Raw genomic sequence first — 115,343 nt, forward strand, 5'->3', positions numbered from 1 at the left:
ATTTCCTTTAACATACCCGCTGCTTCTGGAATATTAAGAATCTGTTCAATCTGATCGGATTTAAGAAAGACTAATGCAATTACACCAACTAACATTAGAACTAATCCAATGGATGTGTTTAACAAATAGATTGTACAAGAAAAATAACGTTTCGCTTCTTTTAGGTACAACGCTTTTAACTGTCCACTTGTCTTTAATTCTTTCACTTTATATTTTGAAGTTGTTCTTCTCGCACTTATTACAGTATTCATCCATTTAAAGTATCGACCAACGATAATGGAGAACACGATCAAAGCTAGTATAGAAACAACAAGAAATGCTGTATAGGAAAGAATATCGGACTGAATAATTCCTTTTAGATACCATCCAGCTAACGGATATACTACTACCATCTTATCTCGAATTAATGTACCAAACTCCGCAATCTGGTTTTCACTCTGCATCTGAAAGCTTAGCAGTATAACTAATAATGTTGCTGCAAACATCAGGATTGTATGAATTGCATTACTATGCTTAAATCCCGCAGATATTACCGCTAAGATAACCCCGAGTATCGATGCTATGATAATCGGTATGATTGGGATAAATAGTAAGGATACCATAGATAATACATAAAATACTGGGGATGCTTTTGCCATAACCCCATAAATTATATAATTAGGTACTAATATTGCTAATACAAACACCATATTGATTAGGTAGAGTAACATTAATCGGCTTGCTACTACAACCCACGATTTCATCGGTAATGACATAACAATATCATAATCTTTAAATCCAAACAAAACTCCCTTTACCTTATAAATTGAAGTAACTAAAATCATAAGGCAAGTCACTGCCATAAATAATCCAGGTAAGACATCTAGTAAATCCATTGACTTAAGAGCTATTGCCATTATAAAACTATACGTTCCAGATAAAAAAGCAAACAATAAAAAGCCAAGCACCAAAATCGTTGTGACACTGATATTTTTCTTTAGATTTTTGCTTCGCTTCATATTTAAAAAATCAAATGCAGAACCAAGCTGCATTCTTGTAAGCGTCCACACTTGTCTCATAACTTCCTCCAATCTTGCACAAACGGCTTATTCATCGATAAGCTCCATAAATACTTCCTCGAGACTTTGATTTCCCTTAACCTCGTTTGTAGTACCAGAAGCTATCAATTTACCACCTTTGATAATTGCAATTTTATTACACAATTTCTCTGCAACTTCAAGTACATGAGTGGAGAAGAATATGGCACTTCCGTTTTGGCACATTTGAGTCATAATCTGCTTTAATTGATGAGCTGCTTTTGGATCTAGGCCAACAAAAGGCTCATCCAATACCATCAATTTTGGCTCATGGATTAATGCTGAGATAATCGCAAGTTTTTGTTTCATACCATGGGAATAGGAAGCGATAGAATCCCCAAGATTCCCAGTAATCTCAAACAAATCCCCATACATCTTAATACGTTCCTCTCTCTCTTTCTTTCCAACTTCGAATAAATCTCCTATAAAATTTAGATATGCAATACCTGTAAGATGCTCATACAAATCTGGATTATCTGGTATGTATGCCATCTTCTTTTTGCATCCTACTGGGTCCTTCTTTATTGATACACCGTCAATTAATATATCCCCTTCTTCAAAATCAAGAACTCCAACCACAGCACGTAAGGTTGTTGTTTTACCAGCGCCATTGTGCCCAATAAAACCATAGATATCACCTGCCTCAACCGTAAGGCTTAGATTATCTACTGCTTTCTTATTTCCTTTATAAATCTTTGAATAATTTTTTATTGTTAACATATGCACGCACTCCTCTCTTTATACGAATATTCTACATTTTTCATCATTTAGACGTTTATCTAAATATTGATTATACTATATTATACCTACATTTTGTTGTCAAGTGGTATTATTCATGAAACAGTAAGTATAGTGTTCTTAATATAGTATATTTTTAACATCTTTACGTAGTATGCTTTTTTACCTCTTTATATAGTGTGTCTTTTTCTTTTTATCATAACTTACTAGAGGTGATTATAAAGTTTGTAATAATTTGAACGAAGAGGAGATATCCTTTCTTCTCCTAGATAAAATGCATCTCTACGAAAATCTGGTTATCTCCTCTATTTCATGAAAACTATTGTAATTTATATACAGACAGCCTAAATTAAATTCTGAACCTCTAATTTAACAATGCTTCTTACTTATATCTGACCTTTATCTACTCACCAAGTAAAACTGTTTCAGGTGCATGGAACTGTATTTTAATTGGATTCTTACCAGTTAACTGAATACTTCTAGTATCTGGTTGTGAATCACTTAGATATAGCTCATACTCCCCTTGATTTAAGATAAATTCACCTTCCTCATTATATAAACCAAAGGCTCTGTCATCTAACTCAATCATGATATCTTTTTCTTCTCCTGGGAGTAAGCTCACTTTTTTAAGGCCTTTTAGCTGACAGTTTGGAGCATCTTCTCCTACATATTTAACATATGCTTGTGTTGTCACCGAACCTTCATAATCACCGGTATTCTTTACTCTTACCATACACTCTACGTTGGAACCTTTTCCTAAAGTATCTGTATTTACATAAAGTAATGTGTGCTCAAAGGTAGTATAACTTAAGCCATATCCAAATGGATAAAGAGCCTCATTCTTCATATAACGATACGTACGGTTCTTCATAGCATAATCTGTAAACTCAGGTAATTCCTCAGTCGTACGATAGAATGTTACAGGAAGCTTTCCTTCTGGGTTTCCATCTCCAAAAATCAATTCTGCAATCGCTCTACCACCTTGTGCTCCAGGATACCAGCCTTGTAATATAGCAGGAATATGCTCATCTGCCCATGGCACTGCCAAAGCACTACCGGAGAGAAGGATTAAAATAACAGGTTTTCCACATTCATAAATAGTTTTTAATACATCTTCTTGAATTCCAGGAAGCGCTAATGTCTTCTTATCTCCACTAGCAAATTGATTTCCCTGGTCGCCTTCTTCTCCTTCTAATCCTGGATCAAGACCCAGGCATGCTATTACGACATCACTATGTTCACAAACTGCACGTACCTCAGCAATACGGTCATTTTCCTGACTTAAATTAGAGAGTTTATTTTTAAATAAATGACAACCTTCCGAAAAGTATACTCTAACATCTTCTGGGACAACTTGCTTGATTCCCTCTAATACAGTAATGTATTCTGACGCTGTTCCTTCGTAATTCCCCACCAACGCATTACGATTATTCGCATTAGGCCCAATAACTCCGACAGAGGTAATTTTCTTTGGATTAAGAGGCAATATATTATCCTCATTTTTTAATAACACAACACACTTTTTGGAGGCTTTGATATTAAGCTCTTTGCTTGACTTCGTATCTACTTGGTCATATGTAATTGTGTTAAACGGAATCGATTCTTCTTTATCAAATAATCCGAGTTTCATTCTTGTTGTAAAGAGACGTATAAGAGCAGTATCAATTGTCTCTTCTTCCACTAAACCATCCCGTACTGCTTGTAGTAAATTAACATAAAGATTTCCACAGTTTAAGTCGCAACCACGATTCATTGCCAAGGCAACTGACTCTACTGCATTTGAAGTAACCATATGGTGCTCATGGAAATCTTTGATTGCCCAACAATCTGAGGTCACATGACCAACAAATTCCCATTCTCCACGTAAAATATCTTCTAAAAGTGTCTTACTACCACAGCATGGTTCTCCATTTGTACGATTGTAAGCTCCCATTACTGCTTCCACCTTATGCTCTTTTACAAGTTTCTTAAAAGCTGGTAGATAAGTTTCACGCAAATCCTGCTCCGAAACTTCGGCATTGAAACTATGGCGAATATCTTCTGGTCCAGAGTGAACTGCGAAATGCTTTGCACAAGCTGCTGCTTTTAAGTAGGTTTCATCATGCCCTTGGATACCGTCAACAAAACGTCCTCCTAAGGTACCACTTAAGAATGGGTCTTCTCCGAAGGTCTCATGTCCACGACCCCAACGTGGATCACGGAAGATATTCACATTCGGTGACCAGAAGGTCAAACCTTTGTAGATATCGTGATCTCCATATTTTTGTTGTGCATTAAACTTACCTCTTCCTTCGGTAGAAATAGTATCTGCAATCTCTTCGATTAAATCTTCATCAAATGTTGCCGCTAAACCAATCGCCTGCGGAAAAACGGTGGCTACGCCAGCTCTTGCTACTCCATGCAATGCTTCGTTCCAATAATTGTACGCTTTAATGTCCAATCTTGGTATGGAAGGTGCGGAATGTAAGGTTTGAAAAACTTTTTCTTCTAGTGTCATTTTCTTTACAAGTTCTGTTGCTCGTTGTTGAAATTCTTGTTGTGTCTTCTCTGCTGTCATAATAGGTCCCTCCCTAAAAATTCATAATTTCATAAAATGCTTCTTTTGGTTTCATCATCTCATCAAACAGTAATGGCCAGTTTCTACGGTTATTTACTGGAAAATGGTTTAGCCAGCTGACATCATCTGATACTCCCCATAGGGTCACGGATGTAATATCATTTTTATATTCTCTAAATATCTGAAAGCACTCTTTGTAAACTCTGGCCTGTGCTTTATACTGTTCTATCGTTGGTTTCAAGATTTCTGACCTGTCTTCATGGCGAAACATTGATACATCCATTTCCGTGATCTCAATCGATACTCCAAGCGATAAATATTTTTCAATTGCTTCCTTTAATTCATCCATGGAAGAATGATAGATATTGATATGGCATTGCATCCCAATACCGTCTACTGGAATCCCTTTCTCTTTAAGTTCTTTGATTAGTTTAAAGATTTTATCCCGCTTGATTGGATTGGTTTCATTATAATCGTTATAAAACAGTTTAGCCTCTGGCATCTCTTGCTTCGCAAGGAGAAATGCCCTTTCTATATAATCATTCCCTAATCCCTGAAGCCAACTGGATTCTCTTAAAAATCCATCTAATTTATCCTCTATCGCTTCGTTTACTACATCTACACTATAACAATCCTTTCCATACCGCTTACCTAGCATATGGATATGATTTGATAGCCTTTCCTCTAACCCCTCCTTCGTAGTATCTAAAAATACCCATTCAGGCGTTTGGTTGTGCCAAACTAAGGTATGCATTCTCATTTTCAGTTCATTATCTTTTGCAAACTGCACAATCGTATCTGCTTTTTCGAACTGATATTCCTTCTCTCTGGGACAAAGATTAGAAAACTTCATCTCATTTTCACATGTTATAGAGTTAAAATGATCCTTTATTAACTCTCCATGTGTCCTTATCGTTGAAGCGTTCACTGCTGCCCCAATAAGGAAATAATCTTTATATTTTTCCTTTAAGGTTTCCATCCTGACTCCTTTATTTTGCATCTTTCATTATTTTCATTTTTCATATTCATTTATATTATCTTTTTACATAATATCCCTTTTTACAGACTTAGTAAAGCGGTATACTCTCATCAAGACAAGCTCCATAAAATGCTGCTTTGGGCAAAAGATTATCGTCAAAGAATAGCGGGTTTTTCTTATCTCCATTCAGCCAAGAATATTCATCACTAAGCCCCCACACAGTAACACTAGTAATATTGGTTGCTTTGTTTCTTTCAAACTTTGATATAAAGAAAACAGTCCTCTTCATTTGTATCTGCTACAGTCTTCTGGGATTTGTATTTTCAAATATCTTCCGATCATAATTACAACCTACCATACTCACGGAGAGTAGGACTACTAATAACAAACCATATATACTTTTACTCATAAATCCTCCTTAAGTACAGCACTAACACCTAATCCATACAAATACACCAGTCTCTATTCCGCTACCGTGTAAATACAACCGTAACGCCTTAAACCTTATTTATATTTTATTTCTTTGTTTTGCCATGATACTGTCGTCCCTTTTATGCAAAAAGTGTATATTTTTCCTTATAGTAATAAGTTTCTAATATCTAATAATAGCTTACGATGAAACAGGTATTTTATCTCCTCATATATTGTTGTTAATATATCATTTTATGCTAATCCACTTTGAGTCTTAGTAAGAAATAAGACATTTACTTTACTGCTAAAATAAGGTATTATCTGTCTTGTATAATAGTATATTTCTACCATGTATCACTTAAATATCATTTAATTTTTGAACATATTGTCACCTTATATCAATAGCACAATTTGATATAACCATTCTTATTTCGAAGGGGTAAGTGAAAATGAAGCAGATAAAAGTTTCGAATCCTATTCTTTCTGGATTCTATCCAGACCCATCCATAGTCCGCGTCGGACAGGATTACTATATGGTAAATTCCACATTTTCTTACTTCCCAGGGGTACCTTTATCTCATAGTACTGACTTAATTCACTGGGAACAGATAACAAATATTCTATCTACTAAAAAACAGTTGAATCTTGCAAATTCTCCTCATAGTGGTGGTATCTATGCTCCAACCATCCGCTATCATAAAGGTACTTTCTATATGATTACTACCAATGTTTCTCATGGAGGAAATTTTATTGTAACTGCAACCAATCCTCTCGGACCTTGGTCAGAACCTTACTTTTTAAATGGTGCAGAGGGAATTGATCCTTCCCTTTTCTTTGATGAAGACGGAACTTGCTATTATTGTGGAACGAAAGGCCGCAGAGAAGGATCTGCTTTCTTCGGTGATAATGAGATTTATGTACAAGAAGTTGACTTAACTACCATGCAGTTAACAGGCGAATCTTATGCCATATGGCACGGTGCCCTAAAAGGAGTTGAGTGGCCAGAAGGTCCGCATATTTATAAACGTGATGGTTGGTATTATCTCATGATTGCAGAGGGTGGTACAGGACTAAATCATGCTATTACTATGGCTAGAAGCAAGAATATAAAAGAAACGTTTGAAGGATGCAAAAGAAACCCTATCTTCACTCATCGTCATCTTGGAAAACAGTATTGGGCAATCAATACCGGGCATGCTGATATCGTAGAGACAGAACACGGAGACTGGTATATGGTATTGCTTGCAAGTAGGCCATGTGATGGTTACTGCTTACTTGGAAGAGAGACTTTCCTGGTTCCACTCATCTGGGAAGATGGATGGCCTATTGTAAATCCAGGTGTTGGACTTTTAGATAGAATAGTTACTATCCAAGTAAAGGATTCTTCTACTTTAGTGGAAGCCAATGAGGCACAAGTAGGTGAAAAAGAATTAGATTCTCTTTTAAAAGACTACCATCCAACTTGTAGAGATATTAAAGAAAATTTCCGTCAGAAGGATTTGCCTCCTTATTTCTTCTACTTAAGAAATCCTCAGGAAGATCACTATGAAACAGGCAGAGAAACTGGTCTTCGCTTATACGCCAGTGATGTATCACTCACAGCAGATGCTTCTCCAACAGCGCTCTTTCTTCGCCAGACTTCTATTAATTACACACTGGGTACCAAACTAGAATCCACTCTAACGAATGAAAATAGTGAAGCTGGTATCCTCCTAATGCAAAGTAATCATTTTCATTACCGTTTTTGTATCTATAAGAGTAACGTTCCTATGGTTGTATTAATATCTTGTATCGAGGGAAAAGAGCAGTTTTTAATTAAGAGAGAATTGTCGAAATTCCCTTCCTATCTGCAGGTGAGGGAAGAAGACCTAAACTTAAGCTTTTTCTACTCTTTCGATGGAACAGAATACCAAACTGTTGCTGCTTCGATTGATGCGAGTATCCTTAGCACAGAACGTGCTGGCGGCTTTGTTGGTACCTGCCTTGGTTTATATACCTATACACCTACCAAGGAATTTGGAGAGGATTTTGTAGATTTTGATTATCTGCATTATCAGGTAATGTAGCCAACAAAATGTATTACATTATTGGAACCAAAATAACTAATTACAATACATATTAGTCCCTCTAAATTCCCGCTTTCCCAACCTTGAAATTCTCCACATAACAGAAAAAGTTTCATAGGAATTTGAACAATTTCTTATACAAGAAAAAGCAAGTTGAACTAAGCTCCTGCTTGGTTCAACTTGCTTCTTTTGTTTGTCTTTATTTTAAGAACCCATTCACAATCTGTGCTTCTGCTTCTGCTTCCGTGAGACCTAACGTCATAAGCTTGGTAATCTCTTCTCCAGCAATCTTACCAATTGCGGCTTCATGAATCAGACTTGCCTCTAAATGATTCGCCGTAATCTCTGGAATTGCACTTACACTACCACGGTCCATTAAAATAGCGTCACACTCGGTATGTCCATAACATTTATTATTTCCATTAATTTTAGATAAAAAGATTTGGTGAGAATCCTCTTTTGCAACAGAACGGGAAATTACGTTTGCTCCACAATCTTCTCCATTTAAGTTTACTTCAAAATCAGTCTTTGCATATTGTTTTCCGTGAGTCATTATCTTTTCTTTAATTACTAAAGTTGCTTTATCTTCTAAGGTTGCCTGAGTAGTGCGAATGGTGGAATCCACGCCCTTGATTTGAACTGTATCCATCTCCATGTAACCGCCCTCATCAATATGAATAATTGTTTGTGGATTTAAGATTCTCTCGCCACTGCCATCTCCAGAACCATAGTGCTTCTCTACATATTTTACTTTTGCGTTTTTTCCAATAAAGAAGCTATGAATACCATCGTGTTCTGATTTATCAGAACCACCATTGTGAATACCACATCCTGCAACGATTGTAACATCGGAATCTTCTCCAATAAAGAAGTCATTATAAACTAATTCTGTCAGACCACTCTGGCTTAATACAACTGGAATATGAATACTTTCATTCTTAGTTCCTGGTTTTACAATGATGTCGATTCCTGGTTTATCCGTTTTTGTAACAATATCGATATGTTCTGTTGTATTTCTACCAGCACCTTGTCCATTTACTCTTAAATTATAAGCTCCCTGTGGAACCTCGTGGAGGTCAGCCACCTGTATGAGCAATTCTTTTTGTATTTCATCCATTGCTTATGCCTCCCCCTTATAAAATTTGCAGCTTGGTGTTTCGTTCAATAATTTCGGTAAGATTTTTTCCTTCTCATCTACCTCTACTACACTACCATTCGCAATTACGATGATATCATCAGCAATATTTAATATACGTTCCTGATGTGAAATAATGACGATAGAACCATGGATTTCCTCATGCATTTTCTCAAATACACGTATTAGGTTATTAAAACTCCATAGGTCAATCCCTGCTTCTGGTTCATCAAATACGGAGAGTTTCGTTTTTCTAGCAATAATCGTCGCAATCTCAATACGTTTTAGCTCACCACCGGAAAGGCTCGCATTAACTTCACGATTGATATAATCTTTCGCGCATAGTCCTACCTCGGAGAGGTATTCACAAGCTTTTGCCGTACTGATATTATTACCGGCAGCTAATGTTATAAGATCCTTTACTGTTATTCCCTTAAACCGAACTGGCTGTTGAAATGCAAATCCGATACCTGCCTTCGCTCGGTCTGTAATGCTCATCTCCGTAATGTCTTGTCCATCAAAGAGAATCTGCCCAGAGGTTGGCTTTTCAATTCCTACTATAATTTTTGCTAATGTTGATTTACCACCACCATTTGGCCCGGTAATTGCGATAAATTTATGATCGTCGATTGTCAAATTTATATTCTTTAATATGTCTTTGTTTGTCTCACCAGATACACCAAAGCACACATTTTTTAGCTCTAGCATGATTTATCCCCCAATCTGCGTACCCAATCCGTTGCTAAGTGAATCCAACCCTGACATTCTGGAGTGACACCACGTCCGTCTGAGTTTTTTGTTTCTTCATTGGCTAATGCTAAACCATGGCCTCCAACTGGGTACATATGAAATTCTACAGATATATTATTTTGTCGAAGCGCACTAAGAAGCAACAAGGAGTTTTCCACTGGCACAGCGGCGTCAGTATAGGTATGCCATAAAAATACGGGTGGCATATTTTCATTCACTTGCTTCTCCAAAGACATTTTGTCTACTAAAGCATCATACTGCTCTCCAAGAAGACGTAAAAAGGAATCTCTATGTGCAAACTCTCCAGAAGTAATTACCGGATAACATAACACACATCCGTTTGGCTTTAACATCTCATTGCTTGTCTTTAGCGTTTTTGAAAGAAAGTCCTCTGTCCAAAATACGCCTAAGCTTCCCGCCAAATGTCCACCTGCACTAAATCCTGATACTACGATACAATCTGGATCCACATTCCATTCTGCTGCATGCTCTCTTACCATCTTAACACTTGCTGCAAGTTCAAGCAAAGCAACCGGATATTCCACTGGTGCTACATGGTAGCGAAGAACAAAGGCATGAAATCCTGCCGCAAGATATTGAATCGCTATCGGTTCTGCTTCACGATCAGAAGTTCTGCTATATCCACCACCTGGACAAATAATGACTGCCGGTCGTTTTCTATTACTATCCACCTGAGGCGTGTTATCTAATACATATGTGTAGAGCTTTGCACTTTCTGTAAGCTCATACCCTTCCAATTTAATATCAATTACTTCGTGCTTCATCCTAAACTCCTATCCGCATGCTTTAGCGTGCTGCTTTAGCCTTTTTATAATGATGGTAACTTCGTGCTAACACAAATTACCATTATAATTGATTTTTCTAAGTTTTGTTTTCGCTCTGAATTTTCTCCAACAGTTTTTAGTATATCATAAATATGTTAATTTTTCCACAAAAACTAGCATGAATCGATCTTTGTTCCATGGAAGCATATCGTACATATTCTATTGAAGCTCCTCGCACATAATCTATTGAAGCTCCTCGCACATAATCCATTGAAGCTCCTCGCACATAATCCATTGAAGCTCCTCGCACATAATCCATTGAAGCTCCTCACACATATCCATTGAAGCTCCTCACACATATTCTTGACATAATGGGTACATTCGAATATAATCTAGTATGTATATTCTCATGTGGTCAACAAGAAAAAGTATACTTCGCGAACTTTTCCTTGTGATAATGAAAGAACGAACATAAGAATCTGTTCCTATCATTTGACTAATAATATATATTTATCACATAACATGGACAATGTCATGACATTGTTCCAACACTAATCCATAGCAATATGGAATATTTTTATTATAAGGAGATGATTCTTTGGACCCCGTCGCCACGCAGCTAGTCGTGTTGCTTATCTTGTTACTATTGTCCGCATTTTTCTCATCTGCAGAAACTTCCCTAACCACTGTTAATAAACTTCGTATTCGAAGCATGGTGGATCAAGGGGTTAAGGGTGCGAAAACTGTCAGTATATTAATTGAAAATCCTGCAAAGATGCTTAGTACCATCTTAATCGGTAATAACGTTGTAAACCTAACCGCTTCATCGTTAGCTACATCTCTTGCGCTATCCCATTGGGGTAGTAAAGCCGCAGGAATTGCAACTGGTATATTAACTTTGTTAATCCTAATCTTTGGTGAAATTACACCGAAGACACTCGCAACTATTCATGCAGAAAAAATAGCTTTCTTTGTTGCACCGATTATTTATTTCATCACACAGTTATTAACACCTGTTGTTTATATTGTGAATAAGATGTCTTATCTTATTTTGTTTATCTTACGTGTTGATCCAAATAAAAAATACGTTACGATGACAGAAAATGAACTACGTACCATCGTAGACGTCAGCCATGAAGAAGGTGTAATCGAAAGCGAAGAAAGAAAAATGATTACTAATGTAGTAGATTTCGGTGACTCACTCGCAAAGGATGTTATGGTTCCTAGAATTAATATGGCTTTTGCAAGTGTTGATATGTCCTATTCTCAATTGATTGAAGTATTCCGCGAAGAACAATACTCAAGAATGCCCGTGTATGACGAAAACCGTGATGATATTGTTGGTATCATCAACTTAAAAGATGTATTCTTTTTCCGCGGTGATTATAATGAATTTAATATTCGTGATTATATGAGAGAACCATATTACACCTATGAATACAAAAAAACCAGTGAATTGCTAAGTGAAATGAAAAGAGAATCTTTACCAATGGTAATCGTACTGGACGAATATGGTGCAACTGCTGGTCTTATTACAATGGAAGACTTACTTGAGGAAATCGTCGGAGAGATTCGTGACGAATATGATTATGACGAAGAAGATGTTATCACCAAACTTGGTGAAAACGAATACCTTGCTGATGGTTCTGCAAAATTAGATGAAATTAATGAGTTTATCGGATTATCCTTAGATTCTGAGGATTATGATTCCATAGCCGGTCATATCATTCATTTATTAGACCATTTACCAGAGCAAGACGAACAAATCACAGAAAATAATATCACCTATACCGTAACTAAGGTTGAAAAAAATCGTATCGATAAGGTGCATATTAAAATAGAACCTGAGTTTTATAAATCAAATTCACAAGATAACGAAGCTAACTAATGTTTCGAAAGAGAATTCTGCATATTTTCAGAGCAGAATTCTCTTTTTTAGTTTATAAAAATTCTTTGCATGTACTTGTATTTCTTTGCATGTATTTGGATTTCATTGCATTTACTTTTATACTATAAATTCATAATTCTTAAAGCAATGGAAAAGTAAATCATAATAGAACAAGTATCTACGATAGTAGTAATTAAAGGAGCTGCCATTAATGCTGGATCCATTTTAAATACCTTTGCTACCATCGGAAGTAAACAACCAAGAACCTTTGATAGACATACTGTGGCAACTAATGTCAGCCCTACCACCAAAGCTAATCCCAGATCATGATACTGAATAAAAATACGTATTCCATTCACAGAACCGAGCATCACACCTACTAAGAGAGCAACACGAATTTCCTTATATAAAACACGAAGAATATCTTTGGAACGTATTTCATCTAGCGCCATACCACGAATTATTAGAGTAGAAGTTTGAGAACCACAATTTCCACCGGTATCCATTAGCATTGGAATAAATGCAACTAATAAAGGAATCGCTTTAAAAGCATTCTCATATCTCGTTATCAGCACACCTGTAACAGTTGCAGAAAGCATTAACGCTAATAACCATACAATACGGTTCTTAGCATGCTGAAATACAGAAGTTCTAAAATACGAATCCTCTGATGGTGACAACGCAGCCATACGTTCAAAGTCTTCCGTGTTCTCATCCTGAATTACATCGATAGCGTCATCAATCGTGATGATACCTACTAAACGAGATTCCTGATCTACGACTGGTAATGCAAGAAAATCATATTTATCAAATTTTCTTGCTACTACCTCTTTATCATCATGTGTATTTACCGTTATAAGATTTGTTTCCATGATATCAGAAAGAATCGTATCATTCTTTGCAAGAAGTAAGTCCTTTACTGTAACAATTCCTTGTAATCTTCTGCTATCATCAAGAACATAACAGGTATAGATTGTCTCTTTATCAAGACCAATTTTTCGAATCTTAGCAAATGCTTCATCCACTGTCATCGTTGCCTTTAGATCAATAAACTCAATGGTCATCACACTTCCAGCACTATCAGAAGGATACTTTAAAAACTCATTTATTAATTTTCTTTGATCTGGTTGAGCTTGCTGTAATATTCTTTTTACAATATTCGCTGGCATCTCCTCAATTAAATCTACTGTATCATCTAAGAAGAGTTCCGACGTAACATCACGTAACTCTTTGTCTGTCATTGCATGAATCAGACGCTCTTGAAGCTCAGTTTCCATGTAGGAGAATGTCTCTACTGCAGTATCTTTTGTTAAGAATCTATATAGTAGAATCATATCTTCATTCTTAACTTCACTTAATATCTGTGCGATATCAGCACTATTCATGGTTTCTAAAATATGCTTTAGCTCGCTATAACTTTTATTTTCTAATAACTCTAATACTTTATCTTGCATGCTTATGCCCTCCTATCATCTTCATTCCAGTTGGCATAAAACCATGGGTCCCCTGAACCCTTTATTACTCGCCAAGGAGAATAGACATTGGCAATACAACTTCAAATTTCACGCATACATCTTGTATACCTGGAATTATCAGTGCATTTGCTATGTAATACCACTTCCCCTTGACGCTACGCCGCTTTGGTTTTATGCCGCTACTACTGCAACTGTCATCGTCCATTCTCCTCACCTCTCTTTCTACTTATAAACACTTCGGCTTTTCTTTGTTTCGGATATCCTCATATCATTATACCCAATAATAAAAAAAGCCCTGCTCCCTTACCAAAATCTTCGGCAAAAGAACAAGGCTTACGAATCCATATACTCGCAGCAATTAACCGTTCAAGCTTTAGCATCGCAGGGCATGGCGTACATTTGACGCCTTGAAATTGCATTAGGTTATGCCTTGATTCGACACAACCTGCTAACCAACTAATAGTGTCTCCATTATTTCGCGGTAGCAATCCATATCCCTGCGGTAGCCTCACCTACCGAAGTTTAATTCTTTACATACTATACTACGTATAATTACTTATGTCAACAGACGTTTCGACGTTTGACGACATACTTACCTATTGCTTAATGACAACTACCACAAGAACAACCGCCACATTTGTGTTCGCCGTCTTTATGATCGTGGTGATCGTGATGATCGTGATGATCGTGGTGATCGTGATGATCGTGATGATTGCAATTTGCCTCTGTAGATGGTTTTGATGCCCCATCTAAGAAAGAAGCCACAGCAACTTCAATGTCTCCTTGCATTCCAGGAATTACAAGGATATCTTCATCCATTAATAATCCCATAGCAGCGCTACCAATTCCACCACAAATTACAACATCAACACCCATTTCTTTTAATAAATCTACAGTTGCAACATGGCCGCTGCCTGTATTCTTAAGGGTAGCTTTGCTGATTAGAGAATTTCCTTCCAATTCAAAAATAGTAAAGGTTTCACAATGACCAAAATGCTGAAATACATTATGATTCTCATCTGTTGTTACTGCAATCTTCTTCTTATTTTTTGCTACTTTTGCTTCCACTGGAAGTAATTTAGCAAGTGTCTTAGCTGCCTTATCTAACCAATCCCCTTGCAACTCTTCTGCTTTACCAGCATCCATTGTCTTTGCAATCTCTGGATTAATCGGCATTTTAGCGAGGACAGGCACACCGAATTTCGCGGAGATTTCGTCGATATGGCTTTCACCAAATACACTAATCTTCTCTTTACAGTTATGACACTCTAAATAAGAATAATTTTCAATAAAACCTAAGGTCTTTATATCCATAGCATTCGCCATATTTACGGCTTTAGATACAATCATAGATACTAATTCCTGAGGACTTGTAACGATAATAATACCATCTAAAGGTAATGATTGGAATACTGTTAGAGGAACGTCACCAGTTCCTGGTGGCATGTCGACAAAGAGGAAATCAACATCCCCCCATACCACATCAGACCAAAACTGTTTCACTGTTTGTGCTATTACAGGTCCTCTCCAAACAACTGGAGTTTCTTCATCCTCTAATAATAAGTTAACTGACATAACTTCAATTCCATTTTTTGTGATTGCAGGTAAGATGCCAAGTTCATTGGCTTCTGCTTTCTTATGAATGCCAAATGCTTTTGGAATGGAAGGTCCTGTAATATCTGCATCTAAAACAGCAGTTTTATAACCCATACGATTCATAAGAACTGTAAGATAAGATGTTACGGTGGATTTTCCTACACCACCCTTTCCACTCACAATACCAATTACTTTCTTCACACGACTATATTGATTCATCGGTGCTAATAAGTCTTCCTTGGATGGTTTTCTTGAACTACAATTGGAGCTACAACTACTGCAATTGCTAGAACAGCTGCTTTGTTGTTGATATACTTGTTCGCTCATGTGTTATCTCCTTTATGTTCTAGATTGTGCGGTGTATCATCTTTCTGACTCACTGTTTTTTCTGCCTTCATCTTACAGACTTTACATCGCTTCTCGCAGTCGCAATGCGAGGTTGCTATGGTATAATTACCACCCTCAACCAAAACGCCTTTCGCTTCGCATAATGCTTCTGAACTCTTTTTTCTTGCTGAGTATAGAATACGTTGAAATGTGCCTCTTGATACCTGCATTCTTCCTGCTGCATCTTCTTGCTCTAGACCTTCAAGGTCGCAAAGCCTCAGTGCCTCCAATTCTTCTACATTCAGTTTCACATACTCTTTTTTTCCGCTCGCAGGTGTAAATACTTTATTCTGAAAATCCGCACACACCCGCCTGCATACTCCATTTCTAGGCATATTCACTCCTATTAAAACATTTACCACACTAGCGAAGATGCGCACTCACTTTTTTTGGCGAGTAAATCGATACGTGTTTACGCACTCGCTGGTACCAGCCAGCTAACATATTTTATTCATAACAAAGAAAAGTTCGAAAAGCATACATCTCTTGTTCAAAACAAGGAAAAGTTTAGGTACTTTTTCTTTGTAGTTATTGTGCATATGCACATTATCAATTATACCCTAATGAGATAGTTTGTCAATAGCTTAACGTGTTTTCCCCGCATATTGTTTTTCTACTTGCCTTATTACAATATGATAAGAAACAAAAAGTAAAATAGACGCTGCTACCCAAGCTGCAGGTCCTGCCAAGCATATACCTGCATATCCCATAAGTCCTGGTAATATAAATGCTGCTGCAGAACGAGCTACTAATTCAAAAACACCAGCCATTAATGGCATAAAACTTCTTCCGACTCCTTGTAACACATTTCGGTAAACAAATATCAGGAATAAGAATGGGAAAAAGATGGAGCATAATCGTAAATACATCAATGCAGCATCCATTATAACTGGGTTATTTCCAACATCGAATAAATAAAGCAGTGGCTTTGAAAAAATCTGCAATAAGATCATAGCCAATACTGCAAAGGAAAGGGTTAGCATAGCACACTTTCTGACCCCAACTTTAATTCGATCCAAACGATTCGCGCCTAAATTTTGTCCTGTAAAATTAGCCATTGTAACACCAAAGGTTCCAGCTGGCTGTGTTACCAACTGCTCAACTTTTGACCCTGCGGTAAATGCCGCAATTTTATCTTCTCCAAATAGATTTAGTGCACCTTGTAAGATAATCACACCAATCGCTGTGATGGAGAACTGAAATGCCATAGGTAATCCAATCTGCAAATGTTTCCAAGCAAATCTGAGATCCAAATGAAAATCTTTTTTGGATACACGAAGCATCGGATATTTTACAAATGCATAAATTACACATGCAAGACCAGATAAAAACTGGGATAATACAGTTGCCCAAGCCGCCCCTGCAACCCCCATATCAAATGTAAGAATAAATAAAAAGTCTAACCCAATATTTAAAATAGAAGAGACTGCTAAAAAATAAAGTGGAGTCCTGCTATCTCCAATTGCGCGAAGCAGGCATGCTATCATATTATAGAGCATACAAGCAAACACACCAAGAAAGATTACTACAATGTAGTCATAAGCCTCTTGTAAAATTGTTTCTGGTGTATTTATAAGAAGTAATAAAGGCTTTGCAAGTAAAACTGCTAATACTGTTATAATAATCGTAATAGAAATTCCAAGTATAATTGAAGTAGCTACGGAGCGCTTCAATCCTTCTTCATCTTTTGCTCCAAAACGTTGAGCAGCTATCACCGCGATTCCACTTGTAATTCCAATCACAAAACCTAAAATTAAAAAGCTAAGCGGTCCGGTTGTTCCTACCGCTGCCAAAGCATTCGAGCCAAGACACTGTCCAACGATAATCGTGTCTGTCATACTATAAAGCTGTTGGACTACATTTCCAATCAGTAAGGGGATAGAGAAGAAAAATATTAATTTGGTTGGACTTCCCTGCGTCATATCTTTTGCGTTTGATTTAGCCATGTTATCCTCAATTCTTACGCTTTTGCGTTTATTAATAAGCAAGTTATGCTAACACACTAAAATGCTTTTCTATTTCTTGCTTAAGTTTAGTTGTTCTAGATTACTCATAAGAATCTGTATCGCTAACATAGAATACCATGATATACCGGAACTCGCAATGTGTTTTCCCTCAAAAATCACCCTGCTCTATTTAAAATGTAAAGCTTCCTCCTCGCTACTTGTACAGATCACTAAGCGGATATTCGCAATCCGCTTACGCTACCAGCTCTAACACATTGCCTTTACGTGACATTTTAAAACAGGGAAATCCCTCGCTTCTTAAGCGGGGGACTTCCCTGTTTTGGTTAAATTATATTTGGGTATAATTTGAGATAATCAAACACTTAAATTAGTTGTCAATTAACTTTTTCTTCTGAGTCCAGCTCATTAATCCTCTTAACTCAGCACCAACTTTCTCTAGTTGATGTTCCGATTCCATTCTTCTTTTTGCATTAAAGTTTGGACAACCAACTTGGTTCTCAAGTAACCAGTTACGTGCAAATACACCTTCCTGAATATCTTTTAGAACCTGACGCATTGCATTCTTTGTATCCTCTGTGATGATCTTTGGTCCGGTTATGTAATCACCGTACTCCGCAGTATTAGAGATAGAATATCTCATACCTGCAAACCCACTCTCGTTGATTAAGTCAACAATTAACTTCATCTCATGGATACACTCAAAATAAGCACTCTCTGGCTCATATCCAGCTTCAACAAGTACTTCAAATCCGCACTTCATCAACGCTGTAACACCACCACAAAGAACTGCTTGCTCACCAAAAAGATCTGTTTCAGTTTCTTCACGGAATGTTGTCTCAAGAACTCCAGCTCTAGCTCCACCGATTGCAAGTGCATAGGCAAGACCTAAGTCATGTGCCTTACCTGTAGCGTCCTGATGAACAGCAATTAAGCAAGGAACACCCTGACCTTCTTGATACTGGCTTCTTACGGTATGTCCAGGACCTTTTGGCGCTATCATTAATACATCGACATCTTTAGGAGGAATAATTTGACCAAAATGAATTGCGAAACCATGAGCAAACATTAATGCATTTCCTGCTTCTAAGTTTGGCTCAATAGACTCTTTATACATCTTAGCTTGCTTCTCATCGTTGATAAGAATCATAATTACATCAGCCTTCTTTGCTGCCTCTGCTGCTGTATATACTTCAAAGCCTGCTGCACTCGCTTTAGCCCATGACTTACTTCCTTCATATAAGCCAATAATCACATGAACACCGGATTCCTTCATGTTAAGTGCATGCGCATGTCCTTGGCTGCCGTAACCGATGACAGCTACTGTTTTTCCCTCAAGTAGAGAAAGGTTACAATCCTGTTGGTAATAAATCTTTGCCATTCTTTTATCCTCCTAATAAAATTACTTTTTTCTATGTTCAACCTGTAAAGCACTCTAACTAAACAAGTAGGCATACCTATTATACGTAATCAGCAATATCACCGGAACCTCTTGGCAATCCAGTAATTCCTGTTCGTACGATCTCTAAAATCTTAAATCCATCTAATAAATTAATAAATGCATCAATCTTTGCCTGATTTCCTGTTAGTTCAATCATTAAGGATTCTTTGGCTACATCGACAATCTTAGCACGGAAAATATCTGCTACCGCAATTACATCTTTGCGTTCTGATTCTCCTGCTTGAACTTTTACTAAAATGAGCTCACGGCAAACGGACTCTTCACTATGTAGTTCTTTTATTTCTACAATATCCTCAAGCTTTTGAAGTTGATTTCTAATTTGCTCTAAGATTTGTTCTTCCCCGTTTACAACAACTGTCATCCTAGAAAATGCGGGATTCTCAGTTTCACCAACGGTTAAGCTATCAATATTATACCCTCTTCTACTAAAGAGACCAGACACACGGCTAAGTACACCTGCAGTGTTTTCTACCAAAATAGATAAAACCATCTTTCTCATAAGATACTCCACTTCCGGATTCGCAGTCTTACTCGCTTTCCTAATTTAAATTTACTAATTATTGTAGCAACAGTAAATCGCTTTGTCAAGCTAAAGTACTATAGTTTTGCTTTATTTCTCATTCATATCATAACCTTTAGTTATGTTTTTGTTTAAAGCTAGAATAATAGAATTTAAAGTTATTAATCTTGCCTTATTTATCCTCCTTCAAGAACAAGCACACTTCGCAAACTTTTCCTGGTCAAAGTATGGGCATAATCACAACAAACCGCAAAGTATAACTGCCATACAGGGTGTAAAGGAAAAACGAGCGTATCGTCAATTGATATGCCCGTTTTATCACAATTTTAATATTGTAAACAGATGCCTCTTGGATTCTTATTAGAGAATAATAACACCTTTCCATAAGAACTATAACCACCTGCGAATATCAAATCCACTTCGCTAATAATTTCCTCATGTAAAAATACAACAACATATTCTTCTTCGTTTATTTTAATTCTAATTGCTTCTGCCTGTTTATCGGTTAATATCTTCCCGCTCTTTTCTAGTGAGACAGGAATTTCCTCTACTATAACATCTTGATTATCGCCCTTCTCCCCAGTAGAAATCACAGTAATCATTGAAGTACTTCCTGTTTCCTCCATGGAAACCGAAACATGGTTACAAGGTTTTAAACTGTTATATTCCGCAGACCATTCTTTTTTAGATAGCGCGATTTGTCCATGAAGGAAGAAGAATTTTGCATTACCCTTTTTTCCCTCAAAGGTTACTTGTTTTTCGTCAGGAATAATATTTCCATCTCCAGAGAAATGCCAATTTTGCATATATCTATGCGTGCCACTACCATAGCATTCATCCATTATTACGTATATACTTGGCTTAATATAAACTACTTTTCTAGATAGAAAGATTCCTTTCTCTATATAACCTAAATGGGCACCGGATACAAAATCCGCCATTTCAGTAAAACGGTATTCTCCCTTTATCGGTTGAGCCATCTTTTCATATCCCCAGCTGTTTGCACATACAGAAAATTCTTCATCATCTACGCATATGGTATTGTGGGCAGAAGGGCTCTTAAAATCTCTTCTTATTTTTGAATCTACATAAGTATAGCGGCCTGTGTCAATTAAAATATCCTCTCCATGGGAAAATAAATCAATATGCAATAGGTCTCCATGTCCATGTCCGCTTCCCATACATCCATTATGAAATCTTAAATAATCTGCATCCTTATCAAATCCGCTTCTTAGCATATAATTACCACTATCTGCTAATGCATAGGAGGTTTCTTTTGGTGCTAAGGCTTCTATTTTTTCATATAATAAATAGTCCTCTATCCCAAGATTCCATATATTTTCTTCTCTGAATCTAGTATCTGATAAAAATTTTAATATACCATCATTATAGAAACATGCTCCATGCACAAGTAAATCACCGGCATCGATATCATCACTGTCAGACTGACAAGGAATGTTCCCATTTGGTTTACACCACATAGCTAGTGCATATAACATGTTCTCTACTTTTTTGCTCATCTGTGCCGGTATCTGAATTCCAAAGCGTTTCATATGTTCTATACTGTCTATGCTGCAATGTAATACTTCTCCATGATACATCGGGCTTTGTTCCCATTGTGTACCGTCTTCAAAGATCTGTACATACAATTCCTCTTCCAGTCTTTTTACTGCTTCTTTTATCCAATCATTATTTTCAAAATAAATTCCTGCAAGTAAAAGTCCATGATTTTGAAGAATTCCCCAGTTGCTTAGCCTATGAAAGACTCCGTTTACAGACATAAGATATTCTCCATGTAAGAAAAGTATCCTTTCAAATTCATCCCAGAAGCTTTCCGGTATCTGTCCGCAATCTGCAAAAAGCATCATGCTCTTTAACCAATTCTCACATCGTATTCCCGCCTCAATACTTCTCCAAGTATTTTGCTTACTTTCCTCAGTAAGCGGTACCCGTTCCATCCAGTCCTTCGCAAGTTCCATGAATTTTTCAGCATACTTCTCATTTTTAGTACAGTTCCATGCCTTTGCTAGATTTACAAAACAGGTATGACGGTTTAATGCGAAAGTCCATTCCGGATCACCAGAAGGAATACAGTCCCATTCCACATTACCGTTAAATGTAACCGGTTGGTTTGTTCTCTCCATTTCCCAGTGTTCTCTAAATACAAAGGTATTATCACATACTAAATTAGCCTGTTCAATTAGCTCTTTCTCACTTAAACTATAATTATCTTTAAAAAATTCTGCGGCTTTATTAACATTGTTACCACACCAGAATTTTTGCAATTTTTCTCTTCTCATACCTGCTCCTTTATATCCTTTTTCCACAGTATACTTTATTTTAACCCATTAAGGAAGTCCCCCTCTTCAAAACTAAGCGTAAGCGGGGGACTTCCTTGTCTTTGTTGTAGTACAAACCCCACTGAAAAGGCAACGTAGTTCCTAATATGTTATGAGTAAGTATTATTTTGTCAGCTACACTGACAAACGATTACAAGTTTCCTTTGACTACAATCTTTAATACGGTATCTGCTTCGATGGGAAGTGGATATGTAAAATTCCCATTATTGCCAAAAGTAATAAACTTAGTTTCTGGATGCTTTCTTGGTCCAAGTGCCAAAGAAGCATCTTTTGCCTCACTACCGTCCCATAAAACCCTTATACTCTCAATCTGCTCTTTTGCAACTCCTGTTATTGGGATTGGACCAATCGGTGCTTCCATAATATGAGCATATAAAATATTTTCTTTTTGAGTATAACGTCCCCATTCTGGTCTTGGTAACTTCGCTCCTTCACAGCCATAGATGCTTTCTCCATTCATTTTCATCCATGCCCCGATCTGCCTTAAGGCCTCTACCTGTTCTTTTGGAATTCTTCCCTGTGCATCCGGTCCCACATTTAAAATCAGATTGCCGCTTTTGGATACGCATTCAACTAATTTGTGGATTAAAAATTCTGCTGATTTATAATTTCTGTCACTTGGCACATAGCCCCATGAATCATTTATGGTTGTACATAATTCCCATACTACAGGCTCACCTTTTTTATTGCAAAGCTCACTCGTTGGCATACACTGTTCCGGACTTGCAAAATCTCCAGCGATTTTACTTGGAGTTCCTTCCATAATAGAACCATGACTACTACCGCCACCTTCTAATCGGTCATTCACCAATGCCTCTGGCTGTAATCTTCTTACCATCTCCATAAGTTCGGTTGCTTTCCATTTCTCTCCCTTCATGTCCCCATAAGAGAAATCAAACCATAACAGATCTAACTTTCCATAATTACTGCAAAGCTCCTCAACCTGTCCATGCATGTAGTTTAAGTAATTGTCCCAATCATACTTGTCTTCTTTATAGGCTTCATTCTCACGCATAGGATGGAACATATCATTATATTTTGGATAGTCTGGGTGATGCCAGTCTAAAAGAGAATAATAGATTCCTACCTTTAGTCCTGCTTCACGTACTGCTTCTACATATTCTTTGATAAAATCTTTTCCTGCTTTTGTATTGGTAGATTTATAATCTGTATACTTACTGTCAAACAAGCAAAAACCATCATGGTGTTTTGCTGTAAGCACTATATATTTCATACCTGCTTCTTTAGCAAGCTGCGCCCATTGTCTTGGATCAAATTCCTGGGGATTAAATTCATTGAAATATTTTTCGTAATCTTTCGCATTTACCCTATCAAAGCTCATATACCATTCGCCCTGTCCAGGTATTGCATAAAGCCCCCAATGAATAAACATGCCAAAACGAGCATCACAAAACCAATCTGTTTTTTTACTATTCATTCCTCTTAATCTCCTTTGCTCCAATATCAGAAAGAAAGTAGGCGTTGCTATTGGCATAGAGCCCATTCTCATCTTTACACTCTACACGAATATAATTTTCATTGCCATCCAGAGTAAACCTTGCTTCAGTAAGAGTTTCTCCATAGGCAGCTACTTTACGATAACATCTGGTAGCATCCATCATCACATAGATTTTTTGAACCGGTCCAGTTTTTACCACCAATTCATTTCCTTCAATATAAAGTTCTTTTATCTCCGGTCCCATAGAACTGTAGAAATGACCTTTCATCATGGAATCCACTATGGCAGAATAAGTTAGCTCTTCTGCCTTTATCATAGTAAATCCTCCGAAGGAATCACATAGAGGATTATCAAAAGGATAGCCGTTATGATTATCATCGGTTGCCAAACACCATAACCTGTTACCTAAACGAAGCATTTCATCATAGGACTGTGGGTTATAACCGTATAACCCATCATGCTCACAGCCGTGATTGTAGATTTCCATGGCAAAAAGCCCTTTTAGTCCTTTATAATCATCATAATTTTGTAATGACCAGTAAGGGTGGTTATAGCATGCTATAAATCCCAATTCTTTCATTTCTTCCAGATACTGATTGATATAATCAAAATCTTCATATCTTCGTTCCGGACAAATCCCCTTTTCTTTTCTTTCTCTTTCATACTCAGGTTTTGTATCATATAAGTTAATATGATAGGTCTTATCTGTCGGACGTAGTCTATCTGAACTTACTTCATTTATGTCTACTTCTAGCGCTGCAAGAGCTAGGAATTCTTCATCATTTAGTTCTTCATGATTTTTGTATATTCTATGATCAGTAATTGCCATAACCTGATATCCATGTTTCTTATATATCTCCTTAGACTCTTCCGGTTTCAGTTTTCCATCTGACACAACTGTATGGCTGTGAAGGTTAGCCTTATAGAAATTTCCTGTCTCAGGCAATAAATAAATTCTATTCTTCATACTATCCTCGATTCTAGAGCTTTAGCGCCTCTTATTTATTTACTTACTTACATCTATTTACTTAATTGCTAGTTTGTGCGAATTTTCTCCAGTATGTTTTTCCAGCCATGCATACCAACATTCCTGCAACGGCAATGATGGCCCAAATAAAAATCGTGGTATCCCATCCAACTATTTCAGACAGTACTCCGATTCCATATGTGGATACCGCTCCCCCTATGTAAGCTGAGGAGTTTAGAATTCCGGAAGCAGTAGACGATTTTCCATAGGGTGCAAAATAGATAGGTACCATACTGACTAGCATCGTATTTACTGCCATCATTGCAGTTGTTGCAACACCAAATAAAATCAATACAACGACAACCGATCCGCCGGAATAAAGTCTAAGTATTAGAAGCATTACTGCACAGATTGCAAAAAAGGAAGCTGAAGTAGTAATTTCATTTCTAAAAATTTTCTTATTTACTATGGATGCCAGATACACACCGCTTAAATTAAAAATTGGTATAATTGTTGTACTGATAATGGAAACTACGGATTCCATATTGAATTCTTCGCGGATATAAGTAGGAATCCAGGTGGTTACTCCGTCCTTTAAGATTCCTTGAAACATCAGTCCAAAGCATAGGAAGATCATACCGGAAGCTAAAATCAATTTTCCCATAGAGGAACTTTGTTGTTTTATATTATTTGAAACAGATGTGATATCCTCTAACACGCCATTCTTTTCTACCTCTTTTTCTATCTTACGGCTTCCAATAAACCAAATTACCCCAATGACAGCCAAACAAAAGGAAGAGAAAAAAAACATCGTTCTCCATTGGAATTTCCACACTACGAATGCAGTAATACCATATGCTGCAAACGTACCTATGGGCACACTACTGTTGATGTTAATACAGAATGATTTTTGACGGTTTTTTGGAATCCAATCAGAAAATATTTTTATAATCGGAGACCAAATCAAAGACTGGAGCAAACCATTAATACACCATGCTGCTACCATCTGCCAGATGCTAGTGGATAGACCCATTGCCACGTTACAGATTCCCGATCCTAAAACCCCTACTAAAATCATCTTATGAGGTTTTAGCTTATCTCCCAGAATTCCACTGATAAGCTGTCCGAAACCATAGGAAAAAAAGAATGCTGTTCCAATTAATCCTGCTGCCCCTTTATCAAATCCTTCTGCCCTTATGATTTCGGTTAAACTAGCCGAATAATTCAGTCTCCCTAGATAAGTGGAAAAATAAACAATCCAGCATAACCAGAATAACATTGATTGCATTTTTTCTGATTGAAGCTTTTTTTTCTGTATAATATTATTCAAGTTTAAGTTCTCCTACTCTGTTGTAAAATCAATCGGAATATCTTCTAAGAAGTATGCATTAGAATTAGCAAAATTTCCTTTTTCAGTGCGGCAAGCTACACGTATAAAGCCTTCTCTTCCGGTAAGGGTAAATCTTGCCTCTTTTATTCTTTCACCCGGAGGAGCTACCTTCATATAACAGTTCTTTCCCTCCATCTTTACATAAATCTTCTGAACCGGACTTGTCTCTACTACCAATTCATTGCCTTCTATATACAATGAATTTATAATAGGACCCATGGAGCTGTAGAAATCTCCTTTTTCCAGTGCTTTCATTACTGCTGGATAAGTAAGTTCCTTTGCTTTTATCATGGTAAATCCTCCAAAGGAATCGCACAATGGATGCCCAAAGGGATACTCATTATGATTGTCATCGGACGCTAGACAAAAGATTTTCTTCCCACTTCTTAACATCTCATCGTAGGCCTGTGGATTATAACCATACAACCCATCAAGTTCACAGCCATGATTATAGATCTCCATAGCAAAAAGTCCTTCAAGCTGAGTATATTCATCATAATTTTGCATAGACCAATAAGGATGATTATAACTTGCTAAGAATCCAAGTTTCTTCATCTTCTTTATATATGAATTCACATAGGAGAGATCATAATTCCAATAATCTGCCGCGCAATATCTTGCTTTCTCCTCCGGCATCTCATCAGGATTGGTATCGTAGAAATTAATATGAAACATTCTAGTTCTAATTCTTTCCTTGCCCGGACGTATTTCATTAATATCTGTTTCTAATCCTGCCAGTGCCAGAAAATCTTTTGAATTTAATTCAGGATGAGGACAATATTTCTTGTGATCCGTATAGGCCACAATCTGGTATCCATTCTTTTGATATTCTTCCTTTACCTGCTCCGGTGTCAGCTTTCCGTCTGAAATCGTTGTATGGCAGTGTAAATTTGCTTTATAAAAATTCCCCTCTTTAGGAAGTAAATAAATTCGTTCCTTCATTTCTCTTCACCTACTTTCTTATATTCGAAGCGGATACTCGGAGTCCGCTTCGCTACTTTCCTCATTATATCCTATGTCAGTATCCTAAAGAAAGCGCTGCCAAATGCTCTGGCAGCGCTTTCTTATCTCAGTCTGGATAAATTCCACTTTTAAAAGTGATGAGAAATTCTTTATTATTGCTCATTAGCCTCTTTAATCGCTTCATTTGCTCTGTCCTGAATAGATTTCATGGTATCTTCCAGTGACTTTTGTCCCTGTCCGTATAGCTGGCCTTCCTCAGTGTAAATCTGACCGATTGTTGTATCAGCAGTACCCATAATCTTTTCACTTAAGTATAATCTGCTGTTATCAAACCAACCTTTCATGAAATCATCTACTGTTAAGTTGTCATCTTTAAATTTTGGAAGTAAGCTGGACTCAATATATGTTTTTGCCTCATCTTCTGTAAGAATCTTTGCTGGAACACGTCCATAACCTAAAGTATATTTATTTTCACAAATTGTTTTAATTGCTTCAAATGCTGCTTCTTTATTCTTAGATGTCTTTGGAATAGCATAGCAACTTGTAATTGTTAAAGAAGATGGATCTTCACCTTCTGGATATGGCATAGGAAGGATTCCTAATTCCCAATCTCTTGGATATTTTGTCTTATCAGATAATGCACTTGCTACCCATCCACCATATACATACATACCGATATTTCCATTTACCATGAAAGAGTTATATGGATATGTTCCGGAAGCTAAATCGATGCAACCTGGTTGAATCTTAAGATCATTTCCTAAACTAAAGAACCATTTTGCAGCATCAGCGAATGCAGGATCATCAAAGTTTGCTGTTCCGTCTGCTTTATAGGCAGAAACACCCTTTTGTGTAGCTAACATATAGTTACAAGCAACGTCATCACTCATAAAGGAACCCCAGATATTTTTCTCTGGATTGTTAAGTTTCTGAGCTGTCTCAACATATTTTTCCCATGTCCAGCCTTCTGCTGTTGGATATGGAATATTAGCGTCATCAAAGATTTTCTTATTATAATAAGTTAACCAAATGTCCTTTTCTGCAGGCATTGCGAAAGATTTATCTTCAAATTTTACAATTTTGTCACCGTAAATAGCTGACATATCGTAGTTATCTGCTTTTGCAAGGTCATCAATTGGCTCTAATACAGCAGCTTTGTAGAATTCTTCTAACTGAAGTGGAGTTCTACCGATGATGTCGATTGCTTCTCCTGCCATTAAGCTTACAAGTACCTTGTCCATTTCTCCTGCTTTTGATGTAGGAGTGATATAAAACTCTACGTTAATACCTGTTTTTTCTTTGATTAAGTCAACCATCTCTTTTGTTTCAGAACCGGTTGCAGCGTTATCTGTTAACGCCCATTTAACAGTAACACCATCATATGGCTTATCACTGTTTGGCTTTTGAGAAGATTCGGTACCTTCAGTACCTGTTGGTGTATTACCGTTCGAGTTGTCCTTAGTATTATCGGATTTTCCACATCCAGCTGTACTTAAAACCATTACTGTAGCTAAACTGAAAGCAAAGCCACGTTTTAATGCGCTTTTTAATCTCATGTTTGTTACCCTCCTTTTGTTTATGTCTCTATTATAGCCAACCTTTTATCTAGTTTATATAGGTTGTATTTTGAATTTATGTGTTATTCTTATCATTTTGACGGTATTATTAAATAAAAACCTAATTTTTTTATTCATATATACCAATGAACGAAAAAGTAGGCTCCATCCTAGAATCTAAAATTCGTATAATAAGTATATCCGATTCTATCTGCGGAAAACGTGCAATTTTCTTATAACCAACCGTAGTTCCCACATAGATATTTACAAGATTTCCATTTATCATAGATAAAATCTCAAAAGCTTCGATTCTCTGACTCTTTAATATGTTTTCTTTTAAAATAACTGATGAAATCTTTTGTGGATTATGAAAAGAAATCTTAAACTCAGCCTGTGTACCAATTCCTTGATAGTAGGTCTCATAGTCATCCTTTTGTACACTATCTACTGCTTTCCAATCATTTTCTTCTTTTACCTGAATTAAAGCTCCATCTGTCAGGTTCTTACCATATCTTTTTTGTATTTCCTCACCAAGCTCCCGTAGCCTTTTAACGTCAGTCTCGTTGATTAGTCCATTTGGCATAGGAGGAATATTTAAAAGAAGTGTTGTATTACCCCCTACAGACTTTTCGTAGATATCAAGTAGATTATCAAGAGAACGAACTTTACCATCCTCTTCAGGATGATAAAACCAGCCTGGTCTTATCGATACATCCACTTCTGCTGGATACCAGATTAAGTCCTGTTCCTTAGCTAAGCGTTCTCTGCTTCCTAAGTCCTGCTCCATACTGCTTATTACCCTCTGCCTAAAAGACGGATCATCCTCATGCTGGCTTAAAGCAGCCACTCGCTCTGCTACCGATAAGTCTGCAGGTACAACGCTCCATTCACTATCACGGGTATCGCCTGCCTCATTGCCACACCAACGAACATCAGGACCGCTTACGGCAATACAAGCATCAGGCATATATTTTCTTATCTTATCATAATAACGCAGCCAATCATAAACCTGTTTTTTACCATTAGGGCCTTCTCCGCAGGCACCATCAAACCATACACTAAAAATATCTCCATATCCGGTAAGTAGTTCCGTAAGCTGTGCTACAAAATAATCATCATATGCTTTCCCTTGTCCATAAGTTTCCTGATTACGATCCCATGGAGAAAGATAAATACCGAATTTCAAGCCGGCTTTCTTACAAGCTTCTGCTACTTCTTTTACAATATCGCCTTTTCCATTCTGATAAGGACTGTATTTCACAGAATGCTTCGTATATTTACTAGGCCATAGGCAAAATCCGTCATGGTGCTTACAAGTAAGGATTGCTCCTTTCATTCCAGCAGCTTTTATTGCTTCAACCCATTGGTCTGCATCCATCCTAGTGGGATTGAAAATTTCCGGTGACTCTGTTCCGTGTCCCCATTCTTCTCCGGTAAAGGTATTTACAGTAAAATGAAAGAATGCATAGAATTCTGTTTTTTGCATCATAATCTGCCTAGCAGACGGAACAATTTTTATAAGTCTTTCATCTAATTGTTTCATTTTCCTGGCCCCTTTTCTACCAATAAACTTCCCACTGTGTTGTAAGCCTCACAAGTGCTTCCATATAAAAGTAATCTCCCCACAATGTAAATTCATCAACACCACTATCCTTTACTGTGTTATAAGGAGAACTTTTTGCATAGGTGGAATGAAGTAATATTCCGTTGGTATCTTCACTAGAACGATATAAGCAGTGCTTTGTCAGCGCCTTTAATAAACGTTTCGCTAGTTGAATATAAGTCTTTGCTTCCTCTGGTTCTAGATACTTTGCCATTTCAAGCATTCCACATGCTGCTATGGCCGCAGAGGAAGAATCTCTTGGCTCCGTACTACCATCAGTAAAGTCAAAATCCCAATAAGGTACCAGATCTTCTGGTAAATGTTCTAGAAAACATGCTGTAATCTTTCTAAAACTTTCAATATAAATTGGATCCGGACAATATTTATAAGCGATTGCTGAACCATAGATTCCCCATGCCTGGCCTCTTGCCCATATGGAACCATCTCGATATCCCTGTGCAGTTACTCCACGTACCGGAGCCCCTGTTTCTGGGTCAAAATAATAGGTATGGTAGGTAGAGGAATCTTCACGAACTACATAGTTCATGCTTGTCCGAATATGGCGAAGTGCTGTTTCGCGGTATTTTGGATTCCTTGTTTCCTCTGATGCCCAGAATAACAAAGGCATATTTAAAAGGCAATCAATAATTAACCTATATTCTTTAGGATCACCTAATTGCCCCCAAGCCTGAAAGAATTCTCCATTCACCTGAAAACGTCCCATCAGATTATCTGCTGCCATCACAGCAGTCTCTTTAGCTAGCGAATCACCTGTTAGTTTATAAGCCGCAACACAGGACGGGGTATACAAAAATCCCATATCATGATGATCTACAACAATTCTCTTTACCAGACGTTCTTTAAAGCTTGGCACTTGATGAAGGGCAGCTTCTTTAAAAGTCCCCTCCTTTGTCTCTTCATATGCCAACCACAACTGTCCAGTCCAAAATCCATTGGTCCAGTCATCGTTTTTCGTAGCAGGATAAATCTGATTGACGCTATTTGCTGCCGGAAAACTATCATAAAATTCCGGAATATTATTTTTAACCTGAGCAATCACATGGTTTAGTGCTTCACGTGCTTCCTCTATCGTGATTACCTCATAGTTCTTAAGTGTTTCCATTGTCTGCATAATGATAACGGGCTCCTTTCCTAAAGTCCCAAAACCCTTGTAGATGTTAATCTCCTAATCCTCTAAAAATGTAAACCACAAAATATCATTTGCCTTTAATTTCATACTGTATTCTCTACCTAGTCCATCATAAATCATAGTTTCCTGAGGTTCGTAAGTATTATTTACAATACAATATTTCTTTGTTGCAGGATAGTAATTTACTTCTACATTATAGTTGCTGCTATACCATTTCTTCATCTCCTGCTCCATACCTGCGGCCCAGAATATAGCACGGTAAAGCATTCTAGAGTTTTCAAAGGAATAAGGAATTCCACTAATATAAACACTTCTTCCATCACCAAATTGGTTGACAGCCATTTGAACATCTTGTCCATCTTTACGTAGGATTTGTGCTCCATCAAGAGCATAGATATTCTTCATGCCTTCTCCAAAATTAATACTTTCATTGGAATCTTCCGTAATAAAGTGGCTGTGCTCATCCCAGTTGTATTTATCCGTTGACATGGAGAATCCAATTTCTTTATTTACACCTAGTACATTTGCCAAGGTAAAATATCTACCCTGATGTTCACATGCAGATGGTTCGCCAACTCCAATAAATCCGCCACCCTGAGCAACGAAAGCCTTCACGGCACTACTAACCTTTTCATTCGTCCAATAAGCACCGCCGCTTGGTCCAGTATAAGCATCACCTACGTTAATTACTACCCCACATTCATTTAAGATAACTGGATTCTTAATCACATCTTCAAAGCTTATAAATTCCACATCAAAAGGCATACCGCTTAATGCTTCAAGTACTCCGGCATAGGAGTAAGTCTGCTTATAATCAATCGCGTGAGCCACCATATGAGTTCCCCAAGAACGTATCTTACCCCAGGAATTTAAAACTCCTACTTTGAAATGGCTGTATGGGCTTTGGCCTCCCATATTATCATAAAGAAGACGGAACTCGTCACATACTTCTTCAATATATTGTATAAACTCAGGGAAATCGAGTGCAAGCTTTAAATAACCGCCATAACCGATTCGATCAACTGGCTTTCTTAAAATAGCACGTCTTGCAGTTACCCAGTTTACTTTTGCCTCTTTAATAGGATCGCCGCCTTCATGGAATACATCTGGGAAGAAGTAAGGAAGAAAACGTCCCTCTGTATATTTTACCCCTGGAATATCAGAAATCAAGCGGAGTGTTGTTCCATTTCCTACACTTCCTACTACAGCGTCAAGTCCTACATGTTTAAAATACTCGCCGAATGGTTCCGTTCCAATCCAGTGATCTCCTAAGAACATCATAGCTTCCTTATCGTTATCGTGGCAGATGTCCACAAGAACTTTCATTAACTTAGCAACTTCTCTTTGCTGGAACTCTTGAAAATCTCTAAATTCCTTTGATGGTACACGATTCGTATTGTTATGGTAACCCTGATCAATGATATATTCTGGACGGAATTTATAACCAACCTCTTTTTCAAATTGCTCTAAAATATATGGACTGACACTGGCACTATAACCAAACCAGTCTACGAACTTCTCCTTGGCAAATTCATTAAATACTAAGGTAAACTGATGGAAAAACGTTGTAAAACGAACTACATCACTGTCTGGATTTTCTTTCATCCAACGTTTTAACTTTTCAATTACATATTTCTGAGTCTTAGGCTGACGTACATCATACGTTATCTGATGTTCTACATCCTGCCAGTCATTTGTAATAAAATTGTACATATGGACTGGATCCCAAATAATAAACGCAAGGAAACTTACCGTATAATCATGAAAATGGTCTGGATTTAAAATAATAACTTCCTGATTATTCTCATCATATTCCCAAGCATCAAGAACTAATGGTTCTCCTGTCGTACGGTCTACCACTTCCCACCAGCGCTTAATATCATGAATTGTGTTAGGCTTTAATTGATCTTTATATAAATGCTTCATCAGAGGAATACGAAGTTCTCCCTGTGACATCGCAGTATAAAATTCAGTCATTAAATAGACTTGCTGAACTTCATCTGGATTAGCATTTGCCCATGCATTATCTTTTCTTGTTGTATAATAAGTAGAATAAATCTTTGCAGGCATTTTCTTAAGTTCATCGGGCATATCCGTTCCATCGCAATCGCGTAGAGCGTCTGCTCCCCATCTTTCGGCGATTTCTTTCGTCTCCTGTATCATATCCACATCGGTAGGAACGGTAACTCTTCCTGTTAATTTTTCACTCATCGTATTTATCCTTTCTTTCATTTCATAATTTTATATGAGAAACCCCTTCTCCAAAAAATCTTAAATTAGAAAAAAATAGCCTCCGGTATACTTAAGCAGATTGCATAATACTTTATTACAATCCCTGTTCGAGACCGGAAGCTTTATTGTAATTGCCTTAAACTTCAGGCATCACCCTTTTACTGCAGAAGAAGCGACACCTTCGATGAAGAACTTCTGGCAGAAAAGGAATGCAATTAGAATTGGTAAAAGTACCACTGTTGCAGCAGCCATCTGAGTACCATAATCCTGAATCATACCAGAGGAGAATAATTTAACTCCAACTGATAACATCTGCTTATCCATAGTAGAAATATACAGATATGGACCCATGTAATCATTCCAAGACCATGTGAAAGAAAACAGCGCCATAGTTGCAATTGCCGGTTTTGCCAGTGGGAAAATAATTCTCCAATAAATACGGAAGTGGTCACAACCGTCAATTTTCGCCGCTTCACTTATGGAATCCGGGATTGAAATAAATGACTGACGTAGTAAAAACACAAAATAAACATCCACACAACTTGGCAAAATTAATGCCCACATAGAGTCAAGAATGTGCAAATTCTTAAATATCATGTATCTTGGTATAATCATAATATCGCTTGGTATCATCATAGCTGACAATAAGATAAGGAATATAAAATCCTTTCCCTTAAATTTAATCTTAGCAAAGCCATATGCAGTAAAGCTTACAAAGAAAATTTTAATTAAGATTGTAAGACCAGTCATAACAATGGTATTTAAATACCATTTCTGGAAGTTGTAGATACCATTTGTAAATAATGCTTTAAAGTTCATGAGTGTCGGATTTTCTGAAATCAATTTCCAAGGGAATTTCATAACTTCTCCGCTTACTTTAAAAGAAGAAGAAATCATGAATATAAATGGAAAGTTGGCTATTAATCCAATACTCAGTATGAATATCGTTAGAAATATTTTTAAACCTTTATTTTTTTTCTGCATTTCCTGTTCCTCCTTAATAATTCACCCATTTTTTCTGTCCGCGCCATTGAATAAGAGTTACAATCATAACGATCACAAACATAATTAGAGCCATTGCACTTGCCAAGCTGGTATCAAATTTTGTAAATGCAGTACGGACAATATTTACAGACATAACTGTTGTTGCCTGTCCCGGACCGCCTTCGGTAAGTGCCTGTATACAGGTAAAGTTTTGGAAAGAACCAATAATTGAACTAATTGTCAAGAAGAAAGTTGTTGGTGAAATCATTGGTATGATTACTTTACGGATTCTCTGCCATTTTGTTGCTCCGTCAATCTGTGCTGCTTCTATCAGTTCAGAAGGTACTTCCTGCAATGCACCAAGATAAACAACCATGTTTAGTCCCACACCCTTCCATACGGAAATTATCGCTACGGTAGGAAGAGCCAGTTTTAAATCTTGTAAAAGCAGTGGTGGATTAAATCCCATATTTCTTAAAGCTACAATAATTGGACTATTATTACCCAGTAAAACCTTGAAAATGACTGCCACTGCTACCATGTTAGATACATAAGGCATAAATACCAAAGATCGGGTTGTGTTTTTTAGAAATACACCTTTGTTTAAAATAAATGCCAGTGCAAATCCAACTACCATAATTAACGGTACATAAACCAGCGAGTATTGAAAGGTTCTAAGAAGTGACGCAATAATTTCTTTATTCTTAAATATTTTGATGAAATTCTGGAACCCTACAAATTTCAGGTTGTCTAGTCTTGTAATATATTTCACGTTTAAAAACGACATCACAATTGCAATTAAGAAAGGAATACCTGTAAAAATAGTGAAAAATATTAAATATGGTGATATAAATAGCCATCCATACCTATTTTCTTTCTTTTGTTCTTTCGAACCGTTTGTCCTTCCTTTTGGTGCTGATGTTTTTTCCATTTTCATAAGCCTGCCTCTCACTTTCTATTTTAGCTAGGAAGAGTCACTCTAATATGAGCTTTCCTTTACTCATATTCTACCGTATTATTTGTCAATAACCCATATGTCGTTTTTTATATTCGTTGGCTAATTTCGTTATTTTGAACAAAAAAGAAAAGAAATCAGACAATTTTATGCCTGATTTCTTAATTCAATCTTACTTTATTCGCTTATTTTCTATCAAATTTCCACGTTCGTCAACATCATCTTTCGTTATCTTTGGGATCCGAATGACAGTTAAAGTTCCCACCTCTTTTTTACTATATATAGAAACAGCATGATCAACTCCAAAGTACAGCTTAATTCTCATTTCCACACTATGGAGCCCGATACCGGTACTACGGCGGTTTCTCTCTTGTTCTGCCTTCTCTGTCCTTCCAAAGCGAATTTGGTTTCGTATTTCCTTTAATTGCTCTTTGTCCATTCCACGGCCATTATCCATCACTTTTATGGTGACCCATCCATCTTTCTCTTTAATAGTTACCCTGATTAGCATTGGATGTTTTAATCCAGTCATACCATATAGGAAAGAATTTTCTACCACAGGTTGTAGCAATATCTTTAAAGAATACAATCCATGTATCTGCTGCATATCCGTACGGAGGTCAAATTCAAACTCTTCCTTATAGCGGTTTTTTTGAATATTGACAAAGGCCATCAGATGCTCTATTTCGTGTTCCATTAAGACAATAACCTGACCCCCGCTTATTGACAAACGATACATTCTGCCAAGGGAGGCAGCCATACGTCCAATGTCTGGTCTGCCAGCATCATTGGATATCCACACAATATTCTCCAGAGTATTATAAAGGAAATGAGGGTTAATCTGACTCATCAATACTTCAAGTTCCAGTTCTTTTTTCTTACGTTCTGCTTTTAAATCTTCAATGAAAAGGGTATTAATTTGCTCCAGCATTGAATTGTAATAGCGTATCATATCACCCATTTCATTTTTCTGTTTCACTTCAATATAAGCGTTTAGATTACCACCATACACTTCTTTCATTGAGGCATTGAGCTCGCCGATTGGATCCATAAAGCTCTTATATAAATATAATACCATGATAGCACAAAGTCCGACACAAACCATCATAACCAAGAATATTCTAAGGTATAGCATATCCATATCCCTAGTAACCGCATTTACAGGAATTATCATAACTGTCATCCAGTCATTTACTTCGGAAACTTTTACATTTACCAATTTATGTCCCGAAGAATCTTGCATTTCCTGAGAGTCCTTGGTACGCTCTAAGATCATATCTTTTAATTTACTTGATATTTCCCCGGCTTTTACCACTTCTTCATTGCTCGAGGAAATCAAACTGCCATCTCCTGTTAAAATATAGATATCACCAGGAATAGATTCAGCAAGTTGAACATACTGTTCATATATCTCTTTTTCTTTCAAGGCAAATAACTGTACATATTGATATTTTCCTTTTTCCCATGAATAAATCCTTCGAATACCCATAACAGCCTTCTGCTCGCGTATCCCCTCCGGATAGTCACTCAAAAGAAAATTATCTTGCACTGGAAACCAGCGAAACTTCATCAAAAGGTCAGGATCTTCAATATTCATATCCTGTAATTTTTCTATAACCTCTTTCGTATTCTTATTAGGGTCCAGAAAATTAAACAACTCCCCTTTGTATGTGTATATTGCACTGATTCTTTCCCTCTTATTTAATATATCATAAGCTGAAAATATATTACTGTAAATACGAACAATATCCAGTTTCTTATAAATCTGCTCTTGCGGTGAATATACCTTTTCAATATATTTATCCAACTGGTCATTTGCAGCGAAATTATCAGAAACACTGTAAATATCCGTAAGTTTAGCATCTATTTTATTAGCAATCTCAGTAACCCTGCTTTGGGTAGTTCGCATATATTCCTGCTTCATAACTTTTCGTGTATTCCAGAATAATATAGTGATCACTATCATAATCGGAATCAGCACCTGTAAAATACCGAGCAGCATCCTGCCTTTTAGGCCCAAATATTTTCTCTTATTTTGCTTTTTCATTTTATTAATTTTCAGAATCTTTAGCATGGCCAACTCCTTTTGGGTGGTTACCTCCTGTTTGGAGGATACCTCCTGCTTGGAGGATATTACGATACTCTTTTGGACTCATTCCATACTTTTTCTTAAATAACTTAATATAGTTGGATACATCAGCCCATCCCATTTCCTCAGCTATTTCATATATCTTAAGTGCCGGATCTGCCAGAAGTTTCTGACTTTTCTCCAATCGTTTTGATATAATATAATCACTAAAATTACATCCAAATTCATTTTTAAATATTTTAGAAATGTATGCTGTATTCTTACACACCTTGGTACCAACATATTCTAGAGAAATCTGGTTAGAATCGTATTCTGCATCCACAATTTCCTTTATTTGCTGAGCAAGGCTGCTTCTGTTTTTCCATTCTCCCTTCATTCGAGCACTTTCTTTGGAAACTTCTCGAAGAATTTTAAATAGAAACTCTTTTTTCCCTTCCAAGCTTTTAAAGGTATATATGTGTGTATATGTGTAATCCATCTTTTTCATAACTTTCTCAAGTTGAACACCATAGCGTAACAGCTCACGGGATAGGTTAAACATTAACTCAAGGCTTAGACGGTTAATACAATCATAATCAAGAATCACCTTCCCTCTGAATTCAGAGAAAATCTGTTCCAGTGTCTCTTCTAATTCTTTTTCTTGCTGTTCTAAAATTTCCTTAAGAATCTTCTCCACGTCAAAAGAAATGGCGTAATAGTCAAAATCTGCTTCCTGCATTTCTTTATAGAACATAATCTGGCTTTTGGCTTCACTATAGATTTTCTGACCGACACAGCATTTCGCTTGTTCATAACACTGAGGTAACATCTGAAAATCCACATAGAAGTTGCTAATACCTGCATATGCATTGATGTTACCCTCTCCTATGACGCATTCTAACATCTTCTTGGTATAGCTACGAAGGACTTCTTCTTCTGGTTCTTCTTCAGATTTTAGAATTCCGGTTATCTTTTCTTCAAAGTTTAAAATAAATTTTCCTACTATTTGCTGCTCTTTGGAAGCCTTTTCATTTAGAAGGTTCTCTATCTTAATTTGCTTCTGATAAAAGGCATTCTTATCTACCGAATTCTGGACATCGAAACTAATCCGAATAACACCAAACCAGTTTCCATCATGTTGTAAGAATTCTTCCTCCATCTCTTCTTCGTTATAGCCATAGCCCTTTATCAAATCATTGAACTTCTTTCTAAGCTTTAGGCTCTTACCTTCCTCATAAGCCTGTTTTAGCTCAATTTCCTCTATTTTTTTTCTATTTTCTTCATCAAGTCTATCTTTCATTTTACGAAACATAACTTCGAATTCATCAAGATCAGTAGGTTTTAATAAGTACTCAGAAACCTGGCTTTTAATGGACATCTGCATATATTCAAAATCATTATAGCCACTTAGAATAATGATTTTAATCTCCGGGTAATGCTGATTTAGATACTGCATTAGCTCTATTCCATCCATTTCTGGCATTCGAATGTCTGAAATTATCACATGAGGCTTGTCCTTTTTTATTTGATCAAGGGCCTCCAATCCATTTCCGCAGACACCGCTAATTTCAAATCCCCATTCCCCCCATGGAATACTATTTGCCATTCCATATGCAATTGATTTTTCGTCTTCCACCACCAATAGCTTATACATACCTTACCTCCATCCTAAATTTATTATATAACAAGCCCTATTCTTTTCGCAAGCTTTTATACTTTACATATAAGGAACAAAGTGGCTTCGCCCTAAATTAAAAGTAGCTCTGCGTCTAGTATCTAGGTAGGTTCCAAAGAAACCTCAACCCGGCACTTGAGACAGAGCCAAAAGAGCGTCACCAAAATACTCTAACGTTATTTGGTGACGCTCCTATTCTAATATTTTATTAATTACTCATTTACATAATGAACAAGATAATCATACGCATTGTTAATTGCCGCTAAGATTGCCTTTGTAGTTATAGTAGCACCAGAAATACCATCGACTTTAGTGCCATCCACTACTTCTGGTTCTGGTTCTTCTTCTTTTTCAGGTTGTTCTGGTTCTGCTTCACCTGCAGCCTTACGAAGTGCTTGTTCTACCTGGTTTACAAATTCCGAAATATCAATACTTACGGTTGCAACAACATCAGTCTTTCCATTCTCATCTAAGATAAGTCCGTCTGTTCCTTGATGTTCAATAACGTATTGTGCAAGTGCCTGAGCCTGCTCAAACCATGTTGCACCTTTTTCTGTCATTACATACTCGCCGTTTTGTGACTGAATACTCTTAAGGTTTCCATTCGCATCTTCACAATCCCAAACTACATCTGTAACTTTACCACCAGCTACTATTAAGGTTAATTTGCTTACATAACCGTTGTGTGCTTCAGGCGCTTCGATTTCGTATTTACCATCATTTAATTTAACTTCTTCTTTCACACCGGCAGCCTCGCGAATTGCTTCTTCTACCTGAGCTACAAATTCATTGATAGAAATACTTACCGTAGCAACTACGTCTGTCTTTCCATTTTCATCAAGAGTAAGACCAGCTGTTCCCTGATTTGCAATAACATATTGTGCAAGAGCCTGAGCTTGCTCATACCAGGTTGCTCCATCCGCTGTCATTACATACTCACCGTTTTGTGACTGTATGCTCTTTAAGTTGCCATTCGCATCTTCGCAGTCCCAAACAACATCCGTAATCTTACCGCCAGCTACTGTTAAGCTTAATTTGCTTACATAACCGTTGCTTGCTTCAGCTGCTTCAATATTATAAGTTCCATTATTTAATACAACAGGTTGAGCCGCTGCCTGACGAAGACAATCTTCTACCTGATCTACAAATTCCGAAATGGCAATACTAACACTTGCTACAACATCTGTCTTTCCACTCTCATCAAGAGTAAGACCAGTTGTTCCTTGTTTCTCAATAACATACTTTGCTAGATCCTGAGCCTGCTCATACCATGTTGGACCATCTTTTGTCATAACATATTCGCCATTTTGAGATAGAACACTCTTTAAGTTTCCATTTGCATCAGCACAATCCCATATTACGTCTGTAATCTTGCCACCAGCAACAGTTAGTTCCACACTACTTGTATAGCCATTGTAAGCTTCTGTTGCTACTTTTTTATATGTTCCATCTTTTAGTACCTGCACATTAGATGCAAGAGTTAAACACTCTTCCACTTGTGCCACGAAATCGCTGATAGAAATACTTACACTTGCTACAGCGTCAGTTTTACCACCTTCATCTATTGTAAGTCCTGTTAATCCTTGATGTTCAATAACATACTGAGCTAAAGCTTCCGCTTGTTCTGCCCAGTTCGGACCCTTTTCTGTCATCACATATTCGCCATTTATTGCTTGAACGCTCTTTAAATTTCCATTCGCATCAACACAATCCCAAACTACTTCAGTAATTAATCCACCAGCTATTGTCATTGATAATTGGCTGGTATAACCATTGCTTGCTTCTTTTGCTTCTACTTTATATTTTCCATCTTTTAATGTAGAAGAAGTTGTGGTCATAGTTGTAACTTCTTTCACTTTAGAAGAAGCAGAAGTTAAACTAACACCTGGAATGTAGATTGGTAGCTTAGCACCCTTAAATTGATCTAAGAATTCTGGCTGTGTCATCTTTGCGCCATAGTCATCGCTCTCAGAATGGGACACCACTACGATTCCTGTAATCGTATCCTTTTCCGCATTAAAACTGATTGCTAACTCCATTGGAGTTTTACCGAAACCTTTGGATTCTACATTCACTGTATAACCGGTAATAGTTCCTGATTTATCCTTTAATACTTGAACCTGTTTAATACCCATGTCGGTTCCTTCTTGAACAATGGATATGGTTCCTTCTGGTCCTTTGTTCAGATTGTTCTTCACAACAACAGCGGTAATTAGCGCTGCAGCAGTTATTCCTGCTAGTGCCGTAACGGCAATCCATCTCTTACTCTTTCTCATAGATACATCCTCCACCAAAAATATGTCTATTGATTTTCTAAGCAACGTTTGCAAAAGGGTTACCCCCCCTCCTGCATCTTCCGAGCCATAAATGATAACTCTCCAAGTTATGATAGAGTATCACCTTGTTAATATAATAACATATAAATGGCAATGCGTAAATACTATATTTTTTGGATTTTTTTGTATATTTCTTATTTTTTTACCTTGTTTTGACCAAAAATATGCTAGTTATTTCTATATATTAGGCTGCGTTTTCCATTTCATTAATCTTATTATAAGAAATTGTAAAAAAATCCGGTATTAAATTATAGAAAATTTTTGCTAACCTTGACATTCTTCGAACAATCCCTTACAATAAATTTACTATTTTTAAGGAGTTTTTTTATGAGAAAATACCATATGATTAATATAATAAAACATAAAAACCAAAAATCAGATCTTAACAATAATTCAAATCAAAATAAGGGCTTTTTTACAAAACGTACAATTAAGTTTTTAACACTAATCACTCTCAGTACCGTGATGTTAACTTTCAATGCTTGTGCCAAAAAAACACCCTCAAAAGATTCGCCAGAACCTACTCCTACCATAGCGGAAAAGGAAGGTACTACTCCTATCTCGAAAAGTTCCTTTAAGTTAAATACTGTCGTGTCCATTACTTTATATGACAGTGAAGATGAGAGGATTATTGATGAAGCTTTTCAATTATGCGATTATTATGAAAACCTATTAAGCAGAACGAAGAAAGAAAGCGAAATCTATCAACTAAATGAAAAAGCTCATAATAGTTATACGGTTTCCGATGAAACCAAAGAGCTCTTAACAAAAGGATTCCTTTACAGTCAACTTTCTGATGGAGCTTTTGATTTAACGCTAGAACCACTCACAAGTCTCTGGAATTTCGGTTCAAGCGAGGAACGTCTTCCAAGTCCGGATGAAATTAAGGAAGCGTTAACTCATATTGGATATCAGTACTTAAAATTAGATGGCAACACGATTACTTTTGAGAAAGATGGTATGGGGATTGATTTAGGAGCCATCGCAAAAGGTTACATCGCTGATAAAATAAAAGAATTTTTAGTTTCTAAAGGTGTCAATAGCGCTATTATTAATTTAGGCGGTAACATTTTGTGTGTTGGTGAGAAGCCAGATGGTTCTGCCTTTAAGGTAGGAATTCAAAAACCATTTAAAGATCGTAACGAAACAATTGCAGTGATAGAAATTCGTGACCTAACAGTTGTGTCATCCGGTATCTATGAGCGTTTCTTTACCGTTGACGGCAAGAATTATCATCACATATTAAATCCATCCACTGGATATCCTTATGAAAATGATCTTACTTCAGTAACTATAGTTACGAAAGAATCTGTGGACGGTGATGCATTAAGTACCACTTGTTTTGCACTAGGCCTAGAGAAGGGAATGAAATTGATTGAATCATTACCTGATACCTATGCTGTATTCATAACATCGGATTATGAACTACATTACACCAAAGGTTTCAAAGAAAATATAAAGATTGTAGAGTAGTAAGAATTACATTTGTAATTAGCTTTAATTATAACAATAAGGGACTTAAACGGTTTCATTTCTTTTCCGTTTTAAGTCCCTTTTTCATACAGCTTTTATGCCATTTTAGTTAATTCTTGTTTCATTCATACCTTATTCTTAATTTATCTAATACTTACAAGAATACTATTATCCTCTTAGGTGGAAGCATACCACTTTTATTCAATAAGTAAAAGCATCCTCCGCGAACTTTTCCTTGTCATGAATTATTTTCTACGAATAATGTCATCACGTTCAGGACCATTGGAAATTAAGGTAACAGGTACTTCAAGCTCTTTTTCAATAAATTCAATGTACTTTCTGCAGTTTTCTGGGAGTTCTTCATACGTTTTAATTCCATCGATATCACATTCCCACCCTGGAAGTACTTCGTATACTGGTTTTGCTTTCTTAAGTTTTACTGTAGTAGGGAAATCTTTCGTTACTACTCCATCAATTTCATAACCAACACAAACTGGTAACTCTTTTAAATAACCAAGAACATCTAATACTGTTAACGCTACCTCGGTTGCCCCCTGCATTCTACATCCATATCTACTTGCTACTGCATCAAACCATCCCATACGCCTTGGTCTTCCTGTGGTTGCACCGTATTCGCCACAATCACCACCACGTTTTCTTAATTCGTCTGCCTCTTCACCGAAGATTTCACTAACAAATTCACCGGCACCAACCGCAGAAGAATATGCTTTTACAACTGTGACGATCTCTTTTATTTCATATGGTGGAATTCCAGCACCAATTGCACCATATGCTGCTAAAGTAGAGGAGGATGTTACCATTGGGTAGATACCAAAGTCAGGATCTTTTAAGGCTCCAAGCTGTCCCTCTAATAAGATATTCTTATCTTCCTTTATTGCTTCATGTAAATAAGCAGAAACATCTGCTACATAAGGAGTAACCATATTCCGATATTCAATTAATGTCTGATAAAGCTCATTCTTATCAATTAATGGCTTGTGATACATATGCTCTAACATGATATTTTTCATCTCACAGACACGTTCTACTTTTTCTTTAAGCTCTTCTTCATCAAATAATTCAGATACTTGAAAACCTATCTTTGCATATTTATCAGAATAAAATGGAGCAATACCGGACTTTGTGGAACCAAAAGATTTTCCACCAAGTCTTTCTTCTTCATATTGATCAAACAGAATATGATAAGGCATCATAATCTGGGTACGATCAGAAACTAATATCTTAGGCATTGGAACACCTTGATCAACAATTGATTTTATTTCTTCTAAAAGGTAAGGAATATTCAAAGCAACTCCGTTTCCGATGATGCAAGTCGTATGATCATAAAATACTCCAGAAGGAAGTAAGTGAAGAGCAAACTTACCATACTGATTAATAATGGTATGTCCTGCATTACTACCGCCTTGATAACGAACGATAATGTCAGATTCTTCACCTAGCATATCTGTTATCTTACCTTTTCCTTCATCTCCCCAGTTAGCACCAACAATTGCTTTAACCATAATAATGTCCTCCTTAAGATAAACTACAACACAAATTCTGTTACAGATTTTAATAGAAATTCATATGAAATTGCAACGTAATTTCTTCTAAATAAAAAAAGCATTGTAACAGATTTGCTACAATGCCCTATTACTTAAGTAGTATACCGTAGGATATTACATAAGTAAAATCAATGTTTATTATATTTCATATAAGTCATAACTATACATTTTTTAACTTTTATACTTACTTTGTCCCTGTACTACCGAATCCGCCATCACCACGTACTGTATCTGATAGCTCCTCAACTTCTGTAAAATCAACCGATAGATAAGGAATTACCACAAGTTGTGCAATACGTTCATGATTTGCAATCGTTTGAACTATATCGGTATCATTATGAAGTGCAATGATATATTCGCCACGATAGTCACTATCCGCGACACCAACGCAGTTTGCAGGACGTAATCCGTTCTTTGCAGCAATTCCGCTTCGCGCGAATATGCCACCAAAGTATCCGGATGGAATTTCAATTGCTAACCCTGTACCTATTTTGACAGTTTCATGTGGTTTTATTTCACAAGCATCCGTGTCTAGGCACGCATATAAATCATATCCTGCTGCCTCTACGCTGCCCCTTGTTGGCAACATTGCATTCTCTTTTACTTTTTTTATCTTAATTGTTACTGACATAGAAACTCCATTCTAACTCTATCATTTTTATTGAAACCATGCCTTCTCAGTAGGCTAGAAATTCTCTTCACTCTTGTAAATATGCCTGCTCAGTAGGCTAGAAGTTTGTGCCGAGGATTACGCAGGCACAAACTTCCAGTGTGAAGTTTTAGAATTTCTTAGGCAGCGTCTTTTGGTGCCTTAGAAATTCTCTTCACAATTACATCTCACGAAGGAAAGCCTCATAGCCTCTCATTGCTTCATAGATATCAGCTTTACTTGTAATTTCCCATGGAGCATGCATATTTAATACTGCTACACCACTATCGATTACTTCCATATTGTACTGAGCCATAATGTAAGCGATTGTTCCACCGCCACCTTGGTCTACTTTACCAAGCTCTGAGGTTTGGAAGTTAACGTCGTGTTTTTCCATAGCTGCACGTAAAGCTGCAATAAACTCTGGATTTGCATCGTTACAACCAGATTTTCCTCTTGCTCCTGTGTATTTGTTAAATACAATACCTCTTCCGAAATATGCAGAGTTTTTCTTTTCCATAACGGATGGATAGTTAGGATCAAATGCTGCACTTACGTCAGAAGAAAGCATATGAGAATTCTGGAACGCTCTTCTTAATTTAAGTTCAGAATATTCACCCATCTTATCCATTAATTCTGCAACTGCATTTTCAAAGAATTTGGAATGCATACCAGTTGCACCGATACTACCAACCTCTTCTTTATCAACTAATAAGCAAACTGCAGTACGGTCTATTTTATCAAGTTCAAATAACGCTTTCATAGAAGTGTAAGAACAAACTCTATCGTCTTGACCATATCCCATTACCATGCTTCGATCAATACCAAAGTCACGTGCTTTACCAGCAGGAACAACTTCTAACTCAGCGGATAAGAAATCTGCCTCTTCAATGTCATAAAACTCTTTTAACAGTTTAAGCATATTCCCTTTTACTGCTTCTTTTTCTTCACCTTTTAATGGCTGGCTACCGATAAGAACATTTAGGTCTTCTCCTTCTACTACCTTAGCAGCCTTCTTTTCCATCTGTTCTGCGGACAGATGAACTAGTAAATCAGTAATACCAACTACTGGATCACTGTCTTTTTCACCAATTACGATGTTTACTTTTGTTCCATCCTTCTTTACAACAACACCATGGATAGCAAGTGGTAAGGTTACCCACTGATATTTCTTAATCCCACCATAGTAGTGAGTATCAAATAATGCCATTTCTGTATCTTCATACAATGGAACCTGCTTTAAGTCGATACGTGGAGAGTCGATATGAGCTCCAAGTAACTTCATACCTTTTTCTAAAGGCTCACTACCAATTAAGAATAATGCAACCGCTTTATCCATGTTATTAAAGTAAACTTTATCACCAGACTTAACTTTTGTTAAAGTCATCAAATCTTTGTAGCCTTCTTTTTCAGCCTGACGAATCACTTCTAGTGCACATTCACGCTCTGTCTTACAATCAGAGATAAATTCTTTATAACCTTCACTTAATTTCTGAACTTTTTTTACATCTGCATCCGTATACTTTAACCAAGCATTCTTGTTGGATTCGTTATTTTTTAAATTCTCAACACTTTTTTTCTCTTTCATTTTCTTATCCTTTCTGGTGTCTATTTCGTAATATTATCAGAAACCTGTTTCACCTAGCTTACCCAAAACAAGTATCAAGTAAAAGTACACTTCGTGAACTTTTACTTTGAAGAATTACAACCTAGATTCTTATCTTAGTATGTCCTTGGTAAATGCTATATTTCATTATACTGACTTTCCTTTAGTAATGCAAGGAGCTTCCTTGAAGCAGTGGATAATGCAAACCTTTGATTTTCAACGACACAAAAATGTCTGCTTGGAATATGTGTCTTTAATCTCACCTCAAATAATTCACCTTGTTTCATTAATTCCGTTGCAAAATCCTCCACCACTAATCCAATTCCTAGACTTCTTTTAGCAAACTGCACTATCATATCACTCGTTGCTAATTCAAACTCCGGAGATAAAACAACGCCATGGGAACTTAAGTACTCATCTACATATCGTCTCGTACTAGTATCATTCTCTAAGCATATAACAGGTAGACCTGCAAGCTCTTCATAATCCATGGTTTGATCCCGTAGATAATCGAATCGTTTTCCAGCCACAAAGATATCTTTGATTTCTTTGACCTTAAATACACTATAATCCTCTGATAAAGAAAATGGCTCACTTACAATACCAAAATCTATTTGCCCATCCTTTAGGAGTGCAAGTGTCTCTGGGGTAGGACCGTTGGTTACAGTCACCTTTATCTTAGGGTATTGGATATGAAATTCTTCTAGATACGGTAGCAAATAGTATTGTAACGTCATATCCGAAGCTCCAATTCTAATTTCCCCAGATTCAAGATTTAGCATCCGTTCTAAACGCTCTTCTCCTTTTACGATAAGTTCATACCCTTCTCTAACGCACTGGTACAAAACCTCTCCTTCTTTGGTTAAGCGCATTCCTTTTGCCACTCGAATAAAAAGTTGACAGTTAAGAACAGATTCTAATTGCTTTATTGCCTGACTGACTGCAGGCTGCGAGATGCATACCCGTTTGGCAGCTAAAGAAATACTACCTTCTTTGGCAACATAGTAAAATATTTTATAGTATTCCAGATTGGCTTTTGCCATAAGTCCCCCTTCCTACCAACAGGCTGTAAATTTGGGCTCAGCACAAATTTACTATTGAAAAATCTTAGATTTTTCAATTTTCTCCTCTATTTTAAGAATTTACGAATCATTTTCAAATTCTTCTCTGTATATGGATGGTATCTCATCGGAAGATCAAGCCAATTTGCTTTTTTCACAATGCTCTTAGTATGACTAAACGTGCGAAAACTTTCAAATCCATGATAACTTCCCATACCACTAGCACCAACACCACCAAATCCCATATAAGGTGTTGCAAGATGAATAATGGTATCGTTGACACATCCACCACCAAAAGAAACGTGCTTTAATACTTTCTTTTCTATCTGTACATTCGTTGTAAATAAATAGCATGCCAATGGCTTTTCGTGTGCTGTGACATACTCTATTACTTCCTCTATTGTCTTATAGCTAAGTACAGGGAGAATCGGTCCAAAAATTTCTTCTTGCATTATATTGGAATCCGTTGATACACTTTTTAGTACCGTAGGTTCAATCTTTCTTATATTATCCTGTCCTTTTCCACCGATGACAATATCTTCTCCCTCAAGAAGGGAAAGTAATCTATGATAATGATGTTCATTAATAATTTTCGGAAGATTTTCATTCTTTAAAGGTTCTTCACCAAAGAATTTGTGTACCCACAACCCTAATTTCTTAAAAAATTCCTCTTCCACTTCTTTCTGAACGAAAACATAATCAGGTGCAACACATGTCTGACCAGCATTGAGATACTTTCCAAAAGCAACACGCTTTGCAGCAAGATTGATATCTGCTGATTTCTCAATAATACAAGGGCTCTTACCTCCAAGCTCTAATGACACTGGAGTTAGGAATTGAGCTGCTGCTTCCATAACAATCTTTCCGACTTCGACACCACCGGTAAAGAAGATATAATCAAATCTCGTAGCCAGTAATCCCTGATTCTCTTTTCTACCGCCTTCAATTACCGTAACGTACTCCTTTGGAAAGCAAGCACGTATTAAGGTATTGATTACTTTAGACGTTTCTGCTGCATATGCGGACGGCTTTAATACTGCACAGTTTCCTGCTGTAATAGCACCAATTAATGGTTCTATGCATAATTGAAATGGATAATTCCAAGGAGACATAATTAGTACAACACCATATGGTTCCGATATGGTAAAACTCTTTGAAGGAAATTGCGCAAGTGGAGTTTTAACACTCTTTGGTTTGGACCACTTTTTCACATGTGCGATACAATGACGGATTTCATCAAGTACCATACCGATTTCTGTCATATAAGATTCAAAACTTGATTTATTTAGGTCTTTCTTTAAAGCCTCCATTATTTCTGCTTCTCGATTTTTAATCTCGGACTGAAGTTTCTTTAGTGCTTGAATTCGAAAATCCACTTGTTTGGTCTTGCCAGTACGAAAGAATTCTCTTTGGTTTGTTACAAGTTTTTGATACCCTGTTTCTATCTCACTCATCACTACCTCCTAACACCACAGTAAAGCTATGGTTTCTTTTCATAAATCTAGCTCTAAGTTTTCAATAAATTTTGCTATCTAGTTTATTCAATGCAAAATTAATTACTCATGTTGTCTACTCTATCATCGTATATTATACTATATAGGAAGAAAGGTTAAAAGGAATTTTATTTTCCCTACTTATTAAGAAAATATGTTGAGTTGGGGATAATAATACTAAATGAAATCGTAATTAGGAGGTGCTATGAAAATTGTAGTAGATGCGGATGCATGCCCAGTGAAAGGAATCATCGAACGACTGGCAAAGGAGCATCAGATTGAAGTTATCATGTTCATTGATACTAGTCATGAACTATACTCAGACTATAGTAAAATAATTACGGTGAGTAAAGCACCCGATGCTGTTGATTTTGCATTATTAAATCAAACGAGTCCAAATGATATTGTAGTTACGCAGGATTATGGAGTTGCAGCCATGGCACTTGGTAAGAAGGCAAAAGCCTTGCATCCAAGTGGTAAGATTTTTACAAATGATAACATTAATCAAATGCTATTTGAACGCCATATCGCAAAAGAGCAACGGCGTCATGGGAAGCAAAATCTCCATAGTAAGAATAATAAAAAACGGACTACAGGGGATGACATCCATTTTGAATCTTCCTTAAATGAATTGTTAAAGTCTATTTCAAGCTGACCGCAGGAATGGTTTCCACAACCTTCCTGCTAAATCAGCATGTAAAGATCCTTTCTAGTACTTTAGGTGATAAAGTGCATCATGTATAAAATTTACATAAAAAATCACCACCCAGTAGCTTATAATACTGCCACTGAGTGGTTCATTACTGTATATGTTTATACATTAATTTCTGCCTTAAATCCAAGTAACTCGTTGTTCTCTTCAAGGATTGGGCGTATCACTGATTCTATAAATTCTTCGGTCTGCTCTTTTGCTCTTCCAGTATATCTAGATGGTTCCATTACCTTCTTTAAATCCTCTAAGGTCATATTAAAGGCTGGATCAGCTGCAATTAATTCTAAAAGATTATTCTCTAATCCTAGTTCTTTCACATTACGGCCAGCTTCCATGCTTAGAGTACGAATTCTTTCGTGTAGCTCTTGGCGGTCTCCACCCGCTTTTACAGCATCCATCATGATGTTTTCTGTCGCCATGAACGGAAGCTCTGACATTAAGCGTTTTTCAATTACCTTTGGATAAACTACCAAGCCATCCACTACATTCATATATAAATCAAGAATACTATCGATTGCAAGAAATGCTTCTGGTACACTTAATCGTTTATTTGCAGAATCATCTAAGGTTCTTTCAAACCACTGTGTAGCGGAAGTAATCGCTGGATTTAGTGCATCCACCATCACATAACGAGCGAGAGAGGCGATACGCTCACTTCTCATAGGATTTCTCTTATATGCCATTGCAGAGGATCCAATCTGATTCTTCTCAAATGGTTCTTCAATTTCCTTTAAGTGTTGAAGTAAACGAATATCATTGCTAAACTTATGAGCGCTTGCTGCAATTCCTGCAAGTACATTCAAAACTCTGGTATCCACTTTTCTTGAATAAGTCTGACCGGATACAGCAAAACACTCCTCAAAGCCCATCTTTTTCGCAATCAAGGCATCTAATTTCTTTATCTTCTCATGATCACCATCAAATAATTCTAAAAAGCTTGCTTGAGTCCCTGTAGTTCCTTTGGAACCAAGTAATTTCATACAAGATAGTGCATGCTCAAGATCTTCCAAATCAAGAGCCAACTCTTGTAGCCATAGAGTTGCTCTTTTTCCTACGGTCGTTGGTTGTGCTGGTTGGAAATGGGTAAAAGCAAGTGTTGGAAGATCACGATATTTCATAGCAAATTTTGAAAGTTCTTCCATGACACAAATCAACTTCTTCTTAACAAGTTTTAAGCCTTCTGTCATTACAATAATATCGGTATTATCACCAACATAGCAAGAAGTTGCACCAAGGTGAATTATCCCTTTTGCATTGGGACATTGAACGCCATATGCATACACATGTGACATTACATCATGGCGAACCAAACGTTCTCTTTCTTTCGCCACTTCATAATTAATATCATCCTGATGTGCTTTTAACTCTTCTACCTGTTCACTTGTCACTGGTAGCCCAAGCTCATGTTCAGCCTCTGCTAAGGCAATCCAAAGTTTTCTCCAAGTACGAAATTTCATATCTGGTGAAAAGGTATATTGCATTTCCTTACTTGCATAACGTTCTGACAACGGACTTACATAGTTATCTTGACTCATTGTAACCCAACCTTTCCTATCACTTGTTTTCATCATTATTTTTCTATCAATATTCTTTAATCATTACTCTTCTTTCATTATCAGTAAAAAACATTTACAATTCATATTCTCCACGAATATCTTCCGTCGGAGGTTCAATTGGATAATGCCCCGAAAAGCAAGCATCACAATATCCCAAATCCCCATCAATTAATTCACTAAGACGATTTACTGATAAATATCCTAAAGAATCCGCATCGATAATTTTACAAATCTGTTCTACCGTATTATTATGCGCAATTAATTGATCGTCCGATGGCACATCGGTACCAAAATAACATGGATATAAAAACGGAGGAGAGCTGATTCTAACATGAACCTCTGTTGCCCCTGCTGCCTTTAACATTCCGACAATTCGAGCGCAAGTAGTGCCACGTACCATTGAATCATCGATCATAACAACTCTTTTGCCTTTCACTGCTTCTGTGAGTACATTTAGTTTAATTCGTACACTAGACTCACGAATTGCTTGCTTTGGTTTAATGAAGGTTCGTCCAACATAACTATTCTTCACAAATGCCATGCCATACGGTATCCCTGTTTCCATCGCAAAGCCCATTGCAGCAGCATTACCGGAATCCGGAACCCCCACCACTAAATCAGCCTCCACAGGATGCTCCTGCGCTAAGATACGACCAGCCATAATTCTACTATTATAAACACTGATCTTATCAATCTTGCTATCTGGTCTTGCAAAATATATATATTCAAAAATACACTTAGCCATCTTTGGTTGGCACATCGATGTATCCGATAAAATTCCTTCTTTTGTAATCGTTACAATTTCACCTGGTAAAACATCGCGAATAAATGTTGCATTCACTGCATCAAGAGCACAACTCTCACTCGCAAGAATATACATATTCTCTTTCTTCCCGATACAAAGAGGTCGAAAACCAAAAGGATCTCTTGCCCCAATTAATTTTCTTGGACTCATTACAATCAGGGAATAAGAACCTTTAATCTTCATCATTGCATTCCTAACAGCACCTTCTACATTTGCTGTCTTTAATCGCTCCCTAGCTATATGATATGCAATAACCTCAGAATCAATCGTTGTTTGAAAGATTGCTCCTGTATATTCTAACTCTCTTCTTAACTCAGGTGCATTTATAATATTCCCATTATGGGCAAGTGCCAAAGTACCTTTTACATAATTTAATACAAGTGGCTGAGTATTTGCAATATTACTTGCTCCCGCAGTGGAATACCGAACATGACCAACACCGATGTCCCCACGAAGTGTCTCCAAGCCTTCCGGAGTAAAAACTTCATTCACTAGCCCCATACCCTTCATCGAGGAAACCCTGCCCTTAGGTCCTAGGGTATCACTAACCGCAATACCGCAGCTTTCCTGTCCACGATGCTGTAGGGCGAAAAGGCCGTAATAAATCGAATCAGCGACATCTTCACCAACCATATTATAGACGCCAAAAACGCCGCACTCTTCATGGATTTCTTCTGAAATCAAATCATTGATTCTATCTTCCATTGCCTTATCCTTTCTAATGCTAATCTGCTGTATTGCCGTGAAAATAAGTAACAAAAGGGGATGTCGCTTTTGTTAGCGTCAATCCCCCCTTTACATCATTGTAAAATATTATTCAATTCCAAGTCTTTTAAATACTTCCAGATAAGCATCCTCTACATTACCAAGGTCTCTGCGGAAACGATCCTTGTCTAATTTTTCATGGGTCTTTATATCCCATAAGCGACAAGTATCTGGAGAAATCTCATCGGCAAGAATAATCTGATCATGATATCTACCAAATTCAATCTTAAAATCAATCAACTCAATGCCAATACCTTCAAAATACTTTATCATTACTTCATTTACTTTATATGCATACGTAGAAATCGTATCAATCTCTTCCTGTGTTGCAAGTCCAAGTGCCTTTGCGTAAGAAGAATTAATCATTGGATCACCAAGTGAATCGTCTTTATAGGAAAATTCCAAAGTAGGACATAATAATTTTCGGCCCTCTTCTATTCCTAACTTCTTCGCAAAGCTTCCTGCGGATACGTTACGGATAATAACTTCAAGTGGAACAATCTGAACTTTCTTTACAGCGGTCTCTCTATCACTTAACTCTTCAATATAATGAGTTGGCACGCCTTCTTTTTCTAACTGTTTCATTATGTAGTTAGACATTCTATTATTAATAACGCCTTTACCTACAATAGTTCCTCTCTTCTCACCGTTGAATGCGGTTGCATCATCTTTATAATCTACGATTAATACATCCTCAACGTCGGTTTTGTACACTTTCTTGGCTTTACCTTCATAAAGTTGTTCTAACTTTTTCATGTTAATTATCCTCCTTGTGCAAACACCTTACCCTGCGTTCTTGGCAACCATTTTTTTGCTGTTGCAATTTAATTATATCGTAGCGAAAAAATAAGGCAAGCGCTTTTTCACACTTTAAGGCCCCGTAACATAATTTCGGTTAAATGTACAAAAAGACAGTAGTTTTTTTGATACTTTCTGTATATTAATTTTTAATTTTTTGCAGTAAAATCAACGCTTATAAGCATCATTAATGTCATTTATCATTACTGTTAATAGACTGATTTTTTGACTTTAGAAATGTCATTTTAAAAGCCCTTTTTCAGTTTTTATCAATCCAAAATAATATATCTTAGCTGAATAATAAAGTATCGAAATGCATCAAAATTTATTATCTAAGTCGTCGATTTTCATATTTTGCCATCACATGTAACTTATTTTTTACTATATCAATACGCTGTTCAATACTTCCTTCATTGACTGGCAAATCGAGAGCAATCTCAATATTCCCCATTGTCCGTTCATCAATGCTCTTTCTCATGCTATATAAGATTTCAAGTTTCTCATCACAATCTTTTGCATCAAGAAATGCCATTAAATCAAGATTTGCTTCCGGGTGTAGTTCATCCTTTTTTAAACCTTCTGTAGCTTTTGTTTGTTCTCCCTTAACCGCATGATTTAAAATCTCGTCATCTTTTAATTGTTGTACTGCTACATCTTGATCTTGAGCATCCATAGCTCCAGCTTTACTCATCGCATCCATATTCTTATTCTGTCTATTCTCGTTACTGAGTTCTTCTCGTGAGATTGGGGTAAAACGATATTTCAACGAAACATTAGGATATTTCTCATGATCCACCTCGCTAAGAAACATAGAAAGAGGCCTTGCAAATGTCTTAAAATCGCCATAAAGTGCTTGATAAATCACAAGCTCTTCCCCTGTTTCGGAATGCTTGGCTACCGTAATAATTTGATATAACATTCCTTTAAAATGTTGATATAATTGTCCTGGCCGTGGTATATTTTGTTCCAAAATTTAAGCCTCCTTTTTATTAACACTAAGTTAATCATCTTCACTTATCACAAACCTATTTCCGATAAGCGAGATAATACTCTGCATAATCTTTTGTTATAAGTCTTGCATTCACCATCTGTCTTATATACAAATGAAATTCATCATTACTAATATTGGCTTCTGAAAGCTGTTGTAACAGCTTTTTGATTCTTACCTTAAATTCAGAGACCGTAATAACACCGTCTCTAAGCATAATACTAAGTAAGTATGCTTTCTCAAAATATGGATTATGCATACCCGGATCGGCAAATCTGCCCTCATAACTTAAGTCTAATTTTAACATATCCATTATAGTTCTTATGGAGGTATTCGTTACTTTAATATCTGGTGAAAGTACGTACAGATTTTTTCGATAAACCTTTCTTCCTTCTTTCGAATCCTCATAAAGAGTTGGTAAATAAGAGGAGAAAACCATTTTGAGAAAGGATGGTTTTTGAAATCCTTCGTAATCAAGTAGAGGATCTGCTAGCACTCCTTTTTCATAGATTATCTTAGTAACCTTAGATAATGGAATTGTTATCTTTCTCGTTTCTTCTTCAAATAGTAAAAGATTTAGATTTCCTCTATCTGACCAGATATAAGCAGGACATTGTCTAACTTTTTCACTTTGACAATGATCAATTATAATAGGTTTATGATCTTTATTTACCTTATATTTAATAAAGACACCTTTTACAGTTTCTTCATCATATTTTCCAAATATATTTTCTTCTATCTCTTCCTCTAAGTGTTCATTAGAAATATCATCACTTAAAGCATGTTCTTCTCGTGTTTTTTTTATAATTTGTTTCCCTGTTTTATGAAACGAAAGTGAGGTAATAAAAAGAAAAGCAACAAGAAAGCAAAATATTGCACTCATTCCCCACAGCGGTGACTTTTTGGCAACTGTAAATCCCACACTAACACTACCGAATGATAACAACAATATTGTTGCTAGAATATATCCCTTTGTCTTTTTATTTCCATACCTTAATCCGTTCCAAATTTTATTCATTCAAGGCTCCATCCCACAAAATAATATTTTCTGACTGAAGCGATTCTTTCACCAAAATAACTCTTTGGTTTTCAGAACCTCGGAAACGAAGATTGATATTTTTCTTTTCTTCCTCAAATTTTCCATCCACCAACACATCAAGGTAAGATAACAACTCTCTGGTCTCTTCATGTTCCACAGCCATCTTACCTAATATATCGGCATCTAAAAGATATCCGCTATAGCACCAGATATTTTTTGTTGGATACATTTCTTTTACTCTTCGTAATAATGGAAGAAGCCCAAGCTGATTCGTAAATTCTAACGGTTCCCCTCCAAGTAAAGATAGTCCGGCAATATAATCCGGTTTTAATAAGGTAATAATATGTTCGATCACTTCTTCCGTGAATGGCTCTCCATAATGAAAGTCCCATGCAACTTCATTAAAGCACCCCTTACAGTGATGGGTACAACCGCTTACAAACAAAGAGACTCTTACTCCTGGACCGTTTGCCACGTCAAATGGCTTAATAGTAGCATAATTCATGATGTCACCTACCCAAATATAATCATTTTTTATTTTCAAGACTAAACTAATGTTATAGAATTAAATTTACAGTACCATAATACAACTTTATAATGAAATAGAAAATATCCCAAAACATTGATAAGAACCCAACTATGTTCCATATGAATTATGTTCTGTGCATCTTGATTGATACTAACTCTAAACATAGCCCTTACTGGCTTATAACTGCAATACATCTTTTAAACTTTAAAACAGTCACTAAGAAATATTGTATGGCTTTTATAAATTTAATATAATAAACATAACATGCTTCCTATTTACGATACAAAAGCACATTTTTATTATGCAACATCAATACTTGGGTTGCAAGATTTTTAATTGAAACAAACTCTTCCTGGCTATTATTTTTTTGTTTTGTAATTGACTTTGACGTCGTGTCGTACTTTATAATCCCTAGTAAGAGAGTGGAAAGAATAAAATGATAAATCTTTAAATCAATACGTTTGCGTTTGCCCTGTAACACAAACTTGATAAGCAAAGTAAAACACATGCATACATGCGTGCACAGGAATGAGGTTAGCGATGGAAGAACTTAAAACAATTACACAAGTAACAAAAGCATTTGGCGTTTCGACAAGGATGCTTCGCTACTATGAACAAATAGGATTATTGCAAAGTCAGCGTATGGACGGCTATTCCTATAGAGTATACAGCGAAGAATCCTGTCTACGGCTTAATCAGATTATCATTTTACGCAAATTGCGCATACCTCTAAAGCAAATAGGTATATTACTTAATGATAGTAATACAGCGCATGCCATCGAGGTGTTCCTAGAAAATATCCATGAGCTGGATGAAGAAATCGATTCTTTATCAACGATTCGGAATATTCTTAAAAGATTTGTGGATGAACTGCGTTCTAAATCCGGAGTTAATTTAAAATCTGATTTACTGAATGATATTACCTTGCTGTCAATGATTTCTCCTCTCTCTTTATCAAAGATTAATTTTAAGGAGGAAAACACAATGGAAGATTTAAACAAAGCAAGTGAGCAATTAAGCAAACTAAGAGACCGAGATGTACGAATCGTATATCTTCCGCCTGCAACTGTAGCAACTTATCAGTATGAAGGTGATGAACCTGAAATGCATGTCAATCAGGTAATTGATCAGTTTGTACGAGACAATGATTTAATACATAAAAAAACTGACTTAAGACATTTTGGATTTAATTCCCCATGTCCTGTGGATGGAACCGAATATCATGGTTATGAGATGTGGATTACTGTCCCTGATGACATAGTAATTCCTGAACCACTGACTAAAAAGCACTTTGAAGGCGGTTTATATGCTGCGTATATGATTCCTTTCGGAGCATTTGAGGAATGGGGACGCTTAAATGAATGGGTACAAAACAGCAGCTTATATGAGTACAATGGAAATTGGGACTCTAATAATATGTTTGGCTGGCTTGAAGAGCATTTGAATTACATAAATCATGTTATGTTAGAAAATTCCGAGCCGGAAGGCTTACAGCTCGATTTGTTAATACCTATTAAGGAAAGAAACTCTGAGTTAAGTTCTAAATAAACCCTATATCGTTCTCTAGGTCTTTACCACAGAATTGCGGTTGTTTATCCGATTTAAATGCTTTTTCGAAGTATACTAGTTTTAAATTCACCAATATTATCAAGTATAATAAATACAACTTATTTAAAACTATTAGTGACGGATTAAATTTAGTTAACTACGAAAATTATTTTGAAATTACTCCTTAGAAAGGATATATTATATGAGGATAAGAAAAACAATCGTAATTATAACAATATTTTGTTTGGTGTTCTTTTTAAGTAGCACTAATCAACTAACAAGTGAGGCTAAAACAAACCGTACAGATATTTCTAAAGAACAGTATATACGTACTTTACAGTTAATATTTCATCCTTATATCCAAGATGAAGTTCATAATCGTTACGGTGATTATGCTTATGTTGAGTTGGTTCATAATTATTAATTTCTTATATGGATTATTAGTCAAAAAGAGTGTCAGAAGTGTAATATACATTCATCTGACACTCTGCTAATGATAACATTTGAAAACAAATTTTTTTTGTTTTTATTGATATTTCTAATTATTCAACAAATATCATATCGAAAATTTCTTATGCTCGCTCATTCTTTATAAATAATGCATTCTAATTATGCAATAGTTTTTAATTTCATAACTGTATACCGACTTTAAATATGAAGTACTCTCGCATTAATTTCTTTTGTTTTTCCCTTATTCCAGAAATTTTCCCCTAAATAACCACAGGTTCTACGAGTTACATTCATCTTTGCATGGTCTTTATTTCCGCAATTTGGGCACTCCCATTCAAAATCCTCATTAATTTTAATCTCACCATCAAAACCACAAACATGGCAATAATCTGATTTTGTATTAAATTCTGCATATTGAATGTTATCATAGATAAATTTCACTATTTCTTCTAATGCTTCCAGGTTGTGGCGCATATTTGGAACTTCTATATAAGAAATTGCACCGCCGCTGGAGATTACCTGAAACTGGCTCTCGAAAGTGAATTTGCTAAATGCATCGATATCTTCACGTACATCCACATGATAGGAGTTTGTATAATAACCTTTGTCTGTAATGTCCTTAATGTCACCAAAACGCTCTTTATCAATTCTTGCAAAACGATAGCAAAGAGATTCTGCAGGTGTTCCATATAATCCAAAACCTATTCCGGTTTCTTTCTTCCAGGTATCCGCTGCATCTTTGAGGCGATTCATAATACGAAGTGCAAATTCGGTTCCTTCCTTCTGTGTATGGCTTACCCCTTTCATAAGCTTCGTTACTTCATATAAGCCAATATATCCTAAAGAAATGGTAGAATAACCGTTATGCAACAACTTATCGATAGTCTCTCCCTTTTTCAGTCTAGCGATCGCACCATACTGCCAATGGATTGGGCTAACATCAGAGATCGTACCTTCTAATGCTCTATGTCTGCACATAAGTGCTTCAAAACAAAGTGCTAAACGTTCCTCTAAAAGCTGCCAGAATATTTCCTCATCACCATTTGCAATAATACCAATCTGAGGTAGATTTAAGCTAACTACACCTTGATTAAAACGTCCTTCGAATTTATAATCTCCATTTTCATCCTTCCATGGAGATAAGAAACTACGGCATCCCATACAAGAGAATACATTTCCTTCGTAATTCTCACGCATTTTCTTAGCGGAGATATAGTCTGGATAGAGACGCTTTGCGGAGCATTTTACAGCAAGCTTTGTAATATAGTCGTATTTACCGCCTTTTAAACAGTTATGTTCATCCAGTACATAGATTAACTTTGGGAAAGCAGGAGTAATATAAACTCCCTTTTCATTCTTAATTCCTTCTAAACGCTGACGAAGAATTTCTTCTATAATCATTGCATTTTCTTCAATATACTCATCATCTTTATCAAGGTTTAAGAATAGCGTAACAAATGGAGACTGGCCATTTGTGGTCATCAAAGTATTAATCTGATACTGAATTGTCTGAACACCGGAACGAAGTTCATCCTGTACTCTTTCTTGTACAAATTTCTCAATTACTTCTTCACTAGCTTCTCCATTAAATAAAGATTCATAGCGCTTTCTATATTTGTCCATACTGTGGCGAAGATACTTTCCTAAATGACGAATGTCTACAGACTGTCCACCATACTGACTACTTGCTACAGCAGAAATAATTTGTGTCATAACGGTACAAGCAACCTGAAAACTCTTTGGAGATTCAATCAGCTTTGCATTCATTACCGTACCATTTTCAAGCATATCCTTTATATTAATCAAACAGCAGTTAAATATGGACTGAAGGAAATAATCCGCATCATGAAAATGTAGGATCCCTTCCTCATGAGCTTTTGTAATCTTTTCTGGTAATAACAAACGTTTTGTTAAATCCTTCGATACCTCACCTGCGATTAAGTCACGTTGTGTGGAGGCAATGACAGCATTTTTATTCGAGTTTTCCTCCATAACATCTTCATTACTATGTCTGATTAAACTCATGATGGACTCGTCTGTCGTATTCGCTTTTCTTACTAACTCTCTGCGAAAACGATAGATAATGTAGGTTTTTGCTAATACAAACTTACGCTCTGCCATTAATTTTTGCTCAATCATATCTTGAATTTCTTCAACATACATCGTATCCTTCTTAAGATGTTCAATCCCTAGAATAATCGCTTCAATCTTGTCCTCGGTGATCTTTTCTTTAGGATCCACCTCATCGTTTGCTTTGCGAATTGCAACTAAAATCTTATTTCTGTCATAATCCGTTACCCTACCATCACGCTTAACTACCTTCATATAACCTATCCTTTCTTGTTTCTAAAATTTTTGTCTTAGGTATACCCCCAAAATGATTGCCCCTTATTTTCCACCCTAAGAGGGATGGTAATAAGAGGCTCTTATAAATAAGTTATTCTTCTTTTAAAGTGCAACGAAAGAAATTTTAAAATATATTATCTTATAAATATAATAGCATAGTTAAAAGGATAAGTCTACTACATATTGTTTCTTTTTTAGATTCCAATAACTAGATATAGTGGTTTTAATTTTCTATCTATTCTGAATTATTCGATTGTTGCGTACAGTTTTCAGTTATTAAATGACCTAAGACCTATTATGATAACCTCATTTTAAAGTCTTCATAGCCAAATTGTTTGACAATTACAATTCCTTCTTTTTCTGTGTATGCAACGATAGAAGGTAGGTTGATTCCGTTAAAGGTATTATTTTTCACCATGCTGTAATGAGACATATCGCAGAAGACTAATATATCCCCTTCTTTTAATGGCTCATCAAAAGAATACTCTCCCACAACATCCCCTGCCAGACAGGTAGGTCCCCCAAGGCGATAAGTATAAGCTTTTTCTCCGGCTTTACCAGCTCCTATAATTTCTGGGCGATATGGCATTTCAAGAACGTCAGGCATATGACATTCAGCAGAAGTATCTAATATGGCGCATTCTCCATGCTCACCACAAACATCTAATACCTTAGTAACCAGGTATCCCGTATTTAAGCCAATTGCTTCTCCAGGTTCTAGATAGACTTCTATTCCATAAGTCTCTTTCATATGAAGTATAGAAGAAATCAGACTCTCCACATCGTAATCTTCTCTTGTGATATGATGCCCTCCACCAAAGTTTATCCACTTCATCTTTTTTAATAGGAAGCTAAACTTTTCTTCCACGACTTTTAAGGTTCGAACTAGGACATCTGAATTTTGCTCACACATGGTATGAAAATGCAATCCTTCCAATCCTTCTAAATCCTCTTCCTGTATATTATCAAGGATTGTACCTAATCTTGAACCCTTTGCACAAGGATTATATAAATCTACCTCGATTTCTGAGTATTGTGGATTCACTCTTAATCCACAGCTTACCTTTTTTCCTGATTTTTGTATTACTTCTTTATATTTAAGCCATTGTTTCGGTGTATTAAATACAATATGATCACACAGAGAGATGATTTGCTCCATCTCAGATTCTTGATAGGCAGGATTAAAGATATGCACTTCTCCTCCCATTTCTTCTTTCCCAAGCCTTGCTTCAAATAAAGAACTAGCTGTAGTACCTGCTAGGTAAGATCCAATCAACGGATAATAATAAAACATGGAAAATGCCTTTTGTGCTAATAGTATTTTACAACCAGTTTGGTCCATAATACTTTTTAATAAGGATAAGTTTCGTTTTAGTAATCGCTCCTCTACAACATAGGAGGGGGTTGGAATTTGACTAAAGTCGATCTCTTTCATAAATTACCTCTTTTCTGCGTTGCTTTTGTCTTGTATGCGAACAATACGTATCATCAAGTTTGTGGATTCAGGCGAGACACAGACTTGCAAATTTTCTTCTTTTTCTAAAAAAGCAGTTGCAAAGTGTTTAAATTTGCAACTGCCCTACTGCCTTTAATCTACTAATACAGGTTTAAAATTCTCTTTCCAAGGAAGCCCAAAGCGGTTTAATTCCTCCATAAAAGGATCTGGATTAAACTCTTCTACATTAAATACGCCTGGTTTCTTCCACTTACCTGTTAGTACCATCGCTGCACCAATCATTGCAGGAACCCCGGTGGTATACGAAATTGCCTGGGAGCCCACTTCTTTGTAACATTCCTGATGGTCACATACATTATATACATAATAAGTAACTTCTTTTCCATCCTTAACGCCCTTATAAATACAGCCAATATTTGTTTTACCTACCGTACGTGGTCCTAGTGTTGCTGGATCAGGTAATACTGCTTTTAAGAACTGAAGCGGTACGATTTGCTTTCCTTCAAATTCAATTGGTTCAATCGAAGTCATACCGACATTTTCTAGACACTTAAGATGTCTTAAATAACTCTCTCCAAATGTCATAAAGAAGCGGATACGCTTAATCCCCTTGATATTAATTGCTAGGGATTCTAACTCCTCATGATGAAGAAGATACATATCTTTTTGTCCAACTTCTTCGAAATCATATACTCTCTTAATTTCCATCGGCTCAGTCTCTACCCAGTTACCATTCTCCCAATAGCTTCCGTTTGCAGAAACTTCACGGATGTTAATCTCAGGATTAAAGTTTGTAGCAAATGGGTAACCATGGTCACCACCATTACAATCTAAAATATCTATTTCATGAATTTCATCAAAATAATGCTTCATTGCATAGGCAGAGAAAACACCTGTGACACCTGGGTCAAAACCACATCCAAGAACTGCTGTGATACCAGCCTTTTCAAAACGTTCGCGGTAATCCCACTGCCACTTATATTCAAATTTTGCTGTATCTAAAGGTTCATAATTTGCAGTATCTAGATAATCTGTCTTCGTCTCTAGACAAGCATCCATAATAGTTAAATCCTGATATGGAAGTGCAACATTGATTACAATATCAGGCTTGTACTCATTAATTAATGCGACAAGCTCAGGTACGTTATCTGCATCTACTTGTGCAGTTGTAATTTTGGTTTTACCGCCATCTAACTTATTCTTAAGGGCATCACATTTAGATTTTGTTCTGCTTGCAATACAGATATCTGTAAACACATCAGAATTTTGACAACACTTGTTTACAACAACACTTGCTACGCCTCCGGCGCCGATAATTAATGCTCTACTCATTATAGTTCTCCTTAATAATTCCAATTTAGGTAAATTTCTTTTATTTCATCAACATTAGCATCATCTCTCGAAGTAGCTTACACGCCAAAGCTGTGGAAGCTCCACTTTGGTCATATATTGGTGAAAGCTCATTCATATCTGCTGCTACCACCTTCAATCTTGTAACCTTTTGCAAGGCATCAAATAATTGAGTAAAAGTAGCACCGCCAGCTTCTGGTGTACCCGTTCCTGGAAATACCGATGGATCAAGTACATCCAAATCTACCGTAAGATAGACCGGAACTTGCTTTCTTTCCAATTCCTCAACCACAGCATCCAAGGTGTGAAAATCAAATCTACAGGTAGTAACGTGTTCATTTCCGAATAAAAACTCTTCCCTATCTCCACTTCGGATTCCAAACTGATAGATTTTGTTATCCCCCACTAACTCATGACATCTTCTCATAACCGTTGCATGAGACAGTTTTACTCCAAGATAATCCTCTCTTAAATCTGCATGAGCATCAAAATGTATGATATGCACATCTGGATACTGTTTTACAACTGTCCGCATCGCCCCTAAAGTTACTAAGTGCTCTCCTCCAATCATAAGTGGAAACTTTCCGTCCTTTAAAACATTAGCAGTAAACTCCTCTATCAAAGAAAGTGGTCTGACTGGATCACCAAAAGGAAGTTCTAAATCTCCCCCATCAAAGATCTGATAATCCGTCAAATCTTTCTCTTGATATGGGCTAAAGGTTTCTATTCCATAACTCTCATTTCGAATTGCAGCACTTGCAAATCTTGTACCGGGACGATAAGAGGTGGTACCATCATACGGAGCTCCAAACAATACCATCTCGCTTTCTTCATAGTTAGCATCACAACCTAAAAAGGTATGTATGTTTTTATTCATAGCTGCCTAACAACTCCTTTACGTAATTTGGTAGATAGAAACATCCTTTGTGCAAATCGGTATTGTAATATCGAACAGGTAGTTTAAGCTCGTTCCATTTCTTGTCGTTTAAGTCCTTAATCGGGTCATATTTCTTTGATGCAAATCCAAACAACCAGTGTCCAGATGGGTAGGAAGGGATATGACATTGATACACTGTGCTTAACGGAAATACAGCTGTAATATGACGATGTGCTTTTTGTACACTTCCGGAATGCTCATTGTAAAATGGGCTTTCGTGCTGATTGATTAAGATTCCGTCATCATGAAGTGCCTTATAACAGTTTCCGTAAAATTCTCTTGTAAATAAACCTTCTGCTGGTCCGAATGGATCAGCACAATCAACTATAATCAAATCGTATTCATCTTGTTTTCCACGGACAAAACGTAATCCTTCTTCAAAATGCATCGATACTCTTTTATCATTTAACTTACAAGCCGTAAAAGGCATATATTCTCTACAAACTTGTACAATTTCTTTGTCAACTTCCACCATATCGATATGCTCTATCGTATCGTATTTTGTTAGCTCCCGAATCGTTCCACCATCTCCTGCTCCAATCACAAGGACATTACGGATATTCGGATGAACTGCCATAGGAACATGCGTTATCATCTCATGATAGATAAATTCATCCTTTTCCGTTATCATCATTTCCCCATCTAATACAAGTACACGTCCGTATTCGTAGGTTTCGATGATGTCGATCCGTTGAAACTCACTTTCTACACTAACTAGCTGCTCTTTCATTTTGATAGAAAAGCGTACGTCTTTTGTGTGTTGATCTGTATACCAAAGTTCCATATATTACCTCTTTTCTTACACACTTATAATTTCACACTTTACTCAACTACATTGATATTTTCAATCTTCATATCCTGAGTACCAGTCATGAAGCATCCTTTTTCCTTTGCATATGCGATGTAATTTAAAATATCTTCTGTTATGCGCTCTCCTGGAGCAAGAATTGGTATCCCAGGTGGATAACACATTACAAATTCTCCACATATCTGTCCCTTGCTTTCATTAATTGGCATAGAACGCTTATTGCTATAAAAGGCTTCCTGCGGTCCCATCACAATTTGTGGATTTATATATTCATGGTCAAACATTCCTGCCATATCCTTCTTATGGAGCCTTTTTATCTCTGAAAGTGCGGAAATAAGGCGCTCTATCTCAAGATTTCGATCCCCTGAAGATATAATAGCAAGGATATTTCCAATATCACCAAATTCAATTTGAATTCCATAATCATCTCTTAGCAAATCATAAACTTCAATTCCTGCTAATCCGATATTTCGTGTATGGATTGAAAGCTTGGTTATGTCAAATGCATATACGGTATCCCCGTTAATAAGTTCTTCACCAAAGGCATAGTAGCCTCCAAGTTTATTGATTTCTTCTCGAGCATAAGTTGCAAATTCTATCGTTTTATCAAACATGCTCTTACCGTTTAAACTAAGATTCTTTCTTGCAATATCTAGGGATGAAAGAAGTAGGTAAGAACCACTCGTGGTCTGTGTAAGGTTAATAACCTGACGCACATAGTCAGCATTCACTGTATTTCTTGTTAGTAAAATAGAACTCTGCGTTAAGGAACCACCTGTTTTATGCATACTTACCGCTGACATATCAGCCCCCGCTTCCATAGCTGAAATCGGTAGTGCATCATGGAAATAAAAATGTGTTCCGTGAGCTTCATCGGCAAGCACAAGCATGCCATGTTCATGCGCTATTTTAACAATTTCTTTTAAATTCGAGCAGATTCCATAGTATGTTGGGTTATTTACAAGAACTGCCTTCGCATCTGGATTTTCAATGATTGCCTGTTTTACATCTTCCACTGACATACCAAGAGGAATTCCAAGCTCTTTATTTGTTCCCGGATTAATATAAACCGGAATTGCCCCACATACTACTAAAGCATTAATTGCACTTCGGTGTACGTTTCTTGGCATAATAACTTTATCTCCACTTTTACACACAGCCATAATCATGGCTTGAACTGCCTGGGTGGTACCATTAACAATAAAAAACGCTTCATCTGCACCGAATGCTTCCGCAGTTAACTCTTGTGCCTCTTTTATGACAGAAACCGGATGACAGAGATTGTCTAGTGGCTTCATAGAATTCATATCAAGACTTAATGTTGTGTCTCCTAAAAAATGTTTTAACTCTTTATTTCCACGGCCTCCTTTATGGCCAGGCACATCAAAATGCGCCAATCGATTCAGTCTTTGCTCCTCTAAAGCTCTATGGATAGGGGTATCCTCTTGAGTTAGTGTCTTCATACTTCTCATACATCCTTCCTTTTGTCATAACAGAGAATTCCATAAAATATTTACTATTTATTTACATGTCTCATCATGCGTTGATTTAGTATACATGATGGAATTTATTTTGGCAAGAGTAATATTAAACTCTGTTCTTAGTATTACTGTTACTTTTGCCTATATTTTTTTCATTTCTCCAAAAAGTAGAGGTTTTACTAACCACTAAATTTACTATTACTATACTTAAAATTCTTAGAAAATAGGCTATTTTTATTATTTTCATGATAGCCTTAAAACTTTTTTTAAATTACTCAAAAAAATTTTTTATTTTTTTAAAACCACACAAATTCTCAACATATAGAGCGCATCGCTCGGAGAGTAATTAGCCTACTTATAGCATTGATAAATCATAGCTATATATAGCTTGTAGATTTATATTACCTATACTGTACTCATGCTGGTACACAAAAAAAAGGACTTTTGCAAAAGATAGATACTATCTATTTTGCAAAAATCCCTATTTCGTAAAATCTTCTTTTCTATTCTACACGTATCAGATGGATTAACATGGATTTATAATCCCCCCAGAGGCCGGAAATATCAATTCCAGCCTGCATATAAGCCTCTCCCGTTTGAATAAAATCTGTCTCTTCCCAAATGTAATTCGCATCTGGATCAAGTCCTTTTAGATAAATCCGATGAGATTGGAAATTAGGACGAGTGAATACCTGTACGTAGGTTACAAGTGCTTCAGACTTATCCTTTGCTACTACCATATAGCAATCTCTGTATGGATCATCAAGTACAGAGATAATTCGGTAATAGTCTCCAGCTCGTACAAGATCATTGTAATTATGATATAATCCAACCTGTTTCGGAATCATTTCTTGATCTTCCTTCGATATTTTGGTTACATCAAGTTCATAACCAAAGGTACCAGCCAAAGCTACATGCCCTCTTGTCTCAAATGGAGTGTTACGACCTACCGTATGATTTGGGCAATCACTCACATGAGCACCCATACAAGAAAGTGGATATACCATAGCAGTTCCACGTTGAATCTTTAGTCTCTCCACAGCATCCGTATCATCGGAGCACCAGATTTGCGGACTATAATATAACATTCCAGGGTCAAATCTTGCTCCTCCACCGGAACAATTTTCTAGCAACAAATGAGGAAATTCTATGATTAGTCTCTCCTGTACATCATAAACACCAAGGACATAACGATGACTTAACTCACCTTGATTCTTAGCTTCTAAAGCATAACTTCCAAGATCACAAAGCGGCCTATTCATATCCCATTTAACATACTCAATATTAGCGCTATGCAAAATCTTACTTATCCTCTGATAAATATAATCACGTACTTCTTTTCTAGAGAAATCAAGAACTAATTGTTCTCTACACTGACTTGGTTCTCTGCCAGGAATCTGAATTGCCCAATCTGGATGATTTCGATAGAGTTCAGAATCTGGTGAAATCATCTCTGGTTCGACCCAGATACCAAATTTCATTCCGAGCTTATTTACCTCCTGAACCAAATACTCCAAACCACCAGGTAACTTTTCTTCATTTACAACCCAATCACCAAGTGCGCAATCATCATTATTTCTCTTGCCAAACCAGCCATCATCCATTACTAACATTTCGATGCCAAGTTTAGATGCATTTCTTGCAATATCAAGCAATTTCTCTGTTGTAAAATTAAAATACGTCGCTTCCCAATTATTAATTAAGATTGGTCTTTTCTTATCCTTGTACTCTCCACGAATTAGATGGTTCCGATAAAGATCATGAAAATTCCTAGACATAGTGCCAATACCTTCTGAAGAGTAAACCATGATTGCTTCTGGTGTAGTAAATTCTTCATTTGGTTTTAGTTCCCACTCAAAATCAACAGGATTAATCCCCATCTGTACCCTTATCAAATCAAATTGATTTCGTTCCGTTAAAGCTGTGAAGTTTCCGGAGTAAACAAAACTAACACCGTACGCTTCGCCTGCATCCTCAGTCGTATTTTTTCCGACAACAGCTAGAAATGGATGTTCTTGATGCCCCGATTCACCGCGTATACTGGAAACACCTTGCGTGCCATGTCCTATAACTCTTTGTTCCACCTGCCTCTCACGCGCCCAAGACCCATGGAGAGTAATCATTTCGTATCCCTTATCTGGTAAGTCAAAGGATAAGGATAATGCCTTTGTAAGCATAATGGAATCGTTTGACTCATTTTTTATTCTAACATTCCTTGCAATTGCATCAACATGCTCAAACACCGTATAAGAGAGCACTACTTCAAGGTTTAGATGCTTATCCTCACCAACAATTTCAAGTGTTGTACAACTATCCTCTTTCCCAAAAGTAGCAGGTAAACCAGGTAGTTTCGGTTTTCCAGGGTAAATTTGATGGCTTTTATATGTAATACTAACCGCGCGATGTCCAGATACGGTTTTAACCTCGAATGCCGATTGTCTGAAATCACCGATTCCATGAGTTGGATATTCCTGAGGATATGAATCCAAAAAAGAAACACGATCTCTGTTTTTTCGAGATGGAAGCGGTCCCAAAAGCAACTGTTTCCAGAAGCATAAATTCGTATCTTTCAATCTCTTCCCGTAATACACATGACCAATAAACTTCTCCTCATCAATGAGGCCAATCATGTAAGTTGTATTCGGAGTGTCTAGTTTAAAAATATGTTCCTGCTTAGAATATGTAATCCCCATAGTAAACCTCCATTCTACTTCAATCCTACGAATTTGGGTCACAGCCAAATTATATGTGAAAAATCATAATTTTTCACATTATCCTGCTAAAAATATGTACAAAGAAAGCCTAAGTATTAGGCTTTCTTTGTACATCAAATCTACAATTTTGTTTTAAACTATTGTATCAAACTTTTTTTCATACTATTGTTTTAAGCTAATGTATCAAACTTTTTTCATACTATTGTTTAAGCAATTGCATCAAGTTATTGTTTTAAACAATCGCTTTACCTTTAGAGTTGGGTACCATTGCTTCTGTACAATACTGCATAATCACCCTTCTGGTTACAATTCCAATGAATCGGTCATCATCATCTAATACAGGTACAAAATTTTGATTCTTTACCAAATCAACCAATTCCTCAATCTTTTTGTCTGCTCTTACTGCACAATGATTTTTTCTACGAACAATTTGTTTAATCTTTACCTTATCAAAGTTTTCAGGATCATCTTCTCTATGTTCCAGGACATACCATAAAAGATCCCCTTCTGTCACTGTTCCAATATATTTCCCATTCTTATCAATCATAGGTATAGCAGAAAAACCGCGCTTCTTTAACGTCTCAAGCGCTTGTCTTACTGTAAACGTATCAAAGATATACGCTACCTCAATTTTGGGGGTTAAGAAGAATAATATATTCATCGTATAGCTTCCTCCTACTTGTCTTACATCACCATGATTATAGCACTTATTAGTGAAACAGTAAAGGAAACTATCCTGTCTAAATTCTTAAAAAATAGGAAAATTTTAAGCAAAATGTAAGTACTAACATTTATACTTTTTTCTTTTTTTAAGAATAGGATAATTATTTCTAACACAGAAAAAACGGGATCAAACCATTGAAATCCTCTGATTTGTCCCGCTTTGTAAATTGCTGTTTTCTTTGTAGTTGTTAAGCGTTTCTTTTTTCTTAAGTATCTATATTTTTTTCTTATGTATCTATATTTTCCTAAGTATCTATATTTTCCTAAGTATCTATATTCTTTTTACTAATTTGTAGTATTGTTCAGCAACTATTCTTCCAATAATAGCTAACGCTAAGCTTATGTACACTGTTATATTAAAATGTAATTTTAGATCAGCATAACCACTTTGTACATTGAAGAATGGATCAATAATTTTCAAAATTAAAACTGATGATACTACTCCGATAATAATTGTAGTGAACGCTCTTCTACAGCTCTCGCCATGTTTCCACTCAAATTTCACCTTTAATCCTGTTACAAAACTGGATAAAGAAAGTATTAGACCAACCAGGTAGAATACTAATGGAATTGTCCCTATAATGAAGAATGACCTACCATCTGCAGTTTCTTTATAAATTCTAACGAGCAGTTTCCAGGAGTCCCATATGTAATATTGCGTATGACTTTCAACAATACCTGCTGTATGGTATAAATCAACATATACTAGCTTGAACAGCATTATGAGAGGAGTAACTAATGATAATACTAATAGCACATTATACATCGTGGTTAATGTTTTCTTATCTGGCGCTTTTCTGTCACTTAAGTTATTCCAATCATCCTCTTTGTTCCTTTTTGACATTGCAATTCCTCCAATCTACCTTATCATTTCATGTAAACGCTTACATACATATTATACATAATTTCAAATATATTTACAATATAATTATTATATATTCACAGTCTAATTAACATTATTTTCTTGTTATTTCATCTAATTTAACAAAAAAATTAAAACAGATATAAAACTATTCTTTTTGATATATCGATTGTAACCATATAACAAAATGATAAAGTGTATTTACTAAAAACTATGTCTTAGTTATACCGAGGAAAGGCTATTGAATTATGTATTTGTAGATCATAGATAATGATATATAGGAATAATAAGGACGAGCTAATATTCCAAATGCCCTCTCTTGCTACAAATGGAATATGAAGCTCGTCCCTTACTATTGACAAGAAAAAGCTAACAAAGTGTGCTTTTTCTTGTTTTTTATTTATTTCATATTTTGTGCTTGCATTGCTGCCTGCATTTTCTTTATCTTTTCCTGTAATAATTCAAATGCAATCTTTGTATCAGTAACATCTAATACTGTCTCCTCCATTGGACACATGCCATCTCCGGAACGATTAACAATGTAAGGAACTAATTCCTGATACTCATATTCAATATTAGAATTTTGCAAAACTTCAATCGCATGTTCACTGATAATCTCTGCATGAAGATAGGATATTCCTCCTTCAATTAACAACAGTGCTGCAGCCTTACCAATTACTTTATCAGCAACATAAGCACCACGAAGTAACTCTTTGTTTTCTTTTAAAAGCTCCATAATTGGAGCTATTCCTCTTTTTTCTGAAGTAGACCATTCCCCATCCTTATATAAAACGAAAGAATAGCCTCCTTCCTTTAACTTCTCTGTTACTTTATTTTTCTGATCCATAGAATAAACCACTCTTTCTACCTTGATATACAATTGGAGGTATCAATACTAATTGTATAATAATCCCCGGTATACCTTGTATTGATGCATTTACTGCTGCAATCGGTCCCAACATCTCAAGATGTAATAACTTAGTTGCAACTAACAAAGATAACGCATATACTCCTCTTCCTACTATCATAGCAATCACTAAGGATAGATAAATTCTAATAAGAGGTTTCTTTATCTTTAAGATACGATAACATAATCCAGCTATGAGTCCATAAACTGCTAATTCTACCACCATAAATGGTAATCTTTGCATTGGTGGCATTCCAGTTAGTAAGGAACTAAGCGCTGGTGTTAATCCACCCACAATGAGCCCCCACCATGGTCCCATAAAGAAGCCACAAAGTAAGACTGATATATGCATAGGTAATAATACGCTACCAGTATTACCTACCGGTATAAAATGAAATGCTTGTGGTATTATTACTCCAAGGATTAAAAATACCGCACTATATACTAATTGTTTTGTTTTTGTCAAAATTATTCTCCTCCAAAGCAAGTTGCTACTTTTTTCATTACATCACTAATTGGTATTGCTTGTGGACATACCTGCTCACATTTTTTACAACTTCTACAGGAATCTGCTTTGATATCTATTTCAGCATAGACTTCTTTTGCATTATCCATTCCTTTTGCCACGGTTGCATTATATGCTTCAAATGTTTTTGGTATATCTAATCCAAATGGACAAGGCATACAATAAGCACACTTTGTACATGATACCAAAGCCATAGTATCATAAATACGCTTTGCATTTACATACATCTCTCTTTGGTCGTTGGTTAGCATACCAATCTTAGATCTGCTCGCATATTCTATGTTATCCGTTGTTTGCTTCATTGTGCTCATACCGCTAAGTAATAAGCCTACTTCTTTTCGATCCCAAATAAAATCCAAAGCCCATTCCACTGGTGTTTTTTCGTTATTTAACGCTTCTAAAACATTCTGTGGAGGGTTTGCAAGTTTTCCACCAAGTAAAGGCTCCATAACGATAACCCCAAGCCCCTTAGAAGCCGCATATTCCATTCCCTCTATCGTTGCTTGGTTATGAATATCAATGTAATTCATTTGAATTTGACAAAAATCCCAAGAATCATAACTATCCACTATGTTTATAAAAGCTTCTGCATTATCATGGAAAGAAAATCCTATGTAGCGTATCTTTCCCTCTGCTTTAGCCTGTTCCATCTTTTTAATTAGATCAAATTTCTGAATGGTATTTTCAAATCGTTCTTTTCCAATCGCATGTAAAAGATAAAAATCAATCGTCTCCACTTGCAATTTGCTTAATTGTTCATCTAAGATTCGATCAAAATCCTCAGGACATTTTATCTCCCAAACTGGGCACTTTGAAGCTAGATATGTTTTCTTACGGTAACCATCCTTTAATGCTTTACCTACTAATACTTCACTCATCCCTTGATGATAAGGATAAGCCGTGTCTACATAATTAACCCCCTCATCAATAGCATGGCGTATCATTTTAATCGCTTCTTCTTCATGAATCGTACCATCTTCTAGTACTGGAAGTCTCATAGCACCAAACCCAAGTGCTGAAACCTCAACCCCTAAATTCCCCATCATTCTATATTCCATGTATACCTCCAATCTAGCGTATCACTTTACGCATTTTATCGTTCCTCTTTCGCGACTCTTAGAAACAATCTTTTTCAATAAAGAACTCGACATATTCCCCAAATAGGTAATTGCAACGCAATATCCTTGTTATTAAAAAAGCCAACTACTAAGACACAAAAGAAGATTTTCTACTTCTTATTGTAAGTCTTAGAGTTGGCTCTAAGTCAAGTACTTTTTCATGTAAACGCGTTTTCATGTAAACCGTAGACATTGTAAACATATAAACATTGTAAACAGATAGACATGTAACATGTAAAATAAAATTCCAATGGATTTCATTTTTATTCTTCTAGTGTGAAGTTTTAGAATTTCTTAGGTGGCGCATTTTGGTACTTTAGAAATTTTCTTCACACTTCTACGCCTTTAATAAATTCTCAATATCTAATAGCCCCCAACCTTGTTTACTCTGTGGTTCTCCAATGTTTACGCAACTATCTCGTATCTTAATCTTGACTTCTTTGGGCGTCAAGTTTGGCTTAATTGATAATAGCAAAGCAATTGCTCCACTAACAATTGGAGTTGCCATACTGGTTCCACTTTTTTCAGTATAGAAATTTCCAAATCGCTCCCTACCATCCTTTGCAGCTGAAGAAAAGTGATTATTATTTAATGCACGAAACTTATCCGCTCCATAAGACCTAGCTAGCGCGCAACTCATAATATTACTTGCTGGTGCAACGATATCTGGCTTTTTAATACATTCAAAAGTTGGACCTCTTCCAGAGTAATTTCTCGCACGATTTCCCATTAAGTCAACTTCAATATTATCATCTGACGCACCTACAGTTATTATTTTCTTACTACTCCCAGGAACTGCAACGCTGCCTAAATTCGGTCCACCATTTCCAGCTGCTGCTACCACGACGATTCCGCTATCCCAGACATTTTCAACTGCATTAATTAAATTTCTGCCATCCTGACTAATTTCTTTGTTGCCCATTCCAAAAGATAAGTTTACAATTCGGATACCAAGCTCTTCCTTATGCTTCACAATCCAGTCGAGTGCTATGAGTACATCTGATATATTGCCATCTCCTTTATAATTTAAGGTTTTTGCCATAATCAGATTGCAGTTTGGTGCCACTCCTATATATTTTCCACCAGAGGCATAGCCACTCCCTCCAATAATTCCTGCTACATGAGTTCCATGACCACAGTCATCATACATTAAAGTCCTCTGATGAATAAAGTCTTTAAAATAAATTTTACGATTACAATTTTTTAAAAAATCCGGATGCTGACATATCCCTGTATCTACAATTGCTACCCCTATCCCGGTTCCGTATATTCTACGATCATGAGCGTACCTTAGCCGAATGGTCCTGCTCGCTAGGTCCATTGCTGTCTCCATGCTATAAGGATGAAAGAAATCCTTCCTTATATTCTATGATTTCATTCTCTATTATCTTATTCGTAATCTTATAATCGGCTACTCCTATCACCGAGGTTATTAAGGAATATCTAAGATATAGAAAGACTATCTTCTATAATATGTTAAGTTACACTTCATATTTTGTAACAAATCAAGTTTCAAAACTCCCTCTCTGTAGGATACACTTTATCACTTTGTTACAATTATTTTCCTTTCCTTATACTTTCTCTGTTCAAATTGTTGACAACATATTATTAATTTGTTATAATTCGTCTGTGAGGTGTAATAATTCTGTAATAATTAATGCATCATCTACCGTCTAAGTCAAATTCAGATGGCATACTTTGGAGGATTAGAATGAAAAAAAGAGTCATTATGCAAGCAGCAACCTTGTTTATTGCACTATTTTTATGGAACCAGGCTACAACGGTGGCGAGCGCTAAAGATACTAGTTCAGCCACAATAAATACTGAGAATACATTATCCGGAGGCGGTATCGGTGGTATGTCAATGGTAATTGACAATTACTATGATGCAAGATTATCAGAATCCGGAATTTCGATAAATAATGTAACTACAACAATTTTAGTTGGAGGCGAGCCACTCGCTCCAAAAGAATTTCCACCAATCCAATTTCAAGGACTAGCAATTGCTAATGTAGATGATTATGTTAACATACGTTCTGGAGCATCTGCTGATTCAAGTCTTGCAGGCCGTCTATATCGTGGTTCTGCAGCAACTATTGTAGGAGTGGAAGGCGATTGGACAAGAATTGTATCCGGAAAAGTAGAAGGTTATATTAAGAGTGATTACTTATCTACTGGTGATAATGCTGTGAAATTAGCACAGAAATGTTACGTACAATATGCTCAAGCTACTTGTATAACTTTAAATGTACGTACAGCACCTTCAGAAAATAGCACTCGCCTTGGACAAATTGCCAAAGGCGAAAAGCTTGAAATCTTAGAAATACTTGATGAGTGGGTTAAAGTTGATTATAACGAAACAGATGCTTACGTAAGTAAGAGTTATGTAGATTTTGTTTATAATTTCAAATATGCAAAGTCTATGGATGAAATCAAAACAGACATAAACTGTATGGTTTGGCCATTACCATCAGACCACAATATTTACGCGTATTATGGATACCGGAAAGCTCCAACTGCTGGTGCTAGCACCTACCATAAAGGTCTTGATATCGGTGGCGCTTATGGTTCTTCCATCGTATCAGTACTTGCTGGTCGTGTTGTAGGAACTGGTTATAACAGTACTTCAGGACGTTATGTTGAGATTAGTCATGGAAATGGTGTTGAGACAAGATATCTACACTGTTCCAAAATACTTGTGAATGTTGGAGACTACGTTGATCAGGGACAAACGATTGCTTTGGTTGGTTCCACTGGAATCTCAACTGGTGCACACTTACACTTTAGTTTATTAATCAATGGTAATAATGTGAATCCTTATCCATATTTAAAATCCGTTCATTAATTAATATAATCAATATGATGCATAGAGTTAGTAAATACCTAACTTATTTATAGAAACAATATATTATGAATTATAATAAAAATGTGCACTTCAGCTTGAAGTGCACATTTTTTGTTTATTCATTTTAATTAATTTTATTAGGCAAAGCGCATACTCGAATCCGCTTTAATACTTACTCGGAAACCTTACAGCTAGGTAATTAAATGTCATCCCAATCAACTTCATTATCATAGTATTTATATTCTTTCTGGTTCAAACCATCCAGATAAGGTATCCCATCAGTATAGAAATATGATATATTTCGGCCCACCTCATCTAAAAAATAATCCTTCCATAATGTCTCTGATATAAAATAGTCCATGGTATTAAAATAAGCATTAAAGTATGTATCCATATAGTACCACTTGCCTTTAACTTCTACCATATTGAATCAAAAGTTAGGTATATAGCCATTTTCACCTGGTATATATGCACCACCAAGACAATACTTATTGGGAATGTCTAAGCTATCACAGATTAAAGCAAACGTCTCCGCATAAGCTCTAGATTCTTGTATAAAATAATTTCCATGGCCATTAAACATTACATTTGCAATGTTTCCTGTTTTATTACTTGTAGTATTGCACTTTCTAGTTTCATTAAAATATGCTTGAATTGATCTTAATTTGTCCTCTACCGATAGATCACTAGATTTTAAGTTATACTGATCAATTACCTCTGCTACTTTCTTCAATGTGCCCGCATCACCATCACTGTAACCGATATAATTTCTTTGCTTAATAGCATCAGGAGGATCGAGTCTACCAGTACCAGTTTCTACAATGACATCTAGGCTCTTCGTAACCTTACCTGATTTTGATACCTTCGCTATTTTCTGATCAGAAGATGACCACGTCACTGTATTTGTTGTACCACTTACCTTTAATTGTACTGTTGCACCTCTGGTTGTTACTACATAAGACCTATTTAAAGTAACCTTAGCTGCTGCTTCTGCCACATCTGTTGTACAGATAAGACCAATTACAATACAACACAATATCAATAGCATCCCCTTTATCTTATAGCTTTTTCTCTTACAATCCTTCATCGCAGACTACCTTTCTAGCAACTGATTTTAATGTAAACTTCTGATATATGAGACATCACCATTCTCATTTATATGGTCATTACCTTCTGAAAACATGATATGATCATCCCATATATTTTCCGTCAGGAAATAGGTGCTTTTGCTTTGTAAGTTTGCACACCAGAACAAGTCAATATAATACCACTTTCCATCAATTTCAACTCTATTCCATGCATGTACACCTCCACCATCCCTGGTAATCGCTATACCAGTGGCTTCGGTATTCTTAATTCCTAGACAATCTAATAACACAAAAGAATAAGGGCCTCCTACGGCAATATAGGAGCCCCTTTATTTTCTATAAGTTTTTAAACATACATTCTTGATTAGCTAGAATAATTGATTGCTTGTGAATGGAACAATTTATAATACAAACTATCTTGTTTCTCCATTAATTTCGTATGGCTATCATAATCAGATATCACACCACCATCTATTACTAAAATTTTGTCACAAAATACGCTACTTGACATACGATGTGAAATATAAAGTGCTATCTTATCACCAACCAAATGATTAAAATTTTCATAGATTTCTGCTTCAGCAAGTGGATCAAGCGCACTGGTAGGTTCGTCTAGGATAATTAGTGAGGCCTCCTTGTTAAGTGCCCTCGCAATTGCAACCTTCTGACTTTCACCACCGGACATTTCGATTCCTCCTTCATCATAAGACTTTCCAAAAAGAGATTTAATACCCTTCGGTAATGATTCCACTTTTTCTTTTAGTCCAACTTTTTCTAAAAGTTCAGAAGCTTTCTTTATATCCTCTTGTGGTTCTTTACACGTAATGTTCTCTTCCATTGTAAAGGCAAATAAGCGATAATCCTGAAAAACAGCCGCCATACATTTCATATAGCTACTATGCTCATATTCAAAGATATCATGGCCATTGATATATATCTTTCCTTCTGTTGGGCGGTATAATCTGCAAAGCAATTTGATTAATGTTGTTTTACCGGCACCATTTAACCCAACAATAGAGATCTTCTCACCTTTTTTAATCTCAAAACTAATATCCTTTAATACCTGTTTCTCACTACCAGGATATTGGAAAGTAACATGTTCAAATCGTATCGTATCCACATTACCTTCAAAAGGCAAATCTCCTCCAACTTTTTCTTCCTCAGGTAGTTCCATAAACTCCATAAATGGATGTAAATAACTTAGGTATTGAGATACACTCATTACTTGTTCTCCCAATGTCGAAACCGAGGATGTAAATTTTATAGCTGCAGATACATACATTGTAAAGGAACCTATTCCAATCCTTGATCCAAACCAGTTAGTGATTACTCGTATCCCGACATAACCATAAGCAAGTGCTGCTTGTAAGTCATTGATAATGCTTAGAAAACCTAGATAGCTTCCTTGCGAAGTATAATACTTCGTAAACCATTCGTTTATTTCATCATTATATTGTCTAACACGTTTTGTTAACATAGGGCTCATTCCATAAAGTCTGATATCCTTTTGTAATTTATCATCGTATGCTAATCCTACATAATATCCATACTTACGATTTACTGGAATAATCTGACCAAAGAAGTTTTGCTGATACTTCATAAATTTCTTTTGAGCTACAAAGGTTAATATAATTGTAATAATCAAAAATAAAACTAAAACTAAGCTCAGGGAAAACATAACTACTAAAAGTCCAATTAATGTTATAATGCTGTTAAATAGCTTTCCAACACTTAGAATAAGATTCTCCATCGCTGACTGATTATTCGATGCAAATACTGCTCGTTCTTTTAAGTCCAAATAATAAGGATTTTCCAAGTAAGAGTATTCTACTTTCATAATCTTTTCTGACATCAGGTGATTCATCATTTCTCTCATGTAGATGCCTTTTTCGTCCATCACCCGCTTCATTGTTAAGGTTAACCAAGTAAAAAATAAATTTGCTAACACTATAATTCCACCAAATAATAGTAAACGTTCTATCTGTCTTTCACCAAGCAATTCATCAATTAAGAATTTTGGTAAAATAACATTGATTAATATCTGTCCACTCGAAGCCAATGTATTAAAGAACAGTAACACGATATACATAGGCGAGATTTTCCAAGATAGTTTAAAAAACATTTTAAAGCACTTCGCTGAGTTCATCTATTCTAGTCGAGAAGTCTTTCTCTCGACTTTCCCCCCCTTCTGTATAGTACTTACCTTGCACAGAAAACATATGATTATATAATCCACCTAATTTCATCAATTCTTCGTGATTACCATATTCTTTTAATCCATCTTTATCAAATAGTGCGATTTTATCACAGAATTTTGTACTAGCAAGGCGATGTGATATATAAACTGCTGTCTTTCCTTTAACTAATTCACTAAAGTTCTCGTAGATTTCAGCTTCGGCAAGAGCATCCAGAGCAGCTGTTGGCTCATCCATGATAACCATAGCACTGTCCTTATACAAAGCCCTCGCAATGGCAAGTTTTTGACTCTGACCGCCCGAAAACTCCGTTCCATCAGCCTCAATTATCTTTAACATCATCTGTTCTCTACCCTTAGGTAATTCGCCTATTCTCTCTGTTAATCCTACTCGGTCAAGTGCCTTTTCAACACGAGTTTCATCTATCTCTTCGGAGGTACATGCTACATTTTCATTCACTGTAAATGCAAGGACATTAATATCTTGAAAAACAACAGAAAACATATCATATAATTCTTTTTTATCAAATTGCTTAATTGGTATCTGATTTATTCGTATCTCCCCCTCGGTCACATCAAACAAACCAATCATTAACTTAACAATCGTACTTTTCCCCGCACCGTTAACACCAACAATAGCAAGACGTTCCCCTTTGTTGATCTTAAAGTTAAGATTTTTAATTATGTATTGCTCTGTATTAGGATACTTAAAACTAACATTGTCAAACTCGATTTCTAATGTATCATCTTTGATTGCCTTTTTTTCACCGCCTTTTGCTCCAAGATCTCGATCTAAAAAGTTGTAAAAATCATACACATAATGCGTTTCATTGATTACATAACTAATTTGTTCAGAGAAATTCTTTAGCATCAAAGATAAACTTACCACTGCCGCAAGATACATTGAGAAGTCAGCAATTGACATACCATCCACTACTTTTTTTATTAAAATACCATAGGTCAGCGCATCACTTAATAATAAAGTGAATAAACCTATATAACCTAACGCATATTCTCTGTTGAATATCTGATTTTTTACAGCAATATATCCGCTGATTTCTTTGTTATAGTTTGATAAGATTCGACCAGATAAACCATATAGCCTAATATCCTTACCATAGGTAAAATCGTGTGTCGTCTGATAGTAATAGCGTTTTTTTCGATCGGCCTTTGCTAGCTGTTCCTTTCGCTTATATTCATGTTTATGCACTTTCCTACTAATGTAAATCGTGACAAAAAGATTCAATAAAAGCCCTAGTAAAATCAGAGGATTTACCATCCCAATTAGTACAACAAGGACAATAATCGATATCATAACTGCAGGAATTTCGAACAGCTTGTGGTATACCCCTTCTACACCGTTATTATTCGAGCTTGTTGCTTCTAGTGCCCTTTCATTTTTATTAAAGAATGTTGAGTCCTCCATGTGTTGATAATCCGCACTTACGATCTTATCAAAAATTTCACCGATATAATCAATACGGAGCCTTGTAATTCTCGGATAGGCACAGTTTGATGTATAGCTCTTGATAAATCCAACAATAGAAGCAAGGAGCAGATAACCTACTATTATGATGATCACTGTTTTTACATTCGCCAAATCACCTAAAACAAGCTCCCCTATTAATAATTTTGGCAATACAATACCAAAGAACGGATAAACTGCTGCCGCAATAGTGTAAACAGATAACCATACAAAAAGTGTCTTGTTTTGCTGTTTGACATTTGCAAGCAACTTTCCAATTGTTTTAAAAATTGGATACTTTGATTCAGATTCCATTTGATCCTCCCTTAATAATATTTATTTGTAAGGTTTAAGATTGATTTACTTAACCCCTCCAATTTCTCCTGATTAAGTTCATAATATACTTTCTTGGACTTTGAAGCGTCCACTGTTAATAATACATACCTCATAGTTAGTAATATATTAATATGATGAGAAACAGTCGCTGGGGTTAGCTTTAGCTCTTCTGCCATTTCTTGAATATACATACGTTTCATAGATAACATATGAAGCATTCTTAATCTAGTGGCATCACTGATTGCTTTTAAATCTGCAATAAGCTGTGCATCATTAAATTTATTTTGATTTTTCCTTTTTACTAAATTTACTACATAGATACCAACATGAAAAATATAAAAATTATCAACACCTTCCATACCAAGGGAATTATACTTACAGATACTTGGGATTAACGTAAACTTTTTCCCCTGTTCCATAAAGATACGAATGGAGTCTTTTAATATCTCATCTAAATAATCCGGTTCCTTCATTCGAATTAACTCTTCCTCAACAATGTGTTTTACAAGGTGATAAGATTTCTGTACGATATCCTCAGCAACTTTTTTTAATTTCATTATTTGATCCTTAATAACCAAGCGATCCATATACAAACTAATTAGTCGCATCTTATAAGCATCCTCAAGACTTTGTGTTTCTAAATATTGAATTAATTCGGTAACATCCTTCACATATACTTTTTCATCCGATATCGCCTCTGAATATTGATCTTTGTTTAGCATGTGAATAAATGCTAAGTCTTCTTTTGTGAATTTACCAATACCTTGTTCTATTCTTAATAAGTTACGATAGAAAATCAGCAAAATCGAACCTTCTTGTAACTCTGTATCTGTTAATTTTAAAAAAGCTTTCAGCTTTGGGAACTCTTCTATAACAACACTAAATTGCTCGTTCACTTGCTTACAAAATTCTTGCACTGGTCGAATATACTCTTGCATTTCTTCTTGCGTCATACCAAATTTCTCATAGTTACTCAAAATCTCAAAATTATTATCTTTTGAAGTATAACAATTAATTGCCTCTTCAAAAAAATCTGGTGTGTTAATTATTTCTTTTTCTATCATCGCTGATAATCTCCTCTTAATCTCTTCTTTTAATACCTGAAATAGTAATTACTTTTACATTGGATATCCTTATGTAATATTATGGTACTAAAATTCGAGTAGTATATTGTGGTATAAAAATTCAAGTAGTAATAAAATTGTCTTATATTGTTTTTAACATTATACGAATATCTATTATAATTGTCAATCATATTATACGTCCATCTAATATTATTTACATATATGAATATTGGATGATTGAATTTGCTCCTATACATTATTGCAACGTAAACTTATTCAACAAGAAAGCATACTCATACAACAAGAAAGCAAACTCATTCAATAAGAAAGCGGACTCATTCAATAAGAAAGCGGACTCATTCAATAAGAAAGCGGACTCATTCAATAAGAAAGCGAATACTTTGCGAATATTTACTTGTTAGCACGATCTAGTTTCTGTAAGAATTACTGAATTAAAAAAGTGAAAATCTTTAAGCTTAAGACAAGAATAGCGCATTACTGAAACACTTCGTTGTCACGAATAAAGATTTCCACACTCTATCTTTTTTATTTACTAGTAACTGAATTGTAATTATCTGTTATATTTCGATGAAAAATATTCTCTTCCTGCGCTCAAACCAATGCCACGATATTCAAATAATTCTGATATAGTTACTAATTGATAGCCTTCTTTTGTTAATTTTTGTATCACCTTCTCTGCTGCTGTTGCTGTCGTTGGATAAATATCATGCATCAATATAATCGCTCCATCTTTGGCACCTTTCATGGCTTCTTTTACTATCATATCAATATTACGAGATTTCCAGTCTTCGGTATCTACTGACCATTCTATCATTGGATAACGAATTGCTGCTCGTACGGTTTGGTTTACTGCACCATAAGTAGGCCTTACAAGCTTTGGCGTAAATCCTGTGCACTGATAAATAGCATCTTGCGTTCTTGATATTTCTTTCTTGATCTTATCTGTTGTAGATGTAGTTAACAATGGGTGCGAGTAAGAATGGTTGCCAATTTCACTGCCTTCTTTCAACATACGTTTCAATATTTTGCTATGACTTTCAACCCGTTTTCCTAAAACAAAAAAGGTCGCCTTTCCTCCGCATTCCTTAAGGGTATCTAAAATTCTTGCGGTATATATATCATGAGGCCCGTCATCAAAAGTTAAAGCAATCATTGGCCTATTTGAATCTATTTTTCGGCCTGAGTATAGCTTTCCTCGTTCATCCAAGCCTAGTTTGTCCGATAAAGATGCTATTGCTATTGATGTCGTAGGTGATAATGATAACCCGCTTAGTAAATCATATCTTGGAAAGTATAGAATCATATTATCTTTCGTTAATGCAAATTGTAATCCATTTTGAACAGCATCCATTACCATGCTTTCTATCATATCTTCATCTAAATACTTACCATAGACTTCCTGTGTTTCTAATTGCTTTATCACTTGGTCATAAAATTCTTGTTGATGAGCTACTGACAATATATCATCTATCTTTAAACTCTTACCTTCATCTACTTGAAAGCATAGTGTTTGTATATAATCTCGCTTCTTCTCCTCCCATGGCATACCTTCTAAAATATGAAACTTGATACTACAGATATTGGGATAGGAAGCATAAGTTTCATATTGGATCGTTAGCCTAGGTGTATAGTCGAAGGAAACATTGCTTTGCTCTTGTTTTAACTTAATCTCATTTTCAAAATCCGTCATGATTGAATTTACATATTCTAATATATTTTGATCGATTACTTCTTGTCCAATTTTTGGGTAATAAATCGATATTTTAGCTAATTCATTCACTTCCTTAATTATTTGAGTATTTCCTATCTCCTGATAAATAGAATCCGGTGAAATAGCCTCATCATAATTTTTTACATTTCTCCCAGAACATGAAATCATGATAATGGTCAGAATAAAAAGAAGCAACACTAGATAGTACTTCATTGGTATATTTTTTGGTTTAATCATATCAGCTCCCTCTGCCCTTCATAAGACTTCATTATCAGGATATAAAAGTGGTATCATCACTAAAACTTTACTCATTATGAGTTATATACGATTACCAAACTTTCCCTCTGATGTTCTTTGTAAATCTATGAAATACTATAATTAATTTATTTAACTATATTATTTACAAGTTTATAAAAATTATTGTCTGAGAATTTATTTCCTTAGGAAGTATACTATTGAAAAATTTTAGTAATTGTAGAATTCTTTCTTTTCAAAAGGAAAAAGCTCGACTCGTAAACCTTTCCTTGGTTGCATAGTCCATTGTTTAGCATACTGAATAAAAAAGAGGAATCACCTATTTTATAGTAGATGATTCCTTTTTTACGCAGTATTATTAACTTTGCTTTTAGTTTTTTATTCTTTTTTGTTACCTTTATTTTTTATCCTTGATTCTTTACTTTTAATTCTTTGCTTTTACTCTTTTTTTCTTAAAGTTTTATCCTTTAATCTTTAATCTTTCCTTCTTCTCTCTTCAAGTGCATCACGAAGTACGAGCTCTTTCACTTTCATTAATCTAATTTGCGTACTTCGCTCATTTTCATCTAATTTCATAACGATGTATTTTATTTTTTCCCTCATCTCTGGTATTAAAACATGTTCCAGTGCATTGACACGACGCCTAGTTTTTTCTATTTCAGCTGCCATTAGCTGGCAACCTTTTTCACATTCTGCTAGTCGTAACATCTTAGGTAACACTGTGGATAAGGACTGTACTGCATCGTCTAAATCACCTGAGGTGAAAGCATAACCATAAGGAAAGATATCACTTAGGTCGGAGGATTTTGTGTGATACTTAAATACCGGTATCTCAACACTCATTACATTTTTTGTTTCAGCCTCAAGATAAACTTCTTGCTTTGGGACCATCATTGCTACATCTAGAAATTCCTCTTGCATCATAGCTCTTGCTAGAGCAAAATTTTGATTAGCGTTTAAAATTCCTTCCTCAACTTCTTCTCTTAGTTGCATATTTTCCTTAACTAAAATTAAGAATTGACGCATTAATTCATCACGCTTATCTTTTAATAATTTATGTCCTCGCATCGCTGTAGCTAGTTTTCTCTTTAACTTTGTTAACTCCATTCGAGTTGGATTAACATGAGTGCTTGCCATTTCTTACACCCCCATCGTTTTTCCGTAATACTCATCGAGGAATTCATCCTTAATTCTTTTTAATTCAGTTCTTGGTAAAATGGAGAGCAGTTTCCATCCGAGATTTAATGTTCCTTCAATGTCTCTGTTATTATAATATCCTTGTGAGACATATTCTCGTTCAAAGGTATCCGCAAATTCAGCATACAATTTATCAATGTCAGTTAACGCTGCCTCACCAAGCACAACCATCAATTCTTTTGCTTCCTTACCTCTAGCATAAGCAGCAAACAATTGATTCATAGTATTGGCATGATCTTTTCTTGTTTTCCCTTCTCCAATACCTTTATCCTTTAATCTTGAAAGAGATGGTAATACATCAATTGGTGGTGTGACTCCTTGTCGATATAGATCTCTACTTAAGATAATCTGACCTTCGGTAATATAACCAGTAAGGTCTGGAATTGGATGTGTTTTATCATCTTCTGGCATAGTAAGGATTGGAATCATAGTAATACTTCCATTCTTTCCTTTTTGTCTTCCTGCTCTTTCATATAATGATGCTAAGTCCGTATACATATATCCAGGGTAACCTCTACGCCCAGGCACTTCTTTTCTTGCTGCTGAAACTTCACGTAAGGAATCCGCATAGTTTGTGATATCAGTTAAAATAACTAATACATGCATATCCTTTTCAAAAGCAAGATATTCCGCAGCAGTAAGAGCCATTCTTGGCGTCGCAATACGCTCCACCGCTGGATCGTTAGCTAGATTTACAAACATTACGGTACGATCAATCGCTCCTGTTTCTTTAAAGCTCTCCGTAAAGAAGTTGGCTTCTTCAAACGTAATTCCCATCGCTGCAAATACAACCGCAAATGCCTCATTCGTTCCTCTTACCTTGGCCTGTCTTGCAATTTGGGCAGCAAGCTCTGCATGTGGTAAACCACTTGCTGAGAATATCGGAAGTTTTTGACCACGGACTAGTGTATTTAGACCATCAATAGCGGATACTCCTGTTTGAATAAACTCCTGTGGATAATTTCTAGCAACTGGATTCATAGGAAGCCCATTGATATCCATTCTTTTTTCCGGTAAAATTTCTGGACCTCCATCGATAGGACGACCAAGTCCGTCAAATACACGACTAAGCATATCTTCTGAAACTGCTAATTCCATTCCCCTGCCTAGAAATCGTACTTTACTATCGGATAAGTTGATACCCGTTGAGCTTTCAAATAATTGGACGAGAGCATTTTCTCCGTCAATTACAAGAACCTTACATCTTCTTTTTTCACCATTTGCTAACTCTATTTCACCAAGCTCGTTGTAGGCAACCTGAGTAACACCTTTTACTAGCATCAAAGGGCCTGCAACTTCTTGTATGGTTTTATACTCCTTTGGCATTAGGCATCCTCCCTTCCTACTAATTGCTCCGCTTGTTCCATAATTTGATGCTTTATTGCTCCATATACTTCCTGAAGATTTTCTTCTTTTTCATACTTAAAACGTCCGATTTGCTCCCTTACAGGCACTTTTACTAAAGCATCGATAGAAGCTCCTTTTTTAAGCGCAGCTAAGGAAGCATCATAGAAGTATAGTACTAACTCCATCATACGGAATTGTTTCTCTAGGGTCGTATAGGTATCTACCTCGTGGAATGCATCTTGATGAAGATAATCTTCTCTTATTGATCTGGCTGCCTCTAACTTTAAACGATCCTCAGAGGACAGTGCATCCATACCAACTAATTTTACGATTTCTTCTAGTTCTGATTCATCGTGTAGCAATTTAACAATTTTTAAACGGAGTGATGTCCAATTTTCATTCACTTCAGAATTAAACCAATTCCCCATCTTATCCGCATACAACGAATAACTCGTTAGCCAGTTAATCGCAGGAAAATGTCTACGGTATGCAAGATTTGCATCAAGACCCCAGAAAACCTTCACTATTCGTAATGTAGCCTGGGAAACCGGTTCCGAGATATCACCACCTGGAGGTGATACTGCTCCAATTACAGATAATGCTCCCTCTCTATGATTCGAACCAAGTGAGATGACACGTCCTGCACGTTCATAAAACTGAGCCAAACGGCTTCCAAGATACGCTGGATAACCCTCTTCACCAGGCATTTCTTCCAGACGTCCACTCATTTCTCTTAATGCTTCTGCCCAACGAGACGTTGAATCTGCCATTAATGCTACCGAATACCCCATATCACGGTAATACTCTGCGATTGAAATTCCAACATAAATTGATGCCTCTCTTGCAGCAACAGGCATATCTGAAGTATTTGCAATTAATACAGTACGTTCCATGATGGAATATCCTGTTTTAGGATCTATTAGTTCTGGGAACTCATTTAAAACATCTGTCATTTCATTTCCACGTTCCCCACAACCGATGTATACTACGATATCAGCTTCAGCCCACTTTGCTAACTGATGCTGTACAACGGTTTTCCCACTTCCAAAAGGACCGGGTACCGTAGCGACACCGCCTTTGGCAATTGGAAATAAGGTATCAATCACTCGCTGTCCTGTTATAAGCGGCATTTGTGGTGCTAATTTTTCCTTAAATGGTCTACCAATTCTTACTGGCCACTTCTGTAACATTGATACTGGAACTTCTTCCCCATTCTCAGTTTTTATGACAGCAATTGTCTCCTCAACGGTAAACTCACCGTTAAAAATTTTGCTTATTATACCACTAACACCGTTTGGAACTAAGACTTTATGTATAACTATTGGAGACTCCATCGTCGTACCAAGAATATCACCAGTGCTTACCTCTAATCCGACATAAGCGGTCGGCTCAAAATTCCACTTACGATCACGATTTAAGGAAGGTACTTCAATACCTCGTTCTAGATTATTTCCCGTTCTCTCCATGATCTCATTTAATGGTCTTTGAATTCCATCGAAGATGGAGCCAATTAATCCAGGACCTAATTCCACACAGAGTGGATTTCCAGTTGATTCTACTGGCTCTCCAGGGCCTAAGCCTGAGGTTTCTTCATATACTTGAATCGATGCTTCGTCACCATGCATCTCAATAATCTCACCAATTAATCTTTGACTACTAACACGAACCACGTCAAACATATTGGCATTTCGCATACCCTCTGCAATGACTAAGGGACCTGCAACCTTTTTGATTACACCTTTACTCATTTATTTTTTTACACCTACCTCTTCCTTAAATAAAATATCTGAACCTACCGCTTGTTCTACCATTTTCTTAATCCTAGCTACCCCATTATTGGTGTTACCTGAGATACCAGGGATTGGGAGAATGACAGGAAGTGCATTGTTCTTCTGGCTCTCCAAAAGACTCGAAAGTTTAGACGCAAAATATTCGGTAATATAAATGATGGCATAGTCTTCATTCATAAGGTCCTTTAGTACTCTTCTCGCCTCTTCTTCCTCCTCAACCGGAAAAACCGAAAGACCTAAGGCTCCAAAACCATAGGTGCTATCTCTATCTCCCAAGACTGCTACTCTATACATATAATTTTCTCATCCTTTCCCTGATGAGCTGTTCCGGTAGAGCATTTCGCTTTCCAGAGAGTATCAGTTTTACCATTTTAATTTCTGTCTCACGTGCCAGATAATAAGCAATCACTGGTGCAACGGTATAAGGTAGGTGTTTAACCTTTTTTAACAACTGCATAATTTCATTATCGCACCAGAGCTCAAATGCCGCGTATGATTTTTTTAACATACTAGCACCTTCTGCATACACTGTTTTTTTGAGATAGGATATCAACTCCTCTTCCCCTTTTTTTGCAATAGAAATTATCTCTTGCTTTGAAAGCGTTTCACACGGAACTAAAGCCATCTCATAAAAATCCTGACTTTTCTTTGCCTTACATGCGCGGTAAGCTATTGTAATATTTGCATAGGCTACCTTTTTTTCCGTATACTTACTAAGTAACTCAACCTTACTATCTTTCCCTGCACGAGAAAGTGCAGTTAGACAAGCAGAATCTAGAAAGATATCACACAATTGTCCATCTCCAGTATGTAATAAATCTTCATATGCTGTTTTTGCATAGCCCGCTAACACAGAAGGAAGTATCTCAAATTTTCTATCCTGAACGGCCTTAAATATCTCCTTAGAAGGAAGGCTCCCTCTTTCTAAAAAAACTAGTTTTTCCTTTCTGTTTTTACTTTCTGCATAGATTAACTTTATTGCTACCTTAACATTATGAAAATCATACGGAATTTGAAATACACGTAGTATCTTCTCATCTTTTACTAGTTCAGAGAATAATTGATATGCATTTTGATACTCTGCCTCAATAATATCCTCTGACTCTTTCTCCGCGGATAACTTACCAAATCCTTTTTCTCTTAAAAATCGAAGACATTCCTCATAATTTTTACAAGCTAATAGTTGCTCTAATGAAGAAACACTTAATAAGGAAAGCTCTTTTACTCTAGTACGTGCGACCGCATAATAATACATTGTATCTGCCATGTCCAATCACTCCATTTCTTCACCAATGCTTTTCCTCATTAATTTATTTCTTCCTCTGATGCAAATAAGAGAGAGGCTATAGGTTCTAATAATTGATCGCGTTTTTCTTCAAATAAAGCCTCTATGGATAGGTTATGAGTTATATTACCTTGTTCTAACAAAAATCCACCGGTTATATTCACCGGTTCTTTTGCTATCGTTAATTTATTATCCTTACTTTCCTCATTTCTTCTATCCAAAGTCTCTAAAAAGTAACTTGGCAGACGATTTAGATCCCTTTGGTTAAAACATAAACTTCCACCCTGTCCCAAATCAAAAGGTGCTAGCAATTTTAATATTAAGTCAAAATATTCCTCTTCCGGTAAGGAAAGAATGCTCTCCTTCGCTTGAAGAATTACCTCGATAATCATCTTTTGCTTTGCTGCTAAAATTTTATTTTTCTTAGCTACCAACGCAGCAGAATCAGCTTGTTTTTTGCTGTTATGTAGTAAAAGCTCTCTCTCTTTTTCTCCGTCTTTTTTAATTTTTTCTTCTTCCTTCTTTGCTTCCTCTTTCAGTTCTTCCACTTTCTTTTCTGCAGCTAATATTCTTTCTTTCGATATGATAGCTGCTTCTTCTTCAATACTCTTAATAATCGATTCTAAACCAGTCATACGCCCTCCTACCTGCTCCTTACAGGTTCAAGGAACTTACACCACTTACTGCTAATAAGGAAATTAGTAGAGCTAGAATAGCATATGTCTCTACCATTGCAGGTAAAATCATAGCCTTACCAAACTGCTCCGGCTTTTTAGCAACCATACCGATACTAGCAACGGATGCCTTGGCTTGGGCAATAGCTGAAACTAAACCAACTATAGCAATTGGAAGACAAGCACAGAAATAGAGTGCACCCATTTGCCAGGAAATTCCACTATCACCTGCTAATACACCAATCTTCGTCATTGTAAGGAATGCAATCAAAAGGCCATAGATACCTTGAGTACCAGGAAGCAATTGAAGAACTAATATTTTACCGAATTTGGATGGATCTTCTGATAACACACCTGCTGCCGCCTCACCAGCTTTACCAACTCCAATTGCTGATCCAATTCCTGCCATAAGAGCTGCAAGTGCTGCTCCTAACAAAGCTAAAATAATTCCTAGATTTTCGAATCCTGCTCCACTAACTGCTAAAAAGTTCATATTATCTCTCTCCTTTATCCAATTTAAAATACTTTGTTCTCATGGAAAATGGACTAAATTCACGTCCTCCACCACTATAAAACTTTCCGAAAAATTCTACATATTGTAAACGATTGGTATGTACATAAGCACCAAGTGCATTAATACCAATATTAATTGCATGACCAAGAATAAAAATAACAATAAATGCTATTACACCAACAAATCCTCCACCCACCATGGATGCCATCATATTAATTACTGTACAAATAACGCCTGAGGCTAAACCTAACGCTAGTAGACGAGAATAGGATAAAACATCACTTAAATAGCCAGTGATACCATAATAACCATATAAGCCTTTTAAGAAACGCTTGACTGGATTTCTGGATTCTCTTCCCGCTGTCAAGATGATTCCTGCTGAGGAGATTAACATGATAACAAGCGCGATATTTCCTACCTCCTTACTTAACTGAAAACTAAGTCCAAAGGTCTTTGTAAAAACATCCATAGATAGTAACAAAACAAGCGAAGCAGTTAGTACGATATACCACAGGATAACATCGTAAAGAACTGATTTATAATCTTTTTGTTTTATACATTGATATAGTTTCACTGCTAATCCCGTATAAATATGTATAATTCCAAACAACATAGAAAATACTAACATTTTCATTGGTTCATTGACTGGGAAAAACCATACTGGAGGGATGGAAATTACGTGACCAAAAAAAGTTTCTGATACAACATCGACCATATCTCCAAAATAGCTGCCAAACATTACTCCCCAAAATATAGTAGAGATACCGCAATATAGAAACATCTTGAGAGAATTTTTCAAAGTATTCTCCATATTCTTATACTTTAAGAGAGCAAATGTACATCCAAATACCATAATTGCTCCATAGGCTGCATCCGCTAACATTAGTCCAAAGAGAATATAATAAAAAACAGCCATTATCGTTGTTGGATCTATTTCCCCTTTACCAGGTAAACTATACGCTTTTACAGTACCTTCCAGTGGTTTTGAAAAAGCTGGATTTTTTAAAAGAATAGGAACCTCTTCTTCCTCACTGATATCCATAGTCTCAATCGCAACATCACATTGCTCTTGTATCCTCTTTAAGGTCTTTCCTATCTCATCTTTGGGAATATATCCACTCACAACAAACACATTCTCTGTCTCAACGAGGTGTTTTATAACCTCACATTGTCCTAATCGAACCTCTGCATCATCGGATAAGAATTGAAACTCCTCGATATCCTGTTCAAACTCTTTAATCATCTTAAGATGCTCTGTAATTTTTTTTTCTGAAACTAGGATTTCTTCCTCGATGAAATCTTTTTCTTTTGCAGGTGGTAAATTTAGGTTACAATTGGAGATTTTTTGAGAAAAAGAAGCATCTCTTAAGATAGAGAGAACTTCTACCGCTTGCTTCTTTAGACACATAACCATAATATAAGTCATAAGTTTGCTCGAACTGATTACTTCAACCTCAACGAACTGGTTATTCTCGGTAGTGGTTAAAGGATCTGAAAATAGTTCTTCTACTTTCGATTTCTCCCAAGCATTTGGTAAAGTGCCAAAAAAAACAGCCGTACAGTTTGTTTCTGTACAGCTAAAAGGTATCGTAAGAGTAATCCACGGTACGAGTGCCTCAAGCTGTGCCCTTCGCTTTTTGTTTTCTTGAACTTCTTCCGTAATTATTCTAGCAAGCCGCGTTACTTGTAACGCATGCTCTTTTATTTGATTGTATTTTGATTCGTAAAATTCGTACTTTTCCGAGGTGATTAATTTTCTTCCGGTAAGTGAAGAAACTTTTGTTTTTTTGTCACAATAGGTGTCCATCACCTGCAAAGCTTCTTTCGCTAACTGTATATCCTCTGCTACATATTCTTCTACCTCGGACTGTTTTTGAAGATGAAATATACTATCGTCATAATAAATATCGGTAACTTCCATCACGCCACACCGCTGCAGTGTTGTTAGTAGCTTTTTTCGGTTTCTCTTCAGTGCGCACAATTGAATTTTCTGCATGTTAAGCACTGACACTATGTAACACATCCTTTACAATATAATCGATGGTTTTCTTTTTGTTTTCGGTACTAAGTTTCATTAAATATTCAATTTCCTTGTCTGCTTCCATCAAAGCATTTTCTGTTTGTTGTTCGCGGTATTCACTCGCTTCCAACATTGCTTTCTTTGTTAACTCTTCTTCCTCCTTCATGACACTACTTAGATGCGTTTTCACTTCTTCTTTTGCACGTTCCATCATCTTGTTTCCTCTAGCGATTGCATCATTCTCTTTCTCTTTTGCTAATTCTTCAACCTCACGCACCCGGTTAAGCATCTCGCCTACCATTTCACACCTCCTTTGTTAAAAATTTTGTCATAATATGGATAACATATAGATTCATTATAGCCTATCTTATTCCCACCTTCAATGCTATAGTAATTTTTTAGTGTTAAGAAGCTGTTAAAAAACTCCTGGAAATCCGAGTAAATTATTCGGCTTCCAGGAGTTTTTTAAATAATATCCTCTATTGCGCTATGGCATCTGTTTTTGATTGCTCCCCTTCGGTAACTTCTACGATAATTTCATTAGGTAAACAAATAATCATATCGTTTTTGTTATGAATCGCTAGATGGTTTACACAAATCTGGTCGGGACATCCAGCGCTTTCCATTTTTGCATATCCATCTTCTATTTTTAATACGCTATCCCCAAGTCTTCCTGGTATAATTACTGTTTGATTTTTATATAAAGAATATGTGCCGAAGGTCTTCCCTTCAACTTCAACAACAACTTTACCATTTTCACCAACTTCACCTGACATCAGCCAATATACCAAAAAACTTCCACCCGCAATCACTAATAACACTACCAATAAAATAATATCTTTTTTCTTCAAGTTATAATCCTCTCAATCAAAGTATATTTGCTAGTTTCACAGGAAGTAATCATTTATCATAAGTATAGGAATCTAGCATTTTTAACTTTTCTCACTGATTATTAGGATAAAGGACAACCAACCAAAAAGTCAACACCTGTTTTAAATAATATTAAGCATTTTATAGTAAATATCTTCTTACTGTTAACTACCTTACTATCTTTCACTACTTTTTCTAAGATATAAAAAAGCTTTCAGGTAACTCTTCTGAAATTAAGTCTAACGCCACAATCACATTCAGGCACCATTGGGACATAACATTGGTTGAGACTCTAGGCATCTCCTGTAATATCTCCTGATTTCCTGCGTGATATACAGGATGAGTCTCAAATACACTGTTTTTAACTTCCGTTGATAAACACTCTTTTAACTCTTTCCAAATCTTTTTTGCTAGTTTCTCATCTTGATAATACTTTGCTCCGTAGGCAGCCATGGCCGCTGCCATATAAGGAAACGTAGCGATTCTGTCTCTAATTAAGCCATTGGTAAATGCAAACTGTTCCTCATGATCCATATAATAGAATCTTCCAAAGTCAGCAAGCATTCGATTCCATTCTTCATCTTCTAACATATGTGCCAGCTCCAACCAGATTTGTGGAGCACCCATGCAAATAATCAGATGAAAACCTCCTGTGGCTTGCTCTCCCAGATAATGCAGATGACTGCTTTCTGGGTCATACTCAAAATCAGAGCCTGAAATCAAACGCAGTGGTGCATTTTTTAAATCCTGAATTCCTGTCAGTATCTTTTCCTGATAGGCTTGATTTTGATGTCTCTCCCACTCTGTCATCCAATTCGAGGTAAAGGTTGACCAGTCAGGGCCGGTACGGGCATGTGTTTTATAAACCATTTCCTCTTTCTTATAGAAATATCGAAGAGGATCAATTTCTAGAAGAGTAAAATCTCCATCCTTGACTTCATCAAAAATATCACCAAGACGATAATCTCCTGTGAGATAGTAATAAAACCGATGATGGCCTGCCATTGCAATACGGGCTTCTTTACAAGAACACCCCCAGTGCCTAACATTGTGTCTGGAGCCTATGCCCTTATATGGTCCCAGGTGGTAGACATCTACTTCAGAGCAATGACGTGCCATGGCTTCTGCCATGGTAAAGATATCCTCTCTTCCAGTCCTTAAGAAGGAATACCACAACCAGAGAGTCGGAACAAGTTCCGTATTCTGCCATGCATATCCACCCATATCATAACGCCAGCAGTGGCGTGTTTTATCATAAGTATGCATCACATCCCCATAAGAAAATACTCCATACCAGTTACGAATTTTGATTTCTTCAAGGTAAAACTCGATTCCTTTCTCTAATTGGTCTTCTAACCACATCTGTGCCTCATTCTCTTTCTTTCTTAAACTCCAGATGCCAAACGCTCCAAGTTCATGGTAATATTCAGGATTTGCTATGTAAACGCATGGTTTCTGGACTCGTTTATAAAAACGTTCCATCCACTCATCTGTAGGAATACCATCCGCAATTGCAGTTAACCGAAATTCATTCGTATTTGCGATACCATAAGGAGTAGCACCCATTTCATCAAATCCCTCATAATAAGTTTGTGAATATCCTGTGGTCGCATAGTGCCTAAAATCCATTGCTTCAACTTCCGGTGACCAAAACCAGACTGTTGCACATGCTAATTCTTTATCAAGATACTTCACCTGATAAGTAGAAGGATACTTCTGCCAAAAATCTTTCAATCCGATTGCAAATCCTCCCTCTTCATCTGACACTGCAACAGTACCTTTTGCATGAGTTCCATGAAGTCCTTCTATGTAACAGCATTCCTCCTTGCTGATTTTCTTCTTCACTATAAAATGAGTGGCACTATCCTGACAAAGCACATATTCTCCCCAGATTGGGATATTATCTTTTGCCTGCATCGCTTCTGGGGTATCTATTTCATTTAAGCAAAGAAGTTCTCCCTTCATCTGTCTTTCATAGATAGAAATAGGGACTATTGGATGCCAGGTAAGAAGCATCGCAAGACTTTCATGAAAACAGCCAAAATCTGTTCCGAATTTAATATGACGATTATAGCTTTCACCTTTCATCTGCCGATAAATACGAACTCCAATTCCCTTTAAGAAATCCTTGTCTTCATCACCGTCATAAAGAAAGGTATGTGTAAATAAAATTTCTGACTGATTCCTTCCTATCGCCATACGAAGAATAAACGGAAGTACTTCCCTTTTACTAATTGCATGCTGATGGATTCCGGTTAATTTAATTACGCATTGAAGCGGACCGCACTCCTCAATCTTTGTTTCTTTGATCACCCCCAGATAAGGAACTTCTCTTTTTATAACCTCACCATCTACTCTTGTTCTTTCTTCTAACAGTGCTATCAGTTCTGCTTCTTTTGCAACTTCACCTTCTTCGGTATGAAATTGCTCAAAAAGTTTTGTACCTTGTTTCCATATCCGCACGCTTGTGGTTCCTGCCTGAACAAACAGGCTATCTTTCTCTTCTGTAATTAAGATATTATCAGTGATTGCTTCCTTATTTCTTCCCTCTTGTGTTATGGTTTCTGTTTCTTTATTTTGATATTTTTTTAAAACAGGTTCTACTGTCACAGTTTCACTCATACCATCGCTATTGCCAGTATGTGCAGCCCATTTTACTGTTCCATCTGGCCAATAAGCAGTAATTCGTGATTGAACAGGGACATTACTATCATCTTCATTCTTTAATATAAATTTCGCTTCGGAGGAAACTTCCCCTTTTTCCCAGTAGCTTCCAAACGTTGTTAATCCACTCTTTTCTCTGTTCTCCATTCTATGTAATTCCATCTGTTTTAACATTGTTTACTCCTATCTCGGGTTTTTATATCCGTACTATGCTTAACTACTCCACTACTTAGGTTATAATCGCACTAATGTTATAATTGTACTAATCTTTTAGTTTTCTATATCAGTAGTTGCACTCTTAAAATCTACTGTTTGATTATTAACTTCACCTCTCCAGATTCCAAGTCCTTCCTCCGTTAAAAGAGTGAGGCAGGCAATCGACACATATGGATCGGAATACGCTCCGGTCATTTGATGCCAACCATCTTTTTCAAGATCCCACTTCGTTACATGTTCTCCTCCAAATCCTGAAATGGCAATAAAACGGATCGCATCTGTCGTCACTGTTTTAGGAAAGGTTATAGTCTTTGGTGAAAATGAACTTTTCAATTCTCCTTCGCACAAAAACTCCCAATGTCCTTCCTTTCGATATTCCACTTGGTATTCTTTGATATCTCCCTCGTGTTCCCTGTGATTCTGTCTTGGGACATAGCAGATTCCGTAGAATGAATGTGCTTTGGGCATTTCTAAGCGTATGTGAGCAGGGTAACCTTTAATTAACATAAAATCTTCTGCATTACCATGGCATATCACCTCGATATCCTTCGTTTCCTCTTCTTCCAGTACAACTGAAACCTCCAGCAGTTCCATTGTATGATTTTCATGATAGATGGTTTTTATATCCTCGAAAGATACGTTTTCTTTCGGGGCAAACGCCTCACTCTCCATATAACAAAAGATACTTTGCATGAGAGCAGAAGCTGCCGGTGATTTTCCTGCCCTACCTTCTGTTCTAAAATCCACGGTAGTCATAAACAGACCTCCATTTCTAACTTTTGCTTCTAGCATGAGAGCCAGTGGATAGTTTCGATTCCAGTCATCTATTACACGAACGATAGGAGTAAGTTCTCCACCAAAACAACTAAGATTGATTCCACGTGCCCCATCTATGATATCCTCCCACTGCCATTCTGCATAAGACTCTGTTGGAAACTGACGAAATACCGGATGAGCAGGATCGCACATAATGCTTAGGCCTCTCGCCCAAGTTGGGCCCATCTGTGCATTCCAAAAGATAGGTTTGAACTGTAATTTGGGGCAATCATAACTTAGGGAATCTATTCTCGGATTAAATAAAACTTTTTTCCCTTCTTCCAATGCTTTCTCTGCTGCTTCCCAGTCTTTTGTATAAAAAACTCTGCAATATTCTTTTAATTCTTTGGATTCTTTGGATTCCTTGAATTCCTTGAATTCCTTGGATTCTTTGGATTCCTTGAATTCTTTGGATTCCTTGAACTCCTTGGCTTCCTTGTTTTCTATAAATTCTTTGGATTTCTTGACTTCTATAAATTCTTCGGATTCCTTGTGATTATTTTGATAACTCCATAACTTCCAACTATTAATAAAACATTCTTCTTTTGTCTCGATGCAAACAAAAAGCTCATAAACTGTAGACTCCTGATTATTTGGCAGTGCTAGCCTTATAGTACCTGCCTCAATATTCTTTCCGATTGGAATATCCATTCTACCTAGGATACTTTTCTTTATAGTCGTAGTCCCATCTCTTAGTTCATAGGATACCGTAGCTTGAGAAAGTTTTGCTTCTCCAAAATGGCTGATTTCAACAGAAGCTGTGACCGTCTCACCTGCTTCATAAACATACTTAGGAATCCTAGCAAGCGGTACTGTCTTAGAACAAAACCTTTTCCATTCCTTCGGACTGATATACCCTTTCTCCTCCCAAAAAGCATCCAGTACACCAACCAATGCAGTTCCCTGACCAAGATAGTCATGTAAATCTAACAATTCAAACCCATAAAGATGAGGGGTTCTAAGGTTCGCTTCAATCTCTTCTTTATACATCAAACTTTGTAGTTTTCCAGAGTTATAGTGAAACTCTTTGGAGTACTGTTCCACGCCATGAGATTTTGCAGAACCTCTAAATACTTCAAAGTTACTTGGGGATAGGTATCCAGTAAACTTATCAATAATCGAAAAATCAGGATAAGAACACCATTGTCCTAGTTCATGACAGATAGCCGGAAGCGTTACATTCTTAAGAGACTCTCTATAATCCGACCCTTTCCATCCCGCAGAATTTCTTATGGTACCTCCCGGTTCTATACCAAAGCCTGAACGATGGAAGTAAAGATAATCTGTTCCCGTCACCTGATCGGGCTCGATTGGAAATGGCCAGCCAGATTGGATCGTATATAATTTTCTAGAATCGATTTCTTTACAATACGCGACAAACTCAGTCAAAGGCCCTAACCACTCTCCCATTGGTTCATTGGATGGAGAAAGCATCACAAAAGACGGATGATTCCCAAAGGTTCGAAGGATTCTATCCGCTTCCATTTTGGCTACCTCAAGCATCGGATCTCCTGGCTCAAAACTATTCCACATTCCACATTCCACTTGAAGATATATTCCTTCCTCATCAGCTGCCACAAATGCAGCTTCCGGTGGACAATAAGAATGAAAGCGCATAAAGTTTAGCCCCCATTCTTTAATTACCTTCATAATTTTCTGCCAGAATTTAATACTGCAATCCGGATATCCAGTCAGAGGATAATCACCTCCAAAATGTGTTCCTCTAAAATACGTTGGGCGATGATTCACAAGAAAAAGCCCATTTTCCGATTTCACCTGTATAAAACCGAATGTTACTTCTTCTGTTTCCGTACCATAATCACTCGTTAAGGCTATCGATTCTTTCAAAAGGTTTGCACTAAACTCATCCCAAAGCTTTGTATCTTGGTCATATTCCTTCATCAAAGTTACAAGCGTAACCCCTTCCTGACACATAACTGTAAGTTCTTGTTTTATGTCTAGTGAAGTTTGAAAATTTCTCTCGTTTTCACTCCCTATTACAAGCGATGTCTTAACTGTTTCTTTGGTATAGTTTTGTATCGTTACTTCAAAGGTGGCTCTCTTTCGGTCAATATCCGAAAATACTCTCACCTCTTTGATCGCAACTGCCAAATGGCTATGTAATTCAACCCTTCCAACCATCCCATTCCAGCCTGCCGAAAACGCATCAGAAACGCCATGCCCATCGGGACGATATGGAAGTTGCATACTATTATCTAAGCAAATGGTTAGTTTATACTCTTTCTTTTTTAAAAAACCAATGGAAATTTCATGAGGAGTACACAGGCTAAAATCCTCTCCAAGGTACGTATCATCACACCATACGTGGCTTCTCCATCTGGTATTTTCTATGTATAAGGAATACCATTTCCCCTCCGTGATGTCTTCTGACTTAATAGTCATCTGATACCATGCCTTTCCACGATATACTTTAGGCGGCTGGCTTAAAAAAGGTATTCTGACCTTGTCTTCATTTTCATATTGATACTCTTCTCTTAGATACCATAAGGGATCACTTAACCCTTCCACCCATTCTGTCTGACGGGATACCTCTTCTCCATATCCTTGTTCCTGCAATACGCCAGGAATACGAATGCAATCCTTAAAGTTATCTCTTTCCCAATGATTTTTAAACCCTTCATTTTGAGGGTCTATTCTAAACTTCCATAATCCATCTAAAATAATCATTCTAACTCCATTTCTGCGTTAACGGTCCCGCGCTTATTAATACCTTTATGAAAACCGTACTTTCATACATGCCTTTTATTATTCTATCGATCCCCCCCGTATTTAACAATAATCATTATATTCCCTTGGTTTTAACTATGATTATTTCGCTTAAGAATTCTTGTATTTCATTGCTTTCCTACGTCTTTTTATGCATAAGAAAATGATTATTTATTATTATTTTTTTAAAAAGAAAAATTATTTTATTACTATCATTAAACATAAAAAGCTGCCACAAGAGAATATCTATTCTTGTGACAGCCTATCTATTTCTACCTTTAACAATAATAACCAGAGGTAGCTCTGCAAAGTGTCAATATAATAAGTGAAATTTTAGAGTATTTATATAATTCAATTTCCCCGAAATCTCTGTTCCAGATGAATCGGAATGCTTAGGCAAATCTTTAGTAAAAACAGCTATAAATAAATCGAATTGCAGTAACAAATCTTTAGAGTAACAGCTATAGTAAATCGTTAATTGTATAAGCAGTTTCTTCCTCTACTAGTTCAAACCCATTTTTAGAAAGGGATTGTATCGCTTTATTAATATCTGATATTTTAATTACCATAGAAGCATTCTCATTTGTTGCTAAAGCATACATATATTCGATATTAACGTCATCCAATACCTTTAACAGCTCATGCAGCATCCCTATTTGATTTGGCAGCTTCACTGCTAATACATCTGTTAGCATTGCTGAAAATCCTGCTTCCTTTAAAACCCTTTTCCCTTCTGTTGGATTTGAGACTATCATACGCAGCAAACCATATTCACTTGTATCTGCTAAACTCATGGAGGTAATGTTTATTCCATTATCCTTCAGGGTTTCTGTAACTTTTTCCAGTCTACCTGTTCTGTTTTCAATAAATACGGATAATTGTTTAATTGTCAAAGTAAAACCCCCTTCTTAGACTAATTTACGTTTATCAATCACTCGTTTTGCTTTTCCTTCACTTCTCTCTATGGTCTTTGGCTCCACTAATTTAACCTTAACCGAAAGCCCTAACGCTTGTTGCAATACATAGGCAATTTTAAGTGTCAGGTGCTCTAATTCCTTGATTTCATCAGAGAAGAAACGTTCCTCCACTTCCACCCATACTTCTAATGTATCCTGATGATTTACTCTATCGACGATCATCAAATAATGAGGACTCGTTTCACCAAGCTCTAAAAGTGCTGTTTCAACCTGTGATGGGAAAATATTAACACCTCGAATAATTAACATATCATCAGTACGCCCTTTGAAGCGTGAAATTCTTGCAAGTGTTCTACCACATTCACACTTCTCGTAGTTTATGCTTGTTAAATCCTTCGTTCGATAACGAAAGAGTGGTAAGGCTTCTTTTGTTATCGTTGTAAATGCTAACTCACCAATCTCTCCTGGTTCGCATGGCTCTAAGGTATCTGGATTTAAAATCTCCGGAACGAAATGATCTTCATATACATGAAGTCCTGCATGATATTCACAATCTGCTGCTACCCCAGGTCCCATAACCTCACTAAGTCCATAGATGTCATGTGCATTTATATGAAGACGCGTTTCAATTTCTTTCCTCATGTTTTCAGTCCAAGGTTCCGCTCCACAAATTGCCGCTTTTAATTTAATTCGGCCAATCGCTCCCTCTTCCTCTAATACTTCTATGATATGTAATAAGTAAGATGGAGTACATGCTATCGCAGTACAACCAAAGTCCTCCATCATTGTAACTTGTTTTTTGGTATTTCCTGATGACATAGGGATAACGGTTGCACCTAAATTTTCCGCTCCATAATGTAACCCTAAGCCACCAGTAAAAAGCCCATACCCGTAGGATACTTGTATCTTATCCTCTTTTCCTAGCCCAACCATGGCTAACACTCTTGCAACACATTCCTGCCAATTTTCAATATCTCTTCTGGAATAACCAACTACAGTAGCTTTCCCAGTGGTACCAGAAGAAGCATGAACTCGAACAATTTCCGATTGAGGGATTGCAAAGAGCCCAAATGGATAATTATCACGTAAATCTGTTTTTGTAGTAAAGGGAAGCTTATTTAAGTCCTCTATTCCCCCAATATCTCCCGGCTCTAATCCCATAGCTTGCATTTTCTTACGATAGAATTCCACATTATGATAAACGCGGTCTACCATCTTTATGAGCCGTTTGCTTTGGAGATTTTGCATTTCATCACGGCTCATACATTCCTTTGCTTCGTTCCAAATCATTAGTGTCTGCCACTCAAAATATGGACAAATCTACCCATATCGAGATTATTCCCTGTTCAACGTGTCTGATTTTGTGATTGGTTATAATACACTACTCTCATTTGCTATAACACTCCGAGGACGTAAATTCCCCAAATAGCCTTGGGTACATACTTACAGTAACGTGATCATGCTATCTTGTAAGTTTTTGCTTCTCTAAGATTAATACTAGCTTGTAAATCCCTATCAATTACTAAACCACACTCTTTACAAACATAAATTCTGTCAGAAAGTTTTAAGTCTTTTTTGACGTTTCCACAACATGAGCAAAGCTTAGAAGATGGATACCATCTATCTACTATTCTAAGTTCAATATCGTTTTGTTTACATTTGTTGGTAAGTTTTATTCTGAACTCATAAAACTTTTGCCCGGCGACTGCTTTTGATAAGTGTCGATTTTTCATCATTCCTTTTACATTCAAATCTTCAATAGTTATTGAACTTGGTTTTTGTCCAACTATTTCAGATACACATTTATTAATGTAATCAGTACGAATGTTCGCTAATCTTTGATGAAGTCTTTGTACTTTGACTATTTGCTTACGAATATTCTGTCTAGTGGCCTCTCCTTTTCTTATTTTATTTTGTTTTTTAAGACATTCATATTTCCTTGAAAGCCTTACTTGTTCACGTTTTAACTTCTTTTCTAATTTCTTTACTCTTGAAGTCTTATTGATGTTCTTCTTAACTACTTCATTACTAAAAATAGCAAAATCTTTTATTCCTAAATCTAGTCCTAATGGCTCTGTTTTAGGCAAGGAGTTCTTAACTTCTTCTATTTCACAAACAATTGAGATATAATATTTTCCTGCTTGTTCTGTGACCGTACCACTAATGACGTTTGCATTGGCCTTGATATATCCAAATTCTTTAAGCCTAACCCATTTAAGTGTAGGTATATTAATTTTGTGACGTTCAATCTTGAAATCGGTTTTATTATTCCTTGGAAAATATAGACCTACTTTAGACTTACCTTTCTTCTTAAAACGTGGAAATTGTGCTTCACCTTTAAAAAACTTCTTATACGCAAATTCTGCATTACAAATAGCTTTTTTTCTAGCTTTACTACCACAATCATTAATCCACTTGCAATCATCTAAAACTTTAATATCATTATTAATGTACTTATCAAAGTCATTGGCTGACATAAAGGCTTTTTTCTTATTAAGCTTACCCTCTTTAAAGTCTTGATAAAGTGATTGGTTCTTAGCAAGATAAGCGTTATAAAGCCATCTGCAAACACCTAGACATTGATTAATCTTCTGTATCTGCTGGTTCGTTGGTTTTAATTCCACTTTGTATGCTCTTTGCAATCTCTTCATCCTCCTCTATTTTTTTCTTGTATTTTCTTAATCCATAAATTCTACAACTAAAAACATGGAGGATTGAGATTATGTCTTGAATCAACTCTTCTTGTGGAGATATAAACTCATTATTAACAACCAACAGTTTAGTATCAAATTTCAGTAAGAATTTCTCAAACCACTCATATTTGTCTACATCTTAAATAATTAAAGTATATCTCCTAATAATTATTCGATTATACACACCTTATTTTCACGTAACACTTCTTCCGCTTTTTTCATATCATTAATGTTTAGTACCATCAATGGTGCTTTTTCTCCACGAAGTACAAAGGAATAGATATAATTAATGCTTAGATTGTGGTCTTCTAAAATAGCAAGCACCCGATCCAAATCCCCTGGCTTATCCATCAATTCAACTGCTAGTACATCCGAAACCTTAACCGCAAATCCCTTGTCGGAAAGAACTAATTTTGCTTTTTCAGGTTCATCAATAATAATTCGTAATATACTAAAATCCGGTGAGTCAAATACAGAAATTGCTCGTAAATTAATACCATTCTCACTAAGTGCACTTGTTACTTTTCTAAGACTTCCTACTTTGTTTTCAACGAATACGGATAACTGCTGAATCATACTAATCCTCCATTCTGTTGCAATTCTGTGATATTGGGTAACAGCATAAATTAGTGTGTTAAAATCTTTATTTTTCACACTAAAACCATGTCTGCTTAGTAGTAGGCTGGAAGTTTTAGAATTTCTTAGGCGGTGTCTTTTTGCGCCTTAGAAATTCTCTTCACACTTTTACCTTGAAGCTTACTGATGCATCTCATAACCAATTAGGAATGCTTCTATATTAATATCAATGGTCTTTGGCGGAACCGTTTGCTCAATTACCGTAAGCCAATCATCTTTTGTGAAGTCCATATAAGCCGCCGCTACACCAAGCACTATGATATTGAATACCTTCGGGTTTCCAAGCTCCTTTGCCTTAGCCATAGCATCCACTCTTAATACTCTATGCTCTTTTTCAAGATTCTCTATGATATTTTCTGGGTATATCGAAGCACCAATCACTACTGGCATAGGATCAATTCTTTGGTCATTCACAATTAAAACACCCGACTTCTTTAAGAAATGAGAATAACGCATAGCCTCTAAGCGTTCAAATGCAATTAAAACATCTGCCTGACCTTCCTCTACGATTGGCTCATATACCTTCTCTCCATAACGAACAAACGTGACAACGCTTCCTCCACGTTGTGCCATGCCATGAACTTCAGAAAGCTTAACATCATAGCCTGCAATCCTGGTAATTCCACCTAAAATTCGGCTGGTAAGTAGGGTACCCTGACCACCAACTCCAACTATCATAATATTTTTTGTCTCCATGGTGATTCCCTCCTATCTTCCCATCTTTTCTATTGCACCGAACTTACATTGTTCAAAGCATAGATTGCAACCATTACACATGGTCTCATTGATTACGGTGATACCATCTTCCTTCTTAGTAATAGCTGGACATCCAGGCTTTAGACACATTCCACACTTTTTACACTTAATAGAAACTACGTTACACTGTGTATCACTTAATTTCTTACTTAGGAGTACACAAGGAGCTTTGGTAATAATTACAGAGATTTCATCCTTCCTTAATTCCTCTTTTACTATCTTTTCTAACGCTTTTGTATCAAAAGCATTTACTTCGATAACATTATGAATTCCGAGAGAACGGCATAAATCAGGAATACTGATTGCTATCGTCTCTTCGCCCATTAAGGTCTTTCCAGTTGCTGCATGATCTTGATGTCCAGTCATCCCTGTTGTAGAATTATCTAAGATCATCACAGTTCCTGTTCCCTTGTTATAAACCATATTAATTAAAGAATTAATTCCAGTATGCATAAATGTCGAATCGCCAATGACGGCAACCCAGTTCTTAATGTATTCTTTTCCCTTCGCCTTTTCCATACCATGTAAGGTACTGATACTAGCCCCCATACAGACTGTAGTATCTACAACATTTAAAGGAGCTACAGCGCCAAGAGTATAACATCCAATATCACCTGCTGCATGGATACCTAATTTTTTTAATACAGAAAATACACTTCGATGCGGACATCCTGGGCAAAGAACCGGAGGGCGATTTGGTACCTGTGCTACCGGTTTTATCTCAATTTCTTCTTTCTTAATTGCTTTTCTTAATAGGTTTGCACTATACTCTCCTTGAACTGTAAGAATCTCCTTACCTATCGCTTTGATTCCCCATGACTTAACCTGTTCCTCAATGACAGGATCTAATTCTTCTACTATGTACAAATTCTCTACAGAAGCTGCGAATTCTTCAATCAGCTTTCTTGGAAGTGGATTAACCATACCAAGTTTAAGTACGGATGCTTCTGGTAGCGCTTCTTTTACGTACTGATATGGAATACCACTTGTTATAACACCAATACTCTTATCTTTATATTCCATCTGATTTATTGGAAAGTCACAGCCTTCTTCTATCATTTGTTTCGTACGTGCTTCAACTACAAGATGACGCACCTTTGCATTCCCTGGCATCATTACATTTTTTGCTGGATTTCCAATGTAAGCTTTGTCTTCTACCTCGATTCTGTTACATAGATTTACCATCCCCTGAGAATGAGAAAGTCTCGTCGTGGTACGAACAATTACTGGAGTATCATATTTCTCACTCATATCAAATGCAAATTTAACAAATTCTTTCGCCTCTTCACTATCGGAAGGTTCTAATACAGGAACCTGCGCTGCTCTTGCTACCATTCTGGTATCTTGTTCATTTTGTGAGCTATATAATCCAGGGTCATCAGCAGCAACAAGTACTAATCCACCATTCACACCAGCATACGAAATCGTAAATAAAGGATCTGCGGCAACATTCACTCCAACATGTTTCATAGAGGCAAGAGCTCTAACACCGCTAATTGAGGCACCAATGGCTACCTCCATGGCTACCTTCTCATTTGGTGACCACTCACTGTAAATCTCTTTATACTTCACTATATTCTCGCTAATCTCCGTGCTTGGCGTCCCAGGATAAGCTGCTGAAACTTTTACACCAGCCTCATAAGCACCTCTTGCGATTGCCTCGTTGCCTAACATAATTTCTTTCATCTGCATGTTGCCTTCTTCCTTTCTATCATCTTTTATTTCCTACTTATCATGTTATAATTATACATTTTATTCTTGTTATATACAATAGTTACCAAAATTTTGAATGAGCCCGTTCTAATAATTTAAAGTAATCTACCAGTATTTTGCCAGCTATGTTTTTTGGGATACTCTATTTCTTGCTTGCAAGACAATGTGTATTATCAAGTTTGTGGATGTAACGGAGCCAATAAATATGATGAGTGAATGATTGAAATATCCTTCGTTCTTTACTCTAAGATTAAAATATTTCACCAATTATTAGATTTTAATAAATGGTCTTAATAAATTATTAGAATTCCATTAGGCTTTCCTAACATTCATAGACACTTAAATTTTTGCATCATATAATACAGAATAACCGTAAATTTTCCATATGCTGACACATAAAAATATATTTAGACAAAGGAGATAGTTCCATGTGGTTTGTAAATAACATGATATGGCTTTTTATATACAGCCTCTTTGGCTGGTGTTACGAAACAATTGTTTGTTCTATACAAGCAGGTGAGTTAGTTAAACGAGGTTTTTTATTTGGACCATATCTTCCGATCTATGGATTCGGAGCTTTACTTATTATTCTGTGCCTACATAAATGTAAGAATAAAGCTAACCTATTCTTACTTAGTATGTTAGTTACCAGCGCTTTAGAATATGCAACATCCTGGGTGCTTGAAATGTTATTTAACCGCCGATGGTGGGATTATTCTAATTATACTATCCAGTTAAATGGCCGTATCTGTTTACTAGCATCCTTATTGTTCGGAATTTTAGGAGTTCTTTTAGTGAAATACATCCATCCAACACTGAAAAATAGGACGGATCTTATACCGAAGAAAATCAGAGTAATCTGTGCATCTTTTTTGTTTGTTGGAATATCAACTGATTTTATCTTCTCCATATTATGTAATCTATAATGCTTATTTACTAATGTAACTATAAGCAGCGGTTAATATTTGATTTGACAGCCCTTCCATATTTTGGTATTATCACTTTAAAGCGCAACGCTTTATAGCGTTAAAGTATTGTATTGATTATACCATAAGAAGGAGGGTAATTTTATGATTGTCAAACTTGTTATGCTCTTGATATTTTTCGGAGTTATGATTCTTGTTGGCATATATTCTAGAAAACATACCAGGAACGTAAACGATTTTGTACTTGGTGGTCGAAATGTAGGCCCTTGGCTTACCGCATTTGCTTTTGGTACCTCTTATTTTTCATCCGTAGTATTTATAGGATATGCAGGAAGGTTTGGTTGGGATTTTGGTATTTCTGCTATATGGATTGGTCTTGGAAATGCTTTGATTGGTAGCTTATTTGCATGGATGATATTAGGTCGTAGAACCAGAGTCATGACAAAGCATCTTAATTCACAGACAATGCCTGAATTTTTTGGATCGCGCTATGAAAGTAAAGCAATCAAAATTACTGCATCTGTTATCGCTTTTGTATTTTTAGTACCTTATACCGCATCAATCTATAACGGATTATCTCGTCTGTTTGGTATGGCATTTGATATTCCATATGAAATCTGTGTTATTGTAATGGCTACTTTGACAGGAGTGTATGTCATTTTAGGTGGTTATATGGCAACCGCAATCAATGATTTAATCCAAGGTATTATCATGCTTGCTGGTATTGTAGCTATTATAACCGCTGTCCTTAATCAAAAAGGTGGATTCCTTGACGCAATCAATCAACTTGCTATATTCAAGAGTGAAACTACCGCGACACTTGGACAGCCTGGTGCATATACCTCTTTCTTCGGTCCGGATCCTATAAACCTAGTTAGCGTAATAATTCTCACTTCATTAGGTACATGGGGTCTTCCACAGATGGTACATAAGTTTTATACGATTAAGGATGAAAAAGCAATTAAAACTGGAACAATTATTTCCACCTTATTTGCTGTCGTAGTCTCTGGTGGTTGTTATTTTCTTGGTGGATTCTCACGTTTGTTTGATAATGGAAGTATAAGAAATGCGGATGGTAAAGTAATTTTTGATAGTATCATTCCTTATATGATATCCTTTTTACCAGATGTTTTGGTTGGCATCACAGTTGTATTAGTATTATCTGCATCGATGTCAACACTTTCTGCTCTAGTTTTAACCTCAAGTTCAACTTTAACTTTAGACTTTCTAAAAGAAACCTGTTTTAAAAAGATGACAACAAAAACTCAGCTAATGCTTATGAGAATCTTAATTGCTGTTTTCATTATCGTTTCCGTTATACTAGCACTTGATCCACCGAAATTCATAGCTGAGCTAATGGGTATCTCTTGGAGTGCTCTCGCTGGTTCCTTCCTTGCACCATTCCTTTATGGCCTTTACTGGAAGGGGGTTACAAAAGCTGGTGTTTGGTCAGCCTTTTTGATTGGCGTCGGTGTGACTGTTGCTAATTTAAAACTTGCATTCTTCCCTTCTTCCATCGTAGCTGGCGCTTTTACCATGTTATTAAGTTTGGTTATCGTACCAATCGTAAGTTTGATAACACCAAAGTTATCAAAAACATCACTGCTTGATATGTTCACCTGCTACCAAGAAACTGTAATTGTTTCTAAAAAAGACTCCTTAGAAGAATAAACACTGAGACGAACGATATTTAGAGATATGAATTTACTTCTCTGAGATTTATCGTTCGTCTTTTTATTTATAGCAAGGAAAAAAAGGCGAAGTATGCTCTTGCTTGTATACCATCAATCCGATATCGGAACACAATTTAATTACCGATCGATATACTACTTATGTACAAAAGAACTAAAACATAACGTCCTTTCTTGAATCAGTTACACGTCTTGCCTTACCTTCAAATCGTTGCAGACTTCCTGGTGCAACAAGTTTGATTGTAGCATCTAGCCCTAGTATGGTCTTTAGCTGATTTCTTATCTTCTTTTCCAAACCATCTAATAAAGAATAAGAATCTAATAAGGTATCTTCGATAATTTCAACTTGAATCTCCATGGTGTCCAAATGGTTTACACGGTCAACCGTTATCTGATAATGCGGGCCAATCTCAGGTATCTTTAACATGACTTCTTCTATTTGAGATGGAAATACATTGATTCCTCGAATTACTAACATATCATCCGTGCGACCATATAGATTTGCCATACGCACATTAGTCCTGCCACACTTGCATGGTTCATACATTAACATCGTTAAATCACGAGTACGATACCGAATTAACGGAACCGCTTCTTTCGTAAGGCAGGTAACTACTAATTCCCCCTTCGACCCTGGAGGTAATACTTCTCCCGTATCCGGGTCTATGATTTCAGGGATAAAATGATCTTCATTAATATGCATACCGCAAAGATATTCACATTCTCCCGCTACACCAGGCCCACACAGCTCACTCATACCATAATTTTGAGTACAGCAAAAATCCTTTCCCCAAAGCTTATACATCTCTTGACGCATTGGCTCCGTCATACCTTCTCCACCAAATAATCCTATCTTTACGTTTAAATCTTTCTTGGGATTAATTCCCATCGAAAGTGCAACTTCTGCAATATGTAATGCGTAAGAAGGTGTAGCTACTAATATTGTCGTACCAAAGTCTTGCATAAACATAATTTGCTTTTTGGTATTCCCAGATGAGGTCGGACATACACTTGCTCCAATATTTTCTAAACCAAAATGCAAACCTAGTGCACCTGTAAACATACCGTAACCAAAGCAAATCTGAGCTGTATCATCTTTCGTAGCCCCACCCATACAAGCAATTCTAGATACATTATTCGTCCAAACTTCCATATCGTTTTTGGTATAACCAACCACAGTTGGCTTCCCGGTTGTACCAGATGAGGCGTGAATGCGAACAACTTCATTTTTAGGAACTGCAAACATTCCAAATGGATAGTTATCGCGAAAATCCTGTTTCAAGGTAAATGGAAGCTTCTTTAAATCTTCTAGCGTTGTTACATCTTCTGGCAACATGTCAATTGCATCCATTTTTTCATGGTAAAATGGTATCTTTTCATACACACGTGCGACGGTTTCCTGAAGTCTTTTTAATTGGATTGCTTCTAACTCACTTCGGGACATTATTTCTTCTTTCGCCCAAATCATGCTGTACCCTCCAATACTTCCTTTCAAAATTTTTGGTGAACTACCGACCATCGAAAGCCAGTTAGCTTGTCCTGATGTGTTCCAAACTTTGGACATCTTTTATTGCATCAAAGCTGTAATGCGTTAAATTATTATAATTATAAATTTTTTCCAATCGTTTGTCAATGGGAGGTCAGAAAATCGAAAAAAGGGAAAAAAAAGGTTAAGAATTTTTTATAAATAATGGAAATAAGGCAAGCTGTGTTTCATAAGATACACTGTAAACATTTATTGGAGGAACTCATATGAGTGATTTAACAGCTACAAACTGCGGCGGATGTGGAGATGGCTGCGGATGCGGATGTGGAAATGGATGTGGATGCGGAAATAGCTGTGGCGGCGGCTTCGGCGGCTTTGGTGGCGGCGGATGCTGGTGGATAATTATTATCCTTTTATTCTGCTGCGGTGGTAATGGTTTCGGCGGTGGCTGCGGAAATGGCTGTGGCAATGGCTGTGGCGGTGGCTGCGGCGGTGGCTTTGGCGATGGCGGATGCTGGTGGATAATTATCATCATTCTTTTCTGCTGCTGTGGTGGCAACGGATTTGGCTGCTAATTACATCTTTTAATTCCAGAAAAAAAGCTGCTCAAAAGCAGCTTTTTTTCTGCCGTAAACATTCACAATCATATTCATATATAGAAGTCTCATCGAAATCACAGCAAAAGCTATCATTTGGGTTATCCCGATTACGACATTTTTTCATTGCTTCTTCGCAACCACAAGGTTGCTTATTTTTTATTTCAAAATCTTCTTCTCTTCTTTTTTGGCTAATAAAGACTTCTGGCATATACATATTAAGTTGGTTAGGATTACAGTACCAATTCTCTCCTACTTGATAACTCATGGTTCTACTCCTTCCACTCTTTACTAACATCATATGACACAAAACGCAAAAGGTGCCATTTCATATGAATATATTGTAGTTTTATATTACAATTCAATTGAAATCCATAGGAACATACAGTATACTATTTTCAAGTAATCAGGGATTAATACTAATAGAAGAGGTGATACTATGTCCGGTTCAAGTTTCGGATCAATTTTTAAAATAGCAACTTGGGGAGAATCCCATGGAAAAGGTATCGGCGTTGTTGTTGACGGGTGTCCTGCAGGTCTTACTCTAAATGAAGAAATGATTCAGACATTTCTAAACCGTCGAAAACCTGGGCAAACGAAATATTCGACTCCAAGAAAAGAAGATGATCTTGTAACAATCCTATCTGGTGTTTTTGAAGGAAAAACTACAGGTACCCCAATTTCCATGATGATTGCAAATGAGACTGCACGTTCTGCAGATTATAGTGAAATAGCAAGCTTTTATAGACCTGGTCATGCAGACTATACTTTTGATGCAAAATACGGTTTTCGTGACTATCGCGGGGGTGGACGTTCCTCAGGACGTGAAACAATTGGACGTGTAGCAGCAGGTGCAATCGCTGCTGCCCTCTTAAAAGAACTAGGAATTGAAGTTTTTACTTATACCAAATCCATTGGTCCTATTCAAATTGATTATCATAAGTGCCAAAAAGAAAACTTAACTTTAAGTCCTCTTTGCATGCCAGATTTAGAAGCATCTCAGAAAGCGGAAGATTATCTAGAGCAGTGCATTCACAATTTAGACTCTAGTGGTGGTATGATTGAATGCATTATATCTGGAGTTCCAGCAGGAATTGGGGAACCAGTATTTGATAAATTAGATGCGCAGCTTGCAAAGGCGATATTCTCTATTGGCGCTGTAAAGGGCTTTGAGATTGGATCTGGTTTTGAAGTAGCAAAACAGTTAGGTTCCGAAAATAATGATGGGTTTGCATTCGATGCAAATGGAAAACTCATTAAGTTAACCAATCATTCTGGCGGTATCCTTGGAGGAATTAGTGATGGCTCCGAAATTATCTTCCGGGCTGCAATTAAACCAACTCCTTCTATAAAAAAAGAACAGCAAACCGTTAATAAATCAGGTGAGAACATAAATGTATCTATAAAAGGCCGTCATGATCCAATTATAGTCCCAAGGGCAGTTGTTGTTGTGGAAGCGATGGCAGCCTTAACTCTAGCAGATTTGTTACTGAGTGGTATGTCCTCAAAAATGGATTACGTAAAGAAAATCTATCAAAAATAAAATCTTGGGCAAAAAGTAGAACATAAAGTAATTTACTTTATGTATCTTCTTTTTGCCCTCATTAATTAGATGTTTGTTTTATCTTAGATCCTTATCTATAAGTAATATTCATCTCCTAGGAACGGAATTATATTTGAAATATATTGATTTCTTTTTTTAACTGATTAGAATGATCGTTTAATTTTTTTGCTCCATTGGCAATTTCAGAAATAGTTGCATTGAGTTCTTCAATAGAAGCCATAGTTTCTTCTGTTGATGCTGCATTTTCTTCTGAGATTGCGGAAAGATTCTGTATCGTATCCATGATTTCTTCCCGTTCTTTATCAAGAATCTCTGTTTCTTTTCCAATCGTTGAAATGCTATGGATTGTAGATTCAATCCCTTCCTTTAGCACTTCAAACTCTTCTTCCGTTTCCTTAATACTTCCACTTTGTATCTTCATTGCACCTGTAATGGAACTCATTGCTTTTACAATCTGATTATAATTATCTAATAATGTAAGTAAGACGCGATCAATTTCGTTTGACGAATCCGCTGACTGTTTCGCAAGGCTGCCAACTTGATCCGCTACAACCGCAAAGCCTCTTCCCGCTTCTCCTGCACGTGCTGCTTCAATAGAAGCATTTAAGGATAATAGATTGGTTTGTTCTGCAATATCTCTTATCACATGAATTGCATTCTGAATTTCTTCCACTGATTGATTTGTGACAGTTACCTGCTCACTGGCACGGTCCACTTCCTTATTCACCTTATCAGCTGCGGTACTTAATTTTCCCATATTATTCACTACGACATCTTTTGAAGCATTCATCGTGTTAGCCAGTGCAATCAGTTCTTGAACGCCTTCTCTAATCTGTAAGATACCATTCGCCATTTCTGTGACCAGATTTGTTGCATTCTGAGTATTTTCTGCCTGATCATTTGCACCGCTTGCAATGTCTTCTACTGCTTTACTGATGTCTTGTACATTCGTATTTGTTACCTCTGCAGATTGTTTTAGATATACCGACATATCATTTAACTGCACAGAGGTTTCCTTTACTGTCATGAGGATATTTTTTAAAACAAGAGACAGGTGATATGCATTATTGCATATTTCCCCGATTTCATCAGTTCTTTTTGTTGTTCCGTCTTTCTCTGATATATTTAGCTGCCCTTCCGTAATCATACTGACAACCCGGTTCGCCTTTTTTAATGAATTTACCATTCTTCTTGCAAATAACGAGCAGATTACAATCGTAATCACAATCATGACAAGACCTGTAACAATTGTGACACTTGTAGCGCGTGCGAGCTCTTTCACAATCGTATCATTTGATTTCCCTGCAAATATCATACCAATTACATTATCCCCTTGTTTCAGAGGAACATAGTGACCAGAATAAGACAGGCCATTTACAGAGACATTATTGGAGGAATAATCTTCCCCCCTTAAAACGGTATTCGATACCTTTTCATCTGCCTTCGTGCCAACAGCATTCGGAATGCTTGTAAGTATCCTCACATCACCTAAAAAGAAGGTAACGTCAACACCA

91 protein-coding genes, 2 pseudogenes and 1 riboswitch (2 of these 94 running past the window's edge) are annotated in these 115,343 nt (G+C 36.4%); of the genes and pseudogenes, 10 read left to right on the plus strand and 83 right to left on the minus strand.

Annotated features, from left to right (window positions below; all coding sequences use genetic code 11):
- From CPHY_RS15575 to CPHY_RS15595, 5 genes are all read right to left on the minus strand, one after another.
- On the minus strand, positions 1-1,058 hold the 5' portion of the coding sequence (locus CPHY_RS15575; protein ID WP_012201015.1) for a putative ABC transporter permease subunit. 529 nt of this gene lie to the left of the window's left edge; the window shows 1,058 of its 1,587 coding nt (coding positions 1-1,058); the start codon lies at positions 1,056-1,058; its stop codon lies off the left edge, out of view.
- 27 nt (positions 1,059-1,085) lie between these two features.
- The gene (locus CPHY_RS15580; RefSeq protein ID WP_012201016.1) at positions 1,086-1,796 is read right to left on the minus strand and encodes an ABC transporter ATP-binding protein; all 711 of its coding nucleotides are present in this window, start codon (positions 1,794-1,796) and stop codon (positions 1,086-1,088) included.
- Between the two features lie 421 nt (positions 1,797-2,217).
- Complete coding sequence (locus CPHY_RS15585) at positions 2,218-4,371, minus strand: glycoside hydrolase family 3 C-terminal domain-containing protein (RefSeq protein ID WP_012201017.1); 2,154 nt, start codon at positions 4,369-4,371, stop codon at positions 2,218-2,220.
- A 13-nt stretch (positions 4,372-4,384) separates the two neighbouring features.
- Positions 4,385-5,350, minus strand: a complete 966-nt coding sequence (locus tag CPHY_RS15590) for an endo-1,4-beta-xylanase (RefSeq protein ID WP_012201018.1) — start codon at positions 5,348-5,350, stop codon at positions 4,385-4,387.
- An 88-nt stretch (positions 5,351-5,438) separates the two neighbouring features.
- Entirely contained in the window at positions 5,439-5,639 is a 201-nt protein-coding gene (locus tag CPHY_RS15595) for an endo-1,4-beta-xylanase (RefSeq protein ID WP_041703727.1), read from the minus strand.
- Positions 5,640-6,210: 571 nt separating this feature from the next.
- Between CPHY_RS15595 and CPHY_RS15600 the strand changes: the two genes are divergently transcribed.
- Positions 6,211-7,827, plus strand: coding sequence for a glycoside hydrolase family 43 protein (locus CPHY_RS15600; protein ID WP_012201019.1), 1,617 nt, complete (start codon positions 6,211-6,213; stop codon positions 7,825-7,827).
- A gap of 199 nt (positions 7,828-8,026) precedes the next feature.
- Here CPHY_RS15600 and CPHY_RS15605 read toward each other — a convergent pair whose 3' ends face one another.
- The 4 genes from CPHY_RS15605 to CPHY_RS15620 form a co-directional block, all read right to left on the minus strand.
- The gene (locus tag CPHY_RS15605) at positions 8,027-8,944 is read right to left on the minus strand and encodes a SufB/SufD family protein (RefSeq protein ID WP_012201020.1); all 918 of its coding nucleotides are present in this window, start codon (positions 8,942-8,944) and stop codon (positions 8,027-8,029) included.
- Positions 8,945-8,947: 3 nt separating this feature from the next.
- Positions 8,948-9,670: an ABC transporter ATP-binding protein gene (locus CPHY_RS15610; protein ID WP_012201021.1), complete on the minus strand. Its 723-nt coding sequence runs from the start codon at positions 9,668-9,670 to the stop codon at positions 8,948-8,950.
- On the minus strand, positions 9,664-10,497 hold the full coding sequence (locus CPHY_RS15615; protein ID WP_012201022.1) for an alpha/beta hydrolase: 834 nt from the start codon (positions 10,495-10,497) through the stop codon (positions 9,664-9,666). Before CPHY_RS15615 ends, CPHY_RS15610 begins: the two co-directional genes overlap by 7 nt.
- A 136-nt stretch (positions 10,498-10,633) precedes the next feature.
- Entirely contained in the window at positions 10,634-10,816 is a 183-nt protein-coding gene (locus CPHY_RS15620) for a hypothetical protein (protein WP_041703728.1), read from the minus strand.
- A 279-nt stretch (positions 10,817-11,095) separates the two neighbouring features.
- Between CPHY_RS15620 and CPHY_RS15625 the strand changes: the two genes are divergently transcribed.
- Positions 11,096-12,385: an HlyC/CorC family transporter gene (locus tag CPHY_RS15625; RefSeq protein ID WP_012201023.1), complete on the plus strand. Its 1,290-nt coding sequence runs from the start codon at positions 11,096-11,098 to the stop codon at positions 12,383-12,385.
- Between the two features lie 122 nt (positions 12,386-12,507).
- Here the strand turns inward: CPHY_RS15625 and mgtE are convergent, their stop codons facing one another.
- From mgtE to CPHY_RS20965, 21 genes and pseudogenes are all read right to left on the minus strand, one after another.
- On the minus strand, positions 12,508-13,839 hold the full coding sequence (mgtE, locus tag CPHY_RS15630; protein ID WP_012201024.1) for a magnesium transporter: 1,332 nt from the start codon (positions 13,837-13,839) through the stop codon (positions 12,508-12,510).
- 372 nt (positions 13,840-14,211) lie between these two features.
- Positions 14,212-14,387: riboswitch (M-box (ykoK) riboswitch) on the minus strand.
- Between the two features lie 76 nt (positions 14,388-14,463).
- Positions 14,464-14,928, minus strand: coding sequence for a NifB/NifX family molybdenum-iron cluster-binding protein (locus CPHY_RS22575; protein WP_334290447.1), 465 nt, complete (start codon positions 14,926-14,928; stop codon positions 14,464-14,466).
- A gap of 6 nt (positions 14,929-14,934) precedes the next feature.
- Positions 14,935-15,783 (minus strand): annotated as a pseudogene (locus CPHY_RS22580) (P-loop NTPase); the annotation flags it as partial.
- On the minus strand, positions 15,780-16,178 hold the full coding sequence (locus tag CPHY_RS15645; protein WP_012201026.1) for a DUF134 domain-containing protein: 399 nt from the start codon (positions 16,176-16,178) through the stop codon (positions 15,780-15,782). The gene CPHY_RS15645 and the pseudogene CPHY_RS22580, both read right to left, overlap by 4 nt.
- 249 nt (positions 16,179-16,427) lie before the next feature.
- Complete coding sequence (locus CPHY_RS15650; RefSeq protein ID WP_012201027.1) at positions 16,428-17,789, minus strand: MATE family efflux transporter; 1,362 nt, start codon at positions 17,787-17,789, stop codon at positions 16,428-16,430.
- A 388-nt stretch (positions 17,790-18,177) separates the two neighbouring features.
- Positions 18,178-19,188, minus strand: coding sequence for a ketol-acid reductoisomerase (gene ilvC, locus CPHY_RS15655; protein WP_012201028.1), 1,011 nt, complete (start codon positions 19,186-19,188; stop codon positions 18,178-18,180).
- Positions 19,189-19,267: 79 nt separating this feature from the next.
- A complete protein-coding gene (gene ilvN, locus CPHY_RS15660; protein ID WP_012201029.1) occupies positions 19,268-19,768 on the minus strand; it encodes an acetolactate synthase small subunit in 501 nt (166 codons plus the stop codon).
- A gap of 347 nt (positions 19,769-20,115) precedes the next feature.
- Positions 20,116-22,089: an alginate lyase family protein gene (locus CPHY_RS15665; RefSeq protein ID WP_012201030.1), complete on the minus strand. Its 1,974-nt coding sequence runs from the start codon at positions 22,087-22,089 to the stop codon at positions 20,116-20,118.
- A 190-nt stretch (positions 22,090-22,279) separates the two neighbouring features.
- The gene (locus CPHY_RS15670; protein WP_012201031.1) at positions 22,280-23,587 is read right to left on the minus strand and encodes an alpha-L-fucosidase; all 1,308 of its coding nucleotides are present in this window, start codon (positions 23,585-23,587) and stop codon (positions 22,280-22,282) included.
- On the minus strand, positions 23,580-24,575 hold the full coding sequence (locus CPHY_RS15675) for a PHP domain-containing protein (RefSeq protein WP_012201032.1): 996 nt from the start codon (positions 24,573-24,575) through the stop codon (positions 23,580-23,582). Before CPHY_RS15675 ends, CPHY_RS15670 begins: the two co-directional genes overlap by 8 nt.
- A gap of 61 nt (positions 24,576-24,636) precedes the next feature.
- Positions 24,637-25,905, minus strand: a complete 1,269-nt coding sequence (locus CPHY_RS15680; protein WP_012201033.1) for an MFS transporter — start codon at positions 25,903-25,905, stop codon at positions 24,637-24,639.
- Between the two features lie 12 nt (positions 25,906-25,917).
- On the minus strand, positions 25,918-26,907 hold the full coding sequence (locus CPHY_RS15685; RefSeq protein ID WP_012201034.1) for a PHP domain-containing protein: 990 nt from the start codon (positions 26,905-26,907) through the stop codon (positions 25,918-25,920).
- A gap of 173 nt (positions 26,908-27,080) precedes the next feature.
- Complete coding sequence (locus CPHY_RS15690) at positions 27,081-28,484, minus strand: ABC transporter substrate-binding protein (protein ID WP_012201035.1); 1,404 nt, start codon at positions 28,482-28,484, stop codon at positions 27,081-27,083.
- 130 nt (positions 28,485-28,614) lie between these two features.
- Positions 28,615-30,027, minus strand: coding sequence for an alpha-L-fucosidase (locus CPHY_RS15695; protein WP_012201036.1), 1,413 nt, complete (start codon positions 30,025-30,027; stop codon positions 28,615-28,617).
- A gap of 16 nt (positions 30,028-30,043) precedes the next feature.
- Positions 30,044-31,219, minus strand: coding sequence for a glycoside hydrolase family 88 protein (locus tag CPHY_RS15700; protein ID WP_012201037.1), 1,176 nt, complete (start codon positions 31,217-31,219; stop codon positions 30,044-30,046).
- Between the two features lie 54 nt (positions 31,220-31,273).
- A complete protein-coding gene (gene gnpA / locus CPHY_RS15705; RefSeq protein ID WP_012201038.1) occupies positions 31,274-33,448 on the minus strand; it encodes a 1,3-beta-galactosyl-N-acetylhexosamine phosphorylase in 2,175 nt (724 codons plus the stop codon).
- 171 nt (positions 33,449-33,619) lie between these two features.
- On the minus strand, positions 33,620-34,453 hold the full coding sequence (locus CPHY_RS15710; RefSeq protein ID WP_012201039.1) for a carbohydrate ABC transporter permease: 834 nt from the start codon (positions 34,451-34,453) through the stop codon (positions 33,620-33,622).
- Positions 34,454-34,466: 13 nt separating this feature from the next.
- Positions 34,467-35,390: a carbohydrate ABC transporter permease gene (locus CPHY_RS15715; RefSeq protein WP_012201040.1), complete on the minus strand. Its 924-nt coding sequence runs from the start codon at positions 35,388-35,390 to the stop codon at positions 34,467-34,469.
- Positions 35,391-35,580: 190 nt separating this feature from the next.
- Positions 35,581-37,482 carry a sensor histidine kinase gene (locus CPHY_RS22205; protein ID WP_012201041.1) on the minus strand — a complete coding sequence of 634 codons (1,902 nt, stop codon included), beginning with the start codon at positions 37,480-37,482 and terminating at the stop codon, positions 35,581-35,583.
- A complete protein-coding gene (locus CPHY_RS21370; RefSeq protein WP_012201042.1) occupies positions 37,460-39,130 on the minus strand; it encodes a response regulator transcription factor in 1,671 nt (556 codons plus the stop codon). Before CPHY_RS21370 ends, CPHY_RS22205 begins: the two co-directional genes overlap by 23 nt.
- 233 nt (positions 39,131-39,363) lie before the next feature.
- Complete coding sequence (locus CPHY_RS20965; protein ID WP_012201043.1) at positions 39,364-41,427, minus strand: FMN-binding protein; 2,064 nt, start codon at positions 41,425-41,427, stop codon at positions 39,364-39,366.
- A gap of 387 nt (positions 41,428-41,814) precedes the next feature.
- Here CPHY_RS20965 and CPHY_RS15740 point away from each other — a divergent pair, with 387 nt between their 5' ends.
- Complete coding sequence (locus tag CPHY_RS15740; protein WP_012201044.1) at positions 41,815-42,960, plus strand: FAD:protein FMN transferase; 1,146 nt, start codon at positions 41,815-41,817, stop codon at positions 42,958-42,960.
- A 245-nt stretch (positions 42,961-43,205) separates the two neighbouring features.
- Here CPHY_RS15740 and CPHY_RS15745 read toward each other — a convergent pair whose 3' ends face one another.
- The 5 genes from CPHY_RS15745 to CPHY_RS15765 all read right to left on the minus strand — a co-directional run bounded on the left by CPHY_RS15745 (position 43,206) and on the right by CPHY_RS15765 (position 49,295).
- Positions 43,206-44,483 (minus strand): adenylosuccinate synthase, encoded by a 1,278-nt coding sequence (locus tag CPHY_RS15745; RefSeq protein ID WP_012201045.1) that lies wholly within the window; start codon positions 44,481-44,483, stop codon positions 43,206-43,208.
- Between the two features lie 226 nt (positions 44,484-44,709).
- Complete coding sequence (gene dut / locus CPHY_RS15750; RefSeq protein WP_012201046.1) at positions 44,710-45,156, minus strand: dUTP diphosphatase; 447 nt, start codon at positions 45,154-45,156, stop codon at positions 44,710-44,712.
- A 199-nt stretch (positions 45,157-45,355) separates the two neighbouring features.
- Entirely contained in the window at positions 45,356-46,762 is a 1,407-nt protein-coding gene (locus CPHY_RS15755; protein WP_012201047.1) for an aminopeptidase, read from the minus strand.
- A 155-nt stretch (positions 46,763-46,917) separates the two neighbouring features.
- Complete coding sequence (locus CPHY_RS15760; protein ID WP_012201048.1) at positions 46,918-47,823, minus strand: LysR family transcriptional regulator; 906 nt, start codon at positions 47,821-47,823, stop codon at positions 46,918-46,920.
- Between the two features lie 86 nt (positions 47,824-47,909).
- Complete coding sequence (locus tag CPHY_RS15765; RefSeq protein ID WP_012201049.1) at positions 47,910-49,295, minus strand: aldehyde dehydrogenase; 1,386 nt, start codon at positions 49,293-49,295, stop codon at positions 47,910-47,912.
- Positions 49,296-49,539: 244 nt separating this feature from the next.
- On the opposite strand from CPHY_RS15765, the gene CPHY_RS15770 reads away from it, so the two are divergent.
- A complete protein-coding gene (locus tag CPHY_RS15770) occupies positions 49,540-49,989 on the plus strand; it encodes a YaiI/YqxD family protein (RefSeq protein WP_012201050.1) in 450 nt (149 codons plus the stop codon).
- Positions 49,990-50,147: 158 nt separating this feature from the next.
- On the opposite strand, the gene purB is transcribed toward CPHY_RS15770, so the two are convergent.
- The 6 genes from purB to nrdG form a co-directional block, all read right to left on the minus strand.
- The gene (purB, locus tag CPHY_RS15775; protein ID WP_012201051.1) at positions 50,148-51,581 is read right to left on the minus strand and encodes an adenylosuccinate lyase; all 1,434 of its coding nucleotides are present in this window, start codon (positions 51,579-51,581) and stop codon (positions 50,148-50,150) included.
- 94 nt (positions 51,582-51,675) lie between these two features.
- Complete coding sequence (gene purF / locus CPHY_RS15780) at positions 51,676-53,112, minus strand: amidophosphoribosyltransferase (protein ID WP_012201052.1); 1,437 nt, start codon at positions 53,110-53,112, stop codon at positions 51,676-51,678.
- A gap of 108 nt (positions 53,113-53,220) precedes the next feature.
- Positions 53,221-53,928: a phosphoribosylaminoimidazolesuccinocarboxamide synthase gene (gene purC / locus CPHY_RS15785; protein WP_012201053.1), complete on the minus strand. Its 708-nt coding sequence runs from the start codon at positions 53,926-53,928 to the stop codon at positions 53,221-53,223.
- Positions 53,929-54,298: 370 nt separating this feature from the next.
- Positions 54,299-54,889, minus strand: a complete 591-nt coding sequence (locus CPHY_RS15790; RefSeq protein ID WP_085953466.1) for a DUF1653 domain-containing protein — start codon at positions 54,887-54,889, stop codon at positions 54,299-54,301.
- A 106-nt stretch (positions 54,890-54,995) separates the two neighbouring features.
- Positions 54,996-55,976: a hypothetical protein gene (locus tag CPHY_RS15795; protein ID WP_012201055.1), complete on the minus strand. Its 981-nt coding sequence runs from the start codon at positions 55,974-55,976 to the stop codon at positions 54,996-54,998.
- Positions 55,969-56,502 (minus strand): anaerobic ribonucleoside-triphosphate reductase activating protein, encoded by a 534-nt coding sequence (nrdG, locus tag CPHY_RS15800; RefSeq protein ID WP_012201056.1) that lies wholly within the window; start codon positions 56,500-56,502, stop codon positions 55,969-55,971. The genes CPHY_RS15795 and nrdG overlap by 8 nt, the downstream gene beginning before the upstream one ends.
- 564 nt (positions 56,503-57,066) lie before the next feature.
- Between nrdG and CPHY_RS15805 the strand changes: the two genes are divergently transcribed.
- The gene (locus tag CPHY_RS15805; RefSeq protein ID WP_012201057.1) at positions 57,067-58,074 is read left to right on the plus strand and encodes a MerR family transcriptional regulator; all 1,008 of its coding nucleotides are present in this window, start codon (positions 57,067-57,069) and stop codon (positions 58,072-58,074) included.
- 648 nt (positions 58,075-58,722) lie between these two features.
- On the opposite strand, the gene nrdD is transcribed toward CPHY_RS15805, so the two are convergent.
- The 13 genes from nrdD to CPHY_RS15875 form a co-directional block, all read right to left on the minus strand.
- Positions 58,723-60,849 carry an anaerobic ribonucleoside-triphosphate reductase gene (gene nrdD / locus CPHY_RS15815; RefSeq protein WP_012201058.1) on the minus strand — a complete coding sequence of 709 codons (2,127 nt, stop codon included), beginning with the start codon at positions 60,847-60,849 and terminating at the stop codon, positions 58,723-58,725.
- A gap of 316 nt (positions 60,850-61,165) precedes the next feature.
- On the minus strand, positions 61,166-62,305 hold the full coding sequence (gene nspC / locus CPHY_RS15820; RefSeq protein WP_012201059.1) for a carboxynorspermidine decarboxylase: 1,140 nt from the start codon (positions 62,303-62,305) through the stop codon (positions 61,166-61,168).
- A 153-nt stretch (positions 62,306-62,458) separates the two neighbouring features.
- Positions 62,459-63,658, minus strand: a complete 1,200-nt coding sequence (locus tag CPHY_RS15825; RefSeq protein WP_012201060.1) for a saccharopine dehydrogenase family protein — start codon at positions 63,656-63,658, stop codon at positions 62,459-62,461.
- 40 nt (positions 63,659-63,698) lie between these two features.
- Positions 63,699-64,553: an agmatinase gene (speB, locus tag CPHY_RS15830; RefSeq protein WP_012201061.1), complete on the minus strand. Its 855-nt coding sequence runs from the start codon at positions 64,551-64,553 to the stop codon at positions 63,699-63,701.
- A complete protein-coding gene (gene speE, locus CPHY_RS15835; protein ID WP_012201062.1) occupies positions 64,546-65,397 on the minus strand; it encodes a polyamine aminopropyltransferase in 852 nt (283 codons plus the stop codon). Before speE ends, speB begins: the two co-directional genes overlap by 8 nt.
- A gap of 38 nt (positions 65,398-65,435) precedes the next feature.
- The gene (locus CPHY_RS15840) at positions 65,436-66,884 is read right to left on the minus strand and encodes an aminotransferase class I/II-fold pyridoxal phosphate-dependent enzyme (RefSeq protein WP_041704596.1); all 1,449 of its coding nucleotides are present in this window, start codon (positions 66,882-66,884) and stop codon (positions 65,436-65,438) included.
- 521 nt (positions 66,885-67,405) lie between these two features.
- The gene (locus CPHY_RS15845) at positions 67,406-69,595 is read right to left on the minus strand and encodes an alpha-galactosidase (RefSeq protein WP_012201064.1); all 2,190 of its coding nucleotides are present in this window, start codon (positions 69,593-69,595) and stop codon (positions 67,406-67,408) included.
- A gap of 253 nt (positions 69,596-69,848) precedes the next feature.
- A complete protein-coding gene (locus CPHY_RS15850) occupies positions 69,849-70,277 on the minus strand; it encodes a CBS domain-containing protein (protein ID WP_012201065.1) in 429 nt (142 codons plus the stop codon).
- A 333-nt stretch (positions 70,278-70,610) separates the two neighbouring features.
- Positions 70,611-71,183: a hypothetical protein gene (locus CPHY_RS15855; protein ID WP_012201066.1), complete on the minus strand. Its 573-nt coding sequence runs from the start codon at positions 71,181-71,183 to the stop codon at positions 70,611-70,613.
- Positions 71,184-71,601: 418 nt separating this feature from the next.
- A complete protein-coding gene (locus tag CPHY_RS15860) occupies positions 71,602-72,048 on the minus strand; it encodes a DUF1893 domain-containing protein (protein WP_041703732.1) in 447 nt (148 codons plus the stop codon).
- Entirely contained in the window at positions 72,032-72,574 is a 543-nt protein-coding gene (locus CPHY_RS15865) for an ECF transporter S component (protein ID WP_012201068.1), read from the minus strand. Before CPHY_RS15865 ends, CPHY_RS15860 begins: the two co-directional genes overlap by 17 nt.
- A 2-nt stretch (positions 72,575-72,576) precedes the next feature.
- Positions 72,577-73,692, minus strand: coding sequence for an aldo/keto reductase (locus CPHY_RS15870; protein ID WP_012201069.1), 1,116 nt, complete (start codon positions 73,690-73,692; stop codon positions 72,577-72,579).
- A 397-nt stretch (positions 73,693-74,089) separates the two neighbouring features.
- A complete protein-coding gene (locus CPHY_RS15875) occupies positions 74,090-75,073 on the minus strand; it encodes a S8 family peptidase (protein ID WP_012201070.1) in 984 nt (327 codons plus the stop codon).
- A 390-nt stretch (positions 75,074-75,463) separates the two neighbouring features.
- On the opposite strand from CPHY_RS15875, the gene CPHY_RS15880 reads away from it, so the two are divergent.
- Positions 75,464-76,597: a peptidoglycan DD-metalloendopeptidase family protein gene (locus CPHY_RS15880; protein WP_012201071.1), complete on the plus strand. Its 1,134-nt coding sequence runs from the start codon at positions 75,464-75,466 to the stop codon at positions 76,595-76,597.
- Positions 76,598-76,796: 199 nt separating this feature from the next.
- Here CPHY_RS15880 and CPHY_RS15885 read toward each other — a convergent pair whose 3' ends face one another.
- From CPHY_RS15885 to iorA, 26 genes and pseudogenes are all read right to left on the minus strand, one after another.
- Positions 76,797-76,991 carry a hypothetical protein gene (locus CPHY_RS15885; RefSeq protein ID WP_041703733.1) on the minus strand — a complete coding sequence of 65 codons (195 nt, stop codon included), beginning with the start codon at positions 76,989-76,991 and terminating at the stop codon, positions 76,797-76,799.
- A gap of 36 nt (positions 76,992-77,027) precedes the next feature.
- On the minus strand, positions 77,028-77,684 hold the full coding sequence (locus CPHY_RS15890) for an Ig-like domain-containing protein (protein WP_012201072.1): 657 nt from the start codon (positions 77,682-77,684) through the stop codon (positions 77,028-77,030).
- Positions 77,685-77,711: 27 nt separating this feature from the next.
- Complete coding sequence (locus CPHY_RS15895; protein WP_012201073.1) at positions 77,712-77,975, minus strand: hypothetical protein; 264 nt, start codon at positions 77,973-77,975, stop codon at positions 77,712-77,714.
- A gap of 74 nt (positions 77,976-78,049) precedes the next feature.
- Positions 78,050-79,774, minus strand: a complete 1,725-nt coding sequence (locus CPHY_RS15900) for an ABC transporter ATP-binding protein (RefSeq protein ID WP_049762401.1) — start codon at positions 79,772-79,774, stop codon at positions 78,050-78,052.
- A 34-nt stretch (positions 79,775-79,808) separates the two neighbouring features.
- Positions 79,809-81,659 carry an ABC transporter ATP-binding protein gene (locus CPHY_RS15905; protein WP_012201075.1) on the minus strand — a complete coding sequence of 617 codons (1,851 nt, stop codon included), beginning with the start codon at positions 81,657-81,659 and terminating at the stop codon, positions 79,809-79,811.
- Positions 81,660-81,670: 11 nt separating this feature from the next.
- Positions 81,671-82,744 (minus strand): ArsR/SmtB family transcription factor, encoded by a 1,074-nt coding sequence (locus CPHY_RS15910; protein ID WP_012201076.1) that lies wholly within the window; start codon positions 82,742-82,744, stop codon positions 81,671-81,673.
- A 571-nt stretch (positions 82,745-83,315) separates the two neighbouring features.
- Complete coding sequence (locus CPHY_RS20970) at positions 83,316-84,713, minus strand: polysaccharide deacetylase family protein (RefSeq protein WP_012201077.1); 1,398 nt, start codon at positions 84,711-84,713, stop codon at positions 83,316-83,318.
- A 492-nt stretch (positions 84,714-85,205) separates the two neighbouring features.
- Positions 85,206-85,868 carry a V-type ATP synthase subunit D gene (locus tag CPHY_RS15920; protein WP_012201078.1) on the minus strand — a complete coding sequence of 221 codons (663 nt, stop codon included), beginning with the start codon at positions 85,866-85,868 and terminating at the stop codon, positions 85,206-85,208.
- A gap of 3 nt (positions 85,869-85,871) precedes the next feature.
- Positions 85,872-87,254 carry a V-type ATP synthase subunit B gene (locus CPHY_RS15925; protein ID WP_012201079.1) on the minus strand — a complete coding sequence of 461 codons (1,383 nt, stop codon included), beginning with the start codon at positions 87,252-87,254 and terminating at the stop codon, positions 85,872-85,874.
- On the minus strand, positions 87,254-89,023 hold the full coding sequence (locus CPHY_RS15930; RefSeq protein ID WP_012201080.1) for a V-type ATP synthase subunit A: 1,770 nt from the start codon (positions 89,021-89,023) through the stop codon (positions 87,254-87,256). The genes CPHY_RS15925 and CPHY_RS15930 overlap by 1 nt, the downstream gene beginning before the upstream one ends.
- Positions 89,024-89,359: a V-type ATP synthase subunit F gene (locus CPHY_RS15935; RefSeq protein WP_012201081.1), complete on the minus strand. Its 336-nt coding sequence runs from the start codon at positions 89,357-89,359 to the stop codon at positions 89,024-89,026. It abuts the gene before it with no gap.
- Complete coding sequence (locus tag CPHY_RS15940) at positions 89,352-90,332, minus strand: V-type ATPase subunit (protein ID WP_012201082.1); 981 nt, start codon at positions 90,330-90,332, stop codon at positions 89,352-89,354. The genes CPHY_RS15935 and CPHY_RS15940 overlap by 8 nt, the downstream gene beginning before the upstream one ends.
- Positions 90,333-90,370: 38 nt before the next feature.
- The gene (locus CPHY_RS15945) at positions 90,371-90,985 is read right to left on the minus strand and encodes a V-type ATP synthase subunit E family protein (protein WP_012201083.1); all 615 of its coding nucleotides are present in this window, start codon (positions 90,983-90,985) and stop codon (positions 90,371-90,373) included.
- A 19-nt stretch (positions 90,986-91,004) separates the two neighbouring features.
- Positions 91,005-91,517: a V-type ATP synthase subunit K gene (locus CPHY_RS15950; RefSeq protein WP_012201084.1), complete on the minus strand. Its 513-nt coding sequence runs from the start codon at positions 91,515-91,517 to the stop codon at positions 91,005-91,007.
- 1 nt (position 91,518) lies between these two features.
- The gene (locus tag CPHY_RS15955; RefSeq protein ID WP_012201085.1) at positions 91,519-93,549 is read right to left on the minus strand and encodes a V-type ATP synthase subunit I; all 2,031 of its coding nucleotides are present in this window, start codon (positions 93,547-93,549) and stop codon (positions 91,519-91,521) included.
- Positions 93,536-93,859, minus strand: a complete 324-nt coding sequence (locus CPHY_RS15960; RefSeq protein WP_012201086.1) for a hypothetical protein — start codon at positions 93,857-93,859, stop codon at positions 93,536-93,538. The genes CPHY_RS15955 and CPHY_RS15960 overlap by 14 nt, the downstream gene beginning before the upstream one ends.
- A 178-nt stretch (positions 93,860-94,037) precedes the next feature.
- Entirely contained in the window at positions 94,038-94,409 is a 372-nt protein-coding gene (locus tag CPHY_RS15965; RefSeq protein ID WP_012201087.1) for a NusG domain II-containing protein, read from the minus strand.
- Positions 94,410-94,623: 214 nt separating this feature from the next.
- Positions 94,624-97,266: an exo-rhamnogalacturonan lyase family protein gene (locus CPHY_RS15970; RefSeq protein WP_012201088.1), complete on the minus strand. Its 2,643-nt coding sequence runs from the start codon at positions 97,264-97,266 to the stop codon at positions 94,624-94,626.
- A gap of 96 nt (positions 97,267-97,362) precedes the next feature.
- Positions 97,363-100,812 carry a discoidin domain-containing protein gene (locus tag CPHY_RS21510; RefSeq protein ID WP_012201089.1) on the minus strand — a complete coding sequence of 1,150 codons (3,450 nt, stop codon included), beginning with the start codon at positions 100,810-100,812 and terminating at the stop codon, positions 97,363-97,365.
- A 500-nt stretch (positions 100,813-101,312) separates the two neighbouring features.
- Complete coding sequence (locus CPHY_RS15980; protein WP_012201090.1) at positions 101,313-101,744, minus strand: ACT domain-containing protein; 432 nt, start codon at positions 101,742-101,744, stop codon at positions 101,313-101,315.
- 15 nt (positions 101,745-101,759) lie between these two features.
- Positions 101,760-103,058, minus strand: coding sequence for a phenylacetate--CoA ligase family protein (locus CPHY_RS15985; RefSeq protein WP_041703734.1), 1,299 nt, complete (start codon positions 103,056-103,058; stop codon positions 101,760-101,762).
- Between the two features lie 167 nt (positions 103,059-103,225).
- A complete protein-coding gene (locus tag CPHY_RS15990; protein ID WP_334290436.1) occupies positions 103,226-104,419 on the minus strand; it encodes an RNA-guided endonuclease InsQ/TnpB family protein in 1,194 nt (397 codons plus the stop codon).
- Positions 104,352-104,588: pseudogene (locus CPHY_RS21380) on the minus strand (IS607 family transposase); the annotation flags it as partial. The gene CPHY_RS15990 and the pseudogene CPHY_RS21380, both read right to left, overlap by 68 nt.
- Positions 104,589-104,629: 41 nt before the next feature.
- Positions 104,630-105,037: an ACT domain-containing protein gene (locus CPHY_RS15995; protein ID WP_012201093.1), complete on the minus strand. Its 408-nt coding sequence runs from the start codon at positions 105,035-105,037 to the stop codon at positions 104,630-104,632.
- Between the two features lie 180 nt (positions 105,038-105,217).
- A complete protein-coding gene (locus CPHY_RS16000) occupies positions 105,218-105,793 on the minus strand; it encodes an indolepyruvate oxidoreductase subunit beta (RefSeq protein ID WP_012201094.1) in 576 nt (191 codons plus the stop codon).
- A gap of 12 nt (positions 105,794-105,805) precedes the next feature.
- Positions 105,806-107,545 carry an indolepyruvate ferredoxin oxidoreductase subunit alpha gene (gene iorA, locus CPHY_RS16005; protein WP_012201095.1) on the minus strand — a complete coding sequence of 580 codons (1,740 nt, stop codon included), beginning with the start codon at positions 107,543-107,545 and terminating at the stop codon, positions 105,806-105,808.
- Between the two features lie 449 nt (positions 107,546-107,994).
- Here iorA and CPHY_RS16010 point away from each other — a divergent pair, with 449 nt between their 5' ends.
- The gene (locus CPHY_RS16010; RefSeq protein WP_012201096.1) at positions 107,995-108,492 is read left to right on the plus strand and encodes a putative ABC transporter permease; all 498 of its coding nucleotides are present in this window, start codon (positions 107,995-107,997) and stop codon (positions 108,490-108,492) included.
- A 144-nt stretch (positions 108,493-108,636) separates the two neighbouring features.
- Positions 108,637-110,163 (plus strand): sodium:solute symporter family transporter, encoded by a 1,527-nt coding sequence (locus CPHY_RS16015; protein WP_012201097.1) that lies wholly within the window; start codon positions 108,637-108,639, stop codon positions 110,161-110,163.
- Between the two features lie 174 nt (positions 110,164-110,337).
- On the opposite strand, the gene CPHY_RS16020 is transcribed toward CPHY_RS16015, so the two are convergent.
- Complete coding sequence (locus CPHY_RS16020) at positions 110,338-111,651, minus strand: phenylacetate--CoA ligase family protein (protein ID WP_012201098.1); 1,314 nt, start codon at positions 111,649-111,651, stop codon at positions 110,338-110,340.
- A 284-nt stretch (positions 111,652-111,935) separates the two neighbouring features.
- Between CPHY_RS16020 and CPHY_RS16025 the strand changes: the two genes are divergently transcribed.
- Complete coding sequence (locus tag CPHY_RS16025; protein ID WP_012201099.1) at positions 111,936-112,244, plus strand: hypothetical protein; 309 nt, start codon at positions 111,936-111,938, stop codon at positions 112,242-112,244.
- A 31-nt stretch (positions 112,245-112,275) separates the two neighbouring features.
- Here the strand turns inward: CPHY_RS16025 and CPHY_RS16030 are convergent, their stop codons facing one another.
- Positions 112,276-112,533, minus strand: a complete 258-nt coding sequence (locus CPHY_RS16030) for a hypothetical protein (RefSeq protein ID WP_041703735.1) — start codon at positions 112,531-112,533, stop codon at positions 112,276-112,278.
- Between the two features lie 171 nt (positions 112,534-112,704).
- Here CPHY_RS16030 and aroC point away from each other — a divergent pair, with 171 nt between their 5' ends.
- Positions 112,705-113,808 carry a chorismate synthase gene (aroC, locus tag CPHY_RS16035; protein ID WP_012201100.1) on the plus strand — a complete coding sequence of 368 codons (1,104 nt, stop codon included), beginning with the start codon at positions 112,705-112,707 and terminating at the stop codon, positions 113,806-113,808.
- 127 nt (positions 113,809-113,935) lie between these two features.
- On the opposite strand, the gene CPHY_RS16040 is transcribed toward aroC, so the two are convergent.
- Positions 113,936-115,343: the 3' portion of a methyl-accepting chemotaxis protein gene (locus CPHY_RS16040; RefSeq protein WP_041703736.1), read on the minus strand. Its footprint extends 155 nt past the window's final position; the window shows 1,408 of its 1,563 coding nt (coding positions 156-1,563); its start codon lies off the right edge, out of view — the gene reads right to left on this strand; its stop codon occupies positions 113,936-113,938.

Origin of the sequence: Lachnoclostridium phytofermentans ISDg, assembly GCF_000018685.1 — a bacterium.
Lineage (GTDB): Bacteria > Bacillota > Clostridia > Lachnospirales > Lachnospiraceae > Lachnoclostridium > Lachnoclostridium phytofermentans.

Excerpts from the sequence above, each read along its gene's own strand:
- CPHY_RS15665 (WP_012201030.1), bottom strand. The coding sequence starts at position 22,089 with ATGAGAAGAGAAAAATTGCAAAAATTCTGGTGTGGTAACAATGTTAAT.
- CPHY_RS15805 (WP_012201057.1), top strand. The coding sequence starts at position 57,067 with ATGGAAGAACTTAAAACAATTACACAAGTAACAAAAGCATTTGGCGTT.
- CPHY_RS15740 (WP_012201044.1), top strand. The coding sequence starts at position 41,815 with ATGAGAAAATACCATATGATTAATATAATAAAACATAAAAACCAAAAA.
- CPHY_RS15600 (WP_012201019.1), top strand. The coding sequence starts at position 6,211 with ATGAAGCAGATAAAAGTTTCGAATCCTATTCTTTCTGGATTCTATCCA.
- purB (WP_012201051.1), bottom strand. The coding sequence starts at position 51,581 with ATGAGTCAAGATAACTATGTAAGTCCGTTGTCAGAACGTTATGCAAGT.
- CPHY_RS15920 (WP_012201078.1), bottom strand. The coding sequence starts at position 85,868 with ATGGCAAGCACTCATGTTAATCCAACTCGAATGGAGTTAACAAAGTTA.
- CPHY_RS21510 (WP_012201089.1), bottom strand. The coding sequence starts at position 100,812 with ATGATTATTTTAGATGGATTATGGAAGTTTAGAATAGACCCTCAAAAT.
- CPHY_RS16000 (WP_012201094.1), bottom strand. The coding sequence starts at position 105,793 with ATGGAGACAAAAAATATTATGATAGTTGGAGTTGGTGGTCAGGGTACC.
- CPHY_RS15900 (WP_049762401.1), bottom strand. The coding sequence starts at position 79,774 with ATGTATATCGTGTTACTGTTCTTTAATACATTGGCTTCGAGTGGACAG.
- CPHY_RS16025 (WP_012201099.1), top strand. The coding sequence starts at position 111,936 with ATGAGTGATTTAACAGCTACAAACTGCGGCGGATGTGGAGATGGCTGC.
- CPHY_RS15840 (WP_041704596.1), bottom strand. The coding sequence starts at position 66,884 with ATGAAGACACTAACTCAAGAGGATACCCCTATCCATAGAGCTTTAGAG.
- CPHY_RS16010 (WP_012201096.1), top strand. The coding sequence starts at position 107,995 with ATGTGGTTTGTAAATAACATGATATGGCTTTTTATATACAGCCTCTTT.
- CPHY_RS15745 (WP_012201045.1), bottom strand. The coding sequence starts at position 44,483 with ATGGTTAAAGCAATTGTTGGTGCTAACTGGGGAGATGAAGGAAAAGGT.
- speE (WP_012201062.1), bottom strand. The coding sequence starts at position 65,397 with ATGGAACTTTGGTATACAGATCAACACACAAAAGACGTACGCTTTTCT.
- CPHY_RS15710 (WP_012201039.1), bottom strand. The coding sequence starts at position 34,453 with ATGCAGAAAAAAAATAAAGGTTTAAAAATATTTCTAACGATATTCATA.
- CPHY_RS15605 (WP_012201020.1), bottom strand. The coding sequence starts at position 8,944 with ATGGATGAAATACAAAAAGAATTGCTCATACAGGTGGCTGACCTCCAC.
- CPHY_RS15875 (WP_012201070.1), bottom strand. The coding sequence starts at position 75,073 with ATGGACCTAGCGAGCAGGACCATTCGGCTAAGGTACGCTCATGATCGT.
- CPHY_RS15940 (WP_012201082.1), bottom strand. The coding sequence starts at position 90,332 with ATGGCAGATACAATGTATTATTATGCGGTCGCACGTACTAGAGTAAAA.
- purC (WP_012201053.1), bottom strand. The coding sequence starts at position 53,928 with ATGAAAAAGTTAGAACAACTTTATGAAGGTAAAGCCAAGAAAGTGTAC.
- nrdD (WP_012201058.1), bottom strand. The coding sequence starts at position 60,849 with ATGAAGGTAGTTAAGCGTGATGGTAGGGTAACGGATTATGACAGAAAT.
- CPHY_RS15825 (WP_012201060.1), bottom strand. The coding sequence starts at position 63,658 with ATGAGTAGAGCATTAATTATCGGCGCCGGAGGCGTAGCAAGTGTTGTT.
- CPHY_RS15755 (WP_012201047.1), bottom strand. The coding sequence starts at position 46,762 with ATGAAAGAGAAAAAAAGTGTTGAGAATTTAAAAAATAACGAATCCAAC.
- CPHY_RS22205 (WP_012201041.1), bottom strand. The coding sequence starts at position 37,482 with ATGCTAAAGATTCTGAAAATTAATAAAATGAAAAAGCAAAATAAGAGA.
- CPHY_RS15925 (WP_012201079.1), bottom strand. The coding sequence starts at position 87,254 with ATGCCAAAGGAGTATAAAACCATACAAGAAGTTGCAGGCCCTTTGATG.
- CPHY_RS15845 (WP_012201064.1), bottom strand. The coding sequence starts at position 69,595 with ATGGGGATTACATATTCTAAGCAGGAACATATTTTTAAACTAGACACT.
- CPHY_RS15790 (WP_085953466.1), bottom strand. The coding sequence starts at position 54,889 with ATGTTATATCAAATTATTACGGTAGCCAAGCATTCCGAAACAGGGGAA.
- CPHY_RS15650 (WP_012201027.1), bottom strand. The coding sequence starts at position 17,789 with ATGGCTAAATCAAACGCAAAAGATATGACGCAGGGAAGTCCAACCAAA.
- CPHY_RS15985 (WP_041703734.1), bottom strand. The coding sequence starts at position 103,058 with ATGATTTGGAACGAAGCAAAGGAATGTATGAGCCGTGATGAAATGCAA.
- CPHY_RS15970 (WP_012201088.1), bottom strand. The coding sequence starts at position 97,266 with ATGTTAAAACAGATGGAATTACATAGAATGGAGAACAGAGAAAAGAGT.
- CPHY_RS15615 (WP_012201022.1), bottom strand. The coding sequence starts at position 10,497 with ATGAAGCACGAAGTAATTGATATTAAATTGGAAGGGTATGAGCTTACA.
- CPHY_RS15960 (WP_012201086.1), bottom strand. The coding sequence starts at position 93,859 with ATGGTAGGCGAGATGCTTAACCGGGTGCGTGAGGTTGAAGAATTAGCA.
- CPHY_RS15890 (WP_012201072.1), bottom strand. The coding sequence starts at position 77,684 with ATGAAGGATTGTAAGAGAAAAAGCTATAAGATAAAGGGGATGCTATTG.
- CPHY_RS16020 (WP_012201098.1), bottom strand. The coding sequence starts at position 111,651 with ATGATTTGGGCGAAAGAAGAAATAATGTCCCGAAGTGAGTTAGAAGCA.
- nrdG (WP_012201056.1), bottom strand. The coding sequence starts at position 56,502 with ATGAATTATGCTACTATTAAGCCATTTGACGTGGCAAACGGTCCAGGA.
- CPHY_RS15880 (WP_012201071.1), top strand. The coding sequence starts at position 75,464 with ATGAAAAAAAGAGTCATTATGCAAGCAGCAACCTTGTTTATTGCACTA.
- CPHY_RS15905 (WP_012201075.1), bottom strand. The coding sequence starts at position 81,659 with ATGGAATCTGAATCAAAGTATCCAATTTTTAAAACAATTGGAAAGTTG.
- CPHY_RS15995 (WP_012201093.1), bottom strand. The coding sequence starts at position 105,037 with ATGATTCAGCAGTTATCCGTATTCGTTGAAAACAAAGTAGGAAGTCTT.
- CPHY_RS15675 (WP_012201032.1), bottom strand. The coding sequence starts at position 24,575 with ATGAAGAATAGAATTTATTTATTGCCTGAGACAGGAAATTTCTATAAG.
- CPHY_RS15695 (WP_012201036.1), bottom strand. The coding sequence starts at position 30,027 with ATGAAACAATTAGATGAAAGACTTATAAAAATTGTTCCGTCTGCTAGG.
- CPHY_RS15860 (WP_041703732.1), bottom strand. The coding sequence starts at position 72,048 with ATGGATCAGAAAAATAAAGTAACAGAGAAGTTAAAGGAAGGAGGCTAT.
- CPHY_RS15670 (WP_012201031.1), bottom strand. The coding sequence starts at position 23,587 with ATGAATAGTAAAAAAACAGATTGGTTTTGTGATGCTCGTTTTGGCATG.
- mgtE (WP_012201024.1), bottom strand. The coding sequence starts at position 13,839 with ATGCAAGATAAAGTATTAGAGTTATTAGAAAATAAAAGTTATAGCGAG.
- CPHY_RS16030 (WP_041703735.1), bottom strand. The coding sequence starts at position 112,533 with ATGAGTTATCAAGTAGGAGAGAATTGGTACTGTAATCCTAACCAACTT.
- CPHY_RS15595 (WP_041703727.1), bottom strand. The coding sequence starts at position 5,639 with ATGAAGAGGACTGTTTTCTTTATATCAAAGTTTGAAAGAAACAAAGCA.
- CPHY_RS15935 (WP_012201081.1), bottom strand. The coding sequence starts at position 89,359 with ATGTATAGAGTAGCAGTCTTGGGAGATAGAGATAGCACCTATGGTTTT.
- CPHY_RS15685 (WP_012201034.1), bottom strand. The coding sequence starts at position 26,907 with ATGAAGGAACGAATTTATTTACTTCCTAAAGAGGGGAATTTTTATAAA.
- CPHY_RS15760 (WP_012201048.1), bottom strand. The coding sequence starts at position 47,823 with ATGGCAAAAGCCAATCTGGAATACTATAAAATATTTTACTATGTTGCC.
- CPHY_RS15585 (WP_012201017.1), bottom strand. The coding sequence starts at position 4,371 with ATGACAGCAGAGAAGACACAACAAGAATTTCAACAACGAGCAACAGAA.
- CPHY_RS20970 (WP_012201077.1), bottom strand. The coding sequence starts at position 84,713 with ATGATTAAACCAAAAAATATACCAATGAAGTACTATCTAGTGTTGCTT.
- aroC (WP_012201100.1), top strand. The coding sequence starts at position 112,705 with ATGTCCGGTTCAAGTTTCGGATCAATTTTTAAAATAGCAACTTGGGGA.
- CPHY_RS16015 (WP_012201097.1), top strand. The coding sequence starts at position 108,637 with ATGATTGTCAAACTTGTTATGCTCTTGATATTTTTCGGAGTTATGATT.
- ilvC (WP_012201028.1), bottom strand. The coding sequence starts at position 19,188 with ATGGCAAAGATTTATTACCAACAGGATTGTAACCTTTCTCTACTTGAG.
- CPHY_RS15610 (WP_012201021.1), bottom strand. The coding sequence starts at position 9,670 with ATGCTAGAGCTAAAAAATGTGTGCTTTGGTGTATCTGGTGAGACAAAC.
- gnpA (WP_012201038.1), bottom strand. The coding sequence starts at position 33,448 with ATGAGTGAAAAATTAACAGGAAGAGTTACCGTTCCTACCGATGTGGAT.
- purF (WP_012201052.1), bottom strand. The coding sequence starts at position 53,112 with ATGGAAGATAGAATCAATGATTTGATTTCAGAAGAAATCCATGAAGAG.
- iorA (WP_012201095.1), bottom strand. The coding sequence starts at position 107,545 with ATGCAGATGAAAGAAATTATGTTAGGCAACGAGGCAATCGCAAGAGGT.
- CPHY_RS15950 (WP_012201084.1), bottom strand. The coding sequence starts at position 91,517 with ATGAACTTTTTAGCAGTTAGTGGAGCAGGATTCGAAAATCTAGGAATT.
- CPHY_RS15945 (WP_012201083.1), bottom strand. The coding sequence starts at position 90,985 with ATGACTGGTTTAGAATCGATTATTAAGAGTATTGAAGAAGAAGCAGCT.
- CPHY_RS15870 (WP_012201069.1), bottom strand. The coding sequence starts at position 73,692 with ATGGAATATAGAATGATGGGGAATTTAGGGGTTGAGGTTTCAGCACTT.
- speB (WP_012201061.1), bottom strand. The coding sequence starts at position 64,553 with ATGAATAAAAACATACATACCTTTTTAGGTTGTGATGCTAACTATGAA.
- CPHY_RS15990 (WP_334290436.1), bottom strand. The coding sequence starts at position 104,419 with ATGAAGAGATTGCAAAGAGCATACAAAGTGGAATTAAAACCAACGAAC.
- CPHY_RS15850 (WP_012201065.1), bottom strand. The coding sequence starts at position 70,277 with ATGAATATATTATTCTTCTTAACCCCCAAAATTGAGGTAGCGTATATC.
- CPHY_RS15715 (WP_012201040.1), bottom strand. The coding sequence starts at position 35,390 with ATGAAAATGGAAAAAACATCAGCACCAAAAGGAAGGACAAACGGTTCG.
- CPHY_RS15910 (WP_012201076.1), bottom strand. The coding sequence starts at position 82,744 with ATGATAGAAAAAGAAATAATTAACACACCAGATTTTTTTGAAGAGGCA.
- CPHY_RS15795 (WP_012201055.1), bottom strand. The coding sequence starts at position 55,976 with ATGAATAAAATTTGGAACGGATTAAGGTATGGAAATAAAAAGACAAAG.
- CPHY_RS15765 (WP_012201049.1), bottom strand. The coding sequence starts at position 49,295 with ATGAGTGAGATAGAAACAGGGTATCAAAAACTTGTAACAAACCAAAGA.
- CPHY_RS15590 (WP_012201018.1), bottom strand. The coding sequence starts at position 5,350 with ATGGAAACCTTAAAGGAAAAATATAAAGATTATTTCCTTATTGGGGCA.
- CPHY_RS15770 (WP_012201050.1), top strand. The coding sequence starts at position 49,540 with ATGAAAATTGTAGTAGATGCGGATGCATGCCCAGTGAAAGGAATCATC.
- CPHY_RS20965 (WP_012201043.1), bottom strand. The coding sequence starts at position 41,427 with ATGAGAAAGAGTAAGAGATGGATTGCCGTTACGGCACTAGCAGGAATA.
- dut (WP_012201046.1), bottom strand. The coding sequence starts at position 45,156 with ATGTCAGTAACAATTAAGATAAAAAAAGTAAAAGAGAATGCAATGTTG.
- CPHY_RS15620 (WP_041703728.1), bottom strand. The coding sequence starts at position 10,816 with ATGGATTATGTGCGAGGAGCTTCAATGGATTATGTGCGAGGAGCTTCA.
- CPHY_RS15930 (WP_012201080.1), bottom strand. The coding sequence starts at position 89,023 with ATGAGTAAAGGTGTAATCAAAAAGGTTGCAGGTCCCTTAGTCATTGCA.
- CPHY_RS15700 (WP_012201037.1), bottom strand. The coding sequence starts at position 31,219 with ATGCAGACAATGGAAACACTTAAGAACTATGAGGTAATCACGATAGAG.
- CPHY_RS15645 (WP_012201026.1), bottom strand. The coding sequence starts at position 16,178 with ATGCCTAGAAATGGAGTATGCAGGCGGGTGTGTGCGGATTTTCAGAAT.
- nspC (WP_012201059.1), bottom strand. The coding sequence starts at position 62,305 with ATGAAAGAGATCGACTTTAGTCAAATTCCAACCCCCTCCTATGTTGTA.
- CPHY_RS21370 (WP_012201042.1), bottom strand. The coding sequence starts at position 39,130 with ATGTATAAGCTATTGGTGGTGGAAGACGAAAAATCAATTGCATATGGA.
- ilvN (WP_012201029.1), bottom strand. The coding sequence starts at position 19,768 with ATGAGAAAGATGGTTTTATCTATTTTGGTAGAAAACACTGCAGGTGTA.
- CPHY_RS15855 (WP_012201066.1), bottom strand. The coding sequence starts at position 71,183 with ATGTCAAAAAGGAACAAAGAGGATGATTGGAATAACTTAAGTGACAGA.
- CPHY_RS15580 (WP_012201016.1), bottom strand. The coding sequence starts at position 1,796 with ATGTTAACAATAAAAAATTATTCAAAGATTTATAAAGGAAATAAGAAA.
- CPHY_RS15690 (WP_012201035.1), bottom strand. The coding sequence starts at position 28,484 with ATGAGATTAAAAAGCGCATTAAAACGTGGCTTTGCTTTCAGTTTAGCT.
- CPHY_RS15885 (WP_041703733.1), bottom strand. The coding sequence starts at position 76,991 with ATGGATACATACTTTAATGCTTATTTTAATACCATGGACTATTTTATA.